The organism is Collinsella sp. HCP3S3_E5, assembly GCF_052067635.1.
Lineage (GTDB): Bacteria > Actinomycetota > Coriobacteriia > Coriobacteriales > Coriobacteriaceae > Collinsella.
Map to the genome: position 1 here is coordinate 1 of NZ_JBQHQF010000002.1, position 115,343 is coordinate 115,343.

94 protein-coding genes, 3 tRNA genes, 1 other RNA gene and 1 pseudogene (1 of these 99 running past the window's edge) are annotated in these 115,343 nt (G+C 60.0%); 72 read left to right on the plus strand and 27 right to left on the minus strand.

Annotation, left to right across the window (positions count from 1 at the left end; all coding sequences use genetic code 11):
* The 30 genes from ACTM82_RS00745 to ACTM82_RS00890 form a co-directional block, all read left to right on the plus strand.
* Window positions 1-110: arginine deiminase family protein (locus ACTM82_RS00745; protein ID WP_148332920.1), on the plus strand; the 110-nt coding region annotated here is incomplete at its 5' end.
* Between the two features lie 105 nt (window positions 111-215).
* On the plus strand, window positions 216-1,211 hold the full coding sequence (gene argF, locus ACTM82_RS00750) for an ornithine carbamoyltransferase (protein ID WP_154515223.1): 996 nt from the start codon (window positions 216-218) through the stop codon (window positions 1,209-1,211).
* Between the two features lie 138 nt (window positions 1,212-1,349).
* A complete protein-coding gene (locus ACTM82_RS00755) occupies window positions 1,350-2,837 on the plus strand; it encodes a YfcC family protein (protein WP_370450555.1) in 1,488 nt (495 codons plus the stop codon).
* 500 nt (window positions 2,838-3,337) lie between these two features.
* A complete protein-coding gene (locus ACTM82_RS00760) occupies window positions 3,338-4,819 on the plus strand; it encodes a DUF1846 domain-containing protein (protein WP_154515227.1) in 1,482 nt (493 codons plus the stop codon).
* A 193-nt stretch (window positions 4,820-5,012) separates the two neighbouring features.
* Window positions 5,013-5,396 (plus strand): hypothetical protein, encoded by a 384-nt coding sequence (locus ACTM82_RS00765; protein ID WP_441053974.1) that lies wholly within the window; start codon window positions 5,013-5,015, stop codon window positions 5,394-5,396.
* 180 nt (window positions 5,397-5,576) lie between these two features.
* Window positions 5,577-7,238 (plus strand): CTP synthase, encoded by a 1,662-nt coding sequence (locus ACTM82_RS00770; RefSeq protein WP_427727635.1) that lies wholly within the window; start codon window positions 5,577-5,579, stop codon window positions 7,236-7,238.
* Between the two features lie 2 nt (window positions 7,239-7,240).
* Window positions 7,241-8,182 (plus strand): site-specific tyrosine recombinase, encoded by a 942-nt coding sequence (locus ACTM82_RS00775; RefSeq protein WP_441053972.1) that lies wholly within the window; start codon window positions 7,241-7,243, stop codon window positions 8,180-8,182.
* Between the two features lie 463 nt (window positions 8,183-8,645).
* Entirely contained in the window at window positions 8,646-9,080 is a 435-nt protein-coding gene (locus ACTM82_RS00780) for a division/cell wall cluster transcriptional repressor MraZ (protein WP_035137949.1), read from the plus strand.
* A gap of 20 nt (window positions 9,081-9,100) precedes the next feature.
* Window positions 9,101-10,066: a 16S rRNA (cytosine(1402)-N(4))-methyltransferase RsmH gene (rsmH, locus tag ACTM82_RS00785; RefSeq protein WP_154515233.1), complete on the plus strand. Its 966-nt coding sequence runs from the start codon at window positions 9,101-9,103 to the stop codon at window positions 10,064-10,066.
* A gap of 90 nt (window positions 10,067-10,156) precedes the next feature.
* Window positions 10,157-10,627: a hypothetical protein gene (locus ACTM82_RS00790; RefSeq protein ID WP_427719178.1), complete on the plus strand. Its 471-nt coding sequence runs from the start codon at window positions 10,157-10,159 to the stop codon at window positions 10,625-10,627.
* A gap of 260 nt (window positions 10,628-10,887) precedes the next feature.
* Window positions 10,888-12,510 carry a peptidoglycan D,D-transpeptidase FtsI family protein gene (locus ACTM82_RS00795; protein WP_441053970.1) on the plus strand — a complete coding sequence of 541 codons (1,623 nt, stop codon included), beginning with the start codon at window positions 10,888-10,890 and terminating at the stop codon, window positions 12,508-12,510.
* Between the two features lie 124 nt (window positions 12,511-12,634).
* Window positions 12,635-14,059 (plus strand): UDP-N-acetylmuramoyl-tripeptide--D-alanyl-D-alanine ligase, encoded by a 1,425-nt coding sequence (locus tag ACTM82_RS00800; RefSeq protein ID WP_427719184.1) that lies wholly within the window; start codon window positions 12,635-12,637, stop codon window positions 14,057-14,059.
* A 3-nt stretch (window positions 14,060-14,062) separates the two neighbouring features.
* Window positions 14,063-15,082, plus strand: a complete 1,020-nt coding sequence (mraY, locus tag ACTM82_RS00805; RefSeq protein WP_154515238.1) for a phospho-N-acetylmuramoyl-pentapeptide-transferase — start codon at window positions 14,063-14,065, stop codon at window positions 15,080-15,082.
* Window positions 15,083-15,091: 9 nt separating this feature from the next.
* Window positions 15,092-16,498, plus strand: a complete 1,407-nt coding sequence (gene murD / locus ACTM82_RS00810) for a UDP-N-acetylmuramoyl-L-alanine--D-glutamate ligase (RefSeq protein ID WP_441053968.1) — start codon at window positions 15,092-15,094, stop codon at window positions 16,496-16,498.
* 36 nt (window positions 16,499-16,534) lie between these two features.
* Window positions 16,535-18,028 (plus strand): putative lipid II flippase FtsW, encoded by a 1,494-nt coding sequence (gene ftsW, locus ACTM82_RS00815; protein WP_441016681.1) that lies wholly within the window; start codon window positions 16,535-16,537, stop codon window positions 18,026-18,028.
* The gene (murG, locus tag ACTM82_RS00820; RefSeq protein ID WP_441053966.1) at window positions 18,018-19,133 is read left to right on the plus strand and encodes an undecaprenyldiphospho-muramoylpentapeptide beta-N-acetylglucosaminyltransferase; all 1,116 of its coding nucleotides are present in this window, start codon (window positions 18,018-18,020) and stop codon (window positions 19,131-19,133) included. Before ftsW ends, murG begins: the two co-directional genes overlap by 11 nt.
* A gap of 96 nt (window positions 19,134-19,229) precedes the next feature.
* A complete protein-coding gene (gene murC / locus ACTM82_RS00825; RefSeq protein WP_441053964.1) occupies window positions 19,230-20,648 on the plus strand; it encodes a UDP-N-acetylmuramate--L-alanine ligase in 1,419 nt (472 codons plus the stop codon).
* 5 nt (window positions 20,649-20,653) lie between these two features.
* Window positions 20,654-21,565 carry a UDP-N-acetylmuramate dehydrogenase gene (murB, locus tag ACTM82_RS00830; RefSeq protein ID WP_154515248.1) on the plus strand — a complete coding sequence of 304 codons (912 nt, stop codon included), beginning with the start codon at window positions 20,654-20,656 and terminating at the stop codon, window positions 21,563-21,565.
* A gap of 187 nt (window positions 21,566-21,752) precedes the next feature.
* Window positions 21,753-22,787 carry a cell division protein FtsQ/DivIB gene (locus ACTM82_RS00835; RefSeq protein WP_441016687.1) on the plus strand — a complete coding sequence of 345 codons (1,035 nt, stop codon included), beginning with the start codon at window positions 21,753-21,755 and terminating at the stop codon, window positions 22,785-22,787.
* Between the two features lie 200 nt (window positions 22,788-22,987).
* Window positions 22,988-24,139 carry a cell division protein FtsZ gene (gene ftsZ / locus ACTM82_RS00840; RefSeq protein ID WP_441016690.1) on the plus strand — a complete coding sequence of 384 codons (1,152 nt, stop codon included), beginning with the start codon at window positions 22,988-22,990 and terminating at the stop codon, window positions 24,137-24,139.
* A gap of 210 nt (window positions 24,140-24,349) precedes the next feature.
* Entirely contained in the window at window positions 24,350-25,150 is an 801-nt protein-coding gene (locus ACTM82_RS00845; RefSeq protein WP_441053962.1) for a polyphenol oxidase family protein, read from the plus strand.
* Window positions 25,147-25,983 carry a phosphate ABC transporter substrate-binding protein gene (locus ACTM82_RS00850; RefSeq protein ID WP_427727615.1) on the plus strand — a complete coding sequence of 279 codons (837 nt, stop codon included), beginning with the start codon at window positions 25,147-25,149 and terminating at the stop codon, window positions 25,981-25,983. Before ACTM82_RS00845 ends, ACTM82_RS00850 begins: the two co-directional genes overlap by 4 nt.
* A gap of 1 nt (window position 25,984) precedes the next feature.
* Window positions 25,985-26,911, plus strand: a complete 927-nt coding sequence (gene pstC / locus ACTM82_RS00855) for a phosphate ABC transporter permease subunit PstC (protein ID WP_427719203.1) — start codon at window positions 25,985-25,987, stop codon at window positions 26,909-26,911.
* Window positions 26,912-26,914: 3 nt separating this feature from the next.
* Window positions 26,915-27,820 (plus strand): phosphate ABC transporter permease PstA, encoded by a 906-nt coding sequence (gene pstA, locus ACTM82_RS00860; RefSeq protein ID WP_427727613.1) that lies wholly within the window; start codon window positions 26,915-26,917, stop codon window positions 27,818-27,820.
* A gap of 12 nt (window positions 27,821-27,832) precedes the next feature.
* On the plus strand, window positions 27,833-28,636 hold the full coding sequence (gene pstB / locus ACTM82_RS00865) for a phosphate ABC transporter ATP-binding protein PstB (RefSeq protein WP_089571588.1): 804 nt from the start codon (window positions 27,833-27,835) through the stop codon (window positions 28,634-28,636).
* A 92-nt stretch (window positions 28,637-28,728) separates the two neighbouring features.
* Complete coding sequence (locus ACTM82_RS00870; protein ID WP_427719211.1) at window positions 28,729-29,586, plus strand: phosphate signaling complex PhoU family protein; 858 nt, start codon at window positions 28,729-28,731, stop codon at window positions 29,584-29,586.
* A 120-nt stretch (window positions 29,587-29,706) separates the two neighbouring features.
* Complete coding sequence (locus tag ACTM82_RS00875) at window positions 29,707-30,444, plus strand: YggS family pyridoxal phosphate-dependent enzyme (protein WP_441053960.1); 738 nt, start codon at window positions 29,707-29,709, stop codon at window positions 30,442-30,444.
* 60 nt (window positions 30,445-30,504) lie between these two features.
* Window positions 30,505-31,233 (plus strand): cell division protein SepF, encoded by a 729-nt coding sequence (gene sepF / locus ACTM82_RS00880; RefSeq protein ID WP_154515266.1) that lies wholly within the window; start codon window positions 30,505-30,507, stop codon window positions 31,231-31,233.
* Between the two features lie 57 nt (window positions 31,234-31,290).
* Complete coding sequence (locus ACTM82_RS00885) at window positions 31,291-31,536, plus strand: YggT family protein (protein WP_154515268.1); 246 nt, start codon at window positions 31,291-31,293, stop codon at window positions 31,534-31,536.
* A 62-nt stretch (window positions 31,537-31,598) separates the two neighbouring features.
* On the plus strand, window positions 31,599-32,267 hold the full coding sequence (locus tag ACTM82_RS00890) for a DivIVA domain-containing protein (RefSeq protein ID WP_154515270.1): 669 nt from the start codon (window positions 31,599-31,601) through the stop codon (window positions 32,265-32,267).
* A gap of 167 nt (window positions 32,268-32,434) precedes the next feature.
* Here ACTM82_RS00890 and ACTM82_RS00895 read toward each other — a convergent pair whose 3' ends face one another.
* The 3 genes from ACTM82_RS00895 to ACTM82_RS00905 form a co-directional block, all read right to left on the minus strand.
* Window positions 32,435-32,965, minus strand: coding sequence for a nitroreductase family protein (locus tag ACTM82_RS00895; protein ID WP_441053958.1), 531 nt, complete (start codon window positions 32,963-32,965; stop codon window positions 32,435-32,437).
* Window positions 32,966-33,335: 370 nt separating this feature from the next.
* Complete coding sequence (locus ACTM82_RS00900; RefSeq protein WP_427719219.1) at window positions 33,336-33,959, minus strand: DUF47 domain-containing protein; 624 nt, start codon at window positions 33,957-33,959, stop codon at window positions 33,336-33,338.
* A 66-nt stretch (window positions 33,960-34,025) separates the two neighbouring features.
* Window positions 34,026-35,075, minus strand: a complete 1,050-nt coding sequence (locus ACTM82_RS00905; protein WP_427719222.1) for an inorganic phosphate transporter — start codon at window positions 35,073-35,075, stop codon at window positions 34,026-34,028.
* Window positions 35,076-35,360: 285 nt separating this feature from the next.
* On the opposite strand from ACTM82_RS00905, the gene ACTM82_RS00910 reads away from it, so the two are divergent.
* The 4 genes from ACTM82_RS00910 (at window position 35,361) to ACTM82_RS00925 (ending at window position 37,988) form a co-directional block, all read left to right on the plus strand.
* Window positions 35,361-35,663, plus strand: coding sequence for a hypothetical protein (locus ACTM82_RS00910; RefSeq protein ID WP_195838523.1), 303 nt, complete (start codon window positions 35,361-35,363; stop codon window positions 35,661-35,663).
* 80 nt (window positions 35,664-35,743) lie between these two features.
* Entirely contained in the window at window positions 35,744-36,439 is a 696-nt protein-coding gene (locus ACTM82_RS00915; RefSeq protein WP_154515280.1) for a Bax inhibitor-1 family protein, read from the plus strand.
* A gap of 136 nt (window positions 36,440-36,575) precedes the next feature.
* Window positions 36,576-37,691 carry a TIGR02452 family protein gene (locus ACTM82_RS00920; protein WP_441053956.1) on the plus strand — a complete coding sequence of 372 codons (1,116 nt, stop codon included), beginning with the start codon at window positions 36,576-36,578 and terminating at the stop codon, window positions 37,689-37,691.
* 78 nt (window positions 37,692-37,769) lie between these two features.
* Entirely contained in the window at window positions 37,770-37,988 is a 219-nt protein-coding gene (locus ACTM82_RS00925; protein ID WP_441053954.1) for a hypothetical protein, read from the plus strand.
* 73 nt (window positions 37,989-38,061) lie between these two features.
* Here the strand turns inward: ACTM82_RS00925 and thiD are convergent, their stop codons facing one another.
* Window positions 38,062-38,892 (minus strand): bifunctional hydroxymethylpyrimidine kinase/phosphomethylpyrimidine kinase, encoded by an 831-nt coding sequence (gene thiD / locus ACTM82_RS00930; RefSeq protein ID WP_441053952.1) that lies wholly within the window; start codon window positions 38,890-38,892, stop codon window positions 38,062-38,064.
* Window positions 38,893-39,069: 177 nt separating this feature from the next.
* Window positions 39,070-40,404, minus strand: a complete 1,335-nt coding sequence (gene thiC, locus ACTM82_RS00935; protein ID WP_099431544.1) for a phosphomethylpyrimidine synthase ThiC — start codon at window positions 40,402-40,404, stop codon at window positions 39,070-39,072.
* Window positions 40,405-40,575: 171 nt separating this feature from the next.
* On the opposite strand from thiC, the gene ACTM82_RS00940 reads away from it, so the two are divergent.
* On the plus strand, window positions 40,576-41,091 hold the full coding sequence (locus tag ACTM82_RS00940; RefSeq protein ID WP_441053950.1) for a hypothetical protein: 516 nt from the start codon (window positions 40,576-40,578) through the stop codon (window positions 41,089-41,091).
* A gap of 40 nt (window positions 41,092-41,131) precedes the next feature.
* Here ACTM82_RS00940 and ACTM82_RS00945 read toward each other — a convergent pair whose 3' ends face one another.
* Entirely contained in the window at window positions 41,132-41,941 is an 810-nt protein-coding gene (locus ACTM82_RS00945; protein ID WP_427795802.1) for a YaaA family protein, read from the minus strand.
* 103 nt (window positions 41,942-42,044) lie between these two features.
* On the minus strand, window positions 42,045-43,442 hold the full coding sequence (locus ACTM82_RS00950; protein ID WP_154515295.1) for an aminopeptidase: 1,398 nt from the start codon (window positions 43,440-43,442) through the stop codon (window positions 42,045-42,047).
* Between the two features lie 166 nt (window positions 43,443-43,608).
* Here ACTM82_RS00950 and polA point away from each other — a divergent pair, with 166 nt between their 5' ends.
* On the plus strand, window positions 43,609-46,359 hold the full coding sequence (gene polA, locus ACTM82_RS00955; RefSeq protein ID WP_441053948.1) for a DNA polymerase I: 2,751 nt from the start codon (window positions 43,609-43,611) through the stop codon (window positions 46,357-46,359).
* 272 nt (window positions 46,360-46,631) lie between these two features.
* On the opposite strand, the gene ACTM82_RS00960 is transcribed toward polA, so the two are convergent.
* The gene (locus ACTM82_RS00960) at window positions 46,632-47,459 is read right to left on the minus strand and encodes an HAD family hydrolase (RefSeq protein WP_441053946.1); all 828 of its coding nucleotides are present in this window, start codon (window positions 47,457-47,459) and stop codon (window positions 46,632-46,634) included.
* Window positions 47,460-48,013: 554 nt separating this feature from the next.
* On the opposite strand from ACTM82_RS00960, the gene ACTM82_RS00965 reads away from it, so the two are divergent.
* The 3 genes from ACTM82_RS00965 (at window position 48,014) to ndk (ending at window position 51,873) form a co-directional block, all read left to right on the plus strand.
* Window positions 48,014-49,240 (plus strand): argininosuccinate synthase, encoded by a 1,227-nt coding sequence (locus tag ACTM82_RS00965; protein WP_035138001.1) that lies wholly within the window; start codon window positions 48,014-48,016, stop codon window positions 49,238-49,240.
* A 420-nt stretch (window positions 49,241-49,660) separates the two neighbouring features.
* Window positions 49,661-51,091: an argininosuccinate lyase gene (gene argH / locus ACTM82_RS00970; RefSeq protein WP_441053944.1), complete on the plus strand. Its 1,431-nt coding sequence runs from the start codon at window positions 49,661-49,663 to the stop codon at window positions 51,089-51,091.
* Window positions 51,092-51,468: 377 nt separating this feature from the next.
* Window positions 51,469-51,873, plus strand: coding sequence for a nucleoside-diphosphate kinase (gene ndk, locus ACTM82_RS00975; protein ID WP_055251725.1), 405 nt, complete (start codon window positions 51,469-51,471; stop codon window positions 51,871-51,873).
* A 177-nt stretch (window positions 51,874-52,050) separates the two neighbouring features.
* Here ndk and rpiB read toward each other — a convergent pair whose 3' ends face one another.
* On the minus strand, window positions 52,051-52,518 hold the full coding sequence (gene rpiB / locus ACTM82_RS00980) for a ribose 5-phosphate isomerase B (protein WP_055251633.1): 468 nt from the start codon (window positions 52,516-52,518) through the stop codon (window positions 52,051-52,053).
* 267 nt (window positions 52,519-52,785) lie between these two features.
* Between rpiB and ACTM82_RS00985 the strand changes: the two genes are divergently transcribed.
* A complete protein-coding gene (locus ACTM82_RS00985; protein ID WP_441053942.1) occupies window positions 52,786-54,108 on the plus strand; it encodes an L-cysteine desulfidase family protein in 1,323 nt (440 codons plus the stop codon).
* A 366-nt stretch (window positions 54,109-54,474) separates the two neighbouring features.
* Here ACTM82_RS00985 and ACTM82_RS00990 read toward each other — a convergent pair.
* From ACTM82_RS00990 to ACTM82_RS01010, 5 genes and pseudogenes are all read right to left on the minus strand, one after another.
* Window positions 54,475-54,645: pseudogene (locus ACTM82_RS00990) on the minus strand (helix-turn-helix transcriptional regulator); the annotation flags it as partial.
* 146 nt (window positions 54,646-54,791) lie between these two features.
* The gene (locus tag ACTM82_RS00995) at window positions 54,792-55,145 is read right to left on the minus strand and encodes a hypothetical protein (protein WP_441031854.1); all 354 of its coding nucleotides are present in this window, start codon (window positions 55,143-55,145) and stop codon (window positions 54,792-54,794) included.
* Between the two features lie 100 nt (window positions 55,146-55,245).
* Window positions 55,246-55,866, minus strand: a complete 621-nt coding sequence (locus ACTM82_RS01000) for a helix-turn-helix domain-containing protein (RefSeq protein ID WP_117762863.1) — start codon at window positions 55,864-55,866, stop codon at window positions 55,246-55,248.
* A 343-nt stretch (window positions 55,867-56,209) separates the two neighbouring features.
* Window positions 56,210-56,401 (minus strand): Arc family DNA binding domain-containing protein, encoded by a 192-nt coding sequence (locus tag ACTM82_RS01005; protein ID WP_117734980.1) that lies wholly within the window; start codon window positions 56,399-56,401, stop codon window positions 56,210-56,212.
* A 64-nt stretch (window positions 56,402-56,465) separates the two neighbouring features.
* Window positions 56,466-57,485 carry an SPFH domain-containing protein gene (locus ACTM82_RS01010; protein WP_118345662.1) on the minus strand — a complete coding sequence of 340 codons (1,020 nt, stop codon included), beginning with the start codon at window positions 57,483-57,485 and terminating at the stop codon, window positions 56,466-56,468.
* A 394-nt stretch (window positions 57,486-57,879) separates the two neighbouring features.
* Here ACTM82_RS01010 and ACTM82_RS01015 point away from each other — a divergent pair, with 394 nt between their 5' ends.
* On the plus strand, window positions 57,880-59,130 hold the full coding sequence (locus ACTM82_RS01015) for an MFS transporter (protein ID WP_117799207.1): 1,251 nt from the start codon (window positions 57,880-57,882) through the stop codon (window positions 59,128-59,130).
* Between the two features lie 1,407 nt (window positions 59,131-60,537).
* On the opposite strand, the gene ACTM82_RS01020 is transcribed toward ACTM82_RS01015, so the two are convergent.
* From ACTM82_RS01020 to trpS, 3 genes are all read right to left on the minus strand, one after another.
* On the minus strand, window positions 60,538-60,900 hold the full coding sequence (locus tag ACTM82_RS01020) for an MGMT family protein (RefSeq protein ID WP_441053976.1): 363 nt from the start codon (window positions 60,898-60,900) through the stop codon (window positions 60,538-60,540).
* Between the two features lie 194 nt (window positions 60,901-61,094).
* Entirely contained in the window at window positions 61,095-61,958 is an 864-nt protein-coding gene (locus ACTM82_RS01025; protein ID WP_233540280.1) for an HAD-IIB family hydrolase, read from the minus strand.
* Window positions 61,959-62,094: 136 nt separating this feature from the next.
* Window positions 62,095-63,144: a tryptophan--tRNA ligase gene (gene trpS / locus ACTM82_RS01030; RefSeq protein WP_441053939.1), complete on the minus strand. Its 1,050-nt coding sequence runs from the start codon at window positions 63,142-63,144 to the stop codon at window positions 62,095-62,097.
* A gap of 298 nt (window positions 63,145-63,442) precedes the next feature.
* Between trpS and ACTM82_RS01035 the strand changes: the two genes are divergently transcribed.
* Entirely contained in the window at window positions 63,443-63,832 is a 390-nt protein-coding gene (locus ACTM82_RS01035; RefSeq protein ID WP_441048626.1) for a hypothetical protein, read from the plus strand.
* Between the two features lie 87 nt (window positions 63,833-63,919).
* On the opposite strand, the gene ACTM82_RS01040 is transcribed toward ACTM82_RS01035, so the two are convergent.
* Complete coding sequence (locus ACTM82_RS01040) at window positions 63,920-64,654, minus strand: HAD family hydrolase (RefSeq protein WP_441088499.1); 735 nt, start codon at window positions 64,652-64,654, stop codon at window positions 63,920-63,922.
* A 337-nt stretch (window positions 64,655-64,991) separates the two neighbouring features.
* Here ACTM82_RS01040 and rpsA point away from each other — a divergent pair, with 337 nt between their 5' ends.
* The 3 genes from rpsA to ACTM82_RS01055 all read left to right on the plus strand — a co-directional run bounded on the left by rpsA (window position 64,992) and on the right by ACTM82_RS01055 (window position 67,855).
* On the plus strand, window positions 64,992-66,158 hold the full coding sequence (gene rpsA / locus ACTM82_RS01045; protein WP_154515317.1) for a 30S ribosomal protein S1: 1,167 nt from the start codon (window positions 64,992-64,994) through the stop codon (window positions 66,156-66,158).
* A 341-nt stretch (window positions 66,159-66,499) separates the two neighbouring features.
* Window positions 66,500-66,861, plus strand: an RNA gene (gene rnpB / locus ACTM82_RS01050) — RNase P RNA component class A.
* Between the two features lie 355 nt (window positions 66,862-67,216).
* Window positions 67,217-67,855 carry a YigZ family protein gene (locus ACTM82_RS01055; protein WP_195838524.1) on the plus strand — a complete coding sequence of 213 codons (639 nt, stop codon included), beginning with the start codon at window positions 67,217-67,219 and terminating at the stop codon, window positions 67,853-67,855.
* Window positions 67,856-67,922: 67 nt separating this feature from the next.
* On the opposite strand, the gene ACTM82_RS01060 is transcribed toward ACTM82_RS01055, so the two are convergent.
* Window positions 67,923-68,429, minus strand: coding sequence for a C-GCAxxG-C-C family protein (locus ACTM82_RS01060; protein WP_427727569.1), 507 nt, complete (start codon window positions 68,427-68,429; stop codon window positions 67,923-67,925).
* Between the two features lie 170 nt (window positions 68,430-68,599).
* On the opposite strand from ACTM82_RS01060, the gene ACTM82_RS01065 reads away from it, so the two are divergent.
* The 4 genes from ACTM82_RS01065 (at window position 68,600) to ACTM82_RS01080 (ending at window position 71,414) form a co-directional block, all read left to right on the plus strand.
* Complete coding sequence (locus ACTM82_RS01065; protein ID WP_441053935.1) at window positions 68,600-69,883, plus strand: O-acetylhomoserine aminocarboxypropyltransferase/cysteine synthase family protein; 1,284 nt, start codon at window positions 68,600-68,602, stop codon at window positions 69,881-69,883.
* A gap of 142 nt (window positions 69,884-70,025) precedes the next feature.
* Window positions 70,026-70,313 (plus strand): hypothetical protein, encoded by a 288-nt coding sequence (locus ACTM82_RS01070; RefSeq protein ID WP_441053933.1) that lies wholly within the window; start codon window positions 70,026-70,028, stop codon window positions 70,311-70,313.
* A 58-nt stretch (window positions 70,314-70,371) separates the two neighbouring features.
* Window positions 70,372-70,950, plus strand: a complete 579-nt coding sequence (locus ACTM82_RS01075; RefSeq protein WP_427727567.1) for a xanthine phosphoribosyltransferase — start codon at window positions 70,372-70,374, stop codon at window positions 70,948-70,950.
* 83 nt (window positions 70,951-71,033) lie between these two features.
* A complete protein-coding gene (locus ACTM82_RS01080) occupies window positions 71,034-71,414 on the plus strand; it encodes a peptide chain release factor family protein (RefSeq protein ID WP_441053931.1) in 381 nt (126 codons plus the stop codon).
* An 87-nt stretch (window positions 71,415-71,501) separates the two neighbouring features.
* Here ACTM82_RS01080 and ACTM82_RS01085 read toward each other — a convergent pair whose 3' ends face one another.
* Window positions 71,502-72,464 (minus strand): diacylglycerol/lipid kinase family protein, encoded by a 963-nt coding sequence (locus ACTM82_RS01085; RefSeq protein ID WP_441053929.1) that lies wholly within the window; start codon window positions 72,462-72,464, stop codon window positions 71,502-71,504.
* An 87-nt stretch (window positions 72,465-72,551) separates the two neighbouring features.
* On the minus strand, window positions 72,552-73,973 hold the full coding sequence (locus tag ACTM82_RS01090) for a chloride channel protein (protein WP_441053927.1): 1,422 nt from the start codon (window positions 73,971-73,973) through the stop codon (window positions 72,552-72,554).
* A 210-nt stretch (window positions 73,974-74,183) separates the two neighbouring features.
* Between ACTM82_RS01090 and ACTM82_RS01095 the strand changes: the two genes are divergently transcribed.
* The 15 genes from ACTM82_RS01095 to ACTM82_RS01165 all read left to right on the plus strand — a co-directional run bounded on the left by ACTM82_RS01095 (window position 74,184) and on the right by ACTM82_RS01165 (window position 100,206).
* Window positions 74,184-75,446 (plus strand): molybdopterin molybdotransferase MoeA, encoded by a 1,263-nt coding sequence (locus tag ACTM82_RS01095; RefSeq protein ID WP_441053925.1) that lies wholly within the window; start codon window positions 74,184-74,186, stop codon window positions 75,444-75,446.
* Window positions 75,447-75,456: 10 nt separating this feature from the next.
* Window positions 75,457-75,936, plus strand: coding sequence for a MogA/MoaB family molybdenum cofactor biosynthesis protein (locus ACTM82_RS01100; protein ID WP_441053923.1), 480 nt, complete (start codon window positions 75,457-75,459; stop codon window positions 75,934-75,936).
* Window positions 75,937-76,141: 205 nt separating this feature from the next.
* Entirely contained in the window at window positions 76,142-77,014 is an 873-nt protein-coding gene (gene modA / locus ACTM82_RS01105; RefSeq protein ID WP_441053921.1) for a molybdate ABC transporter substrate-binding protein, read from the plus strand.
* Window positions 77,015-77,129: 115 nt separating this feature from the next.
* Window positions 77,130-78,611, plus strand: a complete 1,482-nt coding sequence (gene modB, locus ACTM82_RS01110; protein ID WP_441053919.1) for a molybdate ABC transporter permease subunit — start codon at window positions 77,130-77,132, stop codon at window positions 78,609-78,611.
* 3 nt (window positions 78,612-78,614) lie between these two features.
* Complete coding sequence (locus ACTM82_RS01115) at window positions 78,615-79,685, plus strand: sulfate/molybdate ABC transporter ATP-binding protein (RefSeq protein WP_441053917.1); 1,071 nt, start codon at window positions 78,615-78,617, stop codon at window positions 79,683-79,685.
* Between the two features lie 117 nt (window positions 79,686-79,802).
* The gene (locus tag ACTM82_RS01120) at window positions 79,803-80,153 is read left to right on the plus strand and encodes a 2-hydroxyacyl-CoA dehydratase (RefSeq protein WP_441053915.1); all 351 of its coding nucleotides are present in this window, start codon (window positions 79,803-79,805) and stop codon (window positions 80,151-80,153) included.
* A gap of 7 nt (window positions 80,154-80,160) precedes the next feature.
* Window positions 80,161-80,601, plus strand: a complete 441-nt coding sequence (locus ACTM82_RS01125; RefSeq protein ID WP_441053913.1) for a BadF/BadG/BcrA/BcrD ATPase family protein — start codon at window positions 80,161-80,163, stop codon at window positions 80,599-80,601.
* Window positions 80,602-80,685: 84 nt separating this feature from the next.
* Entirely contained in the window at window positions 80,686-81,735 is a 1,050-nt protein-coding gene (gene selD / locus ACTM82_RS01130; protein WP_441053911.1) for a selenide, water dikinase SelD, read from the plus strand.
* Between the two features lie 60 nt (window positions 81,736-81,795).
* Window positions 81,796-82,422 (plus strand): sulfurtransferase-like selenium metabolism protein YedF, encoded by a 627-nt coding sequence (gene yedF, locus ACTM82_RS01135; protein ID WP_441053910.1) that lies wholly within the window; start codon window positions 81,796-81,798, stop codon window positions 82,420-82,422.
* Between the two features lie 18 nt (window positions 82,423-82,440).
* Entirely contained in the window at window positions 82,441-82,692 is a 252-nt protein-coding gene (locus ACTM82_RS01140) for a DUF3343 domain-containing protein (protein ID WP_427795782.1), read from the plus strand.
* Window positions 82,689-83,831, plus strand: coding sequence for an aminotransferase class V-fold PLP-dependent enzyme (locus tag ACTM82_RS01145; RefSeq protein ID WP_441053907.1), 1,143 nt, complete (start codon window positions 82,689-82,691; stop codon window positions 83,829-83,831). The genes ACTM82_RS01140 and ACTM82_RS01145 overlap by 4 nt, the downstream gene beginning before the upstream one ends.
* Before the next feature lie 127 nt (window positions 83,832-83,958).
* Window positions 83,959-98,481 (plus strand): InlB B-repeat-containing protein, encoded by a 14,523-nt coding sequence (locus ACTM82_RS01150; RefSeq protein ID WP_441053905.1) that lies wholly within the window; start codon window positions 83,959-83,961, stop codon window positions 98,479-98,481.
* A gap of 118 nt (window positions 98,482-98,599) precedes the next feature.
* Window positions 98,600-99,958, plus strand: a complete 1,359-nt coding sequence (gene brnQ, locus ACTM82_RS01155) for a branched-chain amino acid transport system II carrier protein (RefSeq protein ID WP_441053903.1) — start codon at window positions 98,600-98,602, stop codon at window positions 99,956-99,958.
* Window positions 99,959-100,049: 91 nt separating this feature from the next.
* Window positions 100,050-100,126, plus strand: a tRNA-Pro gene (locus tag ACTM82_RS01160).
* Window positions 100,127-100,132: 6 nt separating this feature from the next.
* Window positions 100,133-100,206: transfer RNA gene (locus ACTM82_RS01165), tRNA-Gly, on the plus strand.
* A 1,188-nt stretch (window positions 100,207-101,394) separates the two neighbouring features.
* Here the strand turns inward: ACTM82_RS01165 and ACTM82_RS01170 are convergent.
* The 6 genes from ACTM82_RS01170 to ACTM82_RS01195 all read right to left on the minus strand — a co-directional run bounded on the left by ACTM82_RS01170 (window position 101,395) and on the right by ACTM82_RS01195 (window position 107,142).
* Window positions 101,395-104,010, minus strand: a complete 2,616-nt coding sequence (locus ACTM82_RS01170; protein ID WP_441053901.1) for a VapE domain-containing protein — start codon at window positions 104,008-104,010, stop codon at window positions 101,395-101,397.
* Entirely contained in the window at window positions 104,010-104,303 is a 294-nt protein-coding gene (locus ACTM82_RS01175) for a helix-turn-helix domain-containing protein (protein ID WP_441053899.1), read from the minus strand. The genes ACTM82_RS01170 and ACTM82_RS01175 overlap by 1 nt, the downstream gene beginning before the upstream one ends.
* Before the next feature lie 223 nt (window positions 104,304-104,526).
* Window positions 104,527-105,240 (minus strand): hypothetical protein, encoded by a 714-nt coding sequence (locus tag ACTM82_RS01180; RefSeq protein ID WP_441053897.1) that lies wholly within the window; start codon window positions 105,238-105,240, stop codon window positions 104,527-104,529.
* A gap of 141 nt (window positions 105,241-105,381) precedes the next feature.
* On the minus strand, window positions 105,382-105,609 hold the full coding sequence (locus ACTM82_RS01185; protein WP_427727533.1) for a hypothetical protein: 228 nt from the start codon (window positions 105,607-105,609) through the stop codon (window positions 105,382-105,384).
* A gap of 12 nt (window positions 105,610-105,621) precedes the next feature.
* Complete coding sequence (locus tag ACTM82_RS01190; protein WP_441053894.1) at window positions 105,622-105,843, minus strand: hypothetical protein; 222 nt, start codon at window positions 105,841-105,843, stop codon at window positions 105,622-105,624.
* 12 nt (window positions 105,844-105,855) lie between these two features.
* On the minus strand, window positions 105,856-107,142 hold the full coding sequence (locus ACTM82_RS01195; RefSeq protein WP_441053892.1) for a tyrosine-type recombinase/integrase: 1,287 nt from the start codon (window positions 107,140-107,142) through the stop codon (window positions 105,856-105,858).
* Window positions 107,143-107,766: 624 nt separating this feature from the next.
* Between ACTM82_RS01195 and ACTM82_RS01200 the strand changes: the two genes are divergently transcribed.
* From ACTM82_RS01200 to ACTM82_RS01235, 8 genes are all read left to right on the plus strand, one after another.
* Window positions 107,767-107,916: a hypothetical protein gene (locus ACTM82_RS01200; RefSeq protein WP_441053890.1), complete on the plus strand. Its 150-nt coding sequence runs from the start codon at window positions 107,767-107,769 to the stop codon at window positions 107,914-107,916.
* Window positions 107,917-107,927: 11 nt separating this feature from the next.
* Window positions 107,928-108,137, plus strand: a complete 210-nt coding sequence (locus tag ACTM82_RS01205; protein WP_441053889.1) for a hypothetical protein — start codon at window positions 107,928-107,930, stop codon at window positions 108,135-108,137.
* 39 nt (window positions 108,138-108,176) lie between these two features.
* Window positions 108,177-109,016 carry a formate/nitrite transporter family protein gene (locus tag ACTM82_RS01210; protein ID WP_427795778.1) on the plus strand — a complete coding sequence of 280 codons (840 nt, stop codon included), beginning with the start codon at window positions 108,177-108,179 and terminating at the stop codon, window positions 109,014-109,016.
* Between the two features lie 140 nt (window positions 109,017-109,156).
* Window positions 109,157-110,614: an L-seryl-tRNA(Sec) selenium transferase gene (gene selA / locus ACTM82_RS01215; protein ID WP_441053886.1), complete on the plus strand. Its 1,458-nt coding sequence runs from the start codon at window positions 109,157-109,159 to the stop codon at window positions 110,612-110,614.
* Entirely contained in the window at window positions 110,611-112,578 is a 1,968-nt protein-coding gene (selB, locus tag ACTM82_RS01220) for a selenocysteine-specific translation elongation factor (protein WP_441053885.1), read from the plus strand. The genes selA and selB overlap by 4 nt, the downstream gene beginning before the upstream one ends.
* 36 nt (window positions 112,579-112,614) lie before the next feature.
* Window positions 112,615-112,711: transfer RNA gene (locus tag ACTM82_RS01225), tRNA-Sec, on the plus strand.
* A gap of 349 nt (window positions 112,712-113,060) precedes the next feature.
* Window positions 113,061-114,416, plus strand: a complete 1,356-nt coding sequence (gene gdhA, locus ACTM82_RS01230) for an NADP-specific glutamate dehydrogenase (RefSeq protein WP_441053883.1) — start codon at window positions 113,061-113,063, stop codon at window positions 114,414-114,416.
* A 133-nt stretch (window positions 114,417-114,549) separates the two neighbouring features.
* Window positions 114,550-115,343, plus strand: the 5' portion of a protein-coding gene (locus tag ACTM82_RS01235) for an FAD binding domain-containing protein (protein ID WP_441053882.1). It continues 109 nt past the right edge of the window; the window shows 794 of its 903 coding nt (coding positions 1-794); it begins with the start codon at window positions 114,550-114,552; its stop codon lies off the right edge, out of view.

Consider the following 115,343-nt stretch of genomic DNA (forward strand, 5'->3'; position numbering starts at 1 on the left):
TGCTGTACAAGGAGGGCCTGGACCTTCTCGTCGTGCCCTCCGCCGAGCTCTCCCGCGGCCGTGGCGGCCCGCGCTGCATGAGCATGCCCTTCTGGCGCGAGGACCTCTAAGTCTTTCCGTTTCCGGTGCGGTCCCCCTACAACCGCACCGGTTTCGCCCGTCAAACGGGCAACACTAATACTTGCGTAATTTATTTTTTCGAAAGGAAACGAACCATGGGTGTTAACCTCTCCGGCCGTAGCTTCCTCAAGCTCCTCGACCTCACCACCGAGGAGATTGAGTACCTGCTCAAGCTCTCCAAGAACTTCAAGGACATGAAGCGCGCTGGCGTTCCGCATCGCTATCTCGAGGGCAAGAACATCGTTCTGCTCTTCCAGAAGACCTCCACTCGTACCCGCTGCGCCTTCGAGGTCGGCGGCATGGATCTGGGCATGGGCGTCACCTACCTCGATCCGGGTTCGTCGCAGATGGGCAAGAAGGAGTCCATCGAGGACACCGCCCGCGTTCTCGGCCGCATGTATGACGGCATCGAGTTCCGTGGTTTTGCCCAGGACGACGTCGAGGAGCTCGCCGCTAAGTCCGGCGTGCCCGTGTGGAACGGCCTGACCACTGAGTGGCATCCCACCCAGATGCTCGCCGACATCCTGACCGTCCAGGAGAACTTCAACTACGACATCAAGGGCAAGACCCTCGTCTTCATGGGCGACTGCAAGAACAACGTTGCTCGCTCCCTCATGGTTGTCTGCTCCAAGCTCGGCATGAATTTCGTGGCCTGTGGCCCCGAGGAGTGCATGCCCGCTGACGACGTCATCGAGGCCTGCAAGCCCATCGCCGAGGCTAACGACTGCACCATCAAGCTGACCACCGACGTCAAGGACGGCGTCACCGGTGCCGACGTTATCTACACCGACGTGTGGGTCTCCATGGGCGAGCCTGACGAGGTCTGGGCCGAGCGCATCGCTCAGCTCACCCCGTATCGTGTCACCTCCGAGGTCATGGCTATGGCCAACCCGGGTGCCATCTTCCTGCACTGCCTGCCCAGCTTCCACGACACCAACACCACGATTGGCGCCGAGAAGTGCGAGCAGTTCGGCATTACCGAGCAGGAGGTCACCGACGAGGTCTTCGAGAGCCCCGCTTCCAAGGTTTTCGACGAGGCCGAGAACCGCATGCACACCATCAAGGCTGTCATGTACGCAACGCTCAAGTAAGAGCCTTTAAGCATTTCGCTCGGGGTGTATTGCTGCACACCCCGAGCGGTTTGTCTGGTAAATATCTTGCGTCGGGCGGTGGGCACGGCACGGAAGATCCGCTTCGCGCGAGAAAGTTAAATGATTTATGAAGGGGGGATGAGAACTATGACTGAGACCGCTAAGAAAAAGCGCGGTATGCCTTCATCGTTCACCATTCTTCTAGCTCTGCTGGCAATTGTTGCAGTGATTACCGTTATCGTCTCCGGCACGTCCGGCGGCGCTGTTACTGCAGCCCGCCTGAGCGATTTCTGCACCGCCCCGATTCTGGGCTTCGCTGACGCTCTGCCCGTCTGCCTCTTCGTTATGATCTTGGGCGGCTTCCTCGGTATGATGACCGAGACCGGCGCCCTGGACAACGGCATTGCCGTTCTGGTGCAGAAGCTTAAGGGCAACGAGATCATGCTCGTTCCTGTCCTTATGCTCATCTTCTCCCTCGGTGGTACCACCTATGGTATGTGCGAGGAGACCGTTCCCTTCTACGCCCTGCTCGCCGCTACCATGATGGCTGCCGGCTTCGACCCCATGGTCGGCGCTGCTACCGTCCTGCTCGGCGCTGGCTGCGGCTGCCTGGGCTCCACGGTTAACCCGTTCGCCGTCGGCGCTGCCGTCGACGCTCTGACCGGCGTTGGCATTGAGGTCAACCAGTCCATCATCATCGGCCTCGGTGCCGTCCTGTGGATTGTTACCACGGCCATTTCCATCTTCTTCGTCATGGGCTATGCCAAGAAGGTCAAGGCTGACAAGGGTTCCACCATCCTTTCGATGCAGGAGCTCAAGGACGCCGAAGAGGCTCACGGCAAGGCTGCTTCCGAGGTTAACAAGGAGGTCAAGCTCACCGGTCGTCAGAAGGGTGTTCTGATCGCCTTTGCCTTCACCTTCGTCGTCATGATCGTCGGCTTCATTCCGCTGGCCGACCTCAACGAGGGCGTTGCCAACTTCTTTGACGCTGGCGCTGTCTACGATGCCGACGGTAACACCGTCGTCCAGGGCTGGTCTGCCCTGATCACCGGCCTGCCCATTGGCCAGTGGTACTTCGACGAGGCTTCCACCTGGTTCTTCCTCATGGCTATCCTGATCGGTATCATCGGTGGCCTGTCCGAGAAGCAGATCGTTAACACCTTCATCACCGGCGCTGCCGACATGATGTCCGTTGTTCTCGTCATCGCCCTCGCCCGTGGCATCTCCGTCCTCATGGCCAACACCGGTCTCGACGTCTACGTCCTCGACGCTGCCGCCAGTGCCCTGGCTGGTCTGTCCGGCGTGATCTTCGCTCCTATGAGCTTCCTGGTCTACTTCGGCCTGTCCTTCCTGATCCCGTCGACCTCTGGTATGGCTACCGTCTCCATGCCCATCATGGGACCGCTGGCTGTTAAGCTCGGCTTCTCGCCCGAGGTCATGGTCATGATCTTCTCCGCCGCCATCGGTGTCGTGAACCTGTTCACCCCGACCTCCGGTGCCATCATGGGCGGTCTCGCCCTGGCCAAGATCGAGTGGACGACCTGGCTCAAGTTTGCCCTTAAGCTCATCGTCGTTCTCTCCGTCGTCTGCGCCATCATCCTGACCGTCGCCTGCGTGTTGATCTAAGTACCCAACGGGTGCCCCACGGAAACCTTGACGATCCTGTAGAGGATCACTTGGTCATCGTCTGTCCGGTGGGGTCAACCCACCGGTAGACTCCTACCTTTAGCCCCCTCCCGTTCCGTGCGCGGGAGGGGGCGCTCTTATGTTGCGCGGTTCTACGAACCGCGCAACCAGTTGACGCTGCGCGCCGCCTAGAACGACAATTTGTCATTCAAAAGGCAAGACATGACCAAAAGGTCTATGCCTTGCCTTTTTCATGCCAACTCGTACGTTCTGGACGGCGCTCGCTGACTTATGCTCAACCTGCGATGTTGCCATTGTTGGTGCAGGGGAAGTGCGTTTGGGGCAGCTAATTTGGGACGGGGCTTTTTTGACTACCCCCACATAAAGGGTAGTCAAAAAAGCCCCGTCCCAAATTAGCTGCCCCGGCCTCGTCGGTTGGGGAGGGTCTGCTCCGCTATAATCGCCTAGGACATTAAATGGAAACGGGACGGGAGCCATACATGCGCCAGGGTTTCGACAACGCGAAGTATATCGAGCTGCAGGCTGCTCACATTAAGGAGCGCATCTCGCAGTTTGGCGGCAAGCTGTATTTGGAGTTTGGCGGCAAGCTGTTCGATGACTATCATGCGAGCCGCGTGCTGCCGGGTTTTGAACCGGACAGCAAGTTCCGCATGCTCAAGAGCATTGCCGACGACGTCGAGGTCATCATCGCAATCAATGCGAACCATATCGAGAAGAACAAAGCCCGTGGCGACTTGGGCATTACCTATGACGAGGACGTCCTGCGTCTGGTCGATCTGTTCCGCGGGAACGGATTTGCCGTTGCCGCTGTGGTTATCACGCAGTATGCCGGTCAGCCCGCTGCCGACGTCTTCCGCAATCGTCTAAACGCGCTCGGCATTCCCGCCAAGCTGCACTATCCCATCGAGGGCTATCCGCACGATGTCGACCTGATCGTTTCTGATGAAGGCTACGGCAAGAACGAGTTTGTCGAGACCACGCGTCCGCTCGTTGTCGTGACGGCGCCCGGCCCTGGCTCGGGTAAGCTCGCCACCTGCCTGTCGCAGCTGTATCACGAGCACAAGCATGGCACCGCTGCCGGCTATGCCAAGTTTGAGACCTTCCCGGTCTGGAATCTCCCCCTCACGCATCCGGTGAACATTGCCTATGAGGCTGCCACGGCAGACCTCGATGACGCCAACATCATCGACTCGTTCCACCTTGAGGCATATAACAAGACCACGGTCAACTACAACCGAGACGTTGAGGCGTTCCCGGTTGTTCGCGCCCTCATGGAAAAGATCTTGGGCGAGAGCCCCTATCAGAGCCCCACGGACATGGGCGTCAATATGGTCGGTTTTGCCATTACCGATGACGATGCATGCCGAGATGCCTCCAAGATGGAGATCGTGCGCCGCTATTTTGCCGCGGTTGAAAGCGTGCGCCGTACTGGCGTGGGCGATGAGCAGGTCGACCGTCTCAAACTCATTATGAAAAAAGCCGGCATCGACAAGAACTATTCGCCGGCACGCTCGGCTGCTCTCACCAGGGAGCAACTGACGGGCGGTCCCGTGGGTGCCATGGTGATGCCGGACGGTTCGGTAGTGACCGGAAAGACCTCAACGCGTCTGGGTGCCGCGAGCTCGCTCATCATGAACGCGCTTAAGCATGTTTCGGGCGTCGATCTTGAGCTCGAGGTCATCAGCGATGAGGCGATTGAGCCTATCAGCAAGCTCAAGACGCATTTCCTTGGCAGCAAAAACCCGCGTCTCCACACCGACGAGACGCTCATGGCGCTCTCTATCACCTCGGCCACGAGCGAGACGGCTACTCGTGTTCTTTCGGGTCTTGAGCAGCTGCGCGGCTGCGACGCCTTCTTTAGCGTGATTATCTCGCCTACGGACGAGACGGTGCTGCGCAAGCTGGGCATTAACGTGTGCTGTGAGCCCAAGTTTGAGCGCCGCGGCTTCTTCCATCGCTAAGATTGAGATGAGACGCCGTATCGGAGTACGCACCCGATGCGGCGCTTAGGGGGTTTTAGGGCTATATTTGCCGAAATTTAGGCCGTTTACCTGCCCAAAAGCGATTTGCGCGGTATACAATTACCTCAGTGGATACATCCTTTGCGGGGCTACCCATGATGGATGTTGCCGGCCATCGAGGGATGCGCCGGTCATGCGCGGTGCTTTTGATGCTCGTGCTCGGTTTGAGGAGGCTGCCATGGCGGGCAAGGGTCGTGCGAGTGTCAACGATATGAAGCGTGTCGAGGTGCTGGTGCTGATGGAGATCGCTCGGCAATCTAAGGGAAACGGTGCGCCGTACGGTTTCTCGCGCAAGACACTCTCCGAGTGCGTAGGGGTTTCGCCGTATCGTGCCCGCGCTGCAATCGACCGTTTGGATTCTGATGGCCTTATCGAGGTCGTTTCTCGTTATGACGATGATGGCGGCCAGCTTGCAAACGGCATATGCCTGACCGGGCGAGGCGAGTGGTACCTTAAGGGTGTTCGTGCCGGCATGCTTGTTCAAGATATGTTGAAGGATGAGACTGCCGATCGGTAACAACACGGCAGCTTCGACGAGCCTGCACCGCCCAAAGCTACTTGGGCGGTGTTTTGTTTCGAGATGGAGAAATGCGGGCATGCGGGTGAAAAATAGCGAGCGGCTTGCTTTTCGAGTATTACAATGAAGACCCGTAAGATGTGAATGGAAAACTTCTACGGGAAGCGCAGGTAATTCAATATGACCAAGCATGTGTTTGTAACCGGCGGCGTAGTTTCGTCCTTGGGTAAGGGCATCACCGCGGCCTCGTTGGGCCGTCTGCTCAAGTCACGCGGCTACAAGGTGACGATGCAGAAGGCCGACCCGTATCTGAACGTCGACCCCGGCACCATGAGCCCGTTTCAGCATGGTGAGGTCTTCGTGACCGAGGATGGCTACGAGTCCGACCTGGACCTGGGCCATTATGAGCGCTTTATTGACGAGAATCTTACCCGTGATTCCAACTTTACGACCGGCGCTATCTACAAGAGCCTGATTGCCCGTGAGCGTCGCGGTGACTTTTTAGGCGGCACCGTTCAGGTGATTCCGCACGTCACCAACGCCATTAAGGATAAGTTCCGCCGCATCGAGGAGCAGACCGGTTCCGACGTGGTCATCACCGAGCTGGGCGGCACGATTGGCGATATCGAGTCGCAGCCGTTCGTGGAGGCCATCCGCCAGTACCGTAAAGAGGCCGGTCCCGAGAACGTCTGCTACATCCACGTGTCGCTCGTCCCCTATATCGCCGCCGCGCATGAGGTCAAGACCAAGCCCACGCAGCATTCGGTCAAGGAGCTTCGCAGCTTTGGCATTCAGCCCGACATCATTGTGCTGCGTTCTGATCACCACATCGACGATGCCATCCGTGGCAAGATCGCAAGCTTCTGCGACGTCGATACCGACTGCGTCTTTACCAACGAAGATTGCGCGAGTATTTACGACGTGCCGCAGCTGCTCGCCGAGCAGGACTTTGACCTGCGCATTTGCGAGCGCCTGGGCTTGGACCCGCGCGAGCGCGACATGAGCGAGTGGAACGAGTTCCTGCGCAAACAGAATCATGCCAACCACCATACCGACAAGGTCAAGATCGCCGTTGTGGGCAAGTACACCCAGCTCCCCGATGCCTACCTGTCGGTTATCGAGGCCCTGCATCATGCAGGCGTTTTCTATGATCGTCATGTGGACGTGCAGCTGGTCGACGGCGAGAGCCTCGACGAGCAGAACGTCTCCGAGGTGCTGGGCGACGCATCGGGCATTTTGGTGCCCGGCGGCTTTGGCAAGCGTGCCCTGGAGGGCAAGATTCTTGCTGCCGAGTTTGCTCGCGAGCATAAGATCCCGTATCTGGGCATTTGTCTGGGCATGCAGGTCGCCGTGTGCGAGTTTGCCCGCAACGTGGTCGGCCTTGCCGGCGCTAGCTCCTCCGAGTTCGATCCGGACGGTCCGTTTAGCGTAATTGACCTGATGAGCTCGCAGGAGGACGTGACCGAGAAGGGCGGCACCATGCGCCTGGGCGCCTATCCGTGCAAGCTCGCTGCCGATACCCTTGCGCGCGAGGCCTATGGCGAGGAGCTTGTCTATGAGCGCCACCGTCATCGCTTTGAGTTCAACAATGCCTTCCGCGACCAGCTCGAGGACGCGGGTTTGGTTATCTCGGGTCTTTCGCCTGACGAGCGTCTGGTCGAGATGGTCGAGCTGCCGCGTGACGTGCATCCGTGGTATGTGGCCACCCAGGCCCACCCCGAGTTTAAGAGCCGTCCGACCAAGCCGCAGCCTCTGTTCCGCGAGTTCGTGCGCGCCTCGATTGGCCAGCACGAGGGTGTCGATCGCCTGCAGGTGACGCCCATGAACCTCGCGACGGACTAAGGGTGTCAGCGAACGAAAGACATACCGAAGATACTCCCTCGTTGCTCGATACGGTGACGGGGGAGTATCTTGATTACCTTGCGGTCGAGCGAGGCTTGGCGCGCAATACGATCGCGGCATATCGTCGTGACTTGACGACTTACTGTTCCTACCTGGAGCGGGCCGGTGTTGAGTCCTTTGAAGGCGTGAACCGTCAGATATTAGAGGGTTTTGTCGGTGATCGGCGCGACGGGGGCTACTCCGATGCCTCGGTGGAGCGTGCAGTTGCGGCCGTGAAAGGTTTGCATGCCTTTTTGGTTCGCGATGGAATCGTCGCCCAAAACCCGACGGCTGCACTGCGCCTGCCCAAAAAGGCGGAGCGCCTTCCGGAGTGTCTCTCGGTAGGGGATGTCTCGGCGCTCCTCGACCAAGATTTCCCGGAAGGGGAGATGGGTTTGCGGGACCATGCCATTTTGGAAGTGCTCTATGGATGTGGCCTGCGCGTGAGCGAGTTGGTGGGGCTCGATGTGGGCGACGTCCATTTTGACGACGGCTTTGTGCTGGTGCGCGGCAAGGGCTCGAAGGAGCGGCTTGCCCCACTCGTGGGAAGTGCCGCACGGGCTATGGCTCATTATATTGCTGATGGGCGTCGGCGCCTGGCCGCTCATGCCCGCGGGTCAAAGACGCCGGCAGTCTTTTTAAATAAGAACGGTGGTCGCCTGTCGCGTCAGAGTGTTCACGCCATATGCGAGCGATACGGGCGTCAGGTGGGACTGGTGGGGCTTCATCCTCATACCTTGCGTCACTCCTTTGCGACCCATATGCTTGCGGGCGGTGCCGACCTGCGCGTGCTACAGGAGATTTTGGGACATGCCGACATTTCGACCACACAGGTCTACACGCATGTCGACCGCACGCAGCTGACCGAGGTCTACCTGGCGGCTCATCCGTTGGCGCATCGCTAGCGACTCTTTGACCTGCATATTTACAACTAATGGGGGACGGACCCCAGGTTGTCGTGACGCGGTTTTGTGCGCGTATCGGCAATCTGGGGTCCGCCCCATCTTTTGTCTTGCGCCGATGCGCCGGTGGGTCGCGCGTGACGTTGGTGGGGAAGTTTGGGGGGCGATGTGAACGGCGCGTAAAGGGACACAAAATTCGCCTCAAGGTCAACTTGAAGGTTGAGGTTGAAAGCCGGGCTGCTACAGATGGCATCTCGGCTTTGCTGTAAACACAACATATTGTGTTTTCGAACATATGAACGAGGGTGTTTTACAGCATATAGAGGGTGGAGTGGTGGGGTGTTGTGGGGGAAGGTGTGGGGAAGGATGTTGAAAAATGGGGCAGTTCCCCATATTATTAATGACGTCGACAGGCGGGGTGGTTCCCCGCGTACGTGCCATCTGAGTAACCGAGGGGAGGGCGCACATGGGAATGACGGGTGCATACGAGCGCAATCTCGATGCAAAAGGTCGTCTGTCCCTGCCTGCACCCCTTCGCGAGGAGCTTGGAGAGCATGTTCGCGTGTTCAAAGCCCTGGATGTCGATGCTCTGTACGTGTTCTCTGCCGAGGCCTTCGATAAGTGGGTCGAAGGACTCTTCGCGGGTCGTGAGGGCCACGAGGGTTTTAACCCGCGTGACATCAACGACCAGAAACTCATGAGGGCGATCAACAAGCGCACCACCTCGATGGATGTGGACAGCGCCGGTCGTATCGGTCTTTCTGAGTCTCTCCGCAAGCAGGCGAACCTCGACCGCGAGGTCACGGTTGTGGGCAACTACGACCACCTCGAGGTTTGGGACCGTGCTACGGCCGATGAGGACGATGACGATGAGGCTCTGCTGGACCTCTTCTTCTCGTAAGGGCAAGGCATGAGTAACGGATGGAGCGTGGGATCTTGACACAAGAATATCGGCATGAACCTGTCATGCTCGGCGAAGTGCTTGAGTCGCTGCAGCTAAAGAGCGGATCTGTCGTCTGCGATTGCACCCTTGGCGGTGCCGGTCATTCGGTAAAGATGGCCGCGCAGGTGGGGGAGACGGGTCTTTTGCTTGGCGTCGATCAGGACGACATGGCCCTCGAGGCCGCTGGTGCCCGTCTGGACCGCGAGGTCCCCGGCGTCCCGCATCAGCTGCTGAAGGGCAACTTTGGCGACTTGGACGAGCTGCTTTGCTCGGCCGAGGTGCCCGGGGTCGATGGCTTCCTGTTCGATTTGGGCGTTTCGTCACCGCAACTCGATATCCCTGGCAGGGGCTTTTCGTATAACGAAGATGCCCCATTGGACATGCGGATGGATCCGGGTAACAACACCCTAAACGCAGCTGAGGTCATCAACACCTATAACGAACACGACCTCGCCCGGATTCTACGCGTCTATGGCGAAGAGAAGTTCGCCTCGCAGATCGCACGCGAGATCGTGCGTCGACGCGAGTCCGAACCGATTGAAACCACCGGTCAGTTTGTCGAGATCATCAAGGCTGGCATTCCGGCTGCCGCTCGTCGGCATGGCGGACACCCGGCCAAGAAAAGTTTCCAGGCCATTCGCATCGAGGTCAATCATGAACTCGATGTGCTCGAGAGAGGACTTGACGCCGCCACCAGGTGGCTCAACCCGGGCGGACGCATCTGCGTCATCTCGTATCACTCGCTCGAGGACCGTATCGTAAAGAATCACTTTAAGGAGATGAGCCAGGGGTGCACGTGTCCGCCGGAGATTCCGGTGTGCGTGTGCGGCAACGTGCCGATACTCAAGGTCATCACCCGCAAACCCTTGGTTGCCCAACCCGATGAGGTTGCGCGCAACCCTCGGGCGAGATCAGCCAAAATCCGCGTGGCGGAGCGCTTGTAGCGTTACGCGCGCGATATTGGACCTCCCGCTCGCACCATAAACGAAGCTTAAACACACTACCAACGTACTCGGGATGGGAGGCGGCATATCATGGGCTACAATACCTCAAACGCAGCACTCGCCTATGATATGAACGCCATGCCCGCCTACCGCGAGGCACCGCAGGCGCCCGCTGCTCCCCGTGAGCAGCGCACACCGCGCTTTGATGTCTACACGGGCGCGGGCCGTCAGGCAAACCAGGCGGTAAGCCCGGTTTTCATGAGCGTTCTTAAAACGTTTTGCATCATTGCGGCTATCTTCATGACGATTGGCGTCGCCCGCGTAGCGCTTGCAAGCGTTACGGCCCAGGTGCTCAACAGCAACGCCGAGCTTACCAACACGCTCGAGAAGGCGACCGATGAGAGCTCTGACCTTGAGGTCATGCACTCTGTTTATGGTGCCGATACGCGCATTCGCGATCTTGCGGGCGCTTATGGCATGGTGGAGCCCAGTGAGAGCGTTACACTTGATTTTTCGCAGGATGCAGCCGCGGGCGCTAGCTCGGCTGCGGCTGTCCAGTAATAAGACGGTAGCTGAGTATGACAAATGATTATCGCCGCGGTCCAGATGGGAGTCGCGGGCAGGGACGTCCCTCTTCGCGGGGACGTTCTGGTTATCAAGGATCGGGTCGGTCATCTTACAACTTGGGGTCGAATCGTGGCAACGACCCAACGTCGCGCCTTCGCGGCTCGGATGACCCTCAAGTACGCAATAGCAGATCGAATAGACGATCTTCGACCGAATGGCTTACGGGGACGCCATTGCCTCGCCGTAATGTCGTCATGGGTTGTATCGGTTTGGGCCTGGCTGCGGGCGCCATCCGCCTTGCCGACTACCAGATTGTAAATGCCGATGAGTTGCGCGGGCGCGCCGATGCTCGACGCCTGCTTGCGGAGACGCTTTACGCCAAACGCGGCACGATCTACGACCGAAACGGCAACGTGCTGACGTCGTCGGTCGAGTGCAGCAATGTCGCCGTGAATCCACAGCTGATCGAGGATGTCGACAAAACGGTATCGGCCTTGGTTAAGGCGACTGGAATCGATAAGAAGACTTGCCGCAAGCTGGTTCAGTCCGACGGCACCTGGGTGTATATCAAGCGCCAGGTGGACGAGGACGATGCCGCGGCATTGAAGAAGAAAAATCTGCCCGGCGTGCTCTTTGAGCAGGCGATGAAGCGGGTGTATCCATACGGCAATCTGGCTTCGCAGGTTCTAGGCGTGGTGAACGTTGACAACGTGGGCCTAACGGGACTTGAAAAGCAATATGACAAATTGCTGACCGGAAGAAACGGCACGCTGGTACGAGAGCGTGCGAGGGACGATAGCTATATTGCGGGTGGCGCCTATAAAAAAGTCGCCGCCATCGATGGCGTTGACATCGTGACGACGCTGGATGTCAATATCCAGCGTGCAGCAGAGGACGCTCTGGCGGAGGCGGTCGAGAAGACCAAAGCCAAGAACGGTTCGGCTTTGGTGACAGACCCTACTACCGGCGAGATTCTGGCCGCCTGTTCGTATCCGACCTACGACCCGACCAATTTGGAGAACGCCAAGACCGAGGATATGAACTTGCGCTTGGTCACCGATGCGTATGAACCCGGTTCGGTCTTTAAGACGCTCGTTGCAGGTGCGGGTTTCGACTTGGGCGTCGTGCGCTCGAGTACGTCGTTTGAGGTGCCGGCGAGCATTAAGGTCGGCGACGATACCGTCACCGATGCCGATAAGCGTGACTACGCCATGACCATGGGTGTGCGCGAGATGATGCGCCGCTCATCCAATGTTGGCTTTGTATTGGTCGGGCATAAGATCGGCGCGGACGATTTTGCCGCGTACGTGGACAAATGGGGCGTTGGACACAGTTCGGGCATCGATTTTCCCGGCGAGAGCCTTGGCATTGTCAAGGAGCGTGACCAGTATGACGGCGCCACGTTGGGCTCGATGAGTTTTGGCCAAGCGCTGTCTGTCTCGCCGATCGAGATTGCGCGCGCCGTGGGTGGCATTGCCAACGACGGCGTGATGATGACGCCGCACTTTTATAAATCCAGCAAAGGCGAGGAGAAGGACTGGGGCGAGGGCGAGCAGGCGATTTCTGAGGACGCCGCCGCCCAGGTGATATCGTGCATGCAGACGGTCGTTTCCGAGGGCACGGGTGTCGGGGGCGCCGTCGACGGTTACGACGTGGCGGGTAAGACCGGTACGGCCGAGCGCGCCGATGAAAAGGGCGGCTACCTCAAAGCGAGCTATATGTCGTCCTTTATGGGGTTTGCCCCGGCGCAAGCGCCCAAGGTTTTGTGCTATATCACGCTCGACGGAACGCCGAGCGGTTCGGATGCCGCCGCCGTGCCGTTCCAGGTCATTATGGCTAACGCGCTCGATGTGTTGGGTATCCCACGCACCAAGTAGGGGGTTACAATCCTGAAAAGGGCTGTCGATTAATCTGGAGGGTGTTCACATGCCCTGCACCACGCATGCGCGGCGCTGGGATACAATACGCCGATAGCATTATTAGGTTTACAGGGGAGCTGCAATGATAGAGATCGCCGTCAACAACCTCGCGGCCGCAACAGGGGCCCGGACCGTGACGGGAGAAGCCGATCGGGTATGCCGTGGGTGCGTTATCGACTCGCGCCAGGTTGAGGAAGGCACGATTTTTGTTGCCTTTCCGGGTGAAAAAGTCGACGGCAACGATTTTGCTTCCCGCGCCATCGAATCGGGCGCCGGCGCTGTTGTGATGACGCGCGAGCCCAACGCCGAGCTTGTATCGCTGGCTCAGCGTAAGGGCTGCGCCATCCTACACACCGATGATCCCGAGGAATTTTTGCTGCGCCTGGCACATGCCTATCGCACGCAGCTTGGCTGCCTCGTGGTTGGCATTACCGGCTCTATCGGTAAGACGACGACCAAGGATGTCCTTGCGGCAGTGCTTGCCAAGCGCTATCGCGTTTGGGCCACCAAGGGTAATTTCAACAATCTGATCGGTATGCCGCTCACGGTTTTGGCCGCTCCTGCCGACACCGAGGTGCTGGTTCTCGAGATGGGTATGAACCATTTTCACGAGATCGAGCGCCTTTCTCGGTCCGCCAATCCCAACCTTGCCATCGTGACCAAGATCGGCACCTCTCATATTGGAATCCTGGGAAGTCGCGAGAATATCGCCCGCGCTAAGTCCGAGATTGTTGGGGGCATGTGTGCCGCTGACGACCTTCTCCCGTTGCTGGTTTTGGGCGGCGAAGACGACTTCACCCCGTTCATTCGTGAGACGTTTGCCGAGCCCGCGGGTATCGATGTGATGCTGGCGGGTGTTTCGGATGTTGATGAGGTTTGCGCCCGCGGCATTCACATTGATGATGAGGGCCGCCCGGTCTTTACGCTTGACTTTGGTATGGGTGAGTCCGTTGACACCATGCTCGCCATTCCCGGCGTCCAGTCCGTTCCCAATGCCGTTAAGGCCGCCGCAGTTGCCTATCGTTTGGGTGTGACCCCCGAGCAGATCGATGCTGCCTTTAGGGGTATCGCGATTACCGGTCATCGTCAGGAGATCAAACACGCCAAGAGCGGTGCCCGCATTATCGACGACTCGTATAACGCCAGCGCCGAATCCATGGCTGCTGGCCTTGACCTGCTGTGCTCGCTTTCGTGTTCTGGCTCTCGAATGGCGATTCTGGGCGAGATGGGCGAAATGGGCGACGAGGCCCCCCGCATGCATGAGCTGGTGGGCGCCTATGCCGCGGCTAAGAAGCTCGATATGCTGGCGTGCGTGGGCGGTGAGCTGGCCGCTCGTATGGCCGAAGCCGCGCGCATGATGGGCATGGATGAGGACCGCATCCAGGTGTTCTCCGATTATCAGCAGGTGCTCGACCGTATGGCCGGCGCACTTGAGAAACATGATGTTGTGCTGGTCAAGGGCTCTCGCTTTGTCGAGCTCGACCGCTTTGTGGAAGGTGTGTGCTAGCCCATGTTCGGGAACCCCGCGTATCCTACATACCAGGCCTTTTTGGGACTTGGCATCGCCGCCGCCATTGCGCTGCTGCTCATGCCGTGGTGGATCAAGCTTCTTAAGGTCGAGGGTATCGGCCAGCAGGTCCGCGCCGATGGACCCAAACGCCACCTGATTAAGCAGGGCACGCCCACCATGGGCGGCGTTGTCATTCTCGTAGCCGTTTCGCTGACGTGCCTTTTGATGGGCAAGCTCACCACCGAGCTTGTGCTCGTGCTGCTTGCCACGCTTGCAACCGGCGTTCTGGGCCTTATCGACGATTTGACATCTGTCACGCACGGTCGTTCGCTCGGCCTGACGCCCCACGCCAAGATGATCGGTCTCACCATCATCTGCGTCACGTTTACTGTGCTTGCCGTCAGCTGGTGCGGCGTTGCCCCCGAGATTCGTTTTCCCGGCGGTCTGACGATTGACCTCGGTATCTTCTCGACCACCATTGGTGGCCTTACCTTTCCGTGGCTCTATATCGTCTTTTGCTGGCTGATGATCGCCGGTCTTTCTAATGCCGTGAACCTGACCGATGGCCTGGACGGCCTTGCCGGTGGCACCTCCATGATTGCCATGCTTGCCATGGCTGCCATGGCGTTTTTGCACGGTGACGTAAACCTGTCTATCTTCTGTACCGCATGTGCTGGTGCTTGCCTGGGCTTCCTTTGGTTCAACTGCTATCCGGCGAGCATCTTTATGGGTGATACCGGCTCTCTTGCCTTGGGTGCAGCCTTTGCCTGCACGTCCATTATGACCAACACCGAGGTCGTCTCGCTCATCATCGGCGGCCTGTTTATCGTCGAGACCCTGTCGGTCATGATTCAGGTCGTCTACTTCCACTTTACGCATAAGCGCGTCTTCCTTATGGCGCCCATTCATCATCATTTCGAGAAGAAGGGATGGGCCGAGACTAAGGTCGTCATCCGTTTTTGGATTGTCGCTGCCGCTTTTGGCGCTCTGGGCCTTGCCCTGTTTTTCCAGTTGGGATAGTGGTTTTTCATGCCTCTTGCAGATTCCTTTAGCCTGCTCGTCTTGGGCCAGGGTAAGTCCGGTCTAGATGTCGCTCGCTGGGCGCTTGCGCACCCCGAGCGCGTGAGTACCGTTACCGTGTACGGTGGCGGCACGTCCGAGCCCAATGATGCCACGCGCTCGCTCGAGGCGCGCGGGGTATCGTTTGTCTACGGAACCGAGCAGGTCGAGGGCGCGTTTGATGTATGTGTGACGTGTCCGGGCATCTCGGAGTTCTCGGCATTCTTTAAGGCTGGCCGCGATCACGCTGCCCAGATCATGGGTGAGCCCGAGTTTGCCTACCGCCTGTCTCCCCAAAATTGGATCGCCATTACGGGCACCAACGGCAAGACAACCACCACGTCGCTGACCGACTACCTGCTTAAGGCAGCGGGCGAGGCGAGCGTTGCTGTCGGTAATATCGGTGAGCCTCCGGTGAACGAAATCGACGACCGCGCGCATAACGAGTGGTTTGTAGCTGAGCTTTCGAGCTATCAGATCGCAACGACGACCGAGCTTCACCCCCGTGTGGCGGTGCTGCTCAACATTACCCCCGACCATCTGGGCTGGCACAAGAGCCATAAGAACTATGCGCTCGCCAAGATTAAGCTCTTCGAGAATATGGTCGATGATGACCTTGTGGTTATCGACGTCGAGGATGCCGGTATCCATGAATTCGATGAGTATGTCTACACGCCGGGTCGTCGCATCTGCAAGGTCGCCTTTGACGAACCTGCGGGCGAGGACGCCGCATTTGTGCGCGATGGCAAGATGGTCATTCGCCTGAAGGGCGTCGAGACCCCGCTCATCGCCACGTCCGAGCTCAAAATCTCCGGACATCACAATGTCATCAATGCCCTGTGCGCTGCCACGGCTGCCCTGGCCGTCGGTGCCGATGTCGACGGTGTGTGTCGCGGCCTGGCCTCATTCCAGCCGCTGGAGCACCGCGTTGAGCCCTGTGGCGAGATCGATGGCGTGCGCTACGTCAACGATTCCAAGGCAACGAACACCGATGCGGTCGAAAAGGCCCTGACGGCGTTTCCCGACGACGACGTGATCTTGCTGCTCGGTGGTCACGATAAGGGCACGCCACTCGAGTCCTTCGCCCGCGTTGTCATGGACAACGTGCGATCGGTCGTCTGCTTTGGCGATGCGCGCGAGCGCTTTACCGCCGCTATGGACGAGGCCGATGTCGATGGTGACGTTGATATCGCTCAGGCTGACGACCTGCGCGACGCCGTCGACGTTGCCCGTTCGCTGTCGAGCCGAGGCGACGTGATCCTGCTTTCTCCCGCCTGTTCTTCGTTCGATGAGTTCTCGGGCTACGAGGAGCGCGGCCGCGTGTTTAAGGACTACGTGGCCCAGCTTGCCGCCGCAGCGAAATCGCAAATGGAATAGGGGCCGCCGGTGAGAGAGGAGAGCCCCCGACAAGATATGAGGAGGCCCGACTCGGACCGTGCTTCCTCGCAGCGCAGTACGCCGCGTTCCGGTCGCGGCGGGCAGACGCTCAGCGAACGCTATATTGCCGGCGTCCCCGCCCGCATCATGCGCCCTCGTTTGATATTCATGGCGTGCCTGTTTACTTTAGTGTGCTTTGGGCTGCTGATGGTGTACTCGGCGTCATCGGTCGAGGCATTGCACGAGAACGGCTCGGCGACGTTTTTCCTGGTTCGACAGGCTACCTTTGCCGGAGTTGGCGTGCTTGCCATGGTTGCGATCGTTCGCGTCTTGCCGGACAGCTGGTTTGGGGAAAATGTACTTAGGATCTTCCTTATCGGCATGATTCTCTTGTTGTTTGCGGTATTTCTTGTCGGCAGTGGCAGCCGTGGCGCCACGCGCTGGCTCAACATCGCCGGTATTCAGTTCCAGCCGTCTGAGTTTTTAAAGCCGTTTGCCATCGCGTATTCTGCCATCATACTCGACCGTTTCTTTTCGCCCGGTGGCAACATCAACGAGTTCCTTCGTAAGATGGTCGTCTACTTGGGCATTTCGCTCTTTTTGATCTTTATCCAGCCCGATTATGGCACCGTCTTGATCATCTCGCTGACCCTCATGTGTATGGCGTTATTTGCGGGCCTAGACCCCAAGTTTATCATCGGCGTGATCATTCTCGTCATTGTCATGAGTGTGTTTGCGCTTGTTGCAGAGCCGTACCGCATGGTGCGTGTTCAGGTTGCCCTGAACCCTTGGGCCGACGAGTATGGCGATGGCTATCAGGCAACGCTTGCCATCATGGCGTTTGCTTCGGGCGGCTTGTTCGGCCGCGGCATCGGTAACTCCACCATGAAGTATTCGTATCTGCCCGAGGCACACAACGACTATATTCTGGCCATTATCGGCGAGGAGGTCGGTTTTGTCGGGACCGCGCTGCTCTTCCTGGTCTTTGCGATGCTGATTTACTCAGCGTTTCGCATTGCCGAACAGGCTGCGGACCGTCGCGGAGCGCTCATGGCATCGGGTTCCGCAGTCATTCTCGCGGTACAGTTTTTGATCAATGCGCTGGGCATCCTCAACGTGTTTCCCATGACGGGTAAGCCGCTGCCGTTTATCAGCTACGGCGGTTCGTCGATTATCGTATCGCTTATGCTTGCGGGGCTGATCTTGCGCGTCTCGCACGAGAGCGCCCGTCGTGATGAGTACGACCGTCGCCGCGAGAGCTTTGCCGTTATGGACGAGAGCACCGCCGGCGTGCCCCATGTGCGCGGCGATCGCCCTTCGCGCAACGGTTTTACCGTCTTGGATGGCTCTGCGTCCGAGCCGGCGGCTCGTCCGCGCCCGCGAACGGCTCCGCAGGGGCGTCCCCAACGCCCGAACCCCCGAAGCTCGGGCGGCGGATATAATCGAATCAATTTGAATTCGGACCCGTCGGCGCGTCTGCGCACCGACGATCAGGGACCGCGCGTACGAAGGGATTTTCATGACCGATAAGATGACCGTTGCTATCGCAGCCGGCGGCACGGCGGGACATATCAACCCTGCGCTTGCCTTGGCTGAGGAGTTGCGCGACCGCGGACATCATGTTGTGTTCGTGGGCCAGTCGCACAAGCTCGAGGGTCGTTTGGTTCCCGAGGCCGGGTTCGATTTTGTACCTATCACGGTCACGGGCTTCGACCGCTCCCGTCCTTGGACCGCGCTGAGCTCGCTGTGGCGCGTCAATAAGGCCAAGCGCTCGCTCGCCAGCCATTTCTCAAAGGTTGGCAAGCCCGATGCGGCTATCGGTTTTGGTGCCTACGTCGAGGTCCCGCTGCTGGGCTGGTGCAAGGATGCGGGCGTTCCGTATCTGCTGCACGAGCAGAACTCTGTTCCGGGCCTGGCCAATAAGATGATGAGTTCCCATGCCGCCCGCGTGTGTATCTCGGTGCCGGCTGCGCGCTCTGTCTTTGAGCGCGAGGGCGACCCCGAGCATGTGCTCATGACCGGTAATCCGGTGCGCCGCTCGGTCATTGAGGGCGATCGCGCCCGCGGCCGCGAGGCACTTGGCGTGCCCGAGGATGCGACGCTTCTGCTCGTCTCTGGTGGTTCGCTCGGTGCCCAGCATCTCAACGAGCGCGTAGCCTCGCTCAAGAGTGAGCTGCTGACCCGCGAGAATCTCTACATTTTGCATTCGACGGGAGCCGACGGCTTTGAGGACACCGAGCGTGCTTTGGCGCTGACGTCCGATGAGACGAAGCGCTATCGCGTCCAGCCCTACATTGACAACATGGGCGACATGCTAGCTGCAGCTGACCTGGTGCTCTCGCGCTCCGGCGCCTCGAGCGTGGCCGAGATTGCCGCCCTCGCCGTGCCTTCGGTGCTCGTGCCGTATCCGCATGCCACGGCCGACCACCAGACGACCAATGCGCGTTATCTGGTCGATGCCGGTGCCGGCGTGCTTTGTGCCGATGCCGATATCGATGCTCCGGCGTTTGCCGAGGAGCTGCTGCATCTGGTCGATGACGCCGCAGCGCGCGATGCCATGCGTCAGGCGGCGCGCGGGTTGGCTCAGGACCGCGCCGCCGCACTTTTGGCCGATGCGGTAGAGGGTTTGCGTTAGTTAGACGGGATATCGAGCTTGCGCTCGCGCGGATGCGGTAGGTGCGGTACAGTTAACGGGTTACAGGCAGTGTTTACGCAAGGAGTACACGAGCACATGGCTGATTCCCAGACTGCAACCTCCGCGCCCGAGTTCAAGAGCGCCCACTTTATCGGTATCGGTGGCGCCGGCATGAGCGGTATCGCTCTCGTTTTGCACGAGCGTGGCTATGCCGTTACCGGTTCCGACCTTAAGACCTCGCGCTACATTCGTCAGCTTACCCGTGCTGGCGTGAAGGTTCATGTGGGCCACGAGGCCGCCACGATCGATGAGGTCAAGCCCGACGTGGTCGTGGTCTCTACCGCTATTCCCGAGTCCAACCCCGAGCTTGTGCGTGCTCGCGAGCTCGGTATTCCTGTGTGGCCCCGTGCCAAGATGCTCTCGGCTCTGGGCCACGGCTACACCACCATCGCTGTTGCCGGTACGCACGGCAAGACCACGACGTCCTCGATGTGTGCCACCATGCTCGACCGCATGGGTCTGGATCCCAGCTTTTTGATCGGCGGTATCGTCGAGGGTTACGATACCAACGGAAAGAACGGCTCGGGTGACTACTTTGTCGCCGAGGCCGATGAGTCCGACAGCTCGTTCCTGTTCCTGAACCCCAACGTGGTCATCGTGACCAACGTCGAGGCCGACCATCTCGACCACTACTCGGGCATCGAGGAGATCGAGGCCACCTTTGCCAAGTTTATGGGCCTGGTTGGAGAGAGCGGTACCGTCATCGTTTGCGGTGAGGACCCGCATCTGGTCGAACTCGCCAAGTCGACGGGCCGCCACGTGCTTTCCTATGGCTTTGCCGAAACCAACGACGTCGTCTGCGTGCATCCGGATGTCAAGGGCATTCAGAGCGACTTTATCGTTCGCTTTGAGGATGGGACCGAGCATGCTGTCGAGATCAAGAGCAACCCCGGTCGCCACAACATGCTCAACGCAACGGCAGTGCTAACCGTTGCCCATGTCCTGGGTCTCGACGTCGATGCCGCAGCTGAGGCGCTTTCGAGCTTTGAGGGCGTCCGCCGCCGCTTTACCCATGTGGGCGATATTGATGGCATCAGCGTGGTCGATGACTACGGCCATCACCCCACCGAGATCAAGGCGACGCTCGCCGCCGCCTCGTCGCTAGGCTACAAGCATGTTGACGTCGTGTTCCAGCCGCACCGCTATTCGCGTTTGCAGGCGCTGTGCGATGACTTTGCCGATGCCTTCGCCAATGCCGATAAGCTGCTGCTCATCGATGTGTTCTCTGCCGGCGAGATGCCGATTCCGGGCGTAACCTCCAAGATGCTCGCTGATACTGTGCGCGCCAAGCACCCTGGCAAGGAGGTCGTGTACTGCTCCAGCCGTCTCGAGCTCAATCGTGAGCTCGAGAAGATGGTAGGTGAGGGCGATCTGCTGCTTACTATGGGCGCCGGCGACGTTACGACCGTTGGCCCTGAGTTCATCGAGTATCTGACTGCCAAGAAAGACGCTTAGCCCCTATGGGTCTGTTTAACGCCGTCATGGCGCTTTCGGGCATGATCGACACGGATGTAGTCGAGGATGAACGCCTTGCGCGTCATACGAGTTATCGTATCGGCGGCAAGGCCGACCTCTTCGTGACGTGCCATAGCTATCATGCCCTTCGTCGTGCCGTGGCAGTGCTCGACCGTGAGCAGGTGCCGTGGGTCATTATCGGCAAGGGATCTAATCTGCTCGTTGCCGATGCGGGCTATCGCGGCGCCGTCATTTCGCTGGGGCGTGAGTTTCAGCGCACCGTTGTTGCCGAGGACGGTTGCACGCTGACCGTTGGCGCGGGCGTTATGTTCGCACGTTTGGTCAACGATGCCCTGTCGCGCGGGCTTTCGGGCCTTGAGTTTGCGGTTGGCATCCCCGGCTCGGTCGGCGGCGCCGTATCTATGAACGCCGGTACGCGTACCGAGTGGATAGGTTCGCTTGTCGAGGATGTGGTCACGTTTGACCCGGCATCCGGCATTAAGCATTATGCGGGGTCCGAGATTGCCTGGGGCTACCGTGAGTGCAGCCTGCCGCGCAACGAGATTATTCTCGAGTGCGTGCTTAAGCTCAAGCCTGCGCCTAAGGCCGACATTCGCGAGCGTATGGAGCGGTACCTGACGAGGCGCAAACGCACGCAGCCCATGGGTCGCGCTTCTTGCGGGTCGGTCTTTCGCAATCCACCCGACGCGAGCGTTGGCAAGCTGATTGAGGATTGTGGATTAAAGGGTTTTTCGGTTGGCGGTGCGGAAGTTTCGCCCGTACACGCTAATTTTATCGTTAATAACGGTACCGCCTCGGCCGATGACGTGGCCGCGGTTATCAGGCATGTGCACGGAAAGGTGAGGGAGGCGTATGGCATCGAGCTCAGACCGGAAGTCAAATTCCTCGGCTTCTAGAGCATCGAAACCTACCTTCCGCCGCGCCGGAGGGCGTTCCGGCGCACCCGTCCAGCCTCAACGCAAGCCCCCTGTGTCCCCCAAGCCCGCTGGATCCGTACGGTCCGCCAAACGTCCGGTCGTCGGCTCGCAACTTGGTGGACGCCCTGCCGCAAAAAAGACGGTTCACCCGGCTCCGCGCCCCTCGGTGACGTCTAAGTCGGCGATGGGTGCCAAGCCCTCTCGCCCCATAGTGACGCCCAAGCCCTCGCTGGGGGCTAAAGCGACGCATCCCGGTCGTACGTTGGGCGCTGCCAAGCCGCGCTCGTTGACGTCGGTGCCCGCCACTAAGGCACCTGCGACCAATAAGGGTATCAATCCGCTGTCGTCGCTTGGCGCCATGGCGAGTAAGACGTCCGAGGCCGCCTCTGCCGTTAAGGGCAAGGGCAAAATCGTGGGCGGTATCTTGGCGGCTGTGGCCGTGCTTGCCGTCGTTGCCATCGTCGTTATCAATTCCGGCCTGTTTGCCGCTACCGATATTCAGATCGAGGGCAGCGAGCATGTGACCAAGCACGATGCCATGCAGCTGATCAGTCTGCCCGAGAACACATCGCTCTTCAACGTAAATCCCGACCAGATTACCGAAGATCTCAAGCAGAACCCGTGGGTTTCGGGCGTGGACGTTCAACGGCAGTTTCCCCACACGCTCGTCATTACGCCGACGGAGCGCAAGGTCACCGCGATCGCTTATATAAGTTCCGACGATCTTGCCTGGGCCATCGGAGACGATGACACCTGGATCGCACCGCTTTCGACCTCTGTGGAGGTGGACGACCAGGGAAATGTCGTCACTTCGGGTGAGGGCGCCAACACGTTGAGCGGTATCGATGCTGCGTTGGCGCTGGCCAAGCACTACGGGGCCGTGCTGCTTACCGATGTCTCGGCTGATGTCGAGCCGGTCTCGGGGCGGGCTGTTTCTTCCAAGGCCGTTAAAGCGGGCCTGGATTACGTGCGTGGTTTTTCCGGCGAATTCTTGGCGCAGATCAAGGATATTTCTATACCTTCGGTCGAGGCCATCTCGGCGAATCTTGATAATGGCGTTGAGGTCTCGCTGGGCGATTCTGATGATATCGCCAAGAAGGAACGCGTCGTGACCAAGCTTCTGTCGCAGGTAGAGGGCGTAACCTACATTAACGTTCGGTCTCCCGGCAACTATACGTTTAGAAACGCACCGACCGCTTAGCGTCGGTGCGTGGCTTTGTTGAGGGGCCATACCACGCCGTTTATCTGGTTTGTTTGGTTTTCACGGTCAATTATTTGACTGATACGTTCATAATGTGCAAACATAATACGGTTTACCTTTGCATTTACTTTCAACCTGAAGGTTAATGTGCGCAGGGGTCAACCCATGCTATGGCTATAACCTTTGTTCGGAGGACCGACATGCACGAGACAGAGATCAACAACTACCTTGCCGTCATTAAGGTGGTCGGCGTCGGCGGCGGCGGTACCAACGCGGTCAATCGAATGATCGAAGAGGGCATTCGTGGCGTCGAGTTTGTTGCCATCAACACCGATGCTCAGGCGCTCGCGATCTCTGATGCCGATATCAAGGTCCACATCGGCACCGACCTTACCCGCGGCCTGGGCGCTGGCGCCAACCCCGAGGTTGGTCGCAAGGCTGCCGATGAGTCCCGCGATGACATTGCCGAGGCACTCGCTGGCGCCGACATGGTGTTCATCACCTGCGGTGAGGGCGGTGGCACCGGCACCGGCGCCGCTCCCATCGTTGCCGATATCGCGATGAACGAGGTCGGTGCGCTGACCGTCGCCGTCGTGACCAAGCCCTTCACCTTCGAGGGCCGCAAGCGTAAGAAGAGCGCCGAAGAGGGCATTAAGACCCTTTCCGATTGCGTCGACACCATGATCGTTATCCCTAACGACAAGCTGCTCGACATCGCCGAGAAGAAGACCACCATGCTCGAGGCCTTCGCGATTGCCGATGGCGTCCTTTCCCAGGGCACCCAGGGCATTACCGACCTCATCACCGTCCCGGGCATCATCAACCTGGACTTCGCTGATGTTAAGACCATCATGAAGCAGGCCGGCACCGCCATGATGGGTATCGGTACTTCTTCTGGGGACACCCGTGCCGTCGACGCCGCCCAGCAGGCTATTTCCAGCCCGCTGCTCGAGAGCTCTATCGATGGTGCTACGCGCGTCCTGCTCTCCATCGCCGGCTCCAAGGATCTGGGCATCCAAGAGATCAGCGACGCTGCCGACGTTGTCGCCAACGCCGTCGATCCCGAGGCCAACATCATCTTTGGTACCGTTGTTGACGAGTCCCTGGGCGATCAGGTGCGCATCACCGTTATCGCTACGGGCTTCTCCGACTCTAATGTCAACCGTCAGGATGAGCTCTTCGCTGCCCAGCAGTCCCAGAGCAAGGCTTCCGTTGCCGAGCCTCAGCGTACCGCTCCCGCTGCAAACTCGGCTCAGTCTGCCCCGACCCGCAACGTCGGCGGTACGGAACTTCCCAATTTTGGTAACGACCAGTTCGAGCTTCCCGACTTCCTTAAGCGTGGTAGCTTCTAGTTCGTTTTTCTCAACGACCTGCACGGGGTGTATCCATTTGGATGCACCCCGTTTTGTTTCTCGTTTGTAAACGAAAGCCTCCAATCTCTTTACGTTCCCCTTACGTTTGGTCCCTACCGCTGCGGGTATCCTTTTGTAGAAGTATGGCAGCCGTATGGCACGGACTGCTGCGGCTTGGCCGCGATACTTGTGTTATTAGGAGGCTTTAGTATGGCAGCACGTGCGGACAACGTTTCGCGTGTCGACCATGATGGAGTTACGTTGGTAGAGGGCGCGACGCACGATGTCCGCTTTGCCTTCACCGAACGCACTGGCGGTGTTTCCGAAGATGCGTACTCCTCACTCAATCTGGGCTCGCATGTTGGCGATGACCCCTTTGCCGTTCAAGAAAATCGTCGCCGCGTACTCGAGGCCATGGGTGCCGCCGAGTGCGAGCACAACCTGCTTGTCCCCAATCAGGTACACGGTGACAATGTCGTGACGGTGACCTCGAACGGCGCCGATGATCTCGAGAACATTCGCGAGCAGATTGCCGAGGGCTGCGATGCCCTCGTCTGCACGGCGCATGAGGTGCCCGTGATGCTTTGCTTTGCCGATTGTGTTCCCGTTGTGCTGGTGGCTCCCGGCGGCTTTGCCGTGGTGCATTCTGGCTGGAAGGGCACGATTGCGCGCATTTCCGCCAAGGCGTGCCAAGCGCTCTGCGAGGCGGCTGGCTGCAAGCCAGACGACATCTCTGCCTATATTGGGCCTCATATCCTGGGTGACGAGTACGAGGTGTCCCAAGAACTTATGGACCGCTTTGCCTCCGAGTTCGCGTGCATCGATGCTGCCGCTTCTCGTATGCTCGATCTTTCCGCCGCCATTCGCGAGGCGCTGATGGACGCCGGCGTCGAAGCGAACGGCATTGTGGACGCCAAGCTCTCCACCGTTCGTCATAACGACCGCTTTTATTCCTACCGCAACGAGGGCGGCACCTGTGGGCGCCATGCTGCGATCGGCGTGATGCTATGAGAAAGATCGCATCGGTCCTAAGCGCGGCAGTGCTCACGCTTACGCTGTGTGCCTGCTCCTCGGGATCTTCCACGTCTTCTATCACCGTGGCCGGCTCGACCACCTGCCTTCCCATTGCCGAGATTGCGGCCGAGGGCTTTAAGGAGGAGACCGGCACCGACGTGCTCGTCTCTGGCCTTGGCTCTTCTGCCGGTATCGAGGCCGTCAGCAACGGCACGGCTGACATCGCCAGCTCGTCTCGTGGCCTCAATGCCGACGAGCAGGATCTGGGCCTGACCCCGATTGTAATCGCGCACGACGGCATCGCAGTCATCGTGAACGACGATAATCCGGTCGACAACCTCTCGACCGAGCAGCTTCGCGACATATACGCCGGTAAGATTACCAACTGGAAGGAAGTCGGCGGAGAGGACCTGAAGATTCAGGTTATTAACCGCGATGAGGCGTCCGGTACGCGCGAGGCCTTCCGTACCATCGTGATGGACGGCACGCCGTTCGATCGTCGCTCTGCCGTTCTTTCGGGCACGGGCCAGGTGCGCGATGTCGTGTCCCGTTCGCGTGGTGCCATTGGCTACATCTCGCTGGGTTTTGTCGAGAGCCTCAACGCTAAGACTTCGGTTAAGGCTGTTTCGGTCAACCATGTCGAGGCATCCGAGAAGACGGTCGCAAGTGGCGGCTACCCCATCTCGCGCGACCTTTACTTCTTTGTGAAGGGTACGCCTTCGCAGCGTGCACAGGACTACATTGACTATGTGACGTCGGAGAAGATGGACAAGCAGATTCGCGAGGCGGGCTTTATTCCCGTCACCAACGACGGAAAGGGGAGTGAGTAGCATGGAAGCACAGGAAACCCCCCAGATTGAGCGAGAGGCTCAGGCGCCAAAAAAGCGTGAGTTGGCGTTGGTGTCGCGCAGCACCTATCTCAAAGAGAAGGCGCTGCAGTGGATCTTCTTTGCTTGCGCGTTCTTGGCGGTCGTTACCGTCATCCTGATTTTTGTCTTTACCACGTACTCGGCGTTGCCCGTCTTTACCGACATCGGTCTGGCGGACTTCTTTAGCTTTACGTGGGCGCCCTCCGAGGGCCACTACGGCATCATGTCGCTGCTGGCGGGCTCTGGTCTGGTGACGGTCGGTGCGCTCGCCATGGGTGTGCCCCTGGGTGTGGGCACGGCCGTGTATCTGGTCGAGATCGCCGGCAAGCGCGTGCGCAGTCTCATCAGCCCCGCCGTCGACCTGCTGGCGGGTATCCCCTCCATCATCTACGGTTTCTTTGGCATGGTCATCATCCGTCCGTTTATCGCGCAGCTGACCGGCGGTCTTGGCTTTGGTGCGCTGACGGCGTGGTTCGTGCTCGCCATCATGATCGTTCCCACCATCACCACGCTCACCATCGATGCCCTCAATTCCATTCCCATGGGCATTCGCGAGGCATCCTATGCCATGGGTGCCACCAAGTGGCAGACCATCTACAAGGTCGTGCTGCCTGCAGCCAAGTTGGGCATCGTCGATGCGATTGTCTTGGGCATGGGTCGTGCCATCGGTGAGACCATGGCCGTGCTCATGGTCGTTGGCAACGCTCCGGTCATCCCGGACAGCATCTCGAGCCCCATCTCGACGCTCACGAGCCAGATCGCGCTCGACATGAGCTATTCCTCGGGCCTGCACCGCTCGGCTCTGTTTGGCATGGGCGTGGTCCTGTTTATCATTTCCGCCGCATTGGTGGGCATCGTCCGTCTGATTTCCAAGAAGAAGAGGGGGTAGGCTATGTCCGATTCCGTTGACACGACGGTCGATACGACCTCGTCGCGCGAACGCATCAAGCGTGCCCTTTCCCATGGTAAGAAGGGCCGCATCAACAAGGATCTGTCCAACAAGATTATGCTCGGCGTGTTTCGTGCCGCGGCCTATATCACCACGCTGGTGCTGGTCGCCATCATCGCCTATGTAGTTATCAACGGTCTGCCGCACATCTCGCTCGACTTTATCTTTGGCTGGCCGCAGGGAGTAAACGCCGAGGGCGGCATTTGGCCCACTATCGTCTCGACCGTCTACGTGACGGCGCTCGCCATGCTCATCTGCACGCCGGTTGCCGTCTTGGCTGCTGTCTATCTGGCTGAATATGCCAAGCAGGGCAAGGTTGTCGACATCATTCGCTATGCTGCCGATGCCCTGGCCTCGGTGCCCTCCATTGTTATGGGCCTTTTTGGCTACGCCTTGTTTGTCGAGGCCATGGGCCTGGGTCTTTCGATGGTTTCGGCCGCCCTGGCGCTCGCACTTCTGATGCTGCCCATTGTCATGCGTACCACCGAGGAGGCAATCCGCGCCGTTCCGCGCTATATCCGTTGGGGCGCATATGGCCTGGGTGCCACCAAGTGGCAGGTCGTCTCCAAGATCGTGCTTCCTTCGGCTTTTGGCCGCATCGCCACCGGCATCGTACTTGCCATCGGCCGCGCCATCGGCGAGACCGCCGTGGTGCTCTACACCATGGGCCAGGCCATCAACCTGCCTATTTCGCCGCTCGATTCCGGTCGCCCCATGACCGTTCACCTTTATCTGCTTGCCAATGACGGCATCAACATGAACGCAGCCTACGGCACCGCGCTTTTGCTGATGGCGATTATTCTGGCCTTCAACCTGTTTGCGCGTTATCTGTCGCGCAAACGCCGCTAGTTAAGGAGTCCCATGTCCGTCTATCAGTCCGCTCCCACGCTGGAGCAAGCGGCCATCACGGCCAAGGATTTCAACTTTTGGTACGGTGACTTTCATGCGCTGACGGGGCTCGACCTCAACATCGCCAAAAACGCCATTACCTCGTTTATCGGCCCTTCGGGCTGCGGCAAATCGACGTTTTTGCGCTGTATCAACCGTATGAACGACCTTATCGAGGGCACGCGCGTCGAGGGCACCATGACGCTCGACGGCAACGATATCTATGCCGAGGGTGTCGACCCGGTCGACCTTCGCCGCCGCGTGGGCATGATTTTTCAGCAGCCCAACCCGTTCCCTAAATCCATCTACGAGAATGTTGCTTTTGGCCCTCGTCTGCAGGGCGTGACTAGCAAAAGCGACCTCGATGACATCGTGGAAGAATCGCTCAAGCGCGCCAACCTCTGGAAAGAGGTATCCAATCAGCTCAACAAGGATGGTTTGGCGCTCTCGGGTGGTCAGCAGCAGCGTCTGTGCATCGCGCGTGTGCTCGCGGTGCAGCCCGATGTCCTTCTGATGGACGAGCCCTGCTCCGCCATCGACCCCACGTCCGTCTCCAAGGTCGAGGATCTGATGGCCGAGCTGGCGCCCGAGATGACGATCATCATCGTCACACATTCAATGCAGCAGGCAGCTCGCATTAGCGACTACACCGCCTTCTTCTTGCAGGAGGTTGCCGGCGAGCCCGCCACGCTCATCGAGTATGGTCAAACCGACGCGATCTTCACCAGCCCGGTGGATTCGCGGACGGAAGACTATATCACCGGCCGCTTTGGCTGATCGGTGCGACTAGTCCCAAGCCGATCGGACCTGGTCCGGTGCGTATTCACTGTGCGGGCGGCATGACCGCACCCAACTGATTGGAGTGAACCATGCGCAAACTGTTTTCCCGTCAGCTCGTCGAGGCTCGTCACGAGATGTTGAGCATCTACGAGGCTGTAGACCTGGCTCTTCACGACGCCGTGAAGGCCTATGTGACCGACGACCGCAAGCTCGCCACCAAGACCAAGAAGCGCACGCTTTCGATTGACGCGCGCTGCGCCAACCTGGAGGCCGTGTGCTACAACCTGATCGCTACGCAGTCGCCGGTCGCCTCCGACTTCCGCTTGCTGCAGACAATCATCTACGTCGACTTTAACCTGCAGCGCATGACCGATAAGGTTCGCCAGATCTGCCGCGCCACGCGTCATATGGTCAAGGCCGATATCTCGCTGCCCCAGGAGCTCGTCGGTACGGTTGAGGCCGAGGCCGAAGCCGTATACCAGGTGCTGGGCTCGTCGCTTTCCGCGCTCGTCACCAACGACATGTCCATCATCTGCAACCTGGCCGTCGAGGACGAGCCGGTGCATGCGGCCTATGAGAAGTTCTTCCGTACCTTCAACCGCATGGACGCGGGAGAGTTTATGGACGACGACAGCAACTATGACGATCTGCGCCGCGCCATCATGGTTTCACGCTACCTCGATCGCATCGCCTCGATTTCCATCGATGCCGCCTGCCGTCTGACCTTCCTTTTGACCGGCCAGCGCATGAACGCCGGCGATATCGCCCGTACGGACGAGGATGAGCTCGAGAGCATGCGCGTACCTTCGGGCGAGGGCGTCATCATGAGGCCCGCTGTCGATGCGCGCTTTGTTGCCAAGGTGCCCGCTAACGAGGTGAGCGAGGGTCTTCGCTACCTGCTCGAGCACCTCGAGGACGAGGACGATACCGAGGATGACGAGGAGTAGGGTAGCTCCGTTCGTCGAAAGATTGTAAATACCTAAGTGAGCGCGGCCTTGCACATGCAGGGCCGCGCTCTTGCGTTAGCATGGGACTACTTGTATGGCTGTTAGCGGAGGCGATTGGCAATGGATAATTATTTGAACGTGATGCGCGCTCGCCGCGAGCAGATTCTCGAACGCTTTTATGCCGCACTCGATCGCGCGGGGCGTTCTCACGATGCCGCCCGCCTGATTGCCGTCTCCAAGACCGTTGGCGTCGATGAGACCGTTGCCGCCATCCAGGCAGGGTATCGTCATTTTGCCGAGAACCGTCCGCAGGAGCTTGTTCGCAAGCTTGCGGGGCTGGCGGAGCATCCGGAGCTGCCCGAGGTGCGCTTCGATATGATCGGTAATCTTCAGACCAACAAGATCAATGCGGTGCTGGGTGCGGCCGAGCTGATTCATTCGGTGGGGTCGCTTCATTTGGCGCAGGCTATCTCGAGCCGTGCCGTCCGCAAGATTGAGGCGGGCGAGCTTGCCGGTCCTCAGCATGTGCTGATCGAGGTCAATGTAAGCGGGGAGGAGTCCAAGGGCGGCTTTTCGCCCGATGAGGTTCGTGCCGCGGCTGGCGAGCTTGCGGAACTTGAGGGAATTTGTGTGCAGGGGCTTATGACCATGGCACCCCGGGGGAATAAGGATGTGGCGCGCCGCACCTTTGCCGGGCTGCGTGAGTTGAGGGATGAGCTGGAGACGGCACACCCCGATCTGTGTCTGCCTGAGCTTTCTTGCGGCATGAGCGAGGACTTTGAGCCTGCCCTTGAGGAAGGCTCGACGCTTGTTCGCCTGGGCAGGGTAGTATTCAGCCCGGAGTTTGAAGTAAAATAAGAGCCTGAAGTGCGCGCTGATTATCAGAGCGCCTGCATTAGACCGTGAGAGGACACAACCATGGGTTTCCTTGACGAAATTAAAAATAAAATGCACCTAGGCGGCCAGCAGGGTTATGACCAGGGTTATGGCCAGGATGATGACTACGGTTACGATGACGGCTATGACGACGGCTATCAGAACAACGGCTATAGCGGTGCTTCGGGCGAGGGCTTCTACACGCAAGATGAACCGAGCAATGGACTGCTGGGGCAGACACGCCGCGGAGAGGCTGAGTCGGTTGCTGTGTACACGCGTTCCGGTCAACTGATCGGCGACGACTCCCGTCACGCTACGACGTACAATCCGCCTTCGCGCTCTCAGGATGCCGCTGCGGGCGGTTATCGTCCCGGCGCCTATGACACGCCGTCAAGCTACGCCGAGAACGCTCGGGTCCGCGCTGCCGCTGTGCCCGCTCCTGCTTCAACGCCGAGCGATGCCTCTGCCTATGCGAGCAATATCATCAACGCCACGCCTCAGTTGCCGGCCTACGTTCTTCGTCCGGAGAGTTATGACGACGTGGAGACGGTCGTGCGCCGCGTGCGTACCAAGCAGCCTGTCGCGCTGATCTTTGTGGGCGTTCGCACCGAGGTCGCCAAACGCGTCCTGGACTTTAGCTATGGCTTTGCCTGCGGCCTGGGCGCTTCGGTCAAAGAAGTGGGAGATCGCGTGTTTATGGTGCTGCCCGCCGGCTGCGAGGTCAAGGATTCGGATCTTAAGAAGCTTCGCGCCGACGGCTATCTCAAGTAAAGACAAGGCGAGGAGATTCCCATCAACATCTACACCATCGTTCAGCTTGTCAACACGCTGTTTAATTTTTATTCCACGTTGATTGTGGTCTACTGCTTTATGACGTGGATTCCCATGAAGCAGGGTGGTTTGCTACAGGATATCGCGGCGGTGCTCGACAGCGTTTGCGGCCCTTGGCTCAACCTGTTTCGCCGGTTTATGCCGCCGATGGGCGGTATCGATTTTTCACCGGTCGTTGCGATTATTGCGTTGCAGTTGGTGCAGAAGCTCATTCTGCAGCTACTTATAGGTATACTCGTATAGGACTGGCTCAGTAACCTATGTCGGGCGCTTAGCGCCAAGGCGATGATAAAGGAGAACTTGTTATGGCTATTACCCCTGCTGACATCCAGGCTCAGACCTTCTCTGAGGCCAAGCGCGGCTACGATCCCGCCGAGGTTGACGTCTTCCTGGAGACCCTGTCCTCCGAGGTCGACGCTATGCTTGCCAAGATCGTTGATCTTAAGGGTCGCCTGACCGCCACCGAGCAGCAGCTTGCCGATACGCAGGCTCAGCTTGCGCAGGCCCAGGATTCTGCCGCTCAGGCTGCCCCTGTCGCCACTCCCGCTCCCGATTTCTCCGCTCAGGAGCGTCAGATTTCCGCCGCTCTCATTGCGGCTCAGCAGACCGCCGAGGCGATTGTCAACGACGCTAACGAGAATGCTGACCGCATCCGCAACGAGGCCGACGCCAAGGCCCGCGAGGTCATCCGTCAGGCCCTGACCGAGAAGCAGGCCGAGCTCGAGGAGATTGACCGTCTGAAGGCTTCCCGCGAGGAGTTCAAGGCCGAGTATCTCAAGCTCATTCAGCACTTTATGGACGATGCTCAGAATTCCTTCCCGGCCGATCTGCTGGCTTCTACGCCGGTCGGTTCTGCGGCTTCTCCTGCCGTGACCATGCCTGCCGCCGAGCCGCTGCCTGTCGCTGATCCGGTTGTCCCCGTGGCCGACCCCTTCGCCCCGATTGACAACTTTGCCGCGGACGACCTGGACTAGCGCTAAAACTACAATCTAGCCCCTTAGAAGGAGCTCGCGCTTGCGAGCTCCTTTTTTGTAGCTGTATACGGGTTGGGAAACAAAACGCCGAGCTCTGCGTGCGATAGGGCAGAACTCGGCGAACGTTTGAGCGGTAAAAGGTAGATTTTAGGGCATGGGCCAAAAAACTACTTGAGGAGGAAATTGGATAGGGGAATGGTGCGGGCCTCGCGATGCTCGGGGTCGGCGATATGGTCGGCGGGATAGCCGCAGACGAGCATGTGGTAGGGATAAACGCCCTCGGGCAGGTTGAACTGCTCGCGGGCTAGCTCGGGCTTAAAATGGCATACCCAGCACGTTCCCAGGCCCTGTTCCTCGGCCTCCATCATCATCTGATCGCAAACAATCGAGGTGTCGATAGCGCTGGAGTTCATCTGGTCATAGGGACGCACCCAAGCATCGTTGGTAACGCTGCAAACGAGGAAGATGAGCGGAGCGCCAAAGATGGACCCATCACGAGCAAACCGAGGTTGACAAGCAGCTGCCTTTTCCAGAAGCTCAGGCGTATCCAACACCATCACACGGGTTGGATGATTATTGCAAGCAGAAGGAGCAATGCGTCCAGCCTCAACAATGGTATCCACCACAGCCTGCTCAACAGAACGATTCTCAAACAAACGACAAGAATACCGAGACCGAGCCAGATCCAAATACCCCATAACCAAACCTTCCAAAGTCAGCAAACAAATCCAAAGTAAAATAAAGGGTACCCAAAGCACCATCCACCCAAACGCTCGGTACAGTTCCAAAGTATTCAATCAGGTATAAAAGGCCGCATCAGCCAAACCCCCATTGAATTCAAATCATCAGCCAAGGTTCCCAATGGCGGTACGCAAGGCGAAGGCCCGACACCTATTTACTTTCGAACGACTCTGCCGTGCAGCCGGAGAGAGAAAGCAAATAGGTGCCGGGCCTTCGCCGGTGGGACGCGTACCACTAATTAACCGCTTTTGAACGACTCTGCTTGCAGCCGGAGTGAAAAAAGGTTATCAGTGGTCGGGCCCGCGACCGATGGGACGCGTACCCCAATTAACTGTTCTTCATGACAATCGAATCCACGACATCGGCCACATTCTCGCAGCAGTCGGCGCAGTACTCCAAGAAGGCGTACACGTCACGCCAGGCGATGACCTCGAGCGGGTCCTTGCCGTTGACGTGCAGGTTACGCATGGCGTTGATGTAGAGTTCGTCGGCCTCGGACTCGATGGTGTTGATCTGGATGACGAGCTCGCGCAGCGTTTTGGACTTGCGGTAGTTGGGCAACTCGACCATCAGGTCCTTCATGGCGCGGCAGGCGTCGGTCACCTTGTGGGCGATCACGATGGCATCAGGGTGGATGCTCTGGATGTTGGTGAAGTAGAGGCGCTGTACGACGCCCTCAATACGGTCGAGCACGGTATCGAGCGAGCAGCTCATTAGGTTAAGGTCCTCGCGCTCAAGCGGGGTGATAAAGGCCGTGAGCAGGGCGTCTTCGAGCTCATGGTGCTTCTTGTCTGCTGCATGCTCAATCGCATGCATCTTCTCGAGCATATCGTGGATCTGCGCGGGGTCAAAGTTCTCAAAAATCTTGGTGAGCAGCTCGGCTGCCTGAACGGCAAAGTCGGCGCAGGCGACGTAGTTGTCAAAGTAGAACGAATCGGGTTTCTTTGCCATGAGTGATCCTTTCGGGGCGAAGACGGGTGGGCGAGGTAATGCGGTCCGGATGGACGTTCGGTTTGACTAGAGGAACATCATGAACAGCCTGGCCATGACAAAGCTGATGAGTCCACAGGCGGGGAAGGTGAAGAACCACGTGAACATCATGTCCTTGACCACGCCGAAGTTGATGGCCGAGAGGCGCTTGACGGCGCCGACGCCCATGATGGCGCAGGTCTTGATGTGCGTGGAGGACACGGGGATACCGGTGAGCGTGGCAAGCAGCAGGTTTGCGGCTCCTGCCAGGTCGGCAGAGAAGCCCTGATACTTCTCGAGCTTAACCATGCTCTGGCCGACGGACTTGATGATACGCTCACCGCCCACGCTGGTGCCGATGCCCATGGTGGCCGAGCACAGCAGCATGATCCAGATGGGGATGCCGGCGTCGCCGACGCCGGTCTGTCCGTTGGCAAAGGCGACACCTAAAAAGAGCACGCCGATGAACTTTTGTCCATCCTGCGCGCCGTGCATAAAGCTCATGGCCGCGGCGCTCGCGATCTGAGCATATTTAAAGAAGACGTTGGCACGTCGCCTGTTGGCGGCAGCGAAAAGAATCGAGACGAGTTTGCACAGGACCCAGCCCATGACAAAGCCCAGACCGATGGAGAGCGCCAGGCCGTAGATGACCTTCATCCACTCGTGGACATTGACGCTGCTGGCGCCGCCGAGGGCGATGGCAGCGCCGGTCAGACCGGCGATGAGGCTGTGGCTCTGCGAGGTGGGGATGCCAAAACGCGATGCCGTGGCGCCGTAGACGACGATGGAGAACAGGGCCGCGCAGAGGCACGCGAGCGCCATGGTGCTGTTTCCGCCAAAGTCGACGATATGGGAGATGGTGTTGGCAACGCTGGCATTAAAGTGCGTCATGATGAGCACGCCCAAAAAGTTGAACGCGGCACTCATGAGAATGGCGGCGCGGGCGGGCATGCAACGCGTGGTGACACAGGTCGCGATGGCGTTGGGCGCGTCGGTCCATCCGTTGACGAAGATGGCGCCGAGCGCGAGGAACACGGTGACGGCAAGGACTGGGTTCGAAACAAGTTGGCCGAGGAAGGCTGAGAACGTTACGTCCATATATGGGCTTTCTCGAAGTTTGCAGAAACGTTACAAAAACATGATAAATCGTATCACCTCCTGCGGGTTTCTTTACCGAGTTCTGACGGGAGAAGTGAATTTTTTGGCACTAAAATTGAATATTAGCCCTGTTGACCGCGGGTGTTCTTTTTGCTAACACGCCGTGAGGACACGTGCGCTCGCTCCGACACCCCAAAACCACAGTCTGTTCGCTTTACAATATGCAAACATGCGTTCGATAATAGGGGCATGGAATATCGACAGACAGATGGCAAAGCTCGGCGCGTGCACAAGCAGTATGTGGACGTCGTGGCCCGCATCCTCGCGGGCGGACAAGTTGTGCCGGTTACCGTCTGCTGGGTCGACGGTCGCTGCTTTACAATTGACGAGATTGTCTCGTCTACCGGTTTTGGCCTGACGGTTCACGGCATTCGTACGGCAACCTATAAGGTTCGTTTTGGCGGACATACGACCGAGCTGTATCTGGAAGACCAGGCGCGTGAGCGACCGGATGGCTCGCAGGCTCATCTGATGCGGTGGTGGGTGTGGGCGTTCGACCGCACACTCGAGAGTGAGCGCCGCGGGTAAGAGCGCGCGCCATTCGGGTACAATGGCAGGAATCTTGTCACCTACGGCGCTGTCGCGGCGCTTTTTGAAAGGACGAAATTATGAACGATATCCAGGGCTATCAGAACGGCCCCATCGAGACCGGCGCAAGCCGTGCTAAGGAGATGTCGCCGCGCGCGTACAACCTTGCCATGTCTGCCCTGATCTTTTTGGGTTTTTGCGCTATGGGCGCTGGCGCCTACTTTACGGGCACCATGTCGTTTGCGCGCATGATGATGAGTGGCGCCGCCCTGCCGCTGGTCTTTGGCTCGTTTATCCTGACCATTGTCGGCATCGTCATGATGTCGGCCGCCGCCAGCAAGCAGTCCGTGGGCCTGTCGCTCGCGGGTTACGCGATCTTTGCGAGCACCTTTGGTCTGACCGCGTCGTTTGGCCTTGCCAACTACGACCTGCCCACCATCAACACCGCCTTTATCGCCACTGCCGCCATCACCTTTGTCTTTGGCGCACTGGGCGTGACCTTCCCCAAATTCTTCCAGCGTGTGTATGGCATTGGTTTTGGCATTCTGCTTGCCACGATTCTGGTCGAGATCGTGCTGATGTTCATGGGCGTCTCGCAGACCATCACCGACCTGATCGTGATTGTGGTGTTCGCCGGCTTTATTGGCTACGACACCTATGTGGCCACGACGGTGCCGCCCACGCTGCCCAACGCCGTGCTCATGGCGTCCAACCTGTTCGTGGACATTATCAACGTGTTCCTGCGCATCCTGAACATCCTTGGTCGTCGCGACTAGTGCCAGATTGCAGCGGTGCTTGCCGCGCGCAAATCGATGCGAAAGGCGGTCCTTCGGGGCCGCCTTTTTTGTACGCGGCGGGGTATCATGGATGGGAAAAGCCGATAGCGGCAGCGACCGAGAAAGGTGACCACTTATGGCAGACGTCGACAACAGGAACCGTAACCGTAGGCCCAAACGCGCGGGACAGCCCAATCCCAAGCGCGAGGCCCGTGCCAAGGCCGCCGAGCGTCACGTGGCGACTGTGTCCGAAGCGTGCGCAAAGGATATCGAGCGCTCGCTTGCCGGCGTGCGCGAGTTCGAGGGCATGCCTGCCGGATTTGTCGCGGCGATGAAGGCTAAGGCCCAGGTGGCTGCTGCCGAAGAGCAGGTTGCCGATGAGTCTGAGGCCGCCGAGGTTGCGTCTGCCGAGACCGAGGTCGTGGCCGAGCCTGTGCCCGCAGAGGAAGCCACGGAGACCGAGCCCGCGCCTGCTGCCGAGGAGCCCGCTCCGGTCCTGCCCGAGGTCACCGTGCTCGACGCCTCTGCCACGCAGGCCATTCTGGATAACGGCCGAGGCTACGCGCAGTTCTGCGACATGGCCGTGCTCGCCTTTGCCTCGTTCACCAACCCGGGCGGTGGCTACATCCAGGGCTATCTGGGTCAGGAGGCCACGCTCTGTGCCGATTCGTATCTGTACAATGTGCTCGATAAGCAGCGCAAATGGTACGGCGAGAACCGTCGCCGCAACATCAACTGTGAGCTGTACCGCAACCGTGCGCTGGTGGTGCCTGCGGTGCGCTTCGACCGCAACCACGTGCATGCGTACGCCGACGTGATCGTTGCCGCTGCGCCCAACGCCAAGCGCGCTCGCCAGGAGTATCGCGTGGGTGACGATGCCCTGCTGGACGCCCTGCGCGATCGTATCCGCTTTGTGCTGGCCATCTGCGACGAGCTTGGTCGCGAGAAGCTCGTGCTGGGCGCCTGGGGCTGTGACAACAACGGCTTTGACGCCGAGGCCGTGGCCGAGCTCTTCCGCAAGGAGCTCGCATCGGGCGACTTTAAGGTCAAGCAGGTCTTCTTTGCCGTGCCCTCTACGCGCTGGGACGAGGATTTTGCCAAGTTCGAGCACGTGCTGGCAAGCTTCCCCGAGCGCAACGAGGAGTCCTATGCCCAGGTTGCCGCCCGTGCCGCGGCCGCCCGTGCCGCCGAGCAGGCTCATGCCGCTGCCGAGGACGACGAGGATGATGACGACTGGCGCAAGTATCTGTAATCGGTGCGCGCTGACAGATAGGTCGAGCCGGCGGGAGGGGCTGCTCCCGTCGGCTTTTTGCTGAAGGAGGGGTTTGCGATGAAAAACGTCCTGTGCTTTGGTGACAGCAATACCTATGGCTACGATCCGGCGGGCATGCGCGATGGCACCGCGGTGCGCTATGCGCACGATGTGCGCTGGTGCGGCGTGGCCCAGCGCGAGCCGGGCGATATCGATTATCTGCACATGATGCCCGAAAGCCACGAGAGCCTGGGCCACGCCGTGGCAGCCAAGCTCCAAGAGATGCTTGGTCAGTAGCGCGACCCCAAACCACCACAAAGGGACAGGCGCCTTTGTGGTGGTTTGTGCGGTGGTTTTGGCTGCTGGCTTTTTAGTACTGCCACATGTGGTTGACGGGGCCGGAGCCTTTGCCCATGTTCAGGCCGGCGGCGAGAGCGCCGGTTAGGTAGGCCTTGCCGGCGTTGACGGCATCGGCAAGATCCATGCCCTGGGCCAGCGCGCAGGCGATGGCGGACGAAAGCGTGCAGCCGGTACCATGCGTGTTGGCGGTCTCGATGCGCTTGTGGCGGAACCACGTGGTGAGCGGATCGCCCAGGTGGTTGCCCTCGTCATCGAGCGGCGCGGGCTCTGCTAGCACATCGTTGGCCTCGTTGACAAAATGCCCGCCCTTAACGAGGGACGCGCAGCCAAAACGGCGGGTGAGGAGCATGGCGGCGTTTTGCTGCGTGCGCTCGGAATCGACCTCGTAGTCGAGCAGCGCCATGGCCTCGGGAATATTGGGCGTGATAACGCTTGCCAGTGGGAACAGGCGGCGTGTAAGCGCTTCGGCGGCGTCCTCGGCGATGAGACGAGCGCCCGAAGTGGCGACCATGACGGGGTCGACGACGATATTATGTGCGTCCCAGGCGCTCAGGCGGTCGGCTATGACTTCGATAATCTCGGCAGAAGAAACCATGCCGATCTTGACGGCACTGGGGCGGATATCGTCAAAAACGGCATCGATTTGCGCCGCGACAATATCCGGGGAGATGTTCTGCACGGCGGTGACGCCTAGGGTGTTCTGTGCGGTGATGGCCGTGATGACCGTCTCGGCATACAGGCGGTGCGCCGTGATGGTCTTGATGTCGGCCTGAATGCCGGCACCGCCGCTGGAATCGGATCCTGCGATGGACAGGACGGCAGGTACCTTACTACGATCCATGTTCGCTCCCTTGTTCGGTCGGATTCAAATGGGTCTCCTGCCCGCATTATAAAGTTGCCCGGGCCGGCTGTATGCCGATCCCGGGCGGGTGGCGCAATCTTTACGTAAATGTAAGAAAATGTTCACACGTCAACAATTGACGAACGCCTTGTGGCCGATTATGGGTCCGGTGACGAGTTAGTCCTCCATGCCGAGGTCGATCGTCGTGCCCTCGAACACCTTGTTGACGGTGCGGACGGCGCACATCTTGCCGCACATGGTGCAGGTGCCCTCGGTGGCAGCAGGGGATTCCTCGTAGCGCTTCTTGCCGGTGACCGGGTCGAGCGCGCACTTCCACATGGCGTCCCAGTCGAGCTTGCGGCGTGCCTGGCCCATCTTGTCGTCCATGTCGCGGGCGTGGGGCACCTTTTTGGCGATGTCGGCGGCGTGTGCGGCAATCTTGGTGGCCATGAGGCCGTCGAGCACATCCTGGGCGTTAGGCAGGCATAGGTGCTCTGCCGGTGTCACGTAGCACAAAAAGTCGGCACCCGAGCTCGCGGAGATGGCGCCACCGATGGCTGCGGTGATGTGGTCGTAGCCCACGCCGATATCGGTCACCAGCGGCCCGAGCACGTAGAACGGGGCGTTGTGGCACAGGCGCTTCTGCAGTTTCATGTTGGCGGCGATCTCGTCGAGCGCCATGTGCCCCGGGCCCTCGACCATGACCTGGACGCCGGCGGCCCAAGCGCGCTTGCACAGCTTGCCCAGCTCGATCATCTCGGCGGTCTCGGTGGCGTCGTTGGAGTCGTAGAGGCAGCCCGGGCGGCAGGAGTCGCCGAGCGAAATCGTCACGTCGTACTCGTGGCAGATCTCGAGCAGCTCGTCAAAGTACTCGTAGAAGGGGTTCTCGTTGCCGGTGACCTCCATCCAGCCAAACAGCAGTGAGCCGCCGCGGCTGACGATGTTCATGAGACGGCCGGTCTCCTTAAAGGTTTTGGTGACCGACTTATTGATGCCGCAGTGGATGGTCATAAAGTCCACGCCGTCCTCGGCGTGCGCGCGCACGACCTCGAACAGGTCGTCCTTGGTAAGCTTGACAAGCGGCTTTTCCATGTAGCCGATGGCGTCGTACATGGGGACGGTGCCCACCATGAGCGGCGTCTCGTCGATGAGCTGCTGTCGGAATTGGCGCGTCTTGCCCGAGTTGGAGAGGTCCATGATGGCGTCGGCGCCAAAGTCCTCGGCGATCTTGACCTTCTTCCATTCCTCGGCGGCATCGGCCTTGTCGCCCGAGATGCCCAGGTTGACGTTGACCTTGGTAGACAGGCCCTCGCCGACGCCAAAGGCACGCATGCCCTTTTTGATATGCACGATGTTGGCGGGAATGGCGATGCGGCCGTCGGCCACGCGCTCGCGGATGTACTCGGGGTCGCGATGCTCGCGTTCGGCAACCTCCTTCATCTGCGGTGTGATTTGCCCGGCGCGGGCGAAATCGATTTGCGTGACGAGCTTGGGCTCGGTCTGTGTGCTCATTGGCACGGCTCCCTTCGTTGGCATTACCCATATCAGGTTTGCGGGTCAGGGCGGGCGCGCCCAGTCTCAGCCTGCCGTCTTGTCCTGCAAGCTCCCCGTTTATGTGGCGGGCTCAAGTATAGCTCGAATGGGTACGATTGACGCGACGAGCATGCCCGCGGGGAGGCGAACATGGAAGACAAGCATCTGTATCGAGAGACGCAGTGGGATGTGTCGGCCGAGGAGAGCCGCGCCCATCATGGGCTGGTCGCAATTGGTTTCGCGATTCTTGTCGTGATGGTGATTGCCTGTTGTATCTGGACGTTTGGCGGGCGTGGGGGAGTTTCCTGGACGTTTGAGGCGGACGATAGCCTGCCGATTATGACGGCGAAGGTCGCGGGTGGCAATACTGTTGCCGCGCCGGGCGACTATTGGTATCCGCGCGACAAGTTTGTGCAACTGCAGCTGAGCGGTGGTTCCATTCCTGGTGAAGAGATCGAGCGTGTGACCTTCGATGCGTCGCTTAGGACGCTGTCGGTCGAGCTCAAAAATCAGGGGGATGTACCCACGACCATGGATATAGCCCTGACGGAATGGCGCCTGGAGCCTCCGTCGGGTGTTGAGGCGTCCGAGGTGGAGCACGTTAAGGTTACCTACCAAGATGGCTCGACGAGCGAGATTGCAAAAGCCGACGGCCTGGCGGAATAGACGCCGTGCCTAGGCAGCACATTCAAAAGTAGCGGTAGTCCTACAAGGCCTGTTCGTTCAGGAAGACCAAAGTGTTTTTATTTGAAAGCTCGGGAAAGTAACGATAACCAACGTCGAACGCGGTGAGCCCGCTTACATCCTCGAACTTGTTTTCTGCCATCCAGCGCACCATGGAGCCGCGCGCTTTTTTGCTGGCGGTCGAGCGTTGGATGGGCTTGCCGTTGCGGATGCCTTCGCCAAAGAGACATGTGACGACCGTGGCGTCGGTGGTGAGGCGGGTCAGAACGGCTTTGGCGTATTCCGCGCTGGCGAGGTTGACGATCGTGGCGTTGGAGCCTGCCGGAGCGATGACCCGTGCGAGCTTGTCGCCCCAAAACGCGTAGAGGTCTCGGGCATCGTCGACGGCAAGCTTCGCGCCCATCTCCAGTCGATACGGTTCAACGGCATGAAAGGGGCGTACGCATCCGTAAAGGCCCGAGAGGATCCACAGATGGTCTTGCAGCCATGCGAGCTGTGCGGAATCCATCACCTCGGGCGCCATGCTTTGGTATTGAATGCCGTGATAGGACATGACGGCAGGGGAGAGGTGACGGGCGAGTGCGGGATTGTCGAGATCGCCGCTTTGCAAGATGGGCTCGAACTCATGCAGGGTGTTGAGGCAGGGCCCCAGCAGTTTGTCACTCACGTTCCACAGCGCCTGCAGGCTGCCGCTGCCTTCATTCCGCTCGATATCTAGCAGTGCGCGGTGGAGGCGAGCCGTCTCGCGCACAAAGGGTGGAATGCCCAGGACTTCAAAAGCATCTTGGGCCGCGCGCATCTGCTTGGCGGGCGAAATGATGACCTGCAGCATGGACTCTCCTCTGCCAAAAAGGAAGTTGCGGTGTAATACGGTCTGTTTTGGCCGTTTATGGGCCAGTTTAGTCCGTATCTCACCGCAACTGATGAAGGGTTGGTTAGGCGCGCTCGATGAAGGCCTTGTAGCCGCGATAGGCCTCGTAGATATCGGCCTTGTTGGCGACCTCCCACAGGGCGTGCATGGACAGGACGGCAACGCCGGAGTCGATGACGTTCATGCCGTACTTGGCCATGATGTAGGCGATGGTGCCGCCGCCGCCCGCGTTGACGCGACCGAGCTCGCAGGTCTGGAAGTCCACGCCGGCCTCGTCCATAATGTCGCGGATGAGGGCCATATACTCGGCGTCGGCGTCGTTGGAACCGCCCTTGCCGCGGCTGCCCGTGTACTTGTTAAAGCACAGGCCGCGACCCATAAAGGCTGCATTCTTGGTCTCGAACTTGCCGGCGTAGCCCGGGTCGAAGCCGGCGGACACGTCAGAGGAGAGCATGCGGCTGTGGGCGAGTGCGCGGCGCAGGGCCAGCGGGCTGCCCTCGCCGGCGAGCGTCATGATCTCGGCGACGGTGTTCTCGAAGAAGCGGCTTGTCATGCCGGTGGCTCCCACGGAGCCAATCTCCTCCTTGTCGACGATGAGCGTGATGCTCGTGCGCTCCACGTTGGCCACATTGATCTGGGCGAGCATGGAGGGGTAGGCGCAGACGCGGTCGTCGTGGCCATAGCCCAAAATCATGGAGCGGTCGAGGCCCATGTCGCGGGCGGGGCCGGCGGGCACGACCTCGATTTCGGCGGAGAGGAAGTCCTCCTCCTCGACGTCGTACTGCTCCTTGAGGATATCCAGGAACATCTGCTTGACGGGCTCGGTGGGGGCGTCCTTGTCGTCCTCGTCAAATTTTACGGGACGGCCGCCCACGATCACGTCGAGGATCTCGGCGTCGACGGCGTCCTTGGCGGGCTTGGACATCTGCTCGCTCGAGAGGTGGATCAGCAGGTCGGAGATGGTAAAGACCGGATCGTCGGCCTTGTCGCCGATGTTGATGTCGACGGTGGTGCCGTCCTTTTTGCAGATGACGCCCACGAGTGCGAGCGGGGAGGCCACCCAGTGGTAGCTCTTGACGCCACCGTAGTAGTGCGTGTCGAGGTAGGCCATGTCGCCGGCCTCGAACGCGGGATTCTGCTTGAGGTCCAGGCGCGGCGAGTCCACGTGGGCGCCCAGGATGTTAAAGCCCTGCTCGAGCGGGGCGGTGCCCAGGTTGACGAGCATAAGATCCTTGCCGTGGTTGGCGGCGTACACCTTGTCGCCTGCCTTGAGCTCGCGGCCTTCGGCGATCACGGTCTCCAGGTCGACGTATCCCGCCTCCTCGGCCATCTTGATGCCGGTCTTGACGCACAGGCGCTCGGTCTTGTTCTCGCTCAAAAACTGCTTATAGCCGCGGCAAAGCTCCTCGAGCTCCTCGATTTGCTGTGGCGTGTACTTTTTCCATGCGCAGGGACGCTCCATGACGCAGGCTCCTTTCGGATCGATCGTGCTGGTTGTTGTACCGTGAGCCATCGTATCACGCGCGGGCTCACGGTGGCGGGGGAGCTTGATGCGCGGTGGCCGCGGGGCGGGGAGCGTGTAAACTGGAGTGAGCAAGCCGTGCCCAGTCCAAAGCGAGGTATTCAATATGTCTGACAAGCGCCGCACCTTTGCCGTTATCGACGGCAACTCGCTCATGCACCGCGCCTTCCACGCCGTGCCGCCGACCATGAACGCGCCGGACGGTCGTCCCACCAACGCGATCTTTGGCTTTCTGAACATGTTTCTTAAGATGATCGATGCCTTTAGCCCCGACGGTGTGGTCGTGGCGTTTGACAAGGGCAAGCCGCGCGTGCGCATGGAGATGCTGCCGCAGTATAAGGCGCAGCGCCCGCCCATGGACCCCGATCTGCATGCGCAGTTTCCCATGATTAAGGAGCTGCTCACGGCGCTCAACGTGCCAATTCTGCAGTCCGAGGGCTGGGAAGGCGACGATATCCTGGGAACCATGGCGCGCCTGGGTGAGGAGGCCGGCTGCGACATGCTGCTGGTGACCGGCGACCGTGACATGTATCAGCTTGTGACCGAGCACGTCAACGTGGTCTCGACTCGCAAGGGCCTGTCCGACGTGGCGATCATGACGCCCGAGAGCGTGGACGACCTGTATCACGGCATTACGCCGGCGCTCGTGCCCGATTTTTACGGCCTGAAGGGCGATACGTCGGACAACATTCCCGGCGTACCGGGCATCGGCCCCAAAAAGGCGAGCGCGCTCATCGCGCAGTACGGCAGCTTGGACGAGGTCATTGCGCATGCTGACGAGGTCAAGGGCAAGATGGGCGAGAACCTGCGTGCACACATCGACGATGCGCTGCTGAGCCGCAAGGTTGCGACCATCCGCACCGATGCACCTGTCGAGCTCGACTTTGACGCGACGTCCTTCCCAGCGTTTTCTGCCGATGAGGTGTCCGCGGCGCTGGGCGCACTTGGCATTACGGCCATGCAGAACCGCTTCCTGGCGCTGATTGGCGGCGAGGGCGGGGTCGTGCCCGCTGCCAGCGCGCTCGAGATACCCGCGGTTTCGCGTGCCGCCGCCGGCGATGCTGAGGCACTTGCTGCTGTGGCGGCCGAGATCTCTCGCGCGATTGATGCGGGCGAGTGGGTCGCCGCCGTGGTGGACGATGACAAGGAAGAGGGTGCGCTCTTTGGCCTGACGCGTACGCTGTGGCTGGCGACGTCCAAGGGGCTCTTTGCGCTCGAGGAAGCCGATGACGGCACGCCTGCCGCTGTCGAGGGCTTCAATTCTGCCCACGGCGTTATCGCTGGCGTGCTCGCGCGCCTGTTTATGGAGGGCCGCGTGGCGAGCCCGGACATGAAGGCGTTGCTGCATGAGCTTTCGCCCATCGATTCTTCTGAGCCCGAGCTCATGGACCCGCTGGCAGTCGATTCCGTGCGCATCTTTGATACCGTGGTTGCCGCGTACCTGTTGGATTCCGACCGTTCCGAGTTTGACGAGGCATATCTGGCCGATACCTATCTGCAGATGGCGCTGCCTGCGGCGCGCGGTGCGGATGGTGCTGGCGAGGACGCTCCTGCTCCTGCTGCCCGTACCGCGGCGTTGACGCTGGCACTCGTGGCGCCGCTTCGCGACCGCATGGCCCGCGAGAACGCCGCCAACGTGTTCGATGGCATTGAGATGCCGCTCGTGCCGGTGCTTGCCAAGATGGAGCGCGCGGGCATGCTCGTAGATCCCGACCGGCTGCGCAGCCTGTCCGAGGGCCTGGCGACCCAGATCACCGAGGTCGAGCGCAGCATTCGTGACCTGGCAGGTGATGAGACGTTTAACATCGGCAGTCCCATGCAGCTCTCGCACGTGCTCTTTGACGTTATGGGGCTTCCGACCAAGGGCCTCAAAAAGACCAAGCGCGGGTACTATTCGACCAACGCCAAGGTGCTGAGCGACCTTGCCCGTGACCACGAAATCGTGCGCCTGATTTTGGACTGGCGTGAGAAGTCCAAGATTAAGTCGACCTATCTGGACACGCTAGGTCCGCTGCGCCGTGGTGACGGTCGCGTGCACACCACGTACAACCAGACCATCACGGCAACGGGTCGCCTGTCCTCGAGCGACCCGAACCTGCAGAACATCCCGACGCGCTCTGAGCTGGGCCGTACCGTTAAGACGGCGTTTTCGGCAGGCGAGGGCAGCGTCTTTTTGGCGGTGGACTACTCGCAGATCGAGCTGCGTCTGCTGGCGCATCTCTCGGGTGACGAGCACCTGGTGCGCGCCTTTAACGAGGGCGAGGACTTCCATGCCGAGACGGCCGCGCGCGTGTTTGGCGTTTCCGTATCCGAGGTAACGCCCGACCTGCGCAGTCGCGCCAAGGCCGTGAATTTTGGCATTGTGTATGGTCAGCAGGCGTACGGTCTGTCGCAGTCGCTGCACATCTCGATGGCCGAGGCGCGTGGCATGATCGATCGCTACTACGAGGCCTACCCGGGCGTGCGCACGTTCCTCGACAACGTGGTGGCGCGCGCCAAGCAGACGGGCTACGCCGAGACCATGTACGGTCGCCGGCGTCATATTCCAGAGCTCAAGGCCAAAAACCCACAGCTCCGCGGCTTTGGCGAGCGCACGGCCATGAATCACCCCATGCAGGGCACCGCCGCCGACATCATCAAGATCGCCATGGCCCGCGTAAGCCGCCGCCTGGAAGAAGAGGGCTTTGCCGCCCACATGATCTTGCAGGTGCACGACGAACTGGACTTTGAGTGCCCCGTCGACGAAGTCGAGCGCCTGACCGCCATGGTCCAAGACGTCATGGAACACGTCGTAGACCTCCGCGTACCCCTCATCGCCGAAGCCAGCACCGGCATAACCTGGGCCGACGCGAAATAGGAAAGCAACCACAGTTCCAAAGTAACTAAAGGCAGAAGGGGGCTCCTTGCCAACAAGGAACCCCCTTCATTCCAAAAAATCAGCCAAGTATCTAGACACCCAAGACGCCATCTAGGCGGCAAGCAAGTCAACATCGCCATGCCCGGGGCCGGCCGTTTGATTTTTGTAGATTCCGCACGAGCCGAAGGCCACTTAATGTGGCCTTCGAGCGAGCCCAGGACCTGACCGAGCAAAAATCAAACGGCCGGCCCCGGGCATGGCGATGAGATAGATTACCGAGCCGCCAAGATGGCGTCGATGAGCGTCAGTACGCCCCCGTCGTTGTTACTCGGAATGCGCCACTTGGCGTGCGCATTCATATGCTCTTCGGCATTGTCCACGATAAAGCTATGCCCGACGCGCTCGAGCATAGGAATATCGTTGTAGGTGTCGCCCACGGCGGCGGCATCGGCGATATCGATGCCCAAGTGCTCGCACAGGTGCGCGACGCCGGCGCCCTTGTCGACGCCCAGGTTCATAAAGTCGATCCACTCGCGCCCGGCGTTGGTGACGTAGAGCTTGTCCGAGAACGCGGGGCTATAGGTCTCGCGGAACGCAGGCTCGGCGTCGTAGGCGGGGAAGAAGATCGAAATCTTGTTGGATTCGACGTCAAGACCCTCAAAGGTGTCGACGTAGTTGATGGCAGAATAGTAGATGCTGATCTCGTCGTGGTACTTGTGGTCGCGCGTCAAAACGTAAGCATCGTCATAGCAGCACAGGACGGGAACGGCGCGCGGGTCCTCCACGGCATGTGCCAGGACCTTGTGGTAGAGCGCCACATCGATATTGCTCTTATAGATATAGTTGCCGCGATAGATGACGCAGGCTCCGTTGTCGGGACAAAAGGCGAGGCGGTTCTTGATGCCCTCGAACATCTCCTCGAGCTTGGGGGCGGGACGTCCGCTGGCGGGGCAGAATACGATGCCGGCTTCGGCGAGCTTGTCCAGGCGTTCGTCAAGGCCTTGCGGCAGCACGCGCTCGTCGGTGAGCAGCGTCTTGTCCATGTCGACGGCGAGAATCTTAATGTTTCCGATATTGGCGTCCGATTCGTAAGTTTGCATAAAAGCGCGCCTTTCGTTTCGAGATTGTTTCAGACGTTATAGTCATAAACTAGTAATCGGGCGTATTTTCGCAGGAACGAAGCCTGTTTGCATCACGATTCACAAAGTAATGAAAAAACTTTTCAGAAATTTGAATTTGTCGCTTGTGCTGCGGGCACTTTAGCGTAATATAGCGACCATCGAAAACGGAGACGGAAAAACAACCGCTTACCGAGGAAAAGGTACCGTTTGCGATATTTGAATTGCGCCCGGCGATATGTGAAAGGAGAGGCAGATGCAGTTCGTAAAGACCATCACCACTGCAGACAATGCCATCCGACGCCAGCGCGCAATTTCCCGACGACGATAACAATCGTCTCTGTCCGCATGGGGCGAATTGCCTCAACAGAGTCATTTTGAGGTCGTTGGGTTTTAGCACGACATTGCTGCATGTTTCTAGGGCATGTATGTGCTGATTTTTGCTATTTAACCTGATATTGCACGGTATTTGACCTTGAAATGACTTGCAACTGACCGATGTTCTAACTAGCTACCAAGGGCGAAAGGAAACAGCCATGAGCAAGGAAAAAGTCGTTCTCGCATATTCTGGTGGCCTTGATACATCCGTATGTGTCAAGTGGCTCCAAGACGAGAAGAATCTCGATGTCGTTTGCGTCTGCGGCAACGTGGGCCAGGAGGAGACCGGCCTGGACGCCAAGAAGCAGAAGGCACTCGACCTGGGCGTTCTCGATTGCCAGGTGCTCGACCTGCGCGACGAATTCTCCGATGAGTTCCTGACTAAGGCCATCGCCGCCAACTCCATGTATGAGAACAAGTACCCGCTGCTCTCCGCCCTGTCTCGTCCGCTGCTCGCCAAGAAGCTCGTCGAGGTCGCTCACGAGTTTGGTGCGACCTACGTTGCCCATGGCTGCACCGGCAAGGGTAACGACCAGGTTCGTTTTGAGGCTGCCGTCAAGGCCCTCGATCCCGAGCTTAAGGTTATCGCTCCGGTTCGTGAGTGGGATCTGAAGTGCCGCCCCGACGAGGTCGCCTATGCCCACGCCCACAACGTGCCGGTTCCCGAGGGTGCCAACGACAACCCCTATTCCATCGACGACAACCTGTGGGGTCGCGCCATTGAGTGCGGCCATCTGGAGGATCCCTGGAACGAGCCGCTCGACGACGCTTGGGTTATGACCAAGAATCCCGAGGACACGCCCGACACCCCGACCTACACCGAGATTGAGTTTGAGGCCGGCAAGCCCGTCGCCGTCGACGGCAAGAAGATGAAGCTCTCCGAGATCGTCATCGCCCTCAACAAGATTTCGGGCGACAACGGCTTTGGTCGTCTTGACCTGGTCGAGGACCGTCTGGTGGGCCTCAAGAGCCGCGAGTGCTACGAGGTGCCCGGCGCCCTGACGCTTATCACCGCCCATAAGGCGCTCGAGGATATTTGCGTTGAGGGCGATCTGCTCAAGACCAAGATCAAGCTCGAGCAGGATTGGGCTACCGCCGTGTACAACGGCCAGTGGTATAGCCCGCTCAAAAACGCGCTCGACGCCTTTATGGCCGACACCCAGAAGTTCGTGACCGGCACCGTCCGTCTGAAGTTCTTTAAGGGCAACTGCCACGTTGTCGGCCGCAAGAGCCCCTTTAGCCTCTACGACTACGGTCTGGCCACCTACGACCGCGACACTACGTTTGACGAGAAGGCCAGTGCCGGCTTTATCGAGATCGACACGCTGTCGCTCAAGACGTGGGCAAAGGTCCAGGGCCCCAGCTCTGCTGCCGCCCAGGCCTAGCGCCTCCTTCCCTTGGTATCCGCGCGGCCCATCCGCGTGATACATAACGGGCGCACGGGGTCCCTACCTTTCGTTATGCTTGCTGACACTTCTTAACATCGGTGACCCCTACGTTCCGCCCGCATATATGAGCCGCGTCTGCGGCTGAGTCCGAGCCCCGCCGGGGTTGTCCGGCGGGGCTCCTTCTATCAATTTGAGGGCTTTACACCTTTATTTATTCGAGGAGTATCCATTATGTTCAATGCGGTTGGCGGGAGTCGAAGGGCGCCAAGTGCCAGGTGCGTCACTTCTTTGCAAATTAGCTGCATGGACCCGCGCACGGTGGGGGATGTGCAAAACTAGCGGTTGATAAATCGCTTTAGGGACAGGGTGCCTTGCTTTGGGCGCTTGTTTAGGTATTTGATGAAAGGAGACGGTTCCATGGCTCTTTGGGGCGGTCGTTTTGAGGCGGGCGTGGCCGAGGTCACGCAGGAGTTTGGCGCGTCGCTGCCGGTCGACAAACATCTTTATAAGCAGGATATCGCCGGCTCTAAGGCACATGCCAAGATGCTGGCCGCCCAGGGCATCATCAGTGCCGAGGACGAGCAGGCGATCTCCGAGGGCCTGATCGGAATTGAGCAGGATATCGATGCCGGCAACTTTACCTTCGATATCAACGACGAGGACATCCATATGTCCATCGAGAGCGAGCTGACGCGTCGCATCGGCGAGGCCGGTAAGCGCTTGCATACCGGACGTTCGCGCAACGACCAGGTGGCGACCGACACACGCCTGGGCGTCAAGGCGCTGGCCAGGGAGCTCATGGAGGCCAATCTTGAGCTGCGCCATGTGCTGGTGGATGCGGCTAAGAAGTACGACAAAGTGATTCTACCTGGCTACACGCACATGCAGCATGCTCAGCCCGTGCTGCTGTCGCATCATCTGCTGGCGTATTCCTGGATGTTCGCGCGCGACTTTACACGGCTAAAGGCCGCCTTTGATGCCGCTGACAACTGCCCGCTGGGTGCTGCCGCGCTTGCCGGCACGAGCTATCCGCTCGATCGCCAGATGACGGCTGCCGAACTTGGCTTTGCGGGTGTGATCCCTAACTCGCTCGACGCTGTTTCCGATCGCGATTTCCTGCTCGATCTGCATTACGCTGGCTCCGTTATGGCCATGCATCTGTCGCGTCTTTCCGAGGAGATCGTGCTGTGGTCGAGCTCCGAATTTGGCTTTATCACGCTTTCCGACTCTTACTCCACCGGCTCGTCCATCATGCCGCAGAAGAAAAATCCCGACTTTGCCGAGCTGATCCGCGGCAAGAGCGGCCGCGTCTACGGCAACCTGGTGCAGCTACTGGTGACCATGAAGGGCTTGCCGTTGGCCTATAACAAGGACCTGCAGGAGGACAAGGAGGGTGCGCTCGATACCGCTCACACGCTCATGCAGTGCCTGTCCGTTATGGCCGGCATGATTTCGACTTGGACCGTCAACGAGGATGCCATGGCGCGCGAGTGCGGCGTGGGGCACCTTGCCGCCACCGACGTTGCCGACTACCTGGCTAAGCGCGGCTTGCCATTCCGCGAGGCGCACGCTGTGGTGGGGCACCTGGTCCTGATGTGTGAGAAGCGCGGCTGCAATCTTGAGGACCTGCCGTTTAAGGTGTTCCAGGAGGCGAGCCCGCTTTTTGAGCGCGATATTACCGAGGCGCTCGACATCCCGTCGATCGTTGCCGCGCGCACGACCGAGGGCGGCACCGCTCCTGCCGCCGTTGCCGTGCAGCTGCAGCGTGCCGAGGCGCAGCTCGTGGCCGATGAGGACGTGGTTGGATCGCTGACCAAGGTCGTCGAGATGGGCCACGGAGCTAATTAGCTTATTGGATGCGTCTGTCTGGTGTGTTCATCATATCTTGCCTTTACGGGTGCCCGCTACGGTGGGCACCCGTTTTGTTATAGAGAAGGAAGGGGCTTGTCGATAACTTCTGTAGGACCTTTGGGCAGGTTGTGAAGGGGCTACGTTCACGGGCGGCAACCGACCGTCCGCTCGGTTCGGTGCGGTTGATGCGCGGTCGGATGGTACTCTAATCGGGCTTCGAAACAGAAGTGACACATATGGAACGTTTTAATAAATTGTAGTGTTTCAATAAACAGTTTTTTGTTTAACTGCAGCTAAAACTCTGTTACGATGCAGTCCAGGCGGGTGCCGGAATGGGACTTGGGCACGCGCGAACCTACTTGAAAGGCTACCTTATGGCTATCGAGAAGACCTTCATTATGATTAAGCCCGACGCTGTGCGCGATCGCAAGATCGGCGAGATCGTTGCTCGCATTGAGCGCAGCGGCCTTGTCATCGAGCGCATGGAGATGACCACGCTCGAGCGCGCTACCGTCGAGGAGCACTACGCTCATCTGGCCGACAAGCCTTTCTTTGGCGGTCTCTGCGACTTTATGACGAGCGGTCCGGTCGTCAAGATGGTCGTTTCCGGTCTTTCTGCTGTCTCCAAGATGCGCACTCTTATGGGCGCTACCAACCCGCTTGATGCTGCCCCCGGCACCATCCGCGGCGACTTCGCTGTCGATGTCAACGCCAACGTGATTCACGGCTCCGACTGCCTGGAGAACGCCGAGATCGAGATCAAGCGCTTCTTTGGCTAAACCAGCTTTGACTCCTCAAAGCTGTTAGCGTGTGGCTTTGGCGCCGCGGAATTCCATCCGCGGCGCCCTTTTTATTCCAGTAGATTTCTAGGTATATCCCAAAAAACTACTAAACAGCCCCCGTCCGGATGTGTGTTCCGGACGGGGGCTGTCGTTAACGTATGGTGTTGTAAGTCTTTAGGCCTCGTCGACGACCTTGAGTCCGCGGGTCTGGTCGATCTCGTTGAGGAGATTGACGCGACGCTCGTGACGGCCGCCCTCGAACTCGGCATCGAGCCACTCGTCGACGATCATCTTGGCGAGCTCGGAGCCCACGACGCGGGCGCCAAAGGCGAGCACGTTGGTGTTGTTGTGCATGCGCGAGAGCTTGGCGCTGAAGGGCTCGGAGCACACGACGGCACGAACGCCCTCGACCTTGTTGGCGGCCAAGCTAATCCCGACACCGGTGCCGCAGATCAGGATGCCCAGATCGACGTCGCCGTTGGCTACGGCTTTGCCCACCTTGTAGCCGGCGATGGGGTAATCAAAGCTCTCGGAGGTGTCGGTGCCAAAGTTCACGACCTCGCAGCCGCGCTCCTTCAGGTGCTCGGAAATGATGTTCTTGAGCTCGACGGCGGCGTGGTCGTTGCCGATACCGATCTTCATGAGTGGTTCCTCTCTGGTCCGTGCGGCGGAATTGCTAAAGGTTTTACCGCGTTCGACTGCATGATAGCGCGTCTTTTGCCTAAACACTCGGGCGTTTTTTGGTCAAACGCTTTAGCGGACACGAACATCAGCCCATCACGAAAAATGCCGCCAATTTGCTTCTGGCGGCCGTCTGCCGGAACTCGACTTGCGGTTTTTGGTGCCTTGTTATCAAATGGAGAAGTTGATACTTGCGAGAGCAACCCGTTATACATGTAGGAGATACCTATGCCTACCGATTCCATCCGTGATGCCGCGTTTTGTGATGTTTTGAACCGCGAGCTTGTCTGTGCGCTCGGCTGCACCGAGCCCATTGCCGTTGCCTATGCGGCGGCGCTGGCGAGCCAGACGCTCGGTTGCGAACCCGAACATATGGATGTTGCCTGCTCAGGCAACATCATCAAGAACGTAAAGAGCGTGACCGTGCCCAACTCGGGCGGTATGCACGGTATTGAGGCCGCGGCCGTGCTGGGTGCCGTGGGCGGTGACGCCAAGAGCGCGCTCGAGGTGCTCGAGAGTGTTGGCGATGCAGACCGTGCTCGCGTGACCGAGCTGCTCTCCGATGCCGACTACTGCGATGTGTCGCTTGTCGAGGGTGTGCCCAACCTCTACATTAAGGTGACTGCCACGGCCGGAGGTCATACTGCGGTCGTCGAGATCACCGACCATCACACCAATGTTACGTGCCATACACTCGATGGCATTCCGGTGTGTGGCAAGTCGGCGGGGGAGTGTGCCGCCTGCGCCGAGCGCGTTGTGGCCGAGCGTGCCGCCGATAACGCCGGTACGCCCATGTCGATTGAGTCTATCATTGACTTTATCGAGGACGGTGACATCGAGGGCGCCCGCGCTGCCGTTGAGCGTCAGATTGAGCTGAACGGCGCTATTAGCGCCGAGGGCTTGGCGAACGCTTGGGGCGCCGAGGTGGGCCGTACGCTGCTGGGCGCTCGCGCCGACGACGTCGCCTGCCGTGCGCGTGCGCGTGCGGCCGCCGGGTCTGACGCCCGTATGAACGGCTGTGCGCTGCCGGTCGCCATTGTGTGCGGCTCGGGCAACCAGGGTATTACCTGTGCGTTGCCCGTTATGGAATATGCCGACTACCTGCGCTGCGACCACGAGCGCCTGGTGCGTGCCGTGATGCTGTCCGATCTTATTGCCGTGCATATCAAGAGCTATATTGGTGCGCTCTCGGCGTTTTGCGGTGCTATTTGCGCTGCGTGCGGTGCCGGCGCGGCGATTACCTGGCTGTGCGGTGGCACGCGCGAGCAGATCGGCGCGACGGTCTCCAATACGCTCGGTAACGTGGGCGGCATCGTGTGCGATGGCGCCAAGGCAAGCTGCGCCGCCAAGATTTCCGCTGCCGTTGATGCGGCGATTCTGGGCCACGATATGGCCATGCAGGGCCGCGGCTTCCGTGCCGGAGAGGGCCTGATTCAGGATACGGTGGAAGAGACGATCGCCAGCATGGGCTATGTGGGCCGCGTTGGCATGAAGGATACCGACGTCGAGATCCTCAACATCATGATCGGCAAGACCATCGTCGACTGCTAGGGGCTCTGGGGCACTGCATCTTGTTGTTGAAACTATCGCGCTTGTGGCCGTAAAGCACCTGCCTGCATTGCGGACAGCGAGGATCTCGCGGTATGTCACCAGGTCGTTCTCGCGCTTGATGCGCTCGAGGACGGTTGCGACAACAAGCGCCGCTATCGCCGGCAGGAACGTCGCAGCCGCGGCGACGCCGGCGCCCCAGGTGCCCTCCATCCAGTTAAACGCCGGCGACAGTATCAGTGCGAACGCCACCGCCAGCAACGCGAGCATCAGCACGGCCAGCCATAGCATCCGCGTTCCCATGCGCTTGCGATCTCTTTCGACTGCCTCTTCCATAACGGTCACGTCTCCCTTCACGAGCGTGTCTATGGAGGTGTCGAATAGGATGCTCAGCATGAGCAGACTCTGGACGTCCGGATACGTCTTGTCCCGCTCCCAGTTGCTGATCGTCTGACGCGATACATAGAGCTTCTCGGCAAGTTGCTCTTGCGAGAGGCCCATCGCCTCGCGCCGCGTCTTGATCTGGTTGCTGATGTCCATCGTCACCTCCCGGTCGTGAAGGAGCGTCCCGCGAACACGCCGGGTGCGCTATCGAATCTGTTGTACATCATATGCGGCAAGGCTTGCCGGGCGCTGCAAAAACTGTTTTGCACGGGGTTTACCTGCATGATTGTTGCTGCGATGGCTTAGCGATGTTGTCGAGCAGTCATCCAAGTGTACAGGCCCATGGCGGCGTAGCCGATTGCGGTATAGGCAACCCCATGGAACGCAAGGTCCTGGCTGCCCTCGACCTTGAGGGGAAACAGGACCGCGGGTCCGATTCCGAGCGCCGCGGGTACCCAGAAGAGCGTCCTCGCGGAGTTCGCGGCGAGCAGGCCGAGGGTGATTGCAGTTGCGGGGAGCACGGGGTAGATCAGCGCCATCATGGCGATCATGCCGGCATCGGGTGGGACGACCCTCACCAGGAGGACGGGGATTGCCCAGCAGGCGCCAACGATTGCGATCAATGCGATGAGGGACGCGCGTACGGTGACGTTCATGGGGCACCTCCTAACGGGAATCGCCCCCATTCTGGCATACATCTTCAGAATGGGGGCTAAGGGGGATACCATTTCGGGGAACGGGTGCGTACCCGCGCTTTTAACTCAGCATCTTGGCGAGCATGCCGATGCCGACGCCCACCAGTCCGCCGGCGATGGCGCCGATGATGATCTGCACCGCGTTGCGCGTGCCCTTGACCCAAGGGTTCATCTCGCGCTCACGGCGCCCCTCGAGCGTGTCGCGATCGACCTGCTCGCCGCGGCTAAACGCCAACACCTCGCGGTACGTGACGAGGTCGTGCTGCTTCTTCATGCGTTCCATATACACGAACGCCACGAGCATCACGACGAGCGCCACGGCGGCAAACGCCGCGGTGGGCGCGATGTGCATGCCCCAGCCCCATTCGAACTGGAACGCCGCCCACGCGCTCAGCACCAAAAACACGACCGCACTCACGACCGTGATTGTGGATAGGGCGTTGTACTTCTTGACCGCTTCGTTCATTACCTGTGCCATGGTTTCCACATCTCCTTTGATGAGGGAGTCCACGGTCACCCCGAACACGTTGGAAAGCAGCAGCAGGCTCTGGACATCCGGATACGTACGGCCGCACTCCCAGTTGCTGATGGTCTGGCGCGACACGTAGATGCGCTCCGCCAGATCGTCTTGGGACAGTCCGAGCTCCGTGCGATGCTCCTTGATGTGCGAGCCCAGCTCCATGCGTTTGCTCCCTAGAGGGTCGGGGTGACCCCTGTCGAGAGCCACCATGTCATTGACGCGAGCATCGTACCATCAAAGGTCTTTATATTTGACCCCCACGGGGCAAAATCGAGCTGTCAAAAGGCTTTATATACGACATCTAGCTGGGAAAAGAACGGTCCCCAAAGGCGGATGCCTCCGGGGACCGGTTGGTGCGTATAGAGGGGGCGAGCTTGCTTTGGGTTGGTGTTGGCCCCGCCGTTCGGCTCGACTTTGGAGCGGCGGGGCTCAGCTCTGCCTCGACCGCGGCGCGGGGCGCGGCTTTGTCCCGACGTCGGCAGCGGCCGAGCCCTGTCTTCCCGGCTTAGCCCTCTTCGCCTTTGGGCGTGCCCTTGAACGAGGGCTCTTTCTTCGGCAGCCTTCCCGCGCGTTTGAGGGCGTCTCGCAAGATCCATTCCACCTGACCGTTGGCGCTGCGCATCTCATCGTCCGCCCAGCGTTGGACGGCCTCCCAGATAGCGGGGTCTATACGGAGTGGATACTGCTTGCGTGCCATGACGTGCCTTCTTGTCGAATGTGCAATTTTGCACCCGTCCCCAAATTACTCATTGGTGTTGGGGTTAGTACAGCGAGCCTGCGTTGAGCACCGGGTGCGCCTCGGATTCACCGCAGAGCACCACCATGAGGTTGCTGGCCATCTGCGCCTTGCGCTCGTCGTCGAGCTCGATGGTGCCGCCGGCAGCCATCTCCTTCACGGCCATGTCGACCATGGAGACCGCGCCCTCGACGATCTTCTTGCGTGCGGCGATGACGGCCTCGGCCTGCTGGCGGCGCAGCATCGCCTGGGCGATCTCGGGGGAGTAGGCGAGGTGCGTGAGACGTGCATCGTCGACCTCGACGCCGGCGGGCGCCAGGCGCATCGCGAGCTCGCGGCGCAGGGCTTCGGAGACCTCTTCCACATTGGCGCGCAGCGTGATGGCGCCGGCGGCATCGGACTCGTCCTCCAGGTGGTCGTAGGCGTACACGCTCGCCACGTGGCGCAGCGCCGTCTCGGCCTGCATGGCGACATAGCTCTGGTAGTCGTCGACGTCGAAGAGCGCCTTGGCGGTATCGGCGACGTGCCACACCACGACGGTTGCGATCTCGATGGGGTTGCCCATTTTGTCGTTGACCTTCAGGCGCTCGCCATTCAGGGTGCGCACGCGGGTGGAGATAGTGGTGGGGTTGCCCTTGGCGGCCTTCTGCGCCGCGGCCTTGGCGGCCTTGGAATCGCTCATCTCGAGCTCGATCATCTCGCCGATCCCGGCCGATCCGCCCATGCTCTTGCTAAAGAACGGGTTGGCCCAGAAGAAGCCCTCGTCGCGGACGGTGCCCACGTACTTGCCGAACAGGATGCACACGCGCGCCTGGCCGGGCTGCAGCGAGAAGAATCCGTTGAGTGGGATGAACCACAGGCAAAACGCGAGGATGCTGAGGCCGAGCCCCCATCCGTAGACTGCGGGCGCGTCGACGCCGTCGGGCGTGCTCGCGAGCCCGATGGTGCTCCAGATAAAGAGGCCGATGATGACGATGAGCGCCACCGCCACGGCGACGAGCATGCCGTAGCCCGACTTGGCCTTGAGTTGCTTTTCCACGCTCATTGTGAGTTCCTTTCATGACTGCGCCGGCGTTTGCGTGACGTCCCCGGCGCCGCGCTCCAGATTGCGATGGGGAGGAGGCGAGTCCCCGAGCAGTCCGTGCGACTGCTGATTGCATTGTGATATCACATTGAGACCAAGTCAAGGAGAATCGGATGCCGTCTCTCATGGCATAAGTGGTTCGGGGCGCCCGGCATCTACGCTCCGTAGAGGTCTTCCTGTTGCATCTTGGCTCGCAAGTCCCTATAATAGCTCCACTCACGGCTGAAGGTTTACCTCTAGATTTGGAAAGGGGAGCTGCACCATGCTTGCTTCTATGAGGATTTGGCTCTAGCCACGGTCGCGTGAGCGACCGGTACTTCGCTGCATACCACCGATCGCATCAAAGGATTATTCCATGACACAACCGAATCCCTGCGCTTCTTGGAAGCGCTCGCTCGCCATCGTCTGGATCGGCGAGTTCTTCTCCGTGCTCACGAGCTCCATTCTGCAGATGGGTCTCATCTGGCACGTCACCCTCACCACCGGCTCCGCGAGCGCCCTGTCGTTCGTGAGCCTGGCGGCCTTCTTGCCCATGGCGCTCCTCGGCGCCTTCGCGGGCACCATCGTGGACCGCACGTCCATCAAGCGTCTCATGATCGGCGCCGATCTCTTCATCGCGGCCGTGAGCCTCACGCTTGTCTTCGGCTCGCTTCGGGGCGACCTTTCTGTCGCCGTTGTGGCGGCGGTGCTGTTCGTCCGTGCGCTGGGCAGCACGCTCCATACGCCCGCCTTCAACGCGCTCACACCGCTCATCGCCCCGCCCGAGGTGCTCGGCAAGCTGGCGGGCATGCTGCAGTTCATGCAGTCGGGTAGCTATATCATCGGCAACGCCATCGCCGCTGCGGTCTACCCGGCGTTTGGTCTGACTTTCATGATCGCGCTCGATGTCGCCGGGGCGGTGCTCGCGAGCATCGCGGTGGCGACCTCCGGCATCAAGACGCCGGCGCCCGAGCGCCATACGCCCGAGGAGAACGCCGAGGCGTCGCACCGCGCGGTGCGGGCCTTCCTATTGGAGACGGCCAACGGGTACCGCGAGCTCAAACGCCATCACGGTCTGTTCGCCATGCTCTGGATCGGCTTCGCCTTCTCGGTCCTGTTCTCGCCCATATCCGCGCTGTTCCCGCTCATGGTGTTCGACCATTTTGGGGGCACCACTACGCAGTCGGCTATCGCGGAGATCGCGTTCTCGGTCGGCATGATCGCGGCGAGCGGCTGGATCGGGGCGACGGGTGGCCTTAAGAACCGCGCTCTTTCGTGCACGCTGGCCATCGGCCTCTTCGGAGCGGGCACGCTCGCGGGCGGCCTCGTGCCCCCTTCCGCGCTCGTTGTGTTTCTGGGGCTTACGTTCGCGATGGGGGTCTCGAGTCCGCTGTACAGCGCGCCGCAGATGGCGCTCATGCAGGAGCGCGTCGATCCCGAGTGCATGGGCCGCGTCTTCGGTCTGTACGGAGCGGTCTGCAGCTGGGCTATGCCCGTGGGGCTCGTCGCATCGACCTTGTTCGCGGACGCCATCGGCGTAAGCGCGTGCTTCGTGCTCATCGGTGCTGCAATGGTGATCCTAGCAGGCATCACCTGGGCGATCCCGAGCATCCGCAAGATTGGGTAGCGCTCTGGCGGAGTGCGTTTCGTTTCGGACGGCTCGTAGGGTCGCTGCGACGTGAAGGGTGGTCGACGGTGCGCCTGCGAGGGCGCCGTCGACCACCCTTTTGTTTAATTCGTCTGGCCCGGCGCCGATCATCATCTGTTCGTCGGGCGATTGCGATGCCGCCGCTTGCCGATACGCGGCTCCTTACGTTGTGCGCATCCCATCGTTCTGGCAGCGTTTCCTGCAGTTAATCTCCAGAGCTCGAGGCGGTGGCCCCTATGAGTAATCTGCTCGAATCCATTCTGCGCGTCGGTATGACCGTGTTCATCGTCGGCCCGCTCACTGCATGGGTCGCCCGCCGCGGCGCGCGCGAGCGCAGCGAGGCAACGGACAGCCTCGATTGCTTCACGGTGCGCATGCCCGCAGCCATCCGCACGATCATCGCCTGCTGCGCCGTCGCGTTCGAACTGCTCATGCTGGGTGTCTACGTCTGGCAGGGCGTCTCGCTGGGCGAGTGGGACCACGAACTTGTGTGGTTCGGTCATGCCATGGCGCTCGCGGGTATGGCTATCTGGGCCTTGCTGAGCATCCCGCGTATCGACGTGGACGGTGGGCGCATTCTCTCGCGTAACGCCTTCGGCATCCGCAAGGAGACGACGTTTGGCAACATCACCCGTGCAACGCTTCACGCGCAGATGATGAGGATCGACCTGTTCGAGGGCGACCGGAAGTTCTGCTCGATAAGCCTCGAGGGGGTGTGCTCGCTCAACCTCCTCGCCCGTCTGGAGGAAGAGGGCACCGAAGTCTCGGACGCCGTCGACGGTCCCATGACCAAGGCGGGCCTGTGTTGGTCTGCCATCAAGCCGTTGACGATTGTTTTCAACGGCATGGCCCTCGTCTTCTCGCTCGTCCTCGCCTTCATGGCGGTCTTCACCGACGAGGGTGCGCGCCTGCTCGTGCTCATCCCGTTCCTGTTCCTGTTCATAGGGGGGTTCCTGCCCCTGCTCATGCTCGGCATGCCGGCCCGCGGCATCCTCGAGATCGGCAGGCAGGAGCGCGCGCTCGGTTTCTCCTTCTCCGAGGAGATGGCAAGCCGAGGTGCCACGGGTACTTCGCTTGTCGATGACGATTGGTTCATCGAGATCAGCAACGCCCGCGTCGTGGCGTTTCGCCGCGATTACCTCAAGAAGATCACGGCGCACGAGAACAGCGAGAGCGGCGACCGCTGCACGGTGACCACGAGGGGTGGTCGCAAAATCAAGGTGTATGCAAGCGGGCAGCACGCTCGAGGACCTGCGCACGTGGTTCAAACAGGGTGCCAAGGTCAGAAGCACACTCGACCGCGCGGGGGACGCACTCGAGGCGACCGTTTGATTGGGTTGCCTGCCAAGGATCCAAAACGGGAAGGGGCGCTGTCGGCGCCCCTTGTCATACCAGGCCCGCTGGCCAGCGAGAGGCCTGCAGGTCGACATGTCCGTTGGCGAGGAAGGCAACGCCTTCGTCCTCGAGCAGTGTGCGCTGCGCCTCGGGCCCACCGAAGGCGAACCCCTCCGCGAGGCGTCCGTCGGCGAATACGATGCGATGACAGGGGATGGTGCTGGGTTCCGGATTGACGTGCAGGGCGTATCCCACGTATCGGGCTCGACGGGGCTCACCAACGAGCTTGGCGATCTGACCATATGTGGCAACCATGCCGCAGGGCACCTGGCGTACCATGTCGTATACGCGGTTGAAGAATCCGTCGGTGTCCCGGTCTGCCATGCCGCCCTCACTTTCAATCGATATCGCCATTGTAGTCAAGAAAGGCGCCCCACATGCGCGGGGCGCCTTTCCAAAGAGGTGTTGCGCGAGGGGAGGGAAGGCGCAACGTTCGTGTCGAAGGTCTTTAATTCACCCGTGCCTTCATTAAGTTAACTATAGCTAATTCTCTGAGACCCAAGTCGTAGACCGACGAGCACACAGCCTCTCCATAAGTTAATCAAGGGTTACAAATAGAAAGACACAGTGACATGTGGTCGTTGGGGTTCAAGGAATCGCTCGATGAGTTCGGAGAACGCACCCTCAGTCCCAGCCGTTTCAAGGACGACATCGCAATACGGCCGCACGTCGTCGGTGACATTCGCCACGCCGACGCCCAGTCCCGCCGCCTTGATCATGGAGAGGTCGTTTGCGGAATCACCAACGGCGATGACCTCGGACATCGGAATTCCCAGCATATCGGCAAGGCGCGTGAGCCCCGTCCCTTTGTCAACGCCTGCGGGCATGAGTTCGAGGTAGCGCTTGGAGGAGAAGGTGATGTCAACGCCGAGTCGCTCGGCCATCGGCGCGAGCTTGCGGCCCAATTCCTGCAGCTCATCGAAGTCCCAGTCGACGTACAGGATCTTCACGATGCCACGGCCTTCAAGGAATGAGAGGTCGGGATGGTCAGATCCGCGAAAATGAGTGACCCCGGTGATCGATTCCAGATAGTCGCGCTCCCGTGTGGGTGCGTCATTCACGAACACGTGGCCGTCGGCGACGTTGACGTGCATGCAGAGTCCGAGTTCGAGCCCCTTTGCATAGATCGCGTTCGCGCATTCGTTGGAAAGGCCGCAGGTGGTGAGCGGGGTGGGGTCTCCCACGCGGTTGATGAAGCCGCCGTTATAGGAGAGCACATAGCCGTCTTCGATCAACTCGCGGGCCTCCCCCGAGAAGTTGTCCATGATAGAGGAATACCATCGCCCGCTCGAAGGGACGAACAGCACACCGAGCTCCCTCATGCGTTTGAGTGCTCGGAGATTGGACGCCGGGATGGCGTGGTCGGCATCGAGAAACGTCTCATCCATATCGCTGGCAACAAGTCGGTACATGCAATCCCCCATACAACGTAAAAAACGAGGCGGGCTTATTATCGCCCACCTCGTAAGACCTTGGCTATGTCGAAGGCGTGGACACGTGAAGATGGCCCATTCGCGTGTCGCGGCGCGTTTCCGCGAGCCGGATGGCTTAGTACACCATTCCCATGGCTTCGCGTACCTCGGCGAGCGTGGCCTCGGCGACCTCGTTAGCGCGGCGGTTGCCCTCGTGCAGCACGTCCTTCACATAGTCCAGGTCGTTCTCATAGCGCTGGCGACGCTCGCGGATCGGCGCGAAGTACTCGTTGACCGCCTCGGTCACGTATTTCTTGAGTTGGCCAGAGCCACCCATGCCAATCTCTTCGGCAATCTCGACTTCGGAACGGCCGGTGCAGATGGCGGCTGTCGAAAGCAGGCCGGACACGCCGGGGCGGTTCTCGGGGTCAAACGTGATCATGCGCTCGCCGTCGGTCTGGCTCTTCTTGATGCGCTTGGCCGTCTCCTCGGCGGTCATGGAGATGTTGATGGCGTTGCCGTAGGACTTGCTCATCTTGCGCCCGTCAAGGCCGGGCAGCAGCGGCGTGTCGGACAGCAGCGCGTCGACCTCGGGGAACACCTTGCCGTAGCGGTTGTTGAACTTGCGTGCGATGGTGCGGGTGAGCTCGATGTGCGGCAGCTGGTCGCGCCCGACCGGCACCACGTTGCCCTTGCAGAACAAGATGTCGCACGCCTGGTGCACGGGGTAGGTGAGCAAAAGGCCGGTGAGCTCATGGCCGCTGGCCTCCATCTCGGCCTTGACGGTGGGGTTGCGCTGCAGCAGGGCCTCGGAGACGAGCGACAAGAACGGCAGCATGAGCTGGTTTGCCGCGGGCACGGCGGAGTGCGCGTAGATCATGGTCTTGTCGGGGTCGATGCCGCAGGCAAGGTAGTCCATGACCATGTTGTACACGTTGTCCTGGATGTGCTCGGTGCTGTCGCGGTCGGTGATGACCTGGTAGTCGGCGATGAGCACGTTGGTGTGGACGCCCATGTCCTGCAGCTCGACACGGCTCTTGAGCGTGCCGAAGTAGTGGCCGAGGTGCAGGCGGCCGGTGGGGCGGTCGCCGGTGAGCATGGTGTACTTCTCGGGGTGCTGCGGCAGGTCGGCGCGGATCTGGTTGCTGCGCTCGAGGCTGACCTCATAGCTGAGCTCGTTGGGCATGCTGTCTCCTTTTGGGTTGAGTGCCTGGCCGGCATTGTCGGTCTTGGTTGAAGATGAAGCTACCAGAGAAACGGCGTCTCTTGCCGGAATCAACGATGGTTTTCGCCGTGTCGTCCCGCAGGGTCGTTTCCCTTCTTGGGAAGGAGCCCCTCGATATGCTCGAGCCGCTCCTCATGGGCCGCGTGCGCCGCGCGCTCCTCGGCGGCGAAAGCGGGGTCTTCGGGCGTGACGGTCTCATCTCGCTGTCGACTCCGGTACCACCGCGACGGCGCTCCTGAGCCTGCTCGTCGACAAGCCGGTGACTATCTACACCACCAACGGCTATGCATGTCGGTTTACGGGCGAGCTTGCTGCTAAGGTGGTGGTAATTGGCGGCGACTTCAACCCCGTTACCTGCTCGCTCACCGGTCCTATGGTTGAGAGCGCGCTGCGCGAGCTGTACTTTGACCGGGCGTTTATAGGTGTCAATGCGGTGGACGAGGACCGCGGCATCATGACGCCAGGTTATCCCGAGGCTATCAAAAAACGTATCGTGATGCAGAATTCCCAAGCGAGTTGCGTACTCGCCGATAGCTCCAAGTTCCACGTGTTTTCAAATGTAAAGGTGTGCGACCTGGAGGGCTTTACTGTTATTTCCGACAGGCGCGACTCCAAAATCGGCGAACGCGTCAAAATGATCACGGCCTAGGACACTGGGGCATCGCATCTTGCCCTCAAGCCGTTGCCCACGTAACGAAGCGTGGGGCAAACGTGCGCCCCATTCCTGATTTGGGGACTAGCTTAGTTCGTCGGCTATTTGGTGCTCGTAGAAGGCTTCTACTACGGCGTTAAAGTCGCGGGCGAAGTCTTCCATGGTTCCACGCCAGGTGGCTCGGCCGGGCTTTCCTTGGCCCACATAGGCGGTTTGAATGCCGCAGGCGGGGCTGGGGAAATCGCGCTTGGGGTCGTTGCCCACCATGAGAACCTCATGTGGCTCGAGCCCCATGACCTGCAGCTGCCCTAGATAATATGTGGCATCGGGCTTGCAGCGCGTGGCGTTGCCCATGTGCGTTACGAGCTCGAAGGGCGCGTCTGTCAGCTCGCCCCAGCCCATGCGGCACTCGATGGCCCCTTGGGGAAAGCTGGGGTTGGTGAAGAGCGCACAGCGCAGCCCCGCGTCCTGTACGGCTTGAAGCGCGGCGTGCGCACCCGGCATGGCGTGGGCATTGATGGCATCGTCATTCTTGTACGGGAGAACTTCGCGTTCATAGTAGGTAAAAGCCTCATAGATGAGTGGGTCCGAGAGGCAGATGCCGCACCTGCGCTCGACCTCGGTGCGGTAAAACTTAAGATTGGTGCGATTGTCCGTGCCGCTTCGGCGATTGGCGTTGAGGTCGACCAGGATGGTGCCGAGGCGTGCCATCGTACCACCGCGGCTGCATCGTCCGATATCCGCGAGCATTGACGAGACATCCTTAAAATAGCGAAGGATAAACGCGTTGAGATTGATGCTGAGAAGCGTCTCGTCCATATCGAAAACGACTGCTTTGAGCACGCGGGCACCTTTCTCGAAAAATCGTTTAGAACGTGGGCTCCGGATACTTTACCCCAAAGCCGTATACTCAACTGCTTATCGTCAACTTATGGAGACGGTCGTTCACAAGATTGCGAAAAAGTCTCCATACGAGTAAAAAATCGCAGTTCACGCTTGAAATCGAAGTGATTTCCACGTAACCTATACGAACGTGATTGCATAAGCGTCACATTAGTATCTGTCGGCTCCCGAGTGTTCCTAAACGTTGTGTGCTTGTCGCACCCTTCTGTAGGTCCTAGCAATCGGGGCCCCGTAGTTCGAAAGGGGTCCACCTTTGAGTGAGATTCAGAACTCGTCCATTTTCTCTCTTGACGATGTCAACGAGGAGGAGATGAACAACCTCATCGACGGTACGATTACCGACTTTGATGAGGGCGATCTCGTTAACGGTACTGTCGTTAAGATCGAGCATGACGAGGTGCTCGTTGACATCGGATTCAAGTCCGAGGGCGTTATCCCGGTCCGCGAGCTGTCCATCCGCAAGGACGCTAACCCTGCAGACATCGTTGCACTCGGTGATTCCATCGAGGCCCTGGTTCTCCAGAAGGAGGACAAGGACGGTCGTCTGGTCCTTTCCAAGAAGCGTGCCGAGTACGAGCGTGCTTGGAACCGCATCGAGGAGAAGTTCAACTCCGGCGAGAACGTCGAGGGCGAGGTTATCGAGGTTGTCAAGGGCGGCCTGATCCTCGACATCGGCCTGCGTGGCTTCCTGCCCGCTTCCCTCGTCGACCTCCGTCGCGTCAAGGACCTCACCTCCTACATGGGCACCCGCATCGAGGCCCGCGTCATCGAGATGGACCGCAACCGCAACAACGTCGTTCTCTCCCGTCGCGTCGTGCTTGAGGAGTCCCGTAAGGCCGAGCGTTCCGAGATCCTGTCCAAGCTCAAGTCTGGCATGCGTCTCCAGGGCACCGTTTCCTCCATCGTCGACTTCGGCGCCTTCGTCGACCTCGGCGGTATCGACGGTCTCATCCACATCTCCGAGCTCTCCTGGAACCACGTCAACCATCCTTCCGAGGTTGTCAAGGTCGGCCAGGAGGTCGAGGTCGAGGTTCTCGACGTCGATCTCAACCGCGAGCGCATCTCCCTGGGTCTCAAGCAGACCACCGAGGATCCGTGGCGCGCACTGGTCAAGAAGTACCCCGTCGGCGCTATCGTCGAGGGCACGGTGACCAAGCTTGTCCCGTTTGGCGCTTTCGTCGATCTGGGCGAGGGCATCGAGGGCCTGGTGCACATCTCCGAGATGGCCAACAAGCACGTCGACCAGCCTTCTCAGGTCACCCACGTGGGCGACAAGGTTCAGGTCAAGGTCATGGAGATCGACCTCGACCGTCGTCGTATCTCCCTGTCGATGAAGTCCGCTGCTGAGACTCTGGGCGTCGAGATCGAGGTTACCCCGCTGCCTTCCGAGAAGAAGGACGAGGAGACCGACGCCGAGTAAATCGGTTTGACGATCACTTGCTTTAAGGGATCCGTCCGCAATGGACGGGTCCCTTTTTGCGTTTGCCGGTGAGGTGCGCAATGCTACTCGTGCGCAACGCTGTCCGGGCTGTTCACAGGCTATTGGGTTGTCGGTGCATGAAAATGCCGACATCCCGCCTCGGGGAGGAGGCGGGAACGCACCGAGTAGACGGAGGGGTGCGGAGCGCGGTCGCGTCTCGACTGGCGACGTTGCCCATCGACGACCCTATTGTACCGCATGGCATGGTTCTTGGCATATCGTGTCGAACGCTTGTGTTGTGCCTTTGCCTGCGGCAACGGTGTGTTACACTCTTGCACTGCTGAGTGGGCCAGACGGTCGCGCGATGTGCTGCTTGCGGCACGCGTGAGGAAAGTCCGGGCTCCAGAGGGCGGGATGCCGGCTAACGGCCGGGCGGAGTGATCCGACGGAAAGCGCCGCAGAAAAGAAGACTCCCACCTGCGCCGCAAGGCGTAAAGGGAAAAGCTGAAACGGTGGTGTAAGAGACCACCAGCGTCGTGGCAACACGGCGGCTTGGCAAGCCCCATCCGGAGCAAGCGCGAATAGGAACGCTATGGGCCGGCCCGGTCCGCGTTCGGGTAGCGTGCGTGGAGCTGCACGGTAACGTGCAGACAAGATAAATGACCGTTCACGACAGAACCCGGCTTATAGGCCCACTCGGCACTTTGTTGACGCTGCGAACCCGTCAGCGCGACAATCTGCCTTTCAAGCCTTCGGGCATGACCATAAGGTCAATGCCCTCGTCTTTCAAGGCACCTTGCTCGCGCTGACGGGTTCTCGCTTTCGTTGACGGAATCATCGGCGGTTCCGTTCTTGGCATCTCGCTGTTTTTGCCTGGTCATCGGCAGCCTCATTTCTGTTGCAATCTCGTCTTTCAAGGCACCTTGCTCGCGCTGACGGGTTCTCGCTGTTGGTGACGACATCATTGGCGTTTTCGCTCTTGTTGGCGAGGACAACGGTGCTGTCTTTGCCGTATTATTGAGGCTGTTTGTTGCCGCGCTTAGTTTTGTTGAGGGGCTTTGTTGGACAGCTACTTTACTCTGCGATCGAATATTGAGGCTTCTGGCGAGTTTGTGGATCGCAAGAGCCGGTTTATTGCCCAGCTGGTCCATATTGAATCCGAGGATGAGGCGAATGCCTTCATCGAGATGGTTCGCAAGCGTCATTACGACGCTCGACACAATGTTCCCGCGTGGATTTTGGTCGATGGACGCGAGCGTCAGAGTGATGACGGTGAGCCGAGCCGCACGAGCGGCATGCCGACGCTCGAGGTGTTGCGCGGCGCTGGGCTCAAAAATGTTTGCTGCGTGGTGACGCGCTATTTTGGCGGCACGCTGTTGGGGCCCGGTGGCTTGGTGCGCGCCTATACCGCGGCGACGCAGGCGGCGGTGGCAGCTGCTCAGGAGGCAGGGCAGGTCGTTGAGATGACGAGCGTCGTGCCTGTTGACGTGCACGTGGCCTATCCGCAGTATGAGCAGGTGCTTCGTTTGGCGCAGGATTCGGGTGCCAAGGTTTCGGATACCGATTACGCGGATGCCGTGACGATCCATTTGGTGTTTAAGGCGGGGGAGCAGGAGCCGTTTTGCGCTAAGATGCGCGAGCTTATGGCGGGGCGCGAGGAGATTGAGGTCGGCGCTCCCAAATTTGCCGAGTTCTAACGGCGACGGCCGGCGTGCTTTTGGATGAATCCCAAGCACGCCGGCCGTCGTTTTCTGTTGCCGCCGTTTACTCGGCGAGCTGCTTTAGCACATCGCAGGCGATCTCGATGGCGTCGTCGATGCAGCCGGGGCAGCTGCGGAGCGGACCATTGTCCGATCCGATGCCCTTGAGCGTGCCGCAGACGGTCGTCGTGTTTTTCGTTTTAAAACGCTTGGCGATTTCGCGCGACAGCTTGTAAGTCTGGCCCTTGGTCTTGGGGTTATCCATGCCGTCGCTCATTACAAAGCCCATGATGGCCACGGCGCCCGAGATAGCGCCGCAGGTCTCGGTCATGCCGCCCATGCCGGCGCCAAAGCCCTCGGTGAGGATAAAGGCGGTCTGGGGGTCGAGCCCGACGGCGGGTGCGAGCGTGCAGGCGACGGCCTGTGCGCAGTTAAAGCCACGGGCGTGGTATTCGGCAGCCTGAGCCTGACAGGCGGTGATGTCGAGCTGGGCAGTATCGATTTGCTTCATCGTTGTCTCCTCGGTAACGGTGTACTCGCCTATGGTACCCTTGCCGATGCATTTGTTCATCGAAAGCCTCATGTATGCCTCATTTTTATCTATCGAATAAATGCCAAGATCTGCGATAAATGCCCCCGGTTGATTTGTCTCATAACCTACCTTGGGGATGGGTTGAGAGGGGTGCGGGGTAGCGGTATCGTGAACCGGATAAAAATGTAACCCAGGCAAGGGAGCTAGATATGAGCGAGCAGACCATCGGTACTACATGTGTTCAGGGCGGCTATCACCCGGGAGATGCGGAGCCGCGCCAGGTGCCCATCTACCAGTCCACCACGTGGAAGTACGACACGTCCGAGCACATGGGCAAGCTGTTTGACCTGGAGGAGTCTGGCTATTTCTACAGCCGTCTGCAGAACCCTACGTGCGATCTGGTTGCCGCCAAGATCTGCGAGATGGAGGGCGGCACCGCTGCGATGCTCACGAGCTCGGGCATGGCTGCGAACTTCCTCGCGATCTTTAACGTGGCCGGCGCCGGCGATCATGTGGTCGCAAGCTCGGCCATCTACGGCGGTACCTACAACCTGCTTGCCCATACCATGGGTCGTATGGGCGTTACCTGCACGTTCGTTGCCCCCGATTGCACCGATGAGGAGCTCGAGGCAGCCTTTAAGCCCAATACCAAGCTCGTCTTTGGCGAGACGATCGCCAACCCCGCCCTTGCCGTGCTCGATATTGAGCGCTTTGCCAAGGCCGCGCATGACCACGGCGTGCCGCTGATGGTCGACAACACCTTCCCGACGCCCGTGATGTGCCGTCCCTTTGAGTGGGGAGCCGATATCGTTACGCACTCCACCACCAAGTACATGGATGGCCATGCGGCCTACCTGGGCGGCGTGATCGTCGACCACGGCCAGTTTGACTGGATGGCCCATGCGGACAAGTTCCCGGGTCTCACCACGCCCGATGAGAGCTACCACGGCGTGACCTATGCCGAGAAGTTCGGTCGCGAGGGCGCCTTCATTACCAAGGCAACCGCTCAGCTCATGCGCGACCTCGGCCCCATGCAGAACCCGCAGGCGGCGTTTTTCCTGAACAGCTCGCTCGAGAGCCTGCATGTGCGCATGCCGCGTCATTGCGAGAACGGCCTGGCTGTTGCCAAGTTCCTGCAGAGCCATCCCAAGGTGCGCTTCGTGAGCTATCCGGGTCTGGAGGGCGACAAGTACTATGACCTGGCTCAGAAGTACATGCCCAACGGCACCTGCGGCGTTGTGAGCTTTGGCTTTAACGGTGGTCGCGCGGCGGCCGAGACCTTTATGAAGAGCCTCAAGCTCGCTCAGATCGCCACGCATGTGGCCGACGCCCGCACTTGCTGCCTGCATCCCGCTAACGCCACGCACCGCCAGATGAACGATGAGGAGCTTATCGCCTGTGGTATCTCCGCCGACATGGTGCGCCTGTCGTGCGGTCTCGAGGATACGGCCGATATGATTGCCGACCTTGAGCAGGCGCTCGAGCAGTGCTAGGCTAGCGTTCGTGCAAGGCGCCGATGCCGGCAGAAAGCTTCGGCGACCTTTAGCTCCGATACCGTAGGCGGGGCCCCAATCGCGACTGTTTGCAGGCGATTGGGGCCCCGTTTTTTGTGTTGCGCCACTCGAAAGGATGGATATGGAGAAAACCGCAGAGCAGCTGCGCCGCGAACACATCGCTCTTGAGGGGGACACCCATGGCAAGAACAAATGGGCGATTCTGTTTACGGTGCTCATCATGACGTTTATGGTGTGTCTGGATTCGACCGTCGTGACCGTGGCGCTGCCCGTGATGCAAAAGGAGCTGGGCGTGGGCCTCGATCGCATTCAGCTGGTAAGCTCGGTGTATCTGCTTGCGGCTTGTGCGGCGATGCGGCTTTGTGGTGCGATGCGGCTTGTGGGGCGGGCGGGGGTCGGTCCGTGGTAGACTATCGAGCAATGTTTATTAATCGCGCGGTATCGTTGCCGCGAGAAGGGGTTGCGCCATGCAGGAGCTTGAGGACCGTATTCGCCATGACGGCATCGTAAAGGCCGGTAATGTCCTTAAGGTTGATGCTTTCCTCAACCACCAGTGCGACGTTGAGCTGTTTGACCACATGGGCGCCGAGTGGGCCCGTCTGTTCGAGGATGTCGAGATTAACAAGATCCTTACGATCGAGGCTTCGGGCATTGGCATGGCCTGCATCGCAGCCCAGCATTTTGGCGGCGTGCCGGTGGTCTTTGCCAAGAAGGCGCAGTCCATCAACCTCGACGGCGAGCAGTATGCCACGACCATCTACTCCTTTACCAAGCAGAAGGAGTACCCGGTCATCGTTGGCAAGCGCTTCCTGTCCGAGGGCGACAAGGTCCTGATTATCGACGACTTCCTGGCCAACGGATGCGCGCTCGAGGGTCTTATCAAGATCTGCGAGGCTGCGGGTGCCGAGGTGTCCGGCATTGGCATTGCGGTGGAGAAGGGCTTCCAAGGCGGTGGCGATAAGCTCCGCGAGCGCGGCTTCCGTGTTGAGAGCCTGGCCCGTATCGCCGATATGGACTGTGAGAACGGCGAGATCACCTTCGCCTAAGCGCGCAACACAAGCGATTGGTATGCGATGTGACAAAGGGGGTGTCCCTTTGTCACATTTTTTGTATGAGGGGAGGTGTTGATATGGATGAGAACAAGATGGGATGGCGTGAGTATGCGCGCTATGCCGAGATGTCGGTCGAGGAGCTGGCGCGCGATTGCGAGGTGCAGGTGTTTCGCGCGACGGGTCCGGGCGGGCAAGGCGTGAACACGACGGACTCGGCGGTGCGCATGAAACATATCCCTACGGGGATTACCGTGACGGCGCGCGAGAGTCGCAGTCAGTTCCAAAATCGTAGCTGCTGTTTGCGTAAGCTACACGCTGAGCTTGAGCGTCGCGGGCGTTCACCGCGTCGACGCGTAAAGACCAAGGTGCCTCAGCGCTCTCGCCAGCGCAGACTTAATGACAAGCACTTCAACGCCATTAAAAAGGCCAACCGCCGCAAGCCGGGCGGGGAGGAGTGATCTTCTCGATAAGTTGCGGTGAAATAGGGGCTGTTTTGCGGCTTTACCTGCATAAACAGTCCCTATTTCACCGCAACTTAGGGGTGGTTAGCGGGTTGGACGCCAGACTTGGAGGGCGCCGGGTAGGATGTCGACTTCGATGCGCGAGGCGATAACAGGTTCGCCGTCGGCCTGGATGGGGTAGTCGGGCTCCTCAAAGGTGAGCTCGGCATGGCGGCAGCGACGCATGCAAACCGGCGGCAACTTGGTATGGTGGCCGTCCTTGGCCGAAAGGAACATGGGAAGCGCGACCGCGCGCGGAACGGGGCCGCAGGCGTAGCAAACGTCGAGCATGCCGTCGCACGGGTCGGCGTCGGGACAGATGCGATAGCCCGAGCCATACGTGGGGCCCAGCTGAATCGCCATGATGATCGCCCTCACGCGCTCGGCGGGCGCGCCGTCAAAGCTGACTGTCATGGGGTAGTTGCGATAGCGCAGGCCAAACTGTTCAAGTCCCGAGAGGGTGTAGAGCGGAGCGCCGGTGAGGCCCGTCTTTTTGCGCAGCTCGGTGGTGCCCAGGCCGATGGCGGCGTCAATACCGACGGAGAGCGTCTGGTCGTAGTACTCAACGCAAGCCTCGCCGCTACCGCTTGCGGGGTTCCATGAGCGAATGCGACCGATGTCCTGACGCTGCAGCTCGCAGGTGAGCAGCGCGCCAAAATCCTTGCCGGAGAAATCTTCTATACCGAGCGTTTGGGCAAAATCGTTGCCGGAACCCACGGGTAGGATGGCAAGAGCGGGGCGGGGGTCCTCCTTTTGTGCCATAAGCCCGTTGACGACCTCGTGGATCACGCCGTCGCCGCCAAGGGCGATAACGGTGCGATAGCCCTGAGCCTGTGCGGCCAGCTCCTTGGCGTGCCCCATACGCTCGGTCAATACCAGGTCAAACTGGGATGCGCGTGCAGCCATGTCCAAAAAGCGTTGCAGGCGCTCGGCAACTTCGCGCGCCGCACCCGATTGGGCGGCTGGGTTGGCGATGATGAGCGTGCGACCAAAATCAGTTGCGTGCATGGGCGACTCCCGGCGTATGGCGTGACGGTGCGGTCGCGCTCGGGTCGAATTGCCCCCCGATTGTGGCTGCACGGCGAATACTTACGTCTACTCTATCAGGTCGTTGTGGCGCTCGATAGCATCCGCTACCGTACCGCCCTCATCCACTATAAGCGAACGGCGCTTGGGTGAGATGATGCGCTGGGCAGGGTACACGCCGCGGTGTCCGCCGGCGAGATAGCTGATAAAGGCCACGATGACAAAGAACCCGGCGGCCGTGCCGTGGAACAGGTCGATGGCCATCATGCAGGTGGTGATGGGCACGTTAAGGCCGGCACAGAACACGCCGAGCATGCCGAGAGCCGCCAGAAAACTGGGGTCGAGCCCGGTAAGGCAACCGATCCAGCCACCGAGTGCCGCACCGATGCCAAACAGGGGCGTGACCTCGCCGCCTTGGAAACCGGCACCCAGGGTGAGTGCCGTTACGATGAGCTTGATGACGGCGTCGGCGAGGGTGGTGTTGCCGGCAAACCCGGCGCCCGAAAGCCACGTGGAAAGGCCGGCGTAGTCCCAGGCGTCGAGGAGGGCATAGACAGCCAAAACCACGAGTGCGCCTATAAGTGCGCGAACGAGGTAATTGGTGATAAAGCGACCGTACAGGCTCTTGACGGTTCGAACCGACCAGGCAAAGAGGCGTGCCGTCAGACCGAAGATAATGGCGCTGATAACAACGATAACGACCGTTTTGGGCGTCATGGCGGGAACGCTGGCGATGGCATTCGCTTCGTACTCGGTACCCAGGGCGAGTGATGTAAAGTAGCCGGTAAACGAGGCGACCAGGCAGTAGATCCCTGCGGTGTAGTCGATCTTGCCGATAAAGCACATCTCCATGCCAAAGAAAGCTCCGGCAAGGGGCGAACCGAATACGGCGCCAAAGGCCGACGAGATGCCGGCGAGCATGAGGTCGTGGTGGTCATGCTTTTTGAGGTGGGCGAGGCTTGAGATGTTGCTGGCGATGGTGCCGCCAATCTGCACCGCGGCTCCCTCGCGACCGGCCGATCCGCCCGTTAGGTGCGTGAGCGTGGAGCAGACGAAGGTGAGGACGGCCATGCGCTTATGGATGAGGCGTGTGCCCAGAGCGGAGTCGATGACCAGGTTGTTACCGCGTTTGGCGGCAAGACCGTGGTTTTTGTACGCCCATGCGGTGGCAACGCCCACAACGGGAAGCAGCGCGTAAATCCACGTATGGTGCTCGCGATAGTCGGTCGCGATATTCAACGAGGCCAAAAACGCCCAAGCGGCAACGCCCATGGCGAGCGAGACGATGACGACGAGCACGAGCAACTTAGCGCTCGCGAGTAGGTTGTGGGCATTGCGGCGCGTGTCGGCAGCCAAGAGATGCTCGGAGCGGGTGAGCTGTTGCCTGCCTGCCATGATGACGTCGTTCAGGGAGAAAAAGCCGCCGTCGTCGAGCGGCTGGGAATGATCCTGCGCCTCGTTTGCGCTTTCGGGTTTGTCGGTAAAAGCCATACGTTCCTCTTTTAGGTTGCAACACGAGCATTATAGAACGTGCCAAACGTGACAAACCGGCAGGTTGGTTTCGGTTCTGTTTCGCGGCTTGCGGCCGACAGATGTATTCGAGAACGTGGGTCGTTTCGCCGCCGTGCGGCAGGGGATTATACTGAGACAAGCATAAAGAATTGGCGCCCCCGTTGTGCGCTGTGGCATTAAGAGGTGCATATGGCAGAGAAACTCATTCCGCTGGAGGACGCGCAGTCGATTGTTCTGTCGCACGTTGCTCCGACCGATCTCGTCGAGATTCCCGTGTGGCAAGCCGCCGGTCTCCCCTTGGCCGAGGACGCGGTGGCCGATATCGACATTTCGCCGTTTGCCAACAGCGCTATGGACGGATATGCCGTGCGCGCCGTCGACCTCGCCAAAGCGTCCACCGATGCGCCCGTGACGCTTTCTGTCGTGGGGCACGAGGCGGCGGGCCATGTCTTTGAGGGCGCAATCGGCGCGGGCGACACGGTTCGTATCATGACGGGCGCGCCGGTACCCGAAGGTGCCGATGCCGTGGTGAAGTACGAGATCGTCGATGTGCTCGACGGTGACGGCAACGAGGGTTCGCGTGTGAGATTCTCGGCGCCGGCCAAGGTGGGGGAGAACGTTCGATCGGCTGCTGAGGAAGCGCATACTGGCGACGTCGTGATGTACGCTGGAGAGGTTGTGGCTTCGGCGGGCGCCGGCTTGCTGGCGAGCGCCGGGTATGCGAGCGTGAAGGTGCATGCCGCGCCGCGCGTGGGCATTATCTCGCTGGGGACGGAACTGGTCGCACCGAGTAACGTGCCGGCGCGCGGGCAGATTCGCGACTCCAACTCGTCGGCGTTGATGGCCGAGGCGCTCGATGCAGGAGCCGAGCCCGTGTTCTACGGCATTGCGCCCGATGATGAGCAGGCGATTGCCGAGCTGGTGCATCACGCTGCGCAGGAGTGCGATTTTGTCATTACGAGTGGTGGCGCCTCTGCGGGTGATTACGACTATGTGACGGCGCTCGTTCGGCGCGAGGGCGAGGTGCTGTTCGACCGCATCTCGATGCGTCCCGGCAAGGCCATCACGTTTGGTCTGCTGGGGGGCAAGCCATATTTGGGACTTTCGGGCAATCCCGCGGCGGCGTATGTGGGCTTTGAGATGCTCGCCCGCCCGGCGATCCGCAAGATGCGCGGCTTTGCCGAGGGCGTGCGTCCCGTGCAGCAGGCGAAGCTCACACACGGCGTGAAGAAGCGACAGCATCGCCGCTTCTTCGATCGTGCCACGGTTTTGCGCGACCCCGAGACCGGTGAGCTGTTGGTGACCGAGGCCAAGACGCAGAATTCGGCGCTGCTCGGCACGATGCAGCGGGCCAACTGCCTGCTGCGTATTGACGAAGGCCCGTGTGACCTCAAGGCGGGCGACGTCGTGGATGTCGTGCGTGTCGACTTGCCTGAGGGCGCGGTGCTATAGGAGGAACGCTATGGAGTTGAAGATTTCGATTGTGACGTGCTCGGATACGCGCGATCTTGCCCAGGACGAGGCGGGTGCTGCGCTCGAGGAACTCATCGCGGCACAGGGCCGGACGGTCGCCTCGCATGTGGTCGTGCGCGACGACGTCAGCGAGATCGGTGATGCCATTGTGGAAGCGGCCGATGAGTGCCACGCCAATGTCGTGCTCACCTGCGGCGGCACGGGCCTTTCGATGCGTGACGTGACGCCCGAGGCGACGCGTGCCGTCTGCGACCGCGATGTACCGGGTATTGCAGAGGCAATCCGTGCGTACTCCATGACCAAGACGCGCCGCGCTATGCTTTCGCGCGCCGTGTGCATGCAGCGTGGGCATACGCTTGTCATCAACTTTCCGGGATCAACGAAAGCGGCCCGCGAAAGCTGGGAGGCTGTGAGCGACCAGCTGGAGCACGCAGCTCAAATGACGGCGGGGGGCGGGCACGCCAAATAAGCGCATTACCTGCGGCGGAGTGACCTTACGGGCTGCTCCGCCTTTTTTATGCAGCGACAGTGCGGGCCGTCTCGTGGTTATCGGTAAAGGAAAATTATTAGACGAGAAATATTTATCACAAACACTATTCGCGCAAAAGTATAATCTAGTAACAGAATAAAGCTTGCGGCGGGGTGCCCGGGCGTAGCGTTCGAAAGGGTTGAACATGTTCGATACGGTTTCTCGCCGAGGGTTCGTTTCACTTTCCGCTGTCGCCGCTGCCGGCCTTGGGCTTGCCGGCTGTTCCGGCAGCAAGACGTCTGGGCCGACTGGCTCCGATGCCGGTTCTGCTAAGGCATCTTCCAAGAAGGCTGTTGAGCTGCAAGTCTTTGCTGCCAACTCGCTCGAGAAGGCCCTGCCCGAGGTTCAGAAGCTCTATACCGACCAGACCGGCACCACGTTTGCCGACACGCAGTTTAAGGCGTCTGGCGACCTTGTCGAGCATATGCGCGCCGGTGCCGCCGTCGACGTACTCATCACCGCTTCCAAGGGCACCATGGATGACGCTGAGACCGCCGAGCTCGTCGACGCCGACACGCGTGAGGACATGTTCGTCAACGACCTCGTGATCATTCGCGCCGAGGGCTCCGACACCAGGGTCGAGGCCATCGCCGACGTCGCGAACCTGGACGGCAAGATCGCCATCGGCGACGCCAAGACCGTTCCCGCCGGCAAGTACGCCAACCAGGCCCTGGCCTCCGTGGGCCTCTACACCGGCACCGAGGGCGACGACGGCGAGTATACACCCGATCTCGCCGACAAGGTGGCTCTGGCCGACAAGGTCGGCACCGCTGCGTCTTACGTCTCTACGGGCGACTGCGTGGCCGGTTTTGTCTACAGCTCCGATATCTTCCGCTACGACGGCATCGAGGAGGCCTTCGTGTGCCCCGAGGACTCGCACAAGACCATCGTGTATCCTGGCGCTGTCGCCGATAGCTCCGAGCACGCCGACGAGGCCAAGGCGTTCATCGACTTCTGCCTGACCAACAAGAAAGCCCAGAAGATTTGGGCTAAGTACGGCTTTGAGCTTTCCGCGTAGTTCGCAACATCGCTGCATAACGATATGCTTGAGGGCGGGCGTTCTCGCGATCGCCCGCCCTTTTGATTGAACCGGCGTGTCCGCGCGCCGTTGCCCTGTGTTTGAGGAGTCGCCCGTGCCAAGGAAAACGATTCGCCTGCTCGCCGTGCTGGCTGCGGTTCTGTGCGTGCTGACCGCACCGCCCGGGGTTGCTCGGGCCGAGGCACTCTTCACCACCGCCGATGGCTGCCAGGCGACCGAAGATTCCGCGCTTATCGATGGCGTCGGGTTTGGCCTCAACGCGTTTGAGCGCAATGCCAAGGGCACGGCCCGTTCGTTTGCGGGTCAGCCCGAGGGCTACCGTTTTCCTATCTACAAGAAGACGACCCTCGTGACGGTGACGACGCCTGAGAGCATCGTGGTCTGGCTCGACGCCCATGCCGCCAAAGACGCGGGGCTCGATATCTCAAAGGCAGATGACCAAAAGGCGCTCAAGAAGATGCTCGTGGGGCTCGACAAGTCGCACTCCATGGGTGGTGCGTTGCTGGAGGACTCTAATCTCGAATGGGTCTTTACCTCGGATAACGCGCTGGTGCAGAGCGATTACCGCTATCAGTTTAAGGTGAAGGGCGGCAACGGCGATTACTACACGGTAGTGAATGCCGCCGACGCCGCGAATGCCGAGCTAGATTTGGGTGACGGCGTCCTGTGGAGCGATAACGCCGCCCTCGTGCGGTATGCGGACGTGTCGACGACGGTGCCGCCGTCGCTGGCGGAGCGCGCCGCAGCCTTCTTGGGCGACATCGACTATCGCCCGTTTTGGGTGTCCATAAAAACGAGCGGCCTTGCCCTGCTGATCTCCTTTGCGCTGGGGCTGTTCGCCGCGTGGAAGACTATGGGTACCTCGAGTCGCATCAAGGGCCTGCTCGATTCGGTTTTTACGATTCCTATGGTGCTGCCGCCCACGGTCTGCGGCTTTCTGCTCCTCATGCTGTTTGGCCGCTCGACCGGGGTGGGCCAGTGGCTTATCGCGCACGGCATCTCGATCGTCTTTACGTGGCCGGCGGCGGTGATATCTGCCGTGGTGGTGTCGTTCCCGCTCGTCTATCGTACGGCACTCGGTGCCTTCGAGAGCCTCGACACGCAGATGCTCGATGCGGCGCGCACGCTGGGATGGTCCGAGCGTCGCATCTTTACCAAGCTCATGATGCCGCTCGGCTGGCCCTCCATCGCCGCCGGCACGGTGCTCGCCTTTGCCCGCGCAATGGGTGAGTTTGGCTGCACCCTGTTCTTTGCGGGCAACTACGCCGGTATTACGCAGACCATTCCCATCGCCATTTACTTTGAATGGATGGGCGGCAACACGTCGGTGGCGCTCTTTTGGGTCATCGTCGTAATCGTGTTTTGTTTCCTAGTCATCCTGTTCATCAATATGTACACCGCTCATTCGCAAAAGTATCGCGAGCGGGGCCTTTCCCGTGCGGAGCGCAAGCAGGCCAAAGATCTCGCCGGACGGGGCGATTCACTCGACCCGGCGGGCGGCGATGCCTTGCGTATCGATCGCGAGGCGCTGGTCGAGCTCATGCGCGATGACGCCGCTTTGCAGGGAGGTCGATAGGCCATGTCGCTCGTTCTGGACATCAAAAAGCACTATCCCGGGTTTACACTCGACATGCAGCTTGAGGCCGGCGAGGAGCGTGTGGCGCTGCTGGGCGCCTCGGGCTGCGGCAAGAGCTGTACGTTGCGCTGCATTGCCGGCGTGGAGACGCCCGACGAGGGCAAGATCGTCGTCAACGGTGTGACCTTTTTTGACTCGGCGGCGGGCATCAACCTGTCGCCTCAGGAGCGAAAATGTGCCCTGCTGTTCCAAAACTATCAGCTGTTTCCCAACATGACGGTGGCCGATAACGTATGTGCCGGCGTAAAGGACGCAGGCGACGCCGTGGCGCGCAAGCAACTTGCCGAGCGCTATCTGGGCATTTTCGGTCTGGCCGATTTTGCCGACCGCTATCCCGCACGCCTCTCGGGCGGTCAGCAGCAACGCGTGGCGCTCGCCCGCATGGTGGCGGCGCATCCGGGCGTTTTTATGTTCGACGAGCCCATGAGCGCGCTCGATTCTTATCTTAAGAGCGCCCTCGAGCAGAACATGCTCGACCTGTTTGACGTCTGTAACCGCACCGTGCTCTACGTGAGCCACGACATCGACGAAGCGTGCCGCCTCTGCCAGCGCATCTGCGTGATGCATAACGGGCATGTGGAGGAGATCGGCTCCGTCGAGGACGTGGTCCGCCGTCCGCAGACGCTGGCGGCACTGCGTCTGACGGGGTGTAAGAACACAAGCCGCGCACGAAAGATCGGGCCCGAGGAAGTTGAGGCGCTCGACTGGGGCATGACCTTTAACGTGGGTCGCGAGGTTCCCGATAATGTGGTGTACCTGGGCATTCGCGCAAGTTACTTCCATGTTGACAACCGTGCCGAGCGGGGCCGCAATAGCTATGATTTGCACGTGGCCCGTGTGAGCGATTCGCGCTTTGAGCGGCTGGTGCTGCTGGACGTACCGCGCGTCGATGCGCCAACGCGTCTGCAGTGGAAGGTCAACAAGGTGGGCATGCCTGTCGACGAGCTGCCACAAGCAGGCGAGACGCTGCGCATGCATTTTGATGCCAGTAGGATCCATTTGGTTTGTCGATAGCGCCGGGTAATGCCGTCGGGGATATAAGCCTCGGCGGCTTTGTTTTTGCCGTTCGCCGAATGAGGGATGACAAACTCTTATCAATCAAGCAATCAATTTATTAAACGACGGCACACGATGCTGTCGTACGACGATGCCGCGGGGGCTGCAAGCGTGGCTCTGTGCGGTACGTCCGACGAGGTGATTCCCGAGGCCGAGAAGGTGCTGCCGTCAAACCTCTGCCCGCTCATCAAGTCGACGTACGGCTTTGCCTACTCGCAAAAGTGCCCGTTTACGTACTTTAGCGACATGATCATCGGCGAGACCGCCTGCGACGGCAAGAAGAAGATGTACGAGCTGCTGGGGGAGCTTAAGCGCACGCACATTCTGCATCTTCCTCAGGGTCGCGACCGCGCCTACGAGCGTGAAGGCTGGTACGAGGAGTGCCGCCTGCTCAAGGAGGAGCTCGAGGGCTTCTACGGCGGCTAAGGCCGCTGTGGTCGATGGGGTGGATTCGGTGACGTGGACCTGCGTGCAGCCAACCGGGTTCTCCTCGGTCGATGCTTCCGAGCGGCTGCGCGAGGCACTGGCAGCGGCTGGCTATGACGTGGCTGCCGACCTGGCGCGTTCCGGCGAGCCCACCAAGATCAGCAGCATGTGCACGGTGTTTGCCGAGAGCGAGGTCATTAGCCTGATCGGCCGCGGCGAGCCGCGCGAGAACATTGCCCGCGGTGTGATCGAGAGCGTCGTGTCGCGTGTGGCGACCATGGCCTCGCAAGCCGCGGGCGCCCCGTACTATCTGACCGGTGGTCTGTGCGAAAACGCCTATGTCATCGAGCGTCTTGGCGCATTGGTGGGCTCGCCGGTCACTACCTCGCCCCAGGCCCGCTTTGCCGGTGCCATCGGCGCGGCCATTCGAGCCCAGGCGCTCGCGTAGGGGGCCGGTGCGATAAATTGCCCGCTCTCGGCGCCGTCATGCGTATACTGGGAGGAACTGATTGACCGATGAGAGGAGGTATCGATGGCTGACGATCTCATGAAGCTCACGCAGATGACTGCCGCGAGCGGTTGAGCCGCTAAGTTGGCTCCTGGAGCCCTCGCCCAGGTCCTGGGCGACTTACCCAATGTGCATAACGACAACCTGCTCGTGGGGTTCGATACCTCCGACGATGCGAGCGTCTTCCGCGTTGGCGATAACTTGGGCCTCGTGCAGTCCATCGACTTCTTCCCACCGATGGTCGACGACCCGTTCCTGTTTGGCCAGATCGCCGCGGCAAACTCGCTGTCGGACATATACGCCATGGGTGGACGGCCGAGCCATGCCATGAACCTGCTTTGCATACCCAGTTGCCTGGGCGTTGAGGTTGCCGGCCAGATTCTGGCGGGTGGCGCCGACAAGTGCGTCGAGGCCTGCTGTGCCATCGCGGGCGGCCACACCATCAACGACGACGAGCCCAAGTACGGCCTGTCCGTGAGTGGCTTTGTCGCGCTTGACCGTATGCTCGCCAACAGCGGCGCACGCGTGGGCGATGTTCTGCTGCTGACCAAGGCGATCGGCTCGGGCATCATCACTACGGCCATTAAGGGCGAGCTCATCGAACAGGACGAGGCCGCAGCCATGTTTGACTCGATGCGGACCCTCAACGAGGCTCCGATTCGTCTGGCCGAGGACCTCGAGCTTCATGGCTGCACCGACATCACGGGCTTTGGCCTGATCGGACATGCGTGCGAGATGGCCGAGGGCTCGGGCGTGCAGATTGAGCTTGTGTCGGGGGCGGTGCCGCTCTTTGACCAGGTGCTCGACATGGCACGCCTTGGCATTATCCCTGCCGGCGCCTACCGCAACCAGGACTTCTTTGGCCCGCGCGTGGCAGTCGACGATGGTCTGGAGCCGGGGATGCTCGACGCGCTGTACGATCCGCAGACCTCGGGCGGCCTGCTTATCGCGGCACCTGCTGCCGATGTGGATGAGCTTGCGCGCCGTCTGCATGCCGAGGGGCGCGTTGCCTCCGTCGTCGGCCGCGTGTGCGAGCCGGTGCCAGGTGGTTCTGCCGTCCTCGTTGTCCGCTAGCCCGCACGTTTATGTAACTGTTTACCGTTCTCTAGAACGGTTCTTTCGAAAGGAAAGGCTATGTCTACCAAGATTGAAGTCAACGCCATGGGCGATGCCTGCCCGCTGCCCGTCGTCAAGACGCTTAAGGCGCTCAAGCAACTCGATGGCGAGGGCGTTGTCGTGACCTCGGTCGATAACGAGACCGCCGTCAAGAACATCTCCAAGATGGCGCAGGAGAAGGGCTGCACGGCCTCGGTCGAGAAGGTTTCTGACGCCGAGTGGCACGTGACCGTGGCGACCGCCGGTGCCGTGGCCGTTGCGGACCCCGAGCAGGATGGCGCTGCCTTCTGTGATGCCAGCGCCGGCAAGGGCAAACTCGTCATTTCCGTCTACACCGACTGCATGGGCAGTGGCGACGACGAGCTGGGCCACAAGCTCATGAAGGCGTTTATCTTTGCCGTGACGCAGCAGGAGGAGCTGCCCGCGACCATGCTGTTCTACAACGGCGGCGCCAAGCTCACCGTCGAGGGCTCGCCGGTGCTCGATGACCTGAAGGGCCTGGCCGAGCAGGGCGTCGAGATTCTCACTTGCGGTACCTGCCTGGACCACTTTGGCATTAAAGACCAGCTTGCGGTGGGCGAGGTCACCAACATGTACGTGATCGTGGAGAAGATGGAGCAGGCCGTGCGCGTCGTGCGCCCGTAGCGTTTGGGCGGGATTGCCATGAGAGAAAAGCGCCCGGCGCTTGTCATCACGTTTCCCACCACGGCGGCCGCCATGGGGTGCGAGACCCTATGCATCGAGCGCGGCCTTCCCGGGCGCACGATTCCCGTGCCCGGGGAGGTCGCTGCCGGCTGCGGCTTGGCGTGGAAGGCGTTGCCTGCCGATGAGGAGCTGCTGCGCGCCGAGCTTGCCGCAGCCGGTGTTCCCACCGAGGGCTTTACGGTGATTGACATGTGGGAGGTCGTGCGATGATCTATCTGGATAACGCGGCGACGACCATGCATAAGCCGCAGGCGGTCATCGATGCCGTGACGCAGGCGATGTGCTCGCTCGGCAATGCCGGGCGCGGCGCCACGTCGGGTGCTCTCGATGCGGCTCGTACGATTCACGGTTGCCGTGCCAAGCTCGCGCGCCTTTTGGGTTGCCCGAGAGCGGACCATGTGTGCTTTACGCCCAACTCCACGGCTGCGCTCAACACCGCCATCTGTGGCGTGGTGCGCCCCGGCGACCGTGTGGTCACGACGGTGCTCGAGCACAACTCGGTGTTACGCCCGCTCAATCGCCTGTCGGCGGTACAGGGTGTGGCGGTTGAGCATGCGGGCTGCGACGCGAACGGCGTGCTCGACTACGACGAGCTCGAGCGGTTGGTGACGCCGGACACGCGTGCTGTGGTGGTGACGCACACCTCCAATGTGACCGGCAACGCGGTCGACATTGCGCGCGTAGCGGCCATGGCCCATGCGGCAGGTGCGTTGGTGATCGTCGATGCCTCGCAGTCTGCCGGCACGGCGCATATCGATATGCACGCCATGGGGCTCGACGTTGTGTGTTTTACCGGTCACAAGGGGCTTATGGGTCCGCAGGGGACCGGCGGCCTAGCCGTGGCGGAAGGCATTGACGTGGCACCGTGGGCCATGGGCGGCACGGGCGTTCACAGCTTCGATGCGCTGCAGCCGCTTGAGTGGCCCACGCGCCTGGAGGCCGGTACGCTCAACGGTCACGGTATCGCGGGCCTTTCTGCCGGCCTCGACTTTATCGAGGCCCAGGGTGGGGTCGAGGCGATTGCGGCGCATGAGCGCTCGCTTGCAGAGCGCTTCCTTGCCGGCGTGCGCGAAATCCCCGGCATTGCGCTCTACGGCGCCTTTGACCAGCCGATGCGCTCGGCGATCGTTTCGCTTAACGTGGGCGATATCGACTCTGCCCAGATCTCGGACGCGCTCATGCAAGGCTGGGGGATTGCGACGCGCCCCGGCGCCCATTGTGCCCCGCTCATGCACCGCGCGCTCGGGACTGAGCGTCAGGGTGTCGTTCGTTTCTCGTTTGGGTATTTCAACACGGACAGGGAAGTCGACACCGCGATTGACGCGCTCCGCGATTTGAGCTGCGATTAGACCAACCTTCTGTGCCCTTAGATAAACCGTTTGCGCAACCTTCCCGCATTGTCGCTTATACAGGGTATTGTGAGATGATGGCCCGCACTGGGTCCTCGGTATCTTTGCGAATTGCGGGAAGGTTCCTATGAACAGGATCACTGCTGCCCTCTATAGGTTTTTGGTCGTCTATCTTTCGGTCGCGATGGTCGTGACCTCGATACCCCTTGCGCCCAGCACAGCCTATGCCGATGATGCTGGGGCGGTCGCCGTCGAAAACGAGGCCCAAGAGACCGACTCGGGCTCTGACGCTGATGCCGATGCGGTCGATAACGCGTCGTCTTTGGGCGAGGGCGGCTCATCCACAACTTCCGACCAAACGAATAACGCTCTGGACGAATCGTCCAGCTCGGATACCAGCACTTCCACGTCGAGCCTGGCCCAAGATCTTTCGAGCTCCGCGACCAACTCCGATGCAGCAAAGACCTCGCCTGCAACGGCGGAACCCTCGTCCGATGACAGCGAAGTCGATCCCCTCGTGTATGAGGACCCAACGGTCTATGAGTATGCCAAGCTTATGCCGAACGGCTATGTGTATCCGTGTGATGCTGGCGGAAGCGTTACGGTAGAGATTGATGAAAACGACCCGAATGAGAACTCTGTCGATGGTCAATTGGTGACCAACCTGATCGTTGATTACGGAGTGGATGGGGTCCCCGGATATATTTGTGAGTACTCCTCCAATCTGCGCTCGGTACGTTTTGAGAACAGCTCTATTTCTTCAATTGGATTACACGCCTTTTCTGGCTGCTCGAATCTCGCCAATATCAGCTTTTCCGGTATGACCATTGGGGGCATCGGAACAGAAGCGTTTTCTGGGTGCGGATCGCTTACGAGTCTGAACATTAATGACGTTGCTACCATCGGCTCTATGGACGATGCCGCGTTTGCCTGGAGCGGGCTGCGGTCTACGGGGCTCGACAAGGTCGTTGGTCTCAGTTCGATTCCTGAGAACGCTTATAATGGCTGCAGCGCTCTGACCGATACCGGTCTGGGAGGGAACACATCTATCACATCAATCGGCGTTAATGCGTTCAAAAACTGCTCTCGCCTTGCGACGACGGGGCTCGAGAACAATACGACGATCAAGACGCTTCGCGAAGGCTGTTTCTCCGGGACCAATATGAGCGGCGGGCTGACGCTGCCCCTTTATTCCAAGATCGAGGAACTGCCGAGCCGTGCGTTCTATGGCTCTAAGCTTGAAACTGTGTACTTTGGATGCGACCATGTGGTGCTCATTAATTCCACCACGTTCCCCAAGCAAAACATGACCGTCATGGTCCCTGCCAAGATGGTTTCGCAATACGCAAGCGGTCGCCCCAACGAGGTTTGGGAGAGTTGCAATGGCAGCCTGCCCGTCCCCGTGGGCAAGATGCTTCAAAAGATTAAGGTCTCGCGTGATCCCGACAAGATGGCCTATCAGCAGGGTGACACCATTTCGCTCGAGGGCATGAGCGTCACGTTTCAATACCCTCATTCGACGATGGATAGCGACTACGAAGCGCTCATAAAGGACGAACTCGGCGAATACCTTACGGCGACCCCCTGTGATGGTGATGTCTTCGACGAGTCGATGGACGGAGAACCTATACAGCTCGTGTACGACGATGGCTACACGCGCCTTGTCGCGTACAGCAAGGGCAACCTGCAGCAGGCGGCCTACGAGTATGCCAAGTTCATGCCGAACTACTACCTGTATCCGTGCGACGCAAACGGAAATCTTACGGTAGAAATCGATGAAAACAACCCGCGCGAGAACTCCGTCGACGGTCGAATGGTAACGAATCTGATTGTCGATTACGGGGTTGATGAAGTCGACGCACAGCTCTGCGCCGACTCTACCAATCTGCGCTCAGTGCGCTTTGAGAACAGTTCCATTTCCAAAATCGGACTACACGCCTTCTATAACTGCCCGAATCTCACCGATATCAGCCTTTCCGGCATGACCATCGGTACCATCGGGAAAGAGGCATTCTATGGCTGCAAGTCGCTTACGAGTTTGAACATCAACGAGGTTGCCGCCATTGGCTCTATGGGCGACGCCGCGTTTGCCGAGAGTGGGCTGGTGTCCACGGGGCTCGACAAGGTTGTCGGCCTCACATCGATTCCCGACAGAGCCTACGAAGGCTGCAGAGCTCTGACCGATACCGGCCTGGACAAGAATACCTCCATTACATCGATTGGCGTTTGCGCGTTTAGGTTCTGCTCGAACCTTGCTACCACGGGGCTCGAGAGCAACACAACGGTCGAAACGCTTGGTCACACCTGCTTCTACGGCACCGACTTGAGCGGCGGGCTGACACTGCCATATAACTCCAAGATCGAGGAGTTGCCGAAAAAGGCGTTTGGCAGTACCAATCTCGAGACCGTGTTCTTTGGGTGCAACAATGCGGTGCTCATTAACACCGACACGTTCCCCAAATACAACATGACCGTCATGGTCCCCGCCAAGATGATTCCGAAGTATGCTAACGGGCATCCCAAAGCTGTTTGGGAGAGGTGCAACGGCTGCCTGCCCGTCCCGGTGGGCAAGGTGCTCGAGAACGTTGAGATTTCATGCGACCCCAACAACATGACCTATGAGACGGGGGAGACCATTTCGCTCGAGGGCATGAACGTCGAGCTCGATTACCCGCATTCGGTATCGATTTGGGACTACGAGGCCCTCATACAGGAAGAGCTCGGCGAGTACCTTACGGCCACCCCCTGCGATGGTGATGTCTTCGATGAGTCGATGGACGGACAGCCCGTAAAGCTCGTGTATGACGACGGCTATTCGCATTTCGAAACCCAAACCAAGGGCACGCTACAGCTTAAGAAACCCACGCCGACATCGTTCCAGATTTCCTATGCCCAAACGATTGATAAGGGCGAACACAAGCTGATGGATGGCGTTGAGCTTCCCGATGTTTCCGGCACGATGACGATCGACGCAGGTGCCGAAGTCGCGCTCGATGCCGGTACTTTGGGGATGCTCAACGACAACATCACGTTTAAGGGCTGGTATGACACCGAGTCCGGCAAGTACATCTCCAAGGAGCCGGTCTACACGTTTACGCCAGATAAGGACCTGTCCTTGGAGGCTCGCTTTAAGCTCAAGGACTATGCGGTGTACGTCAACGATGCGCAGGCGACCGACTCGTCGCAGGACTTTGCGCACCTGAGTGTTACCGCTCAAAACTGCTATCGCAATGCCGGCGAGACGGTTGAGGTTTCCGCTGTCACGGATAACGCGCTGTTCCTGGGCTGGTATCTGGGCGAGGGCGATGATGCGTACGCCGTGAGCGATCAGCTTGACTTTACCTATACGGTGGACAAGGCGGACGCGATTGTGTCCGAGGACAAGACTGACGCTAGGATCGAGATCACTCCGCGCTACTGCGCTCCGCAGGCGAGCGTTGTGCTGGGTGTGGACGGGGTCGATGAGAACGGGCAGCCGCTCGGACAGTTCCTCTCTACCGGTCTGTACGGTATCGGGTCTCGCGTAACGGTCGTGGCGGTGCCAATGCCTGGCTATGTGTTTGACTACGCGACCGATGCCCTCGGCAACGTTGTCTTTACCGGCGACGATGGTCCGTCCTACACGTTTGTGCTCGAGGGAGATGTGCAGTACACCGCGCATTTCCGCGCTGCGACTGACCCCGACGAGTCACTCGCAGCGCTTAAGGCTGCACTCATCGCCGCGATTACGGCTGCGGCCGTCCTCGCTACCATGTATGGGCTGGGCGAGATCGTCGACCCCATCGCGGCCGATGCGGTGATCGAGATCGGTATGGCCGACAACATTGAGGATGTTGCCGCCGTCGGCACGAAGGTGCTCAAGGAGATTAAGGACATCATCGACGACCACAAGAAGCCCAAGCCTCATGGCGACCATAAGATCGAAATAATTGCCACCGCGCAGCCCGAGGTGGGCGGCGTCGTTACCGGAGGCGGTATCCACTATGAGGGGACGGTCGCCACGCTGGAGGCTGTCGCCAATCCCGGCTATCGCTTCGTGTGTTGGAAAGAGAACGGTGTCGAGGTCTCGACATCACCTCTCAAGACGATGACGATCACGGACCTGACGCCCGAGGTCGTAAAAATGACGGCCGTTTTCGAGAAAAAAGTTGAGATTACGGCGGTTGCCGAAGCCGATGGCATTCAGGCCGATTTTTCGACAGGCTGCACCGCAAGCCCCGTAAAGCAGAGCATTACGCGTGGCGATCAGGCTATGGTCACCGCGAGCGAGGGTCCCGACTATGCCTTTGTGGGATGGTTTGAGGACGGCATCGAGGTCTCGCCCGAGCGTACGTATATCTTCAAGGCCGAGGTCGACCGCCATCTGGTTGCACGCTTCCGCAAGGCGGATAAGACAATCCTGGTGAATACCGATCCCTTCGATAGCGCCGAGGTGCTGTGCGATGGCGTGCCGGTCGTGGATGGCAAGGTTCGCGCGAAGGATGGGGACATTCTCACGTTTACGATGCGGCCCAAGGTGCGCCCCGACAATCCGGAAAAAACGTATCGGTTTGTGGAGTGGCGCGAAACCGATGCGCAGGGCATCACGATTGCCAACAAGCAGGAAGTTTGCGAATACCGCGTTAACGGGAATGCCCGGATCGAGGCTGTAATGGACGGCAGGGATGCGCATATCGTGCGTGCCGAGGCCGACCCGCTCGAGGGCGGCACCGTTACACTGAAGCGCGGCGAGACTGCCGGCATGGTGCTCGAGGTTCCCGAAGGGCAGCGCGTGACCGCGGAGGCCACCCCATCCGAGGGTTATATCTTTGACGGTTGGTATCTGAGCAATGGTGGCTCGGATACTACGTCGACGCTGGTGTCGAGCGAGCGTTCCTATACCTTTGAGCCCATTACCGACTGCGTGCTCCAGGCGAAGTTTACGCGTGCCTGCAAGGTAGACGTGGTCGTTGAGCCGGCCGCGGCCATGGCGGGCAAATATTTAGTGCACGGCGAGGGCTACTGCATGAAGGGCGAGCCTGCCATGCTGAGCATAGAGCTCACGGCCGAGGCGAGCAAACAATTTACCTTTAAGGGCTGGTACGACGCCAAGACGGACCTGCTTTTGGGCACCGACCCCAGCTACCTCGAGTTCTATCCCGAGGACGTGGAATGCACCGTGCGCGCGGTGTTTGAGGAAAATACCTATACCGTAACGGCGAAGGCCAAGAAGACCTTTATGGAGCGCGGTGCGGTTGAGATTGAGGGGCACCCGGGGGCATCTTCGGTTACCTGCGGATATGGCGACACGGTGATGCTCAAGGCAAAGGCCAATGACGGCTACCGCTTTGACCATTGGAAGGATGACTCCGGTAAGGAGTACGACACCGCCGAGCTGGTCGTTAAGGTTACCAAGAGCGACACCTATACCGCGATCTTTACCGACTCAAAACCCGAGGTCATGGTCACGGCTGATTCGTGGCTCGGCGGTACCGTGACGTGCAACGGGACTGTGGTGAAGCCCACGACTGATAAGTTCAAATTAGGTGAGACCCTTCATCTGACGGCCAAGGCCCATCCTGGCTTTTTGTTCTGGGGTTGGTACGTCAATGGCCGCCTGAAGAGCCTTAAGCATGAGACCTCGTTGGTTGCGAAGGCTCGCGGTAAAACCGGGCACTGCGTTATTACCGCGGCCTTTGTGCCTATCGATACCGTTTGCGTACCCCTCGCCGATCCTGCGGAAGGTGGCACCGTCAAGGCGAGCCGCGTCCTTGCCGACCGCGGCGCTGAGATTGCCCTGAAGGCGACGCCCAACCCCGGTTACGTCTTTACTGGTTGGTATACGGCCGACGGCACGTTTGAGTCTGCCGATGCGGAGTTCACCTGCCACCAGGAGCGCAGCCATGTGCACATCGCTCGCTTTATGGCAAAAAGCTATGAAGTCGACGCCACGGCGGTAGTCGATTCCGGCACCGGTTCGCTGGTCGAATCGAGCGTCGCCGGCTGGGTCGAGGGCACAGGTACCGTTGAGGCGGGGCATGCCGCCACGCTGACCGCGCATGCGCTTTCGGGCTATGCGTTTGAGTATTGGGCCGATGCCTCGGGAGCCGTGGTAAGCCGTGACAGAACCTATCACGTGGTGCCGACGTCTGACACGATGCTCCAGGCCGTGTTCTCGGCAAAGCAATGTACGGTGGACGTCTCGTGCGAGGAGAGTATGGGCACGGTCGAGGGCGCGGGGACGTATGCCGCCGGACAAGTCGCAACCGTGCGTGCGGTCGCCGCCGAGGATACGGCTTTTGTGGGCTGGCTCCGTAACGGCACGTGCGTGAGCTCCAAGAAAACCTATCGATTTACCGTGCGTGAGGATACGTCGCTCTATGCCCTCTTTGCGTCGGGTTCGTATGTCGTGCATACCGTTGCTTCGCCTGGCGAGGGCGGAGCCGTGAGCGGCTTTGGTGGCTATGAGGCCGGCGACCGCGCAACGCTTCGTGCGACTGCAAACACCGGGTATTCGTTTGCGGGTTGGACGGACGACAAGGGCGGGACAGTCAGCGAGAACACCGACTATACCGTTAAGGTCACGGACGACGCTACCTACACGGCGACCTTTGCGCCTAAGTCCTATCAGGTCGTTTTGAGCGCGAGTGACGATAGCGTTAGCACTCTGAGCGGCGAGGGCTCCTATCAATTCGGTGATACGGTCGAACTCAACGCTACACCTATGGGTACCAAGCGATTTGCCGGTTGGTATGTCTTGGATGCCGAGGGCAACAAGTCGCTGCTGAGCTGCGACGCCCATTGCTGGGTTAAGCTCGACAAGGATATGGTCGAGGGGCTCGAGGACGATACGTTGGAGCTCCAGGCCGTGTTTGCCGATCCGTACGAGGTGACCGTTACGGGCGAGGTCGTGGTGAAGGACAAGGCTTCGAACAGGGGCTGCCGCGTTACGGGCAGCGGTAGCTTTGCCGTGGGCAATCATGTGGAGCTGACTGCTGTTGCCGGTATGGGCTATCGCTTTGTGGGCTGGAGCACCGATAAGGAGGGCACCTCGATTGTCGAGACCGCGACGACCCTCGATGTGACCGCCATGCAAGACATAACGTACTACGCACAGTTCGAATCCGATGGACAGGTGACCATTACCGTCACCGGCTCGTCCATCTTCCGCGGTACGGCCCTTCTGGTTGACGGCATTCCTGCCGGTAGCAGGTCGTACGACAGGGGCGACATGTTTATGGCGATTGCGATTCCGTGGAAGAAGTACCACTTCTCGCATTGGGTCGACGATGCGGGTGTCACGGTGAGCTACAGCGCATTCTATATCGGTACCGCAAAGGAGAATAGGCAGCTTACGGCCGTGTTCTATGAGACGGGTTGCGATGTCCAGGTCGCTACGTATCCCAAGGGCGCGGGCTTTAGCATGGTTGCGCTTGGTACCGGCGGCTCCTACAACTCCGCGGCGATTATGTTTACCGTGCCGCACGAGGGTTGGAAGTTTAAATGCTGGGTCGACGAGAACGGCATGCCTGTGGGCGCCACTCCGGTGATCAACCGCGTAGTGTTTGGCAACCGTACTTTTACGGCCGTTTATGAGCGGGCGTCGATGACGGTTACGGCGGTGGATTCGCGTCAGGGCGGACACGTCGATGGTTCCTCCGAGGACGAATCTCTGGGCTATGCCGTGACCAACGAAGTCGAGAACGGTGAGTCCGCGACCCTGACTGCCGTTCCCGATGCGGGCTATGTGTTTGATGGGTGGTATGCACGCAATGATGATGGGTCGTTGGGCGATGAGCCGCTGAGCACGGATGCTACCTGGACGTTTGTCCCCGAGGACAACATGACCGTTGAGGCGCGCTTTGCGGAGGCGCCTAAGTACAAGGTGACGGCCCGAGCGGTCAACGGATCGGTTGATCCGGAGTCTGCTTTGGTCGCTACGGATGGCAAGGCGACGCTTTCGGCGACGCCCGATGAGGGCTGCTACCTGACGCGCGTGACTGTTGCCGAAGAAGCGGGTGATGAAGGTTCGGCTGGCAATGCCTATGACCTTGATATTTCTGACTATAAGGGTGGGGCGTACGAGGTCACACTGAGTGGCGTGAGTGCTCCGCAAAAGGTCACGTTTGAATTCGCGAAGGCTGCGGCTCCGGAGGTGCTCGCTCAGCCGCAGGATGCGAGTGCTTACGAGGGCGATCCGGTTGAGCTTTCGGTCACCGCCGAGGCGGGGCGCAATGTTCGCGTCCATGCGGCCGTGTCATCTGGATCCGTTGCAGACGTCAAGCTGAGCTACCAGTGGTATCGCATGTCTGACGATGGTGGCAAGGTAGAGCCGCTAAAGGGCCAGACGGGGGAGACGCTTTCGATCGCCCAGCTCGACAGCGACGGCGAGGGCGAGTACTTCTGCCGCATTACGCAGAGCTACCTGGGCACGGTGACAAAGACGGATACCGAACATGCGAAGGTATCCATCGTGCCCCGAGAAACGCTTGTGTTTAACGGGCGTGTGCTGCCGGTGGCGACCGCTCACGATGAATACCGTGCCCAGATTGCCGGCGCTACGGGCGGCAAGGCGCCGTATGCGTATAACTTGGGTGATGTTGCGGTTCCTGAGGGCATGCAGCTGACGCTGGCAGATGACGGATCGGGCGCCTTGGTGCTCTCGGGCGTGCCTGCGGCTACGGGTGTGCATAGCTTCAAGATTAGGTGTACCGATGACCTGGGTAATAAGCGCGTAGCGCATTTTGTGCTGCTCGTGAAGGCGAAGAAAGCCCCACTTGCATTTGAGGGCCAGACCTTTACCTACAATGCGACGGCGCAGGCCCCGGAGCTTTCGGGCGTGCCCGAGGGTTGCGAGGACGATGTCGAACTAACGTATGTTGGCACGGACGACACACATTACTCGTCGGATCAGGCGCCGGTGGATGCCGGCACGTATCGTGCGGTGGCGACGCTCGAAGCCAACGGATATGTCGGTAATGCCTCCTGTGACTTTACGATCGAGAAGGCCCCGGTCGATATTTCGATCGAGACGTCTGATGTGACATACGATGGCGCACGACACGGTGCGGCGGTTGCGGTTGCCGGCCTTGATGCGTCTGCCTATTCCGTTGCCTATCGCGGTATAGATGGAACGTCCTATGGTCCGACGGCGCTGGAGCCGTGCGACAGTGGCAACTACCGCGTCACGGTTAAGGTGACTGACACCAACTATCAGGGTAAAAAGTCCGCCGAGTTCTCGATTGCAAAGGCAAGCCAGGTCATTACGGGCACGACGAGCTATTCGGGTGTGTACGGTGGAGACCCCATTGTGTTTAACAACGTTGCCCAGACTCCCGTGAGCTTTGAGCTGGTTGATTCCGATGACGATGCGAGCCCGGTTTCGATTAAGGGACGCTGCGCGACGGTGAAGGCCGCCGGTACGGCGCGTGTTGTCGCCCGTGCCGCTGCCTCGCGTAACTATCTTGCCGCCGAAGACGTTGAACTGACGGTTACTGTTGCGCCGGCTCAGCTGCTGGTGAAGGTCGACGATGCTGAGCGCTTTGAGGGTCAGAAGAACCCCGAGTTTACCTCCAGCTTGGTGAGTCGTTGCGACACGTCGGACGTAAAGGTTACGTACTTCTGCTCGGCGAATGAGAAATCGCCGGCGGGTGAATACCAGATCGACGCGGCGGTCGCCGATCCGAACTTTGATGTCGCGGTCGACCCCGGCACGCTGACGGTCAAGAAGAAGCCCGAGCACTACAAGGTGACGGCGAAGGCGGTCAACGGTTCGGTCGACAATGCTTCGGTTTCGGTTGTTGAGGGCGGGGAAGCGATCCTCTCGGCAACGCCCGACGAGGGCTGCTACCTCGAGTGCGCGACGGTCGCGCAGGCAGGCTCGGATGCGACCGTTGACCTCGACATTTCTGATTACAAGGGCGGGGCGTACGAGGTCACGCTGAGCGATGTCACCGCATCGCAGGAGGTCACGTTCGAGTTCGCGAAGGCGGACGCTCCGCGTGTGGTCGCGCAGCCGCAGGACGTGAGCGTCCATGAAGGCGATTCGGCTGTGCTCTCGGTTGCGGCCGAGGCAGGCAAAAACGTCGCTGACCACGCTGCCTCGTCCACGGGTTGCGCTGCCGAGGTCGAGCTTTCCTACCAGTGGTTCCGCATGGTGAATGGCAAGGCCGTGGCGCTCGAGGGCGAGACGGGGGAGACGCTCTCACTCGCGGACCTCGATGACGAGCAGGCCGGCGAGTATTTCTGCCGCGTCACTCAGCGCTACCTTGGTACTGAGAAGCAGACGGACAGTGATTGTGCCTCCGTCTCCATCGTGCCGTGGGACACCCTTGTATTTAACGGCGACCTGCTGCCGGCAGCGAGCGCCCACAGCACGTACCTCGCAACGATTGCCGGGGCCGCGGGCGGCAAGGCTCCGTACGAGTACGCATGGGATGAGGCGAAGCTCCCCGACGGGCTCAAGCTCTCCCGTACTTCGAGCGGCCTGACGCTCTCTGGCGTTCCGTCCAAGACGGGCGTTTCCACCTTCGACATCACGTGCACGGATGCACGTGGCGAGGCCGTGACTGCCCACTTTGCGATCGTTGTTCAGGCAAAGCGCGTAAAGCTCGCGTTTGCGGATAGCGACTTTACCTATAGCGGCATGCCGCAGACCCCCGAAGTTTTCGGTGCTCCTAAGGTTTGCAAGGGCGACCTTAAGGTCTGGTACTACGGATGTGGAAGTACGCAATATTCCTCGAGTGAGGCCCCGACCGATGCCGGTACGTATCGCGCTGTCGCCATGCTGCGCAGCCACGGCTACATCGGTGCCGCTGCCTGCCAGTTCGAGATCGCACCGGCAAAGCTCAAGGTGAGGGTTGACGACGCCGAGCGCTTCGAGGGAGAGGCGAACCCAGCGTTTTCCTCGAGCCTGGAGAGTGCGGTTGACACTTCGGGTGTGAAGGTCGAGTACTCCTGCGTTGCCGATGGGAGCTCTCCTGCTGGCGAGTACCAGATCGGCGCGACGGTCACCGACCCGAACTTCGATGTCGAGGTCGTGCCCGGAACGCTGACGGTTAAAAAGAAGCAGGAGCCCGTCGATCCCGGCCCGGTGGTTCCGGACCCGGACAATCCGGACCCGGATAACCCTGAGCCGGACAATCCAGATAACCCTGACCCGGACAACCCGGATCCCGATCAGCCTGGTCCTGGTCCCAACCCCGACCCGGATAATCCGGATCCCGATCAGCCTGATCCGGGCCCCAAGCCGGATCCCGATAATCCCGGCCCTGATAACCCCGAGCCCGATAACCCGGACAAGCCCGAGCGCTTTGAGGTGACGGCAGAGGCGGTCAACGGTTCGGTCGACAACGCTTCCGTCACCGTTGATGCCGGCGGCGACGTGACGCTCTCGGCGACGCCTGACGAGGGCTACTACCTCGAGCGGGTGACGGTCACGGAAGCCGACTCGGACAAGGCCATCGATCTTGATATCTCCGACTATGAGGGCGGAGCGTACGAGGTCACGCTGAGTGGCGTCACCGCGTCGCAGGAGGTCACGTTCGAGTTCGCGAAGGCGGACGCTCCGCGTGTGGTCGCGCAGCCGCAGGACGTGAGCGTCCATGAAGGCGATTCGGCTGTGCTCTCGGTTGCGGCCGAGGCAGGCAAAAACGTCGCTGACCACGCTGCCTCGTCCACGGGTTGCGCTGCCGAGGTCGAGCTTTCCTACCAGTGGTTCCGCATGGTGAATGGCAAGGCCGTGGCGCTCGAGGGCGAGACGGGGGAGACGCTCTCACTCGCGGACCTCGATGACGAGCAGGCCGGCGAGTATTTCTGCCGCGTCACTCAGCGCTACCTTGGTACTGAGAAGCAGACGGACAGTGATTGTGCCTCCGTCTCCATCGTGCCGTGGGACACCCTTGTATTTAACGGCGACCTGCTGCCGGCAGCGAGCGCCCACAGCACGTACCTCGCAACGATTGCCGGGGCCGCGGGCGGCAAGGCTCCGTACGAGTACGCATGGGATGAGGCGAAGCTCCCCGACGGGCTCAAGCTCTCCCGTACTTCGAGCGGCCTGACGCTCTCTGGCGTTCCGTCCAAGACGGGCGTTTCCACCTTCGACATCACGTGCACGGATGCACGTGGCGAGGCCGTGACTGCCCACTTTGCGATCGTTGTTCAGGCAAAGCGCGTAAAGCTCGCGTTTGCGGATAGCGACTTTACCTATAGCGGCATGCCGCAGACCCCCGAAGTTTTCGGTGCTCCTAAGGTTTGCAAGGGCGACCTTAAGGTCTGGTACTACGGATGTGGAAGTACGCAATATTCCTCGAGTGAGGCCCCGACCGATGCCGGTACGTATCGCGCTGTCGCCATGCTGCGCAGCCACGGCTACATCGGTGCCGCTGCCTGCCAGTTCGAGATCGCACCGGCAAAGCTCAAGGTGAGGGTTGACGACGCCGAGCGCTTCGAGGGAGAGGCGAACCCAGCGTTTTCCTCGAGCCTGGAGAGTGCGGTTGACACTTCGGGTGTGAAGGTCGAGTACTCCTGCGTTGCCGATGGGAGCTCTCCTGCTGGCGAGTACCAGATCGGCGCGACGGTCACCGACCCGAACTTCGATGTCGAGGTCGTGCCCGGAACGCTGACGGTTAAAAAGAAGCAGGAGCCCGTCGATCCCGGCCCGGTGGTTCCGGACCCGGACAATCCGGACCCGGATAACCCTGAGCCGGACAATCCAGATAACCCTGACCCGGACAACCCGGATCCCGATCAGCCTGGTCCTGGTCCCAACCCCGACCCGGATAATCCGGATCCCGATCAGCCTGATCCGGGCCCCAAGCCGGATCCCGATAATCCCGGCCCTGATAACCCCGAGCCCGATAACCCGGACAAGCCCGAGCGCTTTGAGGTGACGGCAGAGGCGGTCAACGGTTCGGTCGACAACGCTTCCGTCACCGTTGATGCCGGCGGCGACGTGACGCTCTCGGCGACGCCTGACGAGGGCTACTACCTCGAGCGGGTGACGGTCACGGAAGCCGACTCGGACAAGGCCATCGATCTTGATATCTCCGACTATGAGGGCGGAGCGTACGAGGTCACGCTGAGTGGCGTCACCGCGTCGCACGAGATTACGTTCGAGTTCGCGAAAGCGGACGCTCCGAAGGTGATTGCACAGCCACAGGATGCGAGTGCCCACGAGGACGATGCTGTTGTGCTCTCGGTTGCTGCCGAGGCGGGCAAGGGCGTCCTCGACCACGCGTCCTCGTCCACGGGTTCTGCTGCCGAGATTGAGCTTTCCTATCAGTGGTTCCACATGGTGGGCGGCGAGGCTGTGGCGCTTGAGGGCGAGACGGAGGAGACGCTCCTCATCGAGGGCCTCGATGAGGATTGCGCCGGCGAGTATTCCTGCCGCGTCACTCAGCGATATCTTCGTACCGAGACACAGGTGGACAGCGATCGCGCCGTCGTTTCCGTTGTGCCCCGGGATGCCCTCGTGTTCAACGGCGGTCTGCTGCCGGTCGCACGTGCGCATAACACGTATCGCGCGACGATTTTGGGTGCCGCGGGTGGCGAAGCTCCGTATGAGTACACGTGGGACGACGCTAAGCTCCCAGACGGATTTAAGCTCATCCGCACGGCGGGCGGTCTGACGCTCTCGGGCACCTCGTCCAAGGCCGGAGTGTCTACCTTTGACGTCACGTGCAAGGATGCTCATGGCAAGACCGCGACCGCGCACTTCGTTCTGGTCGTTCAGGCGAAGCGGGTCGAGCTCGCATTTGCAGGCGGCGACTTCGTCTATAGTGGTGACGCCCAGGCGCCCGAGGTCACGGGGGTTCCCAGGGCCTGCGAAGGTGACTTGAGGATCAGGTATTACGGGACGGGCGGCACACACTATTCGTCGAGTGAGGCCCCGACCGATGCGGGCACGTATCGCGCCGTTGCCACGCTGCGAAGCAACGGGTATATCGGCGCCGCCTCGCGCAACTTCAAGATTGCGCCGGCGAAGCTTAAGGTAAAGGTCGACGATGCTGAACGCTTCGAGGGAGAGGCGAACCCCGCGTTTACCTCGAGCCTAAAGAGCTCGGCCAATACCTCGGGCGTGAAGGTCGAGTACTCCTGCGTCGCCGATGAGAGTTCCCCGGCGGGCGAGTACCAGATCGAGGCGACGGTCACCGACCCGAACTTCGATGTCATGGTTGAGCCCGGTACGCTGACGGTGAAGAAGAAGCAGGAGCCTGTCGACCCGGACCCGGTGGTTCCCGATCCGGGCAAGCCCGACCCGGACCAGCCGGACAAGCCCGAGCCTGACCAGCCTGACCAGCCGGACCCGGGCAAGCCTGAGCCCGATAAACCGGAGCCTGATCAGCCGGACAAGCCGGACCCGGAAAACCCGGATAAGCCCGAGCCTGACAACCCGAGTAAGCCGGAGCCGGAAAAGCCCGGAACGCCCGATTCCGACCAGCCGGATTCAAAGGATCCGACAAAACCCGGTAGCTCGGATGACTCCGCAGTCGATAAGGCAAAGGCATCGGGCGCGGAAAACTCCGGTAAGAAGGAGTCTTCCAAGTCGAGTGCTCAGCAGCTCGCCGATACGGGCGATCGCACGCCGTTGGCTGTCGCTGTGGCCGCGGGTGCTGTTGCGCTTGTCGCACTGGGGCTCGAGCTGCTGCGTCGCCGTCGCTCTGACGCGTAGCGGATCTAAAGAGGCAACCAGATTGATGCTTTGCATCATCTGACCTGCTCAAACGTTTATACTTGCGGGACGGGTCTTTTGCCCGTCCCGTTTTTGTTTCGACCCGAAAGGTGGTCCCATGGCCTCATCCGCCCCGCGCGGCCTGCGCTCCGACCATGTCGTTACCGTCGGCATCGCCCTGTTCTCGATGCTCTTTGGCGCCGGCAACCTCATTATTCCGCCGCTGTTGGCGCTGCAGGCAGGCTCTGCCACGCCGCTCGCCATGCTCGGCTTTCTCATCGCCGCCATCGGCCTGCCCGTCATGGGCTTTATCGCCGTGGCGCTTGCCGGAACGGCGCGCGAGCTTGCCGGCCGTGTGCATCCTAAGTTTGGCGAATTCTTCGTTGCGGCGGTGTATCTAGCCATCGGCCCGTGCCTGGCCATTCCGCGCACGAGCTCCACGGCCTTCGAGATGCTGGTGCCGCTGCTGCCCGAGGGCGTCTCGCTCGGCACGGCACGTCTGGTGTTTGCCGTTGGCTTCTTCGTCGTCGCGTTTGTGCTCACGCTGCGTCCGGGCGTTATCACGCGCGTGCTCGGCCGCATTACGGGCCCCGCGCTCATTGCGCTCATCGTGCTGGTCGTGGGTGCCGCCGTGGTCTCGCCGTTGGGTCCCGCTGGCGCGCCGCAGGCTCCCTACGATGCGGGCGCTGCCGTGCAGGGCTTTCTGACCGGCTACCAGACCATGGACCTGCTTGCGTCGCTCGCCTTTGGCATCATCATCGCCGAGACCATCCACGAGCTGGGCGTGAACGATGACAAGCGCGTGGCCTTCGAGATCTCGCGTTCTGGTGTGATCGCCGGCGTGCTCATGGCCATCATCTACTGCGGCCTGGCGCTTGCCGGCATGCAGCTCGGCACGGTTTTGCCCGACGCCACCAACGGCGCCGCCATCCTTGCCCGCTCTGCCTCCATGCACTTTGGCCTTGCCGGCACGGTCGTGGTCTTTGCGATCTTTTTCCTCGCCTGCATGAACGTGTGCATCGGCCTCATCAGCTGCTGCTCGCGCTACTTCTGCGAGACGTATGTGGTCGAAGGGGGAGCGGAGGCTTCCGAGGAGGCTATGCGCCGTCCCTTTGCGGTTCTCGCCTTTGTGTTCGCGGCGTTTTCTTGCGTGCTCTCCAACGTGGGCCTCGACGCGATCCTCATGTTCTCGGTGCCCATGCTCAACGCCTTGTATCCCGTTGCCATCGTGCTGGTGCTTATGGGCCTGGTGCACGGTTTTTGCGATGCGCATCCGCGGGTGTGGGTTTGGGTCGGCGGCGTCGTCGCGGTGCAGAGCGTGATCACCTCGGTCCGCGACGCGTTCTTTGCGGGCGCGTGGCTGCCGTTCGATGCGCTGCCGCTGGCAGATATCGGCGCTGCGTGGGCGCCGGTCGCTGTGGTGGCGTTTGTGATTGGCCTGTTCCATAGCCAGTTTGTCACACATTCGAGGAGCTAGGGTATCGTCGCTTGCACAGGAGAGAAGTCTCCCCTATAATTTCCTTCGCTTTGGGACACGCAAGGTTTAGACCTTAGCTGCTCAACACCTTCGGGACGTGGCGCAGTTTGGTAGCGCGCCTGCTTTGGGAGCAGGATGTCGCAGGTTCAAATCCTGTCGTCCCGACCATATCTTGCGGGCGTAGTTCAATGGTAGAACCCCAGCCTTCCAAGCTGATGACGCGGGTTCGATTCCCGTCGCCCGCTCCAAGTAACATAATCGCAGGTCAAAATACTTATTTGGCTTGCGATTTTTTATGCCGAAATTAGCTCATGACACACGCCCATGACACAGATATGACACAGATTGGGGTCGTTAGGCGGTCGATATGGAGCCGTGAGCGGTCTGGGCGCGATGATAATTAGCTAGATATTGTGGCGCGATGAATCGGGGCGGCTCCACTCTTGCCCCGTCATTTGTGTCATACGTTGTGTCATGGCTGTGTCATATGCCGTCCGTTTGCGATTGGGCGTTGGTAGCGCTGCCCTCGATAGCCGCTTGCCTAGCCCTCCAGAAGAGAAGCCCCTATGGATCCATAGCGACCAATCACAGCGCGGCTGAATGTCCGCTCTGCGCCGCCCCGAGGGGTGGGGAGGGGATGGAATCACGAGACAGCATCACGGCTACCCAGCGCCACACCCTGATTTTTTTATCGCTACGAAATTGGAAGTCGGTTACGCAACTGTTACGGAATGCCCAAAACAGGCGTTGGGTTTTACCGTTGCATGTAACGCTAATTCCTTTACAAAGTACCCCAGAACGGGCTACCGATTTACCGTCATATATGACGCTAATTTCTTTACAGAGCGCCCCAGATAGCGGGGGAGCGCGACAGCACCATAGCCCTATGCAAGACCGATAGTAGAGCATTGGGGTGCTGCTATGAAGAACAGGGACAGCGAAAGAGCCTACAAAGAGAAGTGCAGACGAGCGAACCGCGATGAGTGGTGGGCGCGATACGGGATGGATACGCCCGCCCCGAACGCCAAGACCAAAGAGGAACGCCGAGAAGCGAACCGCGCCGCTTGGCGTGCTAGGTATGGCGATGCTCAGTATTCCTAACGGCTAGCCTTTTCCCTCCAGAGGATGAATCTTCAGCCCCTCCTTTGATGACCTGTCCACCATGTCCGCTATCATGTCCACTTAAAATATACCTATCTACCTGCGGGTTTTGCCATGATAGACAAGCTATCCAAGATATTTAGGTAAAAAGTCTTAAATAATTAGTAGGTATAAATAGTTATTGAATAGGTGATAGGTGCTAAAAGCGGGGCTTTTATAATTATTACTTTTGCGAAATAGCTTGGTGTCCTGTGCATCATGTCCATTGGCGAGAGGGGTTCCTCCTCTGGAGGGCAAAAAACGGGGCTGAGCGATTGCCCAACCCCGTAGCGGCTCTAACGGTATTCGGGCTTACGTTCCCATACCGTCCTTTTGCCGTATGGCTGAATGGTTTTTCTATTTGCACACCTCTTATATCCTTGGTGCCTGTTGATTATGTTCATTACTTTGCGCTCTTCTTCTTTGTTCTTCCGTTCCCATCGCTCTCTCGAATATGCCTTGCTCTCGACCGCTGCCATTTCAATGCAGATTGTGTCGTACTCGCACGTATCCAGCCAATCAGTGATTATCTCTTCCGTTTCATCGACAAGACTGAATAGCTTAGCCTGCTCTGACATTTCGCTTAGGATTGATTCTGGAATATCGAACCGCTTCTCAAAGCGTTCCGCTCCCATCCTCGAATGTTCTCCCAGCATTTCAGCGAGAGCGCCGCGAACGAGCCTGACTAGGTTTTTGTAGCCGTAGCCGTTCGCTAGGTTCACGGTTCCATGACAATCTACGACAAAGAACCTTCGGTTTCCCGTGGGGTCGTTCAAGAGGTCACTATCGTTCGAGCTGCTAGCAATTACATAGCTCCTTGGCACTTCTCTAACTTTCTCATATTTGACGTTGACGGAATCGGTCTGCTCCGAGATAAAGCCCTTGAATTTGTTTACGCTCCCCTTATTGTTCGATGCTGCTATTTCCTGATAGCTGAGGACTAGCTTTCCTGCCGCCCTTGCCGTTTCCTTCCCTCGGTCGTTCAGCATCACGGTGAAGTCTCCAATGCAGAGGTATTTACTCGGGTCTATAGCGGTTGCGCCAATATATGCATCCTTGCCGATTCCCTGCCGTCCCGTGATTGATAGTGCGAACGGATAATTGCAGCCGTGGTGAAGCCCTCGGGCTATCACGCCGCTTGTATGGATGTACTCGGCGAAGAACGTTAGGGGCGTTAGATAGGCTTTCAGAACCTTCCAGAGGACGAACCCAGCGACACGGGGCAACGGGAACCATTCCTCTCTGGAGGGGTTGCTACCGTCAAACCTAACCTCGTAACCGCCCCTGCCGTCTGCCCTGACCTGTCCGAGCGCCTTCAAATCTTCCTCGGTATATAGCGGGTCTACCGTCCAGCTCTCGCCGTCCTTCTCGGTGAACGTTGTGGAGCCGTCCGCGTTGTATTTCACAACGGGTAGGTCATGTATCGCTTCTGCAACTGGGTCGAACGAACGCAACTCTGCAACATTGCGAATTGCTTTTTGCAAATTACCGTCAGTCACATTCTTGTTAAATGACCTCTGGGCTTCGCTAGAAACTTTGTCGTTGTCGTTTGTCCAATTAAACGGTCTTGGAACCTCTTTGTTTGGTCTATCCCACGGTAAGGGCTTTTCAATGAGTACCTCCTGCGTTGCCATGTTGAAGCAGAGCGTTCCAGCGTCCAGGGTCTTTTTTAGCCAATCTTCTAGATTGGGGGTCGTTGCCTTTAGCCCCGCCCATCGTCTGTTTTCCTTCTCGGCTATCGCTTCGTCTGCTTCTTCCTTCGCGGTGCGCACTGCCGCCGCTAAGCCCTGCGGGTCGTGGGCGTTCCACTCTCCAGCGTCCTTGTATCTTGGCTTGCCCTGTTCGCTCAGCGGGGAATAGCCCCATTTGAACACTGCAAACGGCTTATTCCTTTTCGCTAGCGCGTCCCTGAGTTCGTCCGCGCCTTTTCTCCCCGCTTCATCGTTGTCCAGCATTACGACAACGGCTTTCACGGTTTCAGAGCCTATCAGCGCGTCAACGGTTTGTTTGTTCGTTGTCCCTAGCATCGCTACGGCTTGAACGCCGAAACTCTGGAGCGCTGCTTGGTCTTGCAGCCCCTCAACGATGAACACGACCTCCGCGCCCAGAGCTTCGGGGTTGATGATTGCGGGCTTATCCAGATCGCGGGGATTGGGCGTTTTAACGAGATTGTGCCTCTTGTATTCGCCGTTGCCCCAGTGGAGCCAATCTTCGCCGTATTCCTCCGAGGGGAGCAACAGCCTATCAACGTGGTAGTACGCCGCTTCTCCGCTCCCCGTCATGCAAAGGTAGGAACGACCTCTGTAGTGCTTCGAGAACTGCCCTAGCTCGCCTTTGAGTATGTCGGGCGTGATAACGCCCCAGTCGCGTTCTATCGCCGCGTCAACGCTGATGCCGACATGCTCCATAAGGTACGGCTCCGCTAGCTTTCGCGCTGCTTCGCTATCGCGCATGTTCTGATTGGCTGCGCGTGCCAATTCGAGGTTAGCCGCCTTTACCGATTCCGTGTTGTCCTCAGCTTCGGCGCTTCGCTCCGCTGATTTGTCTATCATAGTGTTGTTGCCTTGTTGCTTTCGTTTGGGCGCGGGTGCGGTTCCTTCTTGGAGGGGAGTGGTCGCCCCGTGCTCTTTCAATTCGTAGATAACCGAGCTGCCCGTCACGCCGCCGCCCTTGGTGAACGAGTTCCAAGTATCTCGGCAAGCCCTAGGGTCGTAGCCGTGGTGTGTTCCGTCCTTACCCAGAGGGCGTATATCGTGGCTGCTCCATTCATCGAACACCTCGAACGGCAGACCCTCGTTGTGGATACCCTGCCCGACCTTTACCCATTCGTCCCGCGTATAGCTTGAATCGCACGGGTTCAGCTTCAGCCAATCTACTAGGTCGTCATGGTTGCCCCTCTGCGAGCACCCCATTACTCGATACCCGCCAACTCGAACAGAGCCGCCTTGTTGATGCGCCACATCCCCATGACCTTCGCCGACTTCAACTTGCCCTGTTCGCACATACGGGCGATAGTGCGCGGGGAGCAAGCCAAAATAGCCGCCGCAGTGTTTGCGTCCACTACGGGCGCGTTGCCCTCGATTGCAGCCGTGATTAGTTCGGTATCGCTGATACCTTTTTTGGGCGCTCGCATTGCTATTAGTCCCTTCTGATATGCGCCGATAGTGCCGCGTCCAGCGCCCTCGGCTTTTGTTAGTCTTGTCATGACAACTCTGACAATAGCAAAGCAACTGATATGTTTAGCTGGGCAAATGCTGCGCTTGGTAGGGGTTGGCGAAAGAAATTAGGGTCGTTTAGTTTCGTCCTCTTGCCCTGCCCCGTTGATTCCTTGGAGCTGCGAAAGAAAAAAGCGCCGCCCATTTTCGGGGACAGCGCCTGAACTGCGAAAAAGTATTTCGAGGGTTCAACATATCTTCATATCGGAGTGGCTAGAACGGAATATCGAGCGGCTTTGCCTTGTTCGCCTTTGCCCATTCAACGGACGATTGCGCCCATTCCTCCAGTGGTGGTAGCTCGCGGTCGATGCTTTCGAGCGCATAGGGGAGTACCTCAGCAGCCGCCCCGCTCATGGTTGCGTCTTCGTTCGTTATGGGGTTCGCTGGGTAGCCCATCCGCTGCGTGGGCATAAGGCGCACGGTCGCGGTCAGCGCGTCCAATTCTTCGGTGCTGCAAGTCAGCGCCGCCCTGATTAGCTCCAGACGCTTAATCTTCTCTTGGTCTATGGGGGTCAGTCCGAACAGATTGGATATGAACAGCCTATAACCCATGTCGTAGCGCTCTTGCTCGGTGGCTTCAAAGCCGAACATAGGGGTATCTGTAGCGTTAATCAGCTCGTCAGCATAGTTCGATTCATTCATAACCTGTACCCTAGCCGCCCAGTCTGCTATTTGTGCAAGGCGTACGTTCGTTATGTCCGTTGAATCGTTTAGGTATCCGCGCATGGCTTGAACGCTAACGCCGATGAACTTGGCGAAATGTTTAACTAGATCCGAACGCTTTGAATCGCCAAGCGTCCAACAGAGCGCATCATACAATCGGTCTTTCGGTTGGTCTGCCAAAGGGTGCCTATCGTCCCTGATTGGGTAGCCCGAAAGCGCCGCCGCGAGCCGTTCCGTTAGTTCCTTGTCGCTGCCCTTCTTCATGGCTCTACCTCTAAACCCATGTCCGCGAGGTGGAGTAGAATGGGTTCATACATCCCCGCTCTTTTCCAATACCTCGCGCGGGGGTTGTTCCTAAGTAATGGGGCGCTCGGTTTCCTTTCCCCGAACGCCCCTTTGCGTTATCTATTCTATATCCTGCTTGGCGCTACCAGCGCGTTCCAGCACGTCTAGGATTGCATTCGCGCCCTCCATTAGGTCTGCCCCCAGCGCCTTAACGCTTACCTCGCCTAGCCCTCCTTGCTCTGGGGAATAGCCCCGCATAAGCTCTGACAGGGCTTCGAGGTGGAGCGCCGCGCCCATCAGCTGAGCCGCGTCCTTCTTTGTGAGCGTGCTTGCCGTCTTGGTTTCCATGTCTTTCCCTTCTTAGTTTGTCTTTGCGCTGTCTATCGCTTCTCTGACGCGCCTTAGCTCCCTGTCTATCAGCTCCGCTATATCGCCCAACATATAACCTTCGAGCGTTGCGCCGCTGTCGAACCCTCCAAGAAGAACGGCTATCGTCTCCAAGCTGTGCAGGGAACCCCGTAGCTCTTTCATCTCGGTATCGTCCAGAACCCACGTGGTAGTGCCTGCCGCCATGCTATCCATGATGCTCCCTTCCTAGTTCTCTGTTCCGGTCTTGCCTAACTCGATAACTGAGCCGTCCTTGGCGTGCTGGGCAACGTCTGCCATGTACGCCTGTTCAACCACAGCCGCGCCGCGCTTCTTGGCTTCTTTGTCGGCGCTCGCGTATATGTTCAGCGTCATAGCTGCGTTGGCGTGTCCCATCATGCTTGCCACGGTCTTAATATCCGTGCCTGCCGTCACAGCCGCCGTTGCGAACGTGTGGCGCAGGTCGTGGAACGTTGGGCGGTTGCCCTCCGTGCCGATAAGCTCCAGAGCGTCAGCAGCTATCCTCCACCTATGCGACAGGTAGTGGGGTTGCATAAACGAGCCGTCAGCGCCGCCCGTCACGTACATGTTTTCATCGAACGGGACACCCAGCTCCAAACACTCGGCTTTGACGTTGGCTAGGCGTGCCGCGAGCATGTCGGCGATGATAGAGGGCGCGTACAGCTCGCGCCTGCTGCCGCCCGTCTTGGGTTCCTTCACGTACCACTTTGAGCCGTCACGCCCTATGGTGCGCTCGATGCTGACTGTTCCCTCGTTCAAGTCCACGCACTTCCACGTCAGTCCGCATATCTCGCCCTCACGCAAACCCATATACATTGCTAGGGCAAACCCAACGTTTAGCGGCTTCGCGGGGTCCAGGGCGATAAATTGGGCTACCTTTGCGCGTCCCTTTGCATCGAGGGCGTTGGGGTTCCTATGCGCCTGCTGAGGGTTCTTAACGCCGCGCGTGGGGTCTTTAACGAGCCTGTCGCGGTCTACAGCCTGTTTCATGGCAGAGCGCAGGTTGGTTAGGCACTTCTTCACTGTGGAGGGTGCATAGTCCTTGCTGAGCTTCGTAACCCACGCCGCCACATCGTCTGGGGTCAGTGCGTCCAGCTCGATAGTCCCGATACTGGGCGCTATATAGCTTTTGAGTATGCGCCTTAGCTCGTTGGCTGATGAACGCTCGATGCTGTTTGCGCGTTCCTCTACGTACTTCCCGAAATACTCGGCTACCGTCTCGCCGCTGTGGGGGTCTTTTACAGCCTGCTCGTTAAGCTGTTGGCGTATCGCTTCGGCTTCTTGGTTCGCCGCCTTTTCGACCTGCTTAGAGCGCCCCTTGTCGCGCCCCTCGGTCTTTAGGGTGACGTTCTTTTGGTGGCGCTTTCCGCTCTCGTCCTTGTAATAGTAGACAGCACGCCACTTATAACCCGTGATTGTTCCACTCTTGTCCTTGGTTTCGTACTGTTTCAGAGCGTATCCGTAATACGTTTCAGCAGGTAACAGCCCACACATGGTGTCTCCTTTCATGACACAACGCATGACACACATATGACACAACTTGCGTTGACTGAACTATAAATCATAGACTTTTTAGACGCAATAGACAGAGAAATAGCAGGTAGAGCGTCCGCGTTTGCGCAGGTAGACGGCTTAGTACAAAATGTCGCAACACTTCCAAGCTGATGACGCGGGTTCGATTCCCGTCGCCCGCTCCATAGGATAGTTTTAACGGCTTTGGCTCCATTTGGTGCCAGAGCCGTTTTCATAAGCGTGCCGGGCGACGGGAATCGAACCCGGCAGGGTGCGAAGCTGAGAAAATGCGTGAGCATTTTCCAGCGCAGCACGCAAGGGCCAATGGCCCGCAGCGAAACAAGGGTTTGCGAAGCAAACCCTTGGACTTCCCGTCGCCCGCTCCACAAGATAGATGAATGGCTCTGCTTCCTTTTGGAAGCAGAGCATTTTCATATACATGCCGTGGACCCCACATCCCCTCCTAAGTTGCGGTGAAATACGGACTGTTTTCCGGCTTTTATGGCCCATGTAGTCCGTATTTCACCGCAACTTGCACCTGAGCTTCAGGTTGAGATTACTCGGCCAGGAAACGCCGGCTATTATCTGGCAGATTATGGTTGGCACGTGCCGTCGCTACTCGAGGCCTGCGATGCGCTGCTCGACGAGCGCGGTTTTCGCGGGTCGGCCAAGGCCGGCATCTCGGTGTTTGACGACGACTTTGGCCTGCATGCTCAGCAGGTGGCACCATCCGTCTGCTCGACAAACGCGACGTAGCCCGCAAGTCGATGTTCACCACGCATTCGCTCCCTTTGTCGATTCTGATCGAAGAAACCGAGCAATCGTGCGATGATATCTTCTTCATAGGGATTCAGCCGGGCGACATGGAGTTCTACAACCCCATGTCCCCGGAAGTCTTTGACGCCGTTGACGCCGTGTACGACGCCGTGGCCGCTAACGACTTTTCCCACTTTGTCCGCTTGGGACAGGAGCTGTAGCAGCGCTTGTCCCTGGTGATTAGGAAAGAAGTGATTGACATGGCAGATTCCAAGGTGGAGTACCCTGCCCCCGATTGCCTGGCGCCCGCCGCGATCGAGGCCAAGACCGAGGCCGCCGGCGTGACCAAGGCTAACCTGCCGGTCGATAAGGCCTTTCTGTTGGCAATGTTCGCCGGTGCGTTTATCGCCTTCGGCGGTCTGTTCTTTACGGTGTTTTTGAGCGACAGCACGCTGGGCTGGGGTGCCCAGCGCGTCGTGGGCGGCCTGTGCTTTTGCCTGGGCCTGGTGCTGGTGCTGGTGTGTGGCGCCGAGTTGTTCACCGGTAATTCACTTATGGTCTGCGCGCTCAAGAGCAAAAAGATCACCCTGGTCCAGATGCTCAAGGCTTGGGTCGTTGTATGGCTTGGCAACTTTGCCGGTGCCTTGTTCATCGTCTTTTTGGTGTACATGGCCGGCATTTACAAGCTCAACGGCGAGGCGGTCGCCAATTCCATGGTGAGTGTCGCCGCCGGCAAGGTGACGATCGACTGGCTGACGATCTTCTTCCGCGGCATCCTGTGTAACATCTTTGTGTGCCTGGCCGTGTGGATCGGTACCGCCGGCAAGACCGTGGTCGATAAGGTCGTGGGCATTCTGCTGCCCATCGCCGCCTTTGTGGCCTGCGGTTTTGAGCACTGCGTTGCCAATATGTACTTTTTGCCCATGGGTGCCGTAATGCACGCGTGCGGCTATGGTGCCGACGTCGCCGGCGCCGATGCGCTCAACGCCGCGGGCATTGCGTTTAACCTGTCCGCCGCCACGCTGGGCAACATCGTGGGCGGTGCGGTTCTGGTCGCGCTCGGCTACTGGTTTATCTACGCCAAGAAGTCTGAGGCGTAGGGTACCGTCTGTTTGACGTCGGACCTCCCGCGGGGCGTCGTCGTGCGAGGATAATAGCGATTGATTGACTCAGCCGATCGAATCGGCTGATAGTTTGACGTTCGAACGATTGATTCACCTTTGGTTTTGAAAGGCCACACATGAGCGATAGCCAGAACATGTCCGATGAGGTTCGCGCCCGCCTGCGCGCCATTCCCTCCGTCAACGAGCTGCTCGCCGAGTGGCCGGTAGTGAAGGCGGCGGGGGAGACCTGCGACGCGGTGGTGCATGCCGCCGTCACGGCCGAGCTCGACGAGGAACGCGCCGCCATTCGCGCCGGTGCCGCCCCGCGCTCTAAGCGCGACCTGGCCTCGGCGATCGAGTGGCGTGCGCACCGCTCCGCGCTGCCGAGCCTGCGCCCTGCCGTCAACGCCACGGGCGTGGTCATCCATACCAACTTGGGCCGCGCCCCGCTCGCGGAGTCGGCGGCAAAGGCCGTGGCCGAGGTTGCGCGCGGGTACAGTACGCTCGAGTACAGCGTGGACACCTGCTCGCGCGGGTCGCGCAAGGAACACGCCGCGCAGCTGATCCGCTCGCTCACCGGTGCCGAGGACGCGCTTGTGGTCAACAACAACGCCGCCGCGGTGCTGCTGGTGCTGGCGACCCATGCCGCAGGCAAGGAGGTCATCGTCAGCCGCGGCGAGCTTGTCGAGATCGGCGGCAGCTTTCGCATCCCCGATGTCATGGCGTCTTCGGGCGCCAAGCTCGTCGAGGTCGGCGCCACCAACCGCACGCACCTAGCAGATTATGAGCAAGCCATCACGCCCGATACGGCCATGATTTTCAAGGTCCATCCTTCCAACTATCGCATCGAGGGCTTTCACGAGGAGGTGAGCTCTCGGGAGCTTGCGGCGCTTGCTCACAAGCATGGCCTGCTGTTCTATGAGGACCAGGGGTCGGGCGCGCTCCTGCCCGATGACATCCTGGTGCGCGGTGGCGAGGAACCCACGCCGGCTTCGGTCGCGGCGGGGCTCGATATCGTGTCGTGCTCGGGCGATAAGCTGCTGGGCGCGGCGCAGGCTGGCATCATCATAGGCCGTCGCGATCTGGTCCAGGCCTGCGGCGCACATCCACTCATGCGCGCTCTGCGTCCGGGCAAACTGGCTCTGTCGGCGCTCGAGGCCACGCTGCGTATCTACATGGACGGCGCCGATGTTGCCCATCGCGATATTCCGGTGCTCAGCATGCTTACGCTGCCGCAGGCCCATTTGGAGCGACGTGCCCGCAAGCTGCGCGATCGTATGGTCGCCGGGCTCGATAAGGCCGGTTGCCCGTGCGCCGTTCAGGTGGAGATCGTCGAGGAATCGTCGACCCCCGGTGGCGGCTCGCTGCCTACCATGGAGCTGCCCACGATGTGCGTTGCCGTGCGTCTTGTTGACGCGCGCCTGACGGTCGATGCGCTCAAGCGCTCGCTTGTCCAGGACTTCGACACGCCGGTCGTCACGCGAACCTCGCACGATCGCATTTTGTTTGACGTTCGTACGCTCGTGGGCGACCGCGATATCGAGACGGCGGCGTCGACGCTTGCCGCATGCGTTGAGAAGGCGATTGCTCGATGAGTGAGGTCCAGGCTCTGGTGGAGTGTCCCGTTATCGTTGGCACGGCGGGCCACGTCGACCACGGTAAGTCGGCATTGATCGAGGCACTGACCGGCAAGAATCCCGACCGTCTGGAGGTTGAGCGTCGTCGAGGTATGACCGTTGAGCTTGGCTTTGGCGAGCTGGCGCTGCCGAGTGGCAAGATTGTCGGCCTGGTCGACGTGCCTGGCCATGCCCACTACCTGCGCGCCATGGTGCAGGGCGCCACGGGTATCGACGTAGCCGTGCTGGTGGTTTCGGCCGTCGAGGGCGTGATGCCGCAGACCCGCGAGCACGTGCATGTGCTGGAGCTGCTGGGCGTTACGCATATGGTGGTCGCGCTGACGATGTGCGACCTGGCCGATGCCGAGATGACCGAGCTTGCCGAGCTCGATGTCGATGACTTTTTGTCGGGTACCGTGTTTGCGGGCGCGCCGATTGTGCCCGTGTCGTCCAAGACGGGCGAGGGGATCGACGGGCTGCTTGCGGTGCTCGACGAGCAGGTAAGTGCCTGCTGGGATGCTTGCCGCGACCGTTCCGATCGGAGCGATGCCTCGTCTCGCCTGCCGATTGACCGCTGCTTTACGATCAAGGGTGTCGGCACCGTCGTTACGGGAACGCTGCACGATGCGCCGGTTGCGGTGGGCGACGAGCTGATGGCTTTGCCGTCGCGTACGGTCTGTCGTGTGCGCGGGATTCAGGTGCATGGCGATACGCCGCGCGCGCTGCCTGGGCAACGCGTGGCGCTCAACCTGGTCGGTGACGGTGTCGCGGCGCTTGACCGTGGTGAGATGCTGGGCGTGGAGGGTCGCTTTGGTCAGACGTTGCGCTTTATGATGACGTTTACCTACCTGGGCCGCGAGGGCGCCAAGCCGCGCGTGCTCGAGTCGGGCGCGCGCGTGCACGTGATGGCCGGCACGGCCGAGGTCATCGGCCGCGTCATGCTTTTAGAGGGCGAGGCCCCCATGGCGGTGGGCGAGACCCGTACCGTGCAGGTGCGCCTGGAGGAGCCATTGCCGCTGCGCGCCGGAGACCATGCCGTGGTGCTGTCGTATTCGCCCGTTATGCTCATCGGCGGCGGGCGTGTGCTGCTTTCGCGCTGCCGTCGCTCGCGCGAGCTTTCGGCGGGGGAGTGCACGTTGCTTGCAGCGATTGAGGCCGGAGATGTTTCGGGCGCGGTGGATGCGTGGCTGGCGCTGCAAGCGCTGCCGGTTGCGGCGGCTGATGTTGCCGAGGCGCTCGATCTTGTTGCCGGTGAGGTCGATGCCGCGCTGGGCGAGTTGGTGGCGCGAGGTGTTGTTTGCGAGCTTGCCGGCTCGGGCGGCACGTTGTATGCGAATGGCGCCGTGCTCGATGCCGCCATGGACGTGCTGGCGGCGACCCTGTCTGCCATGCACGCGGCGGCTCCCAAGGAGACGGGTTTTACGCCCGGCGCCGTTGCCCATGCTGCGTGGCCTGCCGCCGATGAAGGCGTTGCCGCGGCTCTGATTGCCGCGGGCTGCTCGCGTGGCGTGTGCGCCGCCGAGGGCACCGAGGTGTTCGACCCGCACTCCGCTGCTGCCGCGGCGCGTGTGGTGCGCGAGGCGTGTGAGCGCATTGTGGCGCTGCTCGACGGGGCCGGCCTCGATGCGCCGACGCTGCCCGAGGTGGGTGAGCAGCTGCAGCTCGATCGCAACACCATGACGCGCGCCCTGCGCGAGCTTTCGCTCAACCGCTCGATCGTTAAGGTCGAGCGCGACGTTGCCCTGTCCGCCATCTCGGAAGCCCATGCGCGCGAGCTTGTCGCCGCTGCCATTGAGGCAGCCGGCGGCGCTGCCACCACGAGCGTGCTGCGCGAGGCGCTGGGTGTGTCGCGCAAACGTGCCATCAGCATCTTGGAGCACCTGGATGCCGTGCGCTTTACGGTGCTCGACAAGGAAGCCGGTGGCCTGAGGTCCCTGCGCTAGACTGGCTGCTCGGTTTGGTAAAATACCGCCGCACTTGGGAACGGATGGGCTCCGGTGGGCTCCGCGGTCCTCAAAACCGTTGCGAGGCGTGCAAAACGTCTTGGATGTGTTCGATTCACATACGTTCCCGCCACACGCCACCAGCGCTTTTGTGCTCGCGGTCTTGCTGCGTGCCGCAAAGGCGCTGTTTTGTTTTTGTGCGGGTCCGCCGTGTCGTCTGTCTTGTCGCCGGTGTGCCCGGGCGCATCATGTGTCCCCAATGTGGTGGTTTGGAACATGTGGACGAAACAGCTTCGAAACACGCGATTTGTACGTCGGGTGCTCAAAAACGCTTCTACCTGCATCGTAATCAAAATGAAACATCTGCTCGTCGGCTTATGCGAAACTTTGCTGCAACAGTGCGATATTATCCATACACGATAAAGTTCGCGGCGCATAGGGTGCCGTGACCGACATTTTCGTTTCCCATCATTGGAGGAAGCATGAGCTACACGCAGAAAGTTCTCGAAGAGCTCAAGGCCCGCTATCCCGAGCAGCCTGAGTTCATCCAGGCCGCGACCGAGATCCTCGGCACCATCCAGCCGGCGCTCGACGCCCACCCCGAGTACGAGGAGGCCGCCCTGCTGGAGCGCCTCGTCGAGCCCGAGCGCATCGTCATGTTCCGTGTTCCCTGGGTCGACGATCAGGGCAAGGTTCAGGTCAACCGCGGTTACCGCGTCGAGTTCAACTCTGCCATTGGACCCTACAAGGGCGGCCTGCGCTTTAACCCGACGGTCACCCTGGGTATGCTCAAGTTCCTGGGTCTGGAGCAGATCCTCAAGAACAGCCTGACCACCCTTCCCATGGGCGGCGGCAAGGGCGGCTCCGACTTTGACCCCAAGGGCAAGTCCAACAACGAGATCATGCACTTCTGCCAGTCCTTCATGACCGAGCTCTATCGCCACATTGGCCCCAACACCGACGTTCCCGCCGGCGACCTGGGCGTTGGCGGCCGCGAGGTTGCCTACATGTTCGGTCAGTACAAGCGCCTGACCAACGAGTGGACCGGCGTCCTTACCGGCAAGGGCCTCTCCTTTGGCGGCTCGCTCGCCCGTACCGAGGCCACCGGTTACGGTCTGGTCTACTTTGTGGACGAGTACCTCAAGAGCCGCGGCGACTCCTTCGAGGGCAAGAACGTTGTCGTTCACGGCTCCGGTAACGTCGCTATCTACGCGGTCCAAAAGGTCGCCCAGCTCGGCGGCAAGGTGCTCGCCTGCTCCGATACCCACGGCTGGGTCGAGGATCCCGACGGCATCGACTACACCGTGCTCGAGCACGTCTACAACAAGAAGCGCTCCGGCCACGACAAGGGCGTCACGCTCGCCATGTATGTTGACGAGAAGCCCAACGCCGTGTGGTACGAGGGCGACGGCCGCGGCGTGTGGCAGCTGCCCTGCGACATCGCGCTGCCCTGCGCTCGCGAGAACACGCTGCTGCTCGAGGACGCCCAGGCGCTCGTCGCCAACGGCTGCAAGGTGGTCGGCGAGGGCGCGAACATGCCCACGACCATCGAGGCCACGACTTACTTCCAGGAGAACGGCGTCGCCTTTATGCCCGGTAAGGCTGCCAACGCCGGCGGCGTGCTCGTGTCCGGCCTGGAGATGAGCCAGAACGCCGAGCACCTGTCCTGGACCTTCGAGGAGGTCGACGGCAAGCTCGAGCAGCTCATGCGCGGCATGTTCCACAACGTGGACGACACCGCCAAGGAGTACGGCCAGGAGGGCAACTTTGTCATGGGCGCTAACATCGCCGGCTTCCTGAAGGTCGCCGACGCCATGCTCGCCCAGGGCGTCTGCTAAATCTTCGCTCGACATAGCATGTGATGAGGCTCCCAGCCATCAGGCTGGGAGCCTTTTTCTATGGTGGCGAGGGCTGTGCGCCCTCGTTTGGTACACTTAGAGGTACTGGACAAGTGAAGAGATGGGGGAGAACGTGCTCAAGTTCGGTACCTACGTTCGCGTTGGAAACGCGGCCGAAGCCTATGAGCTCTTACAGAAGAACCGCAACAACAAGATTGTGGGCGGCGGCATCTGGATGCGCCTGGGTTCGCGTCGCGTGGCGACGGCGATTGACCTTTCGGCCTGCGGACTCGATCAGATCGAGGAGACCGAGACCGAGTTTCGCATCGGTGCCATGTGCACCCTGCGCCAGCTCGAGCGCCATGCCGAGCTCAACGCGCTTGTCAACCATGTCTTTGAGTTCGCCGTCCACGATATCGTGGGCGTGCAGCTGCGCAACACCGCCACGGTGGGCGGCAGCATCTACGGTCGCTTTGGTTTCTCGGACGTGCTCTCGGCTTTTTTGGCGCTCGATTCGTACGTTGAGCTGACGGGTGCCGGCCGCGTGTCGCTCGCCGAGTTCGTGGATATGGGCTACGTGCGCGACGTGATCGAGCACGTGGTGGTCGTTAAGCACGATTACCGCGCAAGCTACGAGGCCGTGCGCAAGGCCGCGACCGACTTCCCCTCCTTAAACGTCACCGCTGCCTGGTGGGACAACGGCTGGCATGTCACCGTGGGCGCACGCCCGCTGCGCGCGACCCTGCTGCAGGGCGAGGCGTGCGGCCTGGTGAGCGAGCAGCCTTCCGAGGACGAGCTGCGCGCCCTGGCCGCGTCCGTACGCGCGCTGAGCTACGGCACCAACCTGTGGGGCTCGGCCGACTATCGCCGTTGCATCTCGGCGCCGCTGGCGATTCAGGCCGTGTGCCGCGCCGCCGGCATCGAGCT

Excerpts from the sequence above, each read along its gene's own strand:
- argF (WP_154515223.1), top strand. The coding sequence starts at position 216 with ATGGGTGTTAACCTCTCCGGCCGTAGCTTCCTCAAGCTCCTCGACCTC.
- ACTM82_RS00755 (WP_370450555.1), top strand. The coding sequence starts at position 1,350 with ATGAGAACTATGACTGAGACCGCTAAGAAAAAGCGCGGTATGCCTTCA.
- ACTM82_RS00760 (WP_154515227.1), top strand. The coding sequence starts at position 3,338 with ATGCGCCAGGGTTTCGACAACGCGAAGTATATCGAGCTGCAGGCTGCT.
- ACTM82_RS00765 (WP_441053974.1), top strand. The coding sequence starts at position 5,013 with ATGCGCGGTGCTTTTGATGCTCGTGCTCGGTTTGAGGAGGCTGCCATG.
- ACTM82_RS00770 (WP_427727635.1), top strand. The coding sequence starts at position 5,577 with ATGACCAAGCATGTGTTTGTAACCGGCGGCGTAGTTTCGTCCTTGGGT.
- ACTM82_RS00780 (WP_035137949.1), top strand. The coding sequence starts at position 8,646 with ATGGGAATGACGGGTGCATACGAGCGCAATCTCGATGCAAAAGGTCGT.
- rsmH (WP_154515233.1), top strand. The coding sequence starts at position 9,101 with ATGGAGCGTGGGATCTTGACACAAGAATATCGGCATGAACCTGTCATG.
- ACTM82_RS00790 (WP_427719178.1), top strand. The coding sequence starts at position 10,157 with ATGGGCTACAATACCTCAAACGCAGCACTCGCCTATGATATGAACGCC.
- ACTM82_RS00795 (WP_441053970.1), top strand. The coding sequence starts at position 10,888 with ATGGGTTGTATCGGTTTGGGCCTGGCTGCGGGCGCCATCCGCCTTGCC.
- ACTM82_RS00800 (WP_427719184.1), top strand. The coding sequence starts at position 12,635 with ATGATAGAGATCGCCGTCAACAACCTCGCGGCCGCAACAGGGGCCCGG.
- mraY (WP_154515238.1), top strand. The coding sequence starts at position 14,063 with ATGTTCGGGAACCCCGCGTATCCTACATACCAGGCCTTTTTGGGACTT.
- murD (WP_441053968.1), top strand. The coding sequence starts at position 15,092 with ATGCCTCTTGCAGATTCCTTTAGCCTGCTCGTCTTGGGCCAGGGTAAG.
- ftsW (WP_441016681.1), top strand. The coding sequence starts at position 16,535 with ATGAGGAGGCCCGACTCGGACCGTGCTTCCTCGCAGCGCAGTACGCCG.
- murG (WP_441053966.1), top strand. The coding sequence starts at position 18,018 with ATGACCGATAAGATGACCGTTGCTATCGCAGCCGGCGGCACGGCGGGA.
- murC (WP_441053964.1), top strand. The coding sequence starts at position 19,230 with ATGGCTGATTCCCAGACTGCAACCTCCGCGCCCGAGTTCAAGAGCGCC.
- murB (WP_154515248.1), top strand. The coding sequence starts at position 20,654 with ATGGGTCTGTTTAACGCCGTCATGGCGCTTTCGGGCATGATCGACACG.
- ftsZ (WP_441016690.1), top strand. The coding sequence starts at position 22,988 with ATGCACGAGACAGAGATCAACAACTACCTTGCCGTCATTAAGGTGGTC.
- ACTM82_RS00845 (WP_441053962.1), top strand. The coding sequence starts at position 24,350 with ATGGCAGCACGTGCGGACAACGTTTCGCGTGTCGACCATGATGGAGTT.
- ACTM82_RS00850 (WP_427727615.1), top strand. The coding sequence starts at position 25,147 with ATGAGAAAGATCGCATCGGTCCTAAGCGCGGCAGTGCTCACGCTTACG.
- pstC (WP_427719203.1), top strand. The coding sequence starts at position 25,985 with ATGGAAGCACAGGAAACCCCCCAGATTGAGCGAGAGGCTCAGGCGCCA.
- pstA (WP_427727613.1), top strand. The coding sequence starts at position 26,915 with ATGTCCGATTCCGTTGACACGACGGTCGATACGACCTCGTCGCGCGAA.
- pstB (WP_089571588.1), top strand. The coding sequence starts at position 27,833 with ATGTCCGTCTATCAGTCCGCTCCCACGCTGGAGCAAGCGGCCATCACG.
- ACTM82_RS00870 (WP_427719211.1), top strand. The coding sequence starts at position 28,729 with ATGCGCAAACTGTTTTCCCGTCAGCTCGTCGAGGCTCGTCACGAGATG.
- ACTM82_RS00875 (WP_441053960.1), top strand. The coding sequence starts at position 29,707 with ATGGATAATTATTTGAACGTGATGCGCGCTCGCCGCGAGCAGATTCTC.
- sepF (WP_154515266.1), top strand. The coding sequence starts at position 30,505 with ATGGGTTTCCTTGACGAAATTAAAAATAAAATGCACCTAGGCGGCCAG.
- ACTM82_RS00890 (WP_154515270.1), top strand. The coding sequence starts at position 31,599 with ATGGCTATTACCCCTGCTGACATCCAGGCTCAGACCTTCTCTGAGGCC.
- ACTM82_RS00895 (WP_441053958.1), bottom strand. The coding sequence starts at position 32,965 with ATGGGGTATTTGGATCTGGCTCGGTCTCGGTATTCTTGTCGTTTGTTT.
- ACTM82_RS00900 (WP_427719219.1), bottom strand. The coding sequence starts at position 33,959 with ATGGCAAAGAAACCCGATTCGTTCTACTTTGACAACTACGTCGCCTGC.
- ACTM82_RS00905 (WP_427719222.1), bottom strand. The coding sequence starts at position 35,075 with ATGGACGTAACGTTCTCAGCCTTCCTCGGCCAACTTGTTTCGAACCCA.
- ACTM82_RS00915 (WP_154515280.1), top strand. The coding sequence starts at position 35,744 with ATGAACGATATCCAGGGCTATCAGAACGGCCCCATCGAGACCGGCGCA.
- ACTM82_RS00920 (WP_441053956.1), top strand. The coding sequence starts at position 36,576 with ATGGCAGACGTCGACAACAGGAACCGTAACCGTAGGCCCAAACGCGCG.
- ACTM82_RS00925 (WP_441053954.1), top strand. The coding sequence starts at position 37,770 with ATGAAAAACGTCCTGTGCTTTGGTGACAGCAATACCTATGGCTACGAT.
- thiD (WP_441053952.1), bottom strand. The coding sequence starts at position 38,892 with ATGGATCGTAGTAAGGTACCTGCCGTCCTGTCCATCGCAGGATCCGAT.
- thiC (WP_099431544.1), bottom strand. The coding sequence starts at position 40,404 with ATGAGCACACAGACCGAGCCCAAGCTCGTCACGCAAATCGATTTCGCC.
- ACTM82_RS00940 (WP_441053950.1), top strand. The coding sequence starts at position 40,576 with ATGGAAGACAAGCATCTGTATCGAGAGACGCAGTGGGATGTGTCGGCC.
- ACTM82_RS00945 (WP_427795802.1), bottom strand. The coding sequence starts at position 41,941 with ATGCTGCAGGTCATCATTTCGCCCGCCAAGCAGATGCGCGCGGCCCAA.
- ACTM82_RS00950 (WP_154515295.1), bottom strand. The coding sequence starts at position 43,442 with ATGGAGCGTCCCTGCGCATGGAAAAAGTACACGCCACAGCAAATCGAG.
- polA (WP_441053948.1), top strand. The coding sequence starts at position 43,609 with ATGTCTGACAAGCGCCGCACCTTTGCCGTTATCGACGGCAACTCGCTC.
- ACTM82_RS00960 (WP_441053946.1), bottom strand. The coding sequence starts at position 47,459 with ATGCAAACTTACGAATCGGACGCCAATATCGGAAACATTAAGATTCTC.
- ACTM82_RS00965 (WP_035138001.1), top strand. The coding sequence starts at position 48,014 with ATGAGCAAGGAAAAAGTCGTTCTCGCATATTCTGGTGGCCTTGATACA.
- argH (WP_441053944.1), top strand. The coding sequence starts at position 49,661 with ATGGCTCTTTGGGGCGGTCGTTTTGAGGCGGGCGTGGCCGAGGTCACG.
- ndk (WP_055251725.1), top strand. The coding sequence starts at position 51,469 with ATGGCTATCGAGAAGACCTTCATTATGATTAAGCCCGACGCTGTGCGC.
- rpiB (WP_055251633.1), bottom strand. The coding sequence starts at position 52,518 with ATGAAGATCGGTATCGGCAACGACCACGCCGCCGTCGAGCTCAAGAAC.
- ACTM82_RS00985 (WP_441053942.1), top strand. The coding sequence starts at position 52,786 with ATGCCTACCGATTCCATCCGTGATGCCGCGTTTTGTGATGTTTTGAAC.
- ACTM82_RS00995 (WP_441031854.1), bottom strand. The coding sequence starts at position 55,145 with ATGAACGTCACCGTACGCGCGTCCCTCATCGCATTGATCGCAATCGTT.
- ACTM82_RS01000 (WP_117762863.1), bottom strand. The coding sequence starts at position 55,866 with ATGGAGCTGGGCTCGCACATCAAGGAGCATCGCACGGAGCTCGGACTG.
- ACTM82_RS01005 (WP_117734980.1), bottom strand. The coding sequence starts at position 56,401 with ATGGCACGCAAGCAGTATCCACTCCGTATAGACCCCGCTATCTGGGAG.
- ACTM82_RS01010 (WP_118345662.1), bottom strand. The coding sequence starts at position 57,485 with ATGAGCGTGGAAAAGCAACTCAAGGCCAAGTCGGGCTACGGCATGCTC.
- ACTM82_RS01015 (WP_117799207.1), top strand. The coding sequence starts at position 57,880 with ATGACACAACCGAATCCCTGCGCTTCTTGGAAGCGCTCGCTCGCCATC.
- ACTM82_RS01020 (WP_441053976.1), bottom strand. The coding sequence starts at position 60,900 with ATGGCGATATCGATTGAAAGTGAGGGCGGCATGGCAGACCGGGACACC.
- ACTM82_RS01025 (WP_233540280.1), bottom strand. The coding sequence starts at position 61,958 with ATGTACCGACTTGTTGCCAGCGATATGGATGAGACGTTTCTCGATGCC.
- trpS (WP_441053939.1), bottom strand. The coding sequence starts at position 63,144 with ATGCCCAACGAGCTCAGCTATGAGGTCAGCCTCGAGCGCAGCAACCAG.
- ACTM82_RS01040 (WP_441088499.1), bottom strand. The coding sequence starts at position 64,654 with ATGGACGAGACGCTTCTCAGCATCAATCTCAACGCGTTTATCCTTCGC.
- ACTM82_RS01060 (WP_427727569.1), bottom strand. The coding sequence starts at position 68,429 with ATGAACAAATGCATCGGCAAGGGTACCATAGGCGAGTACACCGTTACC.
- ACTM82_RS01065 (WP_441053935.1), top strand. The coding sequence starts at position 68,600 with ATGAGCGAGCAGACCATCGGTACTACATGTGTTCAGGGCGGCTATCAC.
- ACTM82_RS01070 (WP_441053933.1), top strand. The coding sequence starts at position 70,026 with ATGGAGAAAACCGCAGAGCAGCTGCGCCGCGAACACATCGCTCTTGAG.
- ACTM82_RS01075 (WP_427727567.1), top strand. The coding sequence starts at position 70,372 with ATGCAGGAGCTTGAGGACCGTATTCGCCATGACGGCATCGTAAAGGCC.
- ACTM82_RS01080 (WP_441053931.1), top strand. The coding sequence starts at position 71,034 with ATGGATGAGAACAAGATGGGATGGCGTGAGTATGCGCGCTATGCCGAG.
- ACTM82_RS01085 (WP_441053929.1), bottom strand. The coding sequence starts at position 72,464 with ATGCACGCAACTGATTTTGGTCGCACGCTCATCATCGCCAACCCAGCC.
- ACTM82_RS01090 (WP_441053927.1), bottom strand. The coding sequence starts at position 73,973 with ATGGCTTTTACCGACAAACCCGAAAGCGCAAACGAGGCGCAGGATCAT.
- ACTM82_RS01095 (WP_441053925.1), top strand. The coding sequence starts at position 74,184 with ATGGCAGAGAAACTCATTCCGCTGGAGGACGCGCAGTCGATTGTTCTG.
- ACTM82_RS01100 (WP_441053923.1), top strand. The coding sequence starts at position 75,457 with ATGGAGTTGAAGATTTCGATTGTGACGTGCTCGGATACGCGCGATCTT.
- modA (WP_441053921.1), top strand. The coding sequence starts at position 76,142 with ATGTTCGATACGGTTTCTCGCCGAGGGTTCGTTTCACTTTCCGCTGTC.
- ACTM82_RS01115 (WP_441053917.1), top strand. The coding sequence starts at position 78,615 with ATGTCGCTCGTTCTGGACATCAAAAAGCACTATCCCGGGTTTACACTC.
- ACTM82_RS01120 (WP_441053915.1), top strand. The coding sequence starts at position 79,803 with ATGCTGTCGTACGACGATGCCGCGGGGGCTGCAAGCGTGGCTCTGTGC.
- yedF (WP_441053910.1), top strand. The coding sequence starts at position 81,796 with ATGTCTACCAAGATTGAAGTCAACGCCATGGGCGATGCCTGCCCGCTG.
- ACTM82_RS01140 (WP_427795782.1), top strand. The coding sequence starts at position 82,441 with ATGAGAGAAAAGCGCCCGGCGCTTGTCATCACGTTTCCCACCACGGCG.
- ACTM82_RS01145 (WP_441053907.1), top strand. The coding sequence starts at position 82,689 with ATGATCTATCTGGATAACGCGGCGACGACCATGCATAAGCCGCAGGCG.
- ACTM82_RS01150 (WP_441053905.1), top strand. The coding sequence starts at position 83,959 with ATGAACAGGATCACTGCTGCCCTCTATAGGTTTTTGGTCGTCTATCTT.
- brnQ (WP_441053903.1), top strand. The coding sequence starts at position 98,600 with ATGGCCTCATCCGCCCCGCGCGGCCTGCGCTCCGACCATGTCGTTACC.
- ACTM82_RS01170 (WP_441053901.1), bottom strand. The coding sequence starts at position 104,010 with ATGGGGTGCTCGCAGAGGGGCAACCATGACGACCTAGTAGATTGGCTG.
- ACTM82_RS01175 (WP_441053899.1), bottom strand. The coding sequence starts at position 104,303 with ATGACAAGACTAACAAAAGCCGAGGGCGCTGGACGCGGCACTATCGGC.
- ACTM82_RS01180 (WP_441053897.1), bottom strand. The coding sequence starts at position 105,240 with ATGAAGAAGGGCAGCGACAAGGAACTAACGGAACGGCTCGCGGCGGCG.
- ACTM82_RS01185 (WP_427727533.1), bottom strand. The coding sequence starts at position 105,609 with ATGGAAACCAAGACGGCAAGCACGCTCACAAAGAAGGACGCGGCTCAG.
- ACTM82_RS01190 (WP_441053894.1), bottom strand. The coding sequence starts at position 105,843 with ATGGATAGCATGGCGGCAGGCACTACCACGTGGGTTCTGGACGATACC.
- ACTM82_RS01195 (WP_441053892.1), bottom strand. The coding sequence starts at position 107,142 with ATGTGTGGGCTGTTACCTGCTGAAACGTATTACGGATACGCTCTGAAA.
- ACTM82_RS01205 (WP_441053889.1), top strand. The coding sequence starts at position 107,928 with ATGTTCACCACGCATTCGCTCCCTTTGTCGATTCTGATCGAAGAAACC.
- ACTM82_RS01210 (WP_427795778.1), top strand. The coding sequence starts at position 108,177 with ATGGCAGATTCCAAGGTGGAGTACCCTGCCCCCGATTGCCTGGCGCCC.
- selA (WP_441053886.1), top strand. The coding sequence starts at position 109,157 with ATGAGCGATAGCCAGAACATGTCCGATGAGGTTCGCGCCCGCCTGCGC.
- selB (WP_441053885.1), top strand. The coding sequence starts at position 110,611 with ATGAGTGAGGTCCAGGCTCTGGTGGAGTGTCCCGTTATCGTTGGCACG.
- gdhA (WP_441053883.1), top strand. The coding sequence starts at position 113,061 with ATGAGCTACACGCAGAAAGTTCTCGAAGAGCTCAAGGCCCGCTATCCC.